The organism is Pusillimonas sp. ANT_WB101 (assembly GCF_008369125.1).
In the GTDB taxonomy this organism is placed as follows: Bacteria; Pseudomonadota; Gammaproteobacteria; order Burkholderiales; family Burkholderiaceae_B; genus Allopusillimonas.
Genome location: NZ_VOAY01000001.1, coordinates 1,837,419 through 1,952,761 on the forward strand (window position 1 = coordinate 1,837,419; position 115,343 = coordinate 1,952,761).

The 115,343-nt window shown below is 54.4% G+C and carries 106 protein-coding genes, 1 tRNA gene, 1 other RNA gene and 1 pseudogene (2 of these 109 cut by a window edge); 37 read left to right on the plus strand and 72 right to left on the minus strand.

From position 1 onward, the window contains the following. Positions 1–755, minus strand: partial view of a DNA topoisomerase IV subunit A gene (gene parC, locus FQ179_RS08275; protein ID WP_149396704.1) — the beginning only. Its footprint begins 1,555 nt before the window's first position; only the first 755 of its 2,310 coding nucleotides appear in the window; its start codon is at positions 753–755; its stop codon lies beyond the left edge, outside the window. A 17-nt stretch (positions 756–772) separates the two neighbouring features. Then, on the minus strand, positions 773–2,734 hold the full coding sequence (locus FQ179_RS08280; protein WP_304654089.1) for a DNA topoisomerase IV subunit B: 1,962 nt from the start codon (positions 2,732–2,734) through the stop codon (positions 773–775). Between the two features lie 343 nt (positions 2,735–3,077). Between FQ179_RS08280 and trxA the strand changes: the two genes are divergently transcribed. The 3 genes from trxA (at position 3,078) to gdhA (ending at position 6,108) form a co-directional block, all read left to right on the plus strand. Beyond that, entirely contained in the window at positions 3,078–3,404 is a 327-nt protein-coding gene (gene trxA / locus FQ179_RS08285) for a thioredoxin TrxA (protein ID WP_149396706.1), read from the plus strand. A 70-nt stretch (positions 3,405–3,474) separates the two neighbouring features. After that, positions 3,475–4,731 (plus strand): transcription termination factor Rho, encoded by a 1,257-nt coding sequence (gene rho / locus FQ179_RS08290; RefSeq protein ID WP_149396707.1) that lies wholly within the window; start codon positions 3,475–3,477, stop codon positions 4,729–4,731. Between the two features lie 36 nt (positions 4,732–4,767). Further along, positions 4,768–6,108 carry an NADP-specific glutamate dehydrogenase gene (gene gdhA, locus FQ179_RS08295; protein ID WP_149396708.1) on the plus strand — a complete coding sequence of 447 codons (1,341 nt, stop codon included), beginning with the start codon at positions 4,768–4,770 and terminating at the stop codon, positions 6,106–6,108. A 352-nt stretch (positions 6,109–6,460) separates the two neighbouring features. Here gdhA and FQ179_RS08300 read toward each other — a convergent pair whose 3' ends face one another. Further along, the gene (locus tag FQ179_RS08300) at positions 6,461–10,330 is read right to left on the minus strand and encodes a YhdP family protein (RefSeq protein ID WP_188074534.1); all 3,870 of its coding nucleotides are present in this window, start codon (positions 10,328–10,330) and stop codon (positions 6,461–6,463) included. 106 nt (positions 10,331–10,436) lie between these two features. Between FQ179_RS08300 and glnE the strand changes: the two genes are divergently transcribed. Both glnE and FQ179_RS08310 read left to right on the plus strand, forming a co-directional pair. Further along, positions 10,437–13,214, plus strand: a complete 2,778-nt coding sequence (gene glnE / locus FQ179_RS08305; RefSeq protein WP_149396710.1) for a bifunctional [glutamate--ammonia ligase]-adenylyl-L-tyrosine phosphorylase/[glutamate--ammonia-ligase] adenylyltransferase — start codon at positions 10,437–10,439, stop codon at positions 13,212–13,214. Positions 13,215–13,265: 51 nt separating this feature from the next. Continuing rightward, on the plus strand, positions 13,266–13,931 hold the full coding sequence (locus FQ179_RS08310; protein WP_149396711.1) for an epoxyqueuosine reductase QueH: 666 nt from the start codon (positions 13,266–13,268) through the stop codon (positions 13,929–13,931). A 109-nt stretch (positions 13,932–14,040) separates the two neighbouring features. On the opposite strand, the gene clpB is transcribed toward FQ179_RS08310, so the two are convergent. Beyond that, positions 14,041–16,635, minus strand: a complete 2,595-nt coding sequence (clpB, locus tag FQ179_RS08315) for an ATP-dependent chaperone ClpB (protein WP_149396712.1) — start codon at positions 16,633–16,635, stop codon at positions 14,041–14,043. Positions 16,636–16,898: 263 nt separating this feature from the next. Here clpB and FQ179_RS08320 point away from each other — a divergent pair, with 263 nt between their 5' ends. Beyond that, positions 16,899–17,627 (plus strand): helix-turn-helix domain-containing protein, encoded by a 729-nt coding sequence (locus FQ179_RS08320; protein ID WP_149396713.1) that lies wholly within the window; start codon positions 16,899–16,901, stop codon positions 17,625–17,627. Positions 17,628–17,802: 175 nt separating this feature from the next. Here the strand turns inward: FQ179_RS08320 and FQ179_RS08325 are convergent, their stop codons facing one another. From FQ179_RS08325 to aceA, 10 genes and pseudogenes are all read right to left on the minus strand, one after another. Then, the gene (locus FQ179_RS08325) at positions 17,803–18,057 is read right to left on the minus strand and encodes a hypothetical protein (protein WP_188074535.1); all 255 of its coding nucleotides are present in this window, start codon (positions 18,055–18,057) and stop codon (positions 17,803–17,805) included. Between the two features lie 46 nt (positions 18,058–18,103). Continuing rightward, positions 18,104–18,355: pseudogene (locus FQ179_RS08330) on the minus strand (FixH family protein); the annotation flags it as partial. A 93-nt stretch (positions 18,356–18,448) separates the two neighbouring features. Beyond that, a complete protein-coding gene (gene ccoG, locus FQ179_RS08335) occupies positions 18,449–19,954 on the minus strand; it encodes a cytochrome c oxidase accessory protein CcoG (protein WP_149396715.1) in 1,506 nt (501 codons plus the stop codon). Positions 19,955–19,971: 17 nt separating this feature from the next. After that, positions 19,972–20,889 carry a cytochrome-c oxidase, cbb3-type subunit III gene (gene ccoP, locus FQ179_RS08340; protein ID WP_149396716.1) on the minus strand — a complete coding sequence of 306 codons (918 nt, stop codon included), beginning with the start codon at positions 20,887–20,889 and terminating at the stop codon, positions 19,972–19,974. Further along, complete coding sequence (locus tag FQ179_RS08345; protein WP_149396717.1) at positions 20,882–21,055, minus strand: CcoQ/FixQ family Cbb3-type cytochrome c oxidase assembly chaperone; 174 nt, start codon at positions 21,053–21,055, stop codon at positions 20,882–20,884. The genes ccoP and FQ179_RS08345 overlap by 8 nt, the downstream gene beginning before the upstream one ends. Then, the gene (gene ccoO / locus FQ179_RS08350; protein ID WP_149396718.1) at positions 21,056–21,712 is read right to left on the minus strand and encodes a cytochrome-c oxidase, cbb3-type subunit II; all 657 of its coding nucleotides are present in this window, start codon (positions 21,710–21,712) and stop codon (positions 21,056–21,058) included. A gap of 14 nt (positions 21,713–21,726) precedes the next feature. After that, the gene (gene ccoN / locus FQ179_RS08355) at positions 21,727–23,211 is read right to left on the minus strand and encodes a cytochrome-c oxidase, cbb3-type subunit I (RefSeq protein ID WP_149396719.1); all 1,485 of its coding nucleotides are present in this window, start codon (positions 23,209–23,211) and stop codon (positions 21,727–21,729) included. Between the two features lie 75 nt (positions 23,212–23,286). After that, the gene (ccoS, locus tag FQ179_RS08360) at positions 23,287–23,472 is read right to left on the minus strand and encodes a cbb3-type cytochrome oxidase assembly protein CcoS (RefSeq protein ID WP_149396720.1); all 186 of its coding nucleotides are present in this window, start codon (positions 23,470–23,472) and stop codon (positions 23,287–23,289) included. Between the two features lie 3 nt (positions 23,473–23,475). Continuing rightward, on the minus strand, positions 23,476–24,441 hold the full coding sequence (locus FQ179_RS08365) for a hypothetical protein (protein WP_149396721.1): 966 nt from the start codon (positions 24,439–24,441) through the stop codon (positions 23,476–23,478). Positions 24,442–24,729: 288 nt separating this feature from the next. Then, positions 24,730–26,037 (minus strand): isocitrate lyase, encoded by a 1,308-nt coding sequence (gene aceA, locus FQ179_RS08370; RefSeq protein ID WP_149396722.1) that lies wholly within the window; start codon positions 26,035–26,037, stop codon positions 24,730–24,732. A 329-nt stretch (positions 26,038–26,366) separates the two neighbouring features. Here aceA and queF point away from each other — a divergent pair, with 329 nt between their 5' ends. Beyond that, on the plus strand, positions 26,367–27,179 hold the full coding sequence (gene queF / locus FQ179_RS08375) for an NADPH-dependent 7-cyano-7-deazaguanine reductase QueF (protein ID WP_149396723.1): 813 nt from the start codon (positions 26,367–26,369) through the stop codon (positions 27,177–27,179). 4 nt (positions 27,180–27,183) lie between these two features. Here the strand turns inward: queF and FQ179_RS08380 are convergent, their stop codons facing one another. From FQ179_RS08380 to orn, 8 genes are all read right to left on the minus strand, one after another. Beyond that, on the minus strand, positions 27,184–28,476 hold the full coding sequence (locus tag FQ179_RS08380; protein WP_149396724.1) for an MFS transporter: 1,293 nt from the start codon (positions 28,474–28,476) through the stop codon (positions 27,184–27,186). Positions 28,477–28,497: 21 nt separating this feature from the next. Next, a complete protein-coding gene (gene pgsA, locus FQ179_RS08385; protein ID WP_149396725.1) occupies positions 28,498–29,082 on the minus strand; it encodes a CDP-diacylglycerol--glycerol-3-phosphate 3-phosphatidyltransferase in 585 nt (194 codons plus the stop codon). A 15-nt stretch (positions 29,083–29,097) separates the two neighbouring features. Beyond that, positions 29,098–30,939 carry an excinuclease ABC subunit UvrC gene (uvrC, locus tag FQ179_RS08390; protein ID WP_188074536.1) on the minus strand — a complete coding sequence of 614 codons (1,842 nt, stop codon included), beginning with the start codon at positions 30,937–30,939 and terminating at the stop codon, positions 29,098–29,100. Continuing rightward, positions 30,887–31,945, minus strand: coding sequence for a beta-N-acetylhexosaminidase (gene nagZ, locus FQ179_RS08395; RefSeq protein ID WP_149396726.1), 1,059 nt, complete (start codon positions 31,943–31,945; stop codon positions 30,887–30,889). The genes uvrC and nagZ overlap by 53 nt, the downstream gene beginning before the upstream one ends. 11 nt (positions 31,946–31,956) lie before the next feature. Next, positions 31,957–32,388, minus strand: a complete 432-nt coding sequence (acpS, locus tag FQ179_RS08400; RefSeq protein ID WP_149396727.1) for a holo-ACP synthase — start codon at positions 32,386–32,388, stop codon at positions 31,957–31,959. A gap of 212 nt (positions 32,389–32,600) precedes the next feature. Further along, positions 32,601–33,023 (minus strand): organic hydroperoxide resistance protein, encoded by a 423-nt coding sequence (locus FQ179_RS08405; RefSeq protein WP_149396728.1) that lies wholly within the window; start codon positions 33,021–33,023, stop codon positions 32,601–32,603. Positions 33,024–33,676: 653 nt separating this feature from the next. Then, entirely contained in the window at positions 33,677–34,132 is a 456-nt protein-coding gene (locus FQ179_RS08410) for a MarR family winged helix-turn-helix transcriptional regulator (RefSeq protein WP_188074537.1), read from the minus strand. Positions 34,133–34,224: 92 nt separating this feature from the next. Next, positions 34,225–34,770: an oligoribonuclease gene (gene orn, locus FQ179_RS08415; RefSeq protein WP_149396730.1), complete on the minus strand. Its 546-nt coding sequence runs from the start codon at positions 34,768–34,770 to the stop codon at positions 34,225–34,227. 46 nt (positions 34,771–34,816) lie between these two features. On the opposite strand from orn, the gene FQ179_RS08420 reads away from it, so the two are divergent. Continuing rightward, positions 34,817–36,061: a M48 family metallopeptidase gene (locus FQ179_RS08420; protein WP_149396731.1), complete on the plus strand. Its 1,245-nt coding sequence runs from the start codon at positions 34,817–34,819 to the stop codon at positions 36,059–36,061. Further along, complete coding sequence (gene rsgA / locus FQ179_RS08425) at positions 36,054–36,959, plus strand: ribosome small subunit-dependent GTPase A (RefSeq protein ID WP_149396732.1); 906 nt, start codon at positions 36,054–36,056, stop codon at positions 36,957–36,959. Before FQ179_RS08420 ends, rsgA begins: the two co-directional genes overlap by 8 nt. A 44-nt stretch (positions 36,960–37,003) precedes the next feature. Here the strand turns inward: rsgA and FQ179_RS08430 are convergent, their stop codons facing one another. From FQ179_RS08430 to FQ179_RS08460, 8 genes are all read right to left on the minus strand, one after another. Continuing rightward, a complete protein-coding gene (locus FQ179_RS08430) occupies positions 37,004–37,741 on the minus strand; it encodes a CoA pyrophosphatase (RefSeq protein WP_149396979.1) in 738 nt (245 codons plus the stop codon). Between the two features lie 64 nt (positions 37,742–37,805). After that, complete coding sequence (gene rplS / locus FQ179_RS08435) at positions 37,806–38,195, minus strand: 50S ribosomal protein L19 (protein WP_149396733.1); 390 nt, start codon at positions 38,193–38,195, stop codon at positions 37,806–37,808. A 144-nt stretch (positions 38,196–38,339) separates the two neighbouring features. Continuing rightward, the gene (locus FQ179_RS22265) at positions 38,340–38,516 is read right to left on the minus strand and encodes a hypothetical protein (RefSeq protein WP_188074559.1); all 177 of its coding nucleotides are present in this window, start codon (positions 38,514–38,516) and stop codon (positions 38,340–38,342) included. A 548-nt stretch (positions 38,517–39,064) separates the two neighbouring features. Beyond that, positions 39,065–39,703: a peroxiredoxin gene (locus FQ179_RS08440; RefSeq protein WP_149396734.1), complete on the minus strand. Its 639-nt coding sequence runs from the start codon at positions 39,701–39,703 to the stop codon at positions 39,065–39,067. Positions 39,704–39,823: 120 nt separating this feature from the next. Continuing rightward, on the minus strand, positions 39,824–41,647 hold the full coding sequence (locus FQ179_RS08445) for an acyl-CoA dehydrogenase (protein ID WP_149396735.1): 1,824 nt from the start codon (positions 41,645–41,647) through the stop codon (positions 39,824–39,826). Between the two features lie 419 nt (positions 41,648–42,066). Next, positions 42,067–42,996: an electron transfer flavoprotein subunit alpha/FixB family protein gene (locus FQ179_RS08450; RefSeq protein WP_149396736.1), complete on the minus strand. Its 930-nt coding sequence runs from the start codon at positions 42,994–42,996 to the stop codon at positions 42,067–42,069. After that, a complete protein-coding gene (locus FQ179_RS08455) occupies positions 42,997–43,746 on the minus strand; it encodes an electron transfer flavoprotein subunit beta/FixA family protein (RefSeq protein WP_149396737.1) in 750 nt (249 codons plus the stop codon). It lies immediately after the preceding gene. Positions 43,747–43,803: 57 nt separating this feature from the next. Next, the gene (locus tag FQ179_RS08460; RefSeq protein WP_149396738.1) at positions 43,804–44,727 is read right to left on the minus strand and encodes a histone deacetylase family protein; all 924 of its coding nucleotides are present in this window, start codon (positions 44,725–44,727) and stop codon (positions 43,804–43,806) included. Between the two features lie 11 nt (positions 44,728–44,738). Between FQ179_RS08460 and mltB the strand changes: the two genes are divergently transcribed. Next, positions 44,739–45,965, plus strand: coding sequence for a lytic murein transglycosylase B (mltB, locus tag FQ179_RS08465; protein ID WP_149396739.1), 1,227 nt, complete (start codon positions 44,739–44,741; stop codon positions 45,963–45,965). 188 nt (positions 45,966–46,153) lie between these two features. Here the strand turns inward: mltB and cysM are convergent, their stop codons facing one another. Then, a complete protein-coding gene (gene cysM / locus FQ179_RS08470; protein WP_149396740.1) occupies positions 46,154–47,062 on the minus strand; it encodes a cysteine synthase CysM in 909 nt (302 codons plus the stop codon). Positions 47,063–47,338: 276 nt separating this feature from the next. After that, positions 47,339–47,632, minus strand: coding sequence for a helix-hairpin-helix domain-containing protein (locus tag FQ179_RS08475; RefSeq protein ID WP_255474883.1), 294 nt, complete (start codon positions 47,630–47,632; stop codon positions 47,339–47,341). On the opposite strand from FQ179_RS08475, the gene FQ179_RS22270 reads away from it, so the two are divergent. After that, positions 47,631–48,047, plus strand: coding sequence for a hypothetical protein (locus tag FQ179_RS22270; protein ID WP_188074538.1), 417 nt, complete (start codon positions 47,631–47,633; stop codon positions 48,045–48,047). The genes FQ179_RS08475 and FQ179_RS22270 overlap by 2 nt on opposite strands. Positions 48,048–48,301: 254 nt before the next feature. Here FQ179_RS22270 and rfaD read toward each other — a convergent pair whose 3' ends face one another. From rfaD to gyrA, 13 genes are all read right to left on the minus strand, one after another. Then, on the minus strand, positions 48,302–49,297 hold the full coding sequence (gene rfaD / locus FQ179_RS08480; RefSeq protein ID WP_149396741.1) for an ADP-glyceromanno-heptose 6-epimerase: 996 nt from the start codon (positions 49,295–49,297) through the stop codon (positions 48,302–48,304). Further along, positions 49,294–50,235 (minus strand): D-glycero-beta-D-manno-heptose-7-phosphate kinase, encoded by a 942-nt coding sequence (rfaE1, locus tag FQ179_RS08485; protein WP_149396742.1) that lies wholly within the window; start codon positions 50,233–50,235, stop codon positions 49,294–49,296. The genes rfaD and rfaE1 overlap by 4 nt, the downstream gene beginning before the upstream one ends. Continuing rightward, positions 50,232–51,587, minus strand: coding sequence for a lipopolysaccharide assembly protein LapB (gene lapB / locus FQ179_RS08490; RefSeq protein ID WP_149396743.1), 1,356 nt, complete (start codon positions 51,585–51,587; stop codon positions 50,232–50,234). The genes rfaE1 and lapB overlap by 4 nt, the downstream gene beginning before the upstream one ends. A 21-nt stretch (positions 51,588–51,608) precedes the next feature. Further along, complete coding sequence (locus FQ179_RS08495; protein ID WP_149396744.1) at positions 51,609–51,932, minus strand: lipopolysaccharide assembly LapA domain-containing protein; 324 nt, start codon at positions 51,930–51,932, stop codon at positions 51,609–51,611. Positions 51,933–52,078: 146 nt separating this feature from the next. Continuing rightward, entirely contained in the window at positions 52,079–52,435 is a 357-nt protein-coding gene (locus FQ179_RS08500; protein WP_149396745.1) for an integration host factor subunit beta, read from the minus strand. Between the two features lie 5 nt (positions 52,436–52,440). Continuing rightward, the gene (rpsA, locus tag FQ179_RS08505; RefSeq protein ID WP_149396746.1) at positions 52,441–54,156 is read right to left on the minus strand and encodes a 30S ribosomal protein S1; all 1,716 of its coding nucleotides are present in this window, start codon (positions 54,154–54,156) and stop codon (positions 52,441–52,443) included. A 97-nt stretch (positions 54,157–54,253) separates the two neighbouring features. Continuing rightward, positions 54,254–54,937 (minus strand): (d)CMP kinase, encoded by a 684-nt coding sequence (gene cmk, locus FQ179_RS08510; RefSeq protein ID WP_149396747.1) that lies wholly within the window; start codon positions 54,935–54,937, stop codon positions 54,254–54,256. Beyond that, positions 54,934–56,256: a 3-phosphoshikimate 1-carboxyvinyltransferase gene (aroA, locus tag FQ179_RS08515; protein WP_149396748.1), complete on the minus strand. Its 1,323-nt coding sequence runs from the start codon at positions 56,254–56,256 to the stop codon at positions 54,934–54,936. Before aroA ends, cmk begins: the two co-directional genes overlap by 4 nt. Further along, a complete protein-coding gene (locus tag FQ179_RS08520; protein WP_149396749.1) occupies positions 56,253–57,149 on the minus strand; it encodes a prephenate dehydrogenase/arogenate dehydrogenase family protein in 897 nt (298 codons plus the stop codon). Before FQ179_RS08520 ends, aroA begins: the two co-directional genes overlap by 4 nt. Next, entirely contained in the window at positions 57,146–58,273 is a 1,128-nt protein-coding gene (gene hisC, locus FQ179_RS08525; protein WP_149396750.1) for a histidinol-phosphate transaminase, read from the minus strand. The genes FQ179_RS08520 and hisC overlap by 4 nt, the downstream gene beginning before the upstream one ends. 9 nt (positions 58,274–58,282) lie before the next feature. Further along, complete coding sequence (pheA, locus tag FQ179_RS08530; RefSeq protein WP_149396751.1) at positions 58,283–59,368, minus strand: prephenate dehydratase; 1,086 nt, start codon at positions 59,366–59,368, stop codon at positions 58,283–58,285. Continuing rightward, positions 59,361–60,488 carry a 3-phosphoserine/phosphohydroxythreonine transaminase gene (serC, locus tag FQ179_RS08535; protein ID WP_149396752.1) on the minus strand — a complete coding sequence of 376 codons (1,128 nt, stop codon included), beginning with the start codon at positions 60,486–60,488 and terminating at the stop codon, positions 59,361–59,363. The genes pheA and serC overlap by 8 nt, the downstream gene beginning before the upstream one ends. Beyond that, the gene (gene gyrA / locus FQ179_RS08540) at positions 60,488–63,247 is read right to left on the minus strand and encodes a DNA gyrase subunit A (protein ID WP_255474884.1); all 2,760 of its coding nucleotides are present in this window, start codon (positions 63,245–63,247) and stop codon (positions 60,488–60,490) included. Before gyrA ends, serC begins: the two co-directional genes overlap by 1 nt. Before the next feature lie 600 nt (positions 63,248–63,847). Between gyrA and ompA the strand changes: the two genes are divergently transcribed. From ompA to gph, 3 genes are all read left to right on the plus strand, one after another. Next, the gene (gene ompA, locus FQ179_RS08545) at positions 63,848–64,432 is read left to right on the plus strand and encodes an outer membrane protein OmpA (protein ID WP_149396753.1); all 585 of its coding nucleotides are present in this window, start codon (positions 63,848–63,850) and stop codon (positions 64,430–64,432) included. Positions 64,433–64,512: 80 nt separating this feature from the next. After that, on the plus strand, positions 64,513–65,247 hold the full coding sequence (gene ubiG / locus FQ179_RS08550) for a bifunctional 2-polyprenyl-6-hydroxyphenol methylase/3-demethylubiquinol 3-O-methyltransferase UbiG (protein ID WP_149396754.1): 735 nt from the start codon (positions 64,513–64,515) through the stop codon (positions 65,245–65,247). A 12-nt stretch (positions 65,248–65,259) separates the two neighbouring features. Beyond that, a complete protein-coding gene (gph, locus tag FQ179_RS08555) occupies positions 65,260–65,925 on the plus strand; it encodes a phosphoglycolate phosphatase (RefSeq protein ID WP_149396755.1) in 666 nt (221 codons plus the stop codon). Between the two features lie 147 nt (positions 65,926–66,072). Here gph and FQ179_RS08560 read toward each other — a convergent pair whose 3' ends face one another. Then, positions 66,073–67,389, minus strand: a complete 1,317-nt coding sequence (locus tag FQ179_RS08560; protein ID WP_255474885.1) for an AI-2E family transporter — start codon at positions 67,387–67,389, stop codon at positions 66,073–66,075. 291 nt (positions 67,390–67,680) lie between these two features. Between FQ179_RS08560 and FQ179_RS08565 the strand changes: the two genes are divergently transcribed. Beyond that, a complete protein-coding gene (locus FQ179_RS08565; RefSeq protein ID WP_149396756.1) occupies positions 67,681–68,556 on the plus strand; it encodes a TIGR00730 family Rossman fold protein in 876 nt (291 codons plus the stop codon). A 95-nt stretch (positions 68,557–68,651) separates the two neighbouring features. Beyond that, positions 68,652–71,132 carry a phosphoketolase gene (locus FQ179_RS08570; protein WP_223146205.1) on the plus strand — a complete coding sequence of 827 codons (2,481 nt, stop codon included), beginning with the start codon at positions 68,652–68,654 and terminating at the stop codon, positions 71,130–71,132. Here FQ179_RS08570 and FQ179_RS08575 read toward each other — a convergent pair. Next, the gene (locus FQ179_RS08575; RefSeq protein ID WP_223146206.1) at positions 71,079–71,429 is read right to left on the minus strand and encodes a carboxymuconolactone decarboxylase family protein; all 351 of its coding nucleotides are present in this window, start codon (positions 71,427–71,429) and stop codon (positions 71,079–71,081) included. The two genes, FQ179_RS08570 and FQ179_RS08575, sit on opposite strands and share 54 nt — an antisense overlap. 292 nt (positions 71,430–71,721) lie before the next feature. On the opposite strand from FQ179_RS08575, the gene FQ179_RS08580 reads away from it, so the two are divergent. From FQ179_RS08580 to FQ179_RS08600, 5 genes are all read left to right on the plus strand, one after another. Further along, the gene (locus FQ179_RS08580; RefSeq protein WP_149396758.1) at positions 71,722–72,894 is read left to right on the plus strand and encodes a metallophosphoesterase; all 1,173 of its coding nucleotides are present in this window, start codon (positions 71,722–71,724) and stop codon (positions 72,892–72,894) included. Between the two features lie 137 nt (positions 72,895–73,031). After that, positions 73,032–73,988: a TAXI family TRAP transporter solute-binding subunit gene (locus FQ179_RS08585; RefSeq protein WP_149396759.1), complete on the plus strand. Its 957-nt coding sequence runs from the start codon at positions 73,032–73,034 to the stop codon at positions 73,986–73,988. Positions 73,989–74,012: 24 nt separating this feature from the next. Beyond that, complete coding sequence (locus tag FQ179_RS08590; protein WP_149396760.1) at positions 74,013–76,037, plus strand: TRAP transporter permease; 2,025 nt, start codon at positions 74,013–74,015, stop codon at positions 76,035–76,037. Then, positions 76,034–76,459, plus strand: coding sequence for a DUF1850 domain-containing protein (locus FQ179_RS08595; RefSeq protein WP_255474886.1), 426 nt, complete (start codon positions 76,034–76,036; stop codon positions 76,457–76,459). Before FQ179_RS08590 ends, FQ179_RS08595 begins: the two co-directional genes overlap by 4 nt. A 219-nt stretch (positions 76,460–76,678) precedes the next feature. Further along, positions 76,679–78,043, plus strand: coding sequence for a sodium:alanine symporter family protein (locus tag FQ179_RS08600; protein WP_149396761.1), 1,365 nt, complete (start codon positions 76,679–76,681; stop codon positions 78,041–78,043). Between the two features lie 148 nt (positions 78,044–78,191). On the opposite strand, the gene FQ179_RS08605 is transcribed toward FQ179_RS08600, so the two are convergent. The 6 genes from FQ179_RS08605 to FQ179_RS08630 all read right to left on the minus strand — a co-directional run bounded on the left by FQ179_RS08605 (position 78,192) and on the right by FQ179_RS08630 (position 82,809). Continuing rightward, positions 78,192–78,776 carry a DUF937 domain-containing protein gene (locus tag FQ179_RS08605; protein ID WP_149396762.1) on the minus strand — a complete coding sequence of 195 codons (585 nt, stop codon included), beginning with the start codon at positions 78,774–78,776 and terminating at the stop codon, positions 78,192–78,194. Positions 78,777–78,817: 41 nt separating this feature from the next. Further along, the gene (locus FQ179_RS08610) at positions 78,818–79,237 is read right to left on the minus strand and encodes a DUF3597 domain-containing protein (protein ID WP_149396763.1); all 420 of its coding nucleotides are present in this window, start codon (positions 79,235–79,237) and stop codon (positions 78,818–78,820) included. A 161-nt stretch (positions 79,238–79,398) separates the two neighbouring features. Beyond that, positions 79,399–80,523 carry a glycosyltransferase gene (locus FQ179_RS08615; protein ID WP_149396764.1) on the minus strand — a complete coding sequence of 375 codons (1,125 nt, stop codon included), beginning with the start codon at positions 80,521–80,523 and terminating at the stop codon, positions 79,399–79,401. Positions 80,524–80,917: 394 nt separating this feature from the next. Beyond that, positions 80,918–81,284: a transfer-messenger RNA gene (gene ssrA / locus FQ179_RS08620) on the minus strand. A 46-nt stretch (positions 81,285–81,330) separates the two neighbouring features. Then, positions 81,331–81,864 (minus strand): hypothetical protein, encoded by a 534-nt coding sequence (locus FQ179_RS08625; protein ID WP_149396765.1) that lies wholly within the window; start codon positions 81,862–81,864, stop codon positions 81,331–81,333. A 45-nt stretch (positions 81,865–81,909) separates the two neighbouring features. Next, positions 81,910–82,809, minus strand: a complete 900-nt coding sequence (locus tag FQ179_RS08630) for a LysR family transcriptional regulator (protein WP_149396766.1) — start codon at positions 82,807–82,809, stop codon at positions 81,910–81,912. Positions 82,810–83,035: 226 nt separating this feature from the next. On the opposite strand from FQ179_RS08630, the gene FQ179_RS08635 reads away from it, so the two are divergent. Continuing rightward, the gene (locus FQ179_RS08635) at positions 83,036–83,686 is read left to right on the plus strand and encodes an FMN-dependent NADH-azoreductase (RefSeq protein WP_149396767.1); all 651 of its coding nucleotides are present in this window, start codon (positions 83,036–83,038) and stop codon (positions 83,684–83,686) included. Positions 83,687–83,963: 277 nt separating this feature from the next. On the opposite strand, the gene ribA is transcribed toward FQ179_RS08635, so the two are convergent. The 5 genes from ribA to FQ179_RS08660 all read right to left on the minus strand — a co-directional run bounded on the left by ribA (position 83,964) and on the right by FQ179_RS08660 (position 89,627). Continuing rightward, positions 83,964–84,638, minus strand: coding sequence for a GTP cyclohydrolase II (gene ribA / locus FQ179_RS08640; protein WP_370459846.1), 675 nt, complete (start codon positions 84,636–84,638; stop codon positions 83,964–83,966). A 175-nt stretch (positions 84,639–84,813) separates the two neighbouring features. Next, complete coding sequence (locus FQ179_RS08645; protein ID WP_149396768.1) at positions 84,814–85,518, minus strand: ABC transporter ATP-binding protein; 705 nt, start codon at positions 85,516–85,518, stop codon at positions 84,814–84,816. Then, positions 85,505–87,340 carry an ATP-binding cassette domain-containing protein gene (locus FQ179_RS08650; protein WP_149396769.1) on the minus strand — a complete coding sequence of 612 codons (1,836 nt, stop codon included), beginning with the start codon at positions 87,338–87,340 and terminating at the stop codon, positions 85,505–85,507. The genes FQ179_RS08645 and FQ179_RS08650 overlap by 14 nt, the downstream gene beginning before the upstream one ends. Continuing rightward, on the minus strand, positions 87,337–88,203 hold the full coding sequence (locus FQ179_RS08655) for a branched-chain amino acid ABC transporter permease (RefSeq protein ID WP_255474887.1): 867 nt from the start codon (positions 88,201–88,203) through the stop codon (positions 87,337–87,339). Before FQ179_RS08655 ends, FQ179_RS08650 begins: the two co-directional genes overlap by 4 nt. 65 nt (positions 88,204–88,268) lie before the next feature. Further along, on the minus strand, positions 88,269–89,627 hold the full coding sequence (locus FQ179_RS08660) for a substrate-binding protein (RefSeq protein ID WP_149396771.1): 1,359 nt from the start codon (positions 89,625–89,627) through the stop codon (positions 88,269–88,271). A gap of 217 nt (positions 89,628–89,844) precedes the next feature. Between FQ179_RS08660 and FQ179_RS08665 the strand changes: the two genes are divergently transcribed. The 4 genes from FQ179_RS08665 to FQ179_RS08680 all read left to right on the plus strand — a co-directional run bounded on the left by FQ179_RS08665 (position 89,845) and on the right by FQ179_RS08680 (position 91,793). Further along, on the plus strand, positions 89,845–90,039 hold the full coding sequence (locus FQ179_RS08665; protein ID WP_149396772.1) for a hypothetical protein: 195 nt from the start codon (positions 89,845–89,847) through the stop codon (positions 90,037–90,039). A gap of 193 nt (positions 90,040–90,232) precedes the next feature. After that, complete coding sequence (locus FQ179_RS08670) at positions 90,233–90,730, plus strand: hypothetical protein (RefSeq protein ID WP_149396773.1); 498 nt, start codon at positions 90,233–90,235, stop codon at positions 90,728–90,730. A 75-nt stretch (positions 90,731–90,805) separates the two neighbouring features. After that, the gene (locus FQ179_RS08675) at positions 90,806–91,099 is read left to right on the plus strand and encodes a hypothetical protein (protein WP_255474888.1); all 294 of its coding nucleotides are present in this window, start codon (positions 90,806–90,808) and stop codon (positions 91,097–91,099) included. Position 91,100: 1 nt separating this feature from the next. After that, positions 91,101–91,793 carry a cytochrome b/b6 domain-containing protein gene (locus FQ179_RS08680; RefSeq protein ID WP_149396775.1) on the plus strand — a complete coding sequence of 231 codons (693 nt, stop codon included), beginning with the start codon at positions 91,101–91,103 and terminating at the stop codon, positions 91,791–91,793. 231 nt (positions 91,794–92,024) lie between these two features. On the opposite strand, the gene FQ179_RS08685 is transcribed toward FQ179_RS08680, so the two are convergent. From FQ179_RS08685 to FQ179_RS08700, 4 genes are all read right to left on the minus strand, one after another. After that, positions 92,025–92,213, minus strand: a complete 189-nt coding sequence (locus tag FQ179_RS08685) for a hypothetical protein (protein WP_149396776.1) — start codon at positions 92,211–92,213, stop codon at positions 92,025–92,027. Between the two features lie 86 nt (positions 92,214–92,299). Beyond that, positions 92,300–93,211: a DNA/RNA non-specific endonuclease gene (locus FQ179_RS08690; protein WP_149396777.1), complete on the minus strand. Its 912-nt coding sequence runs from the start codon at positions 93,209–93,211 to the stop codon at positions 92,300–92,302. Between the two features lie 186 nt (positions 93,212–93,397). Then, the gene (locus FQ179_RS08695) at positions 93,398–94,153 is read right to left on the minus strand and encodes a glucosamine-6-phosphate deaminase (protein ID WP_149396778.1); all 756 of its coding nucleotides are present in this window, start codon (positions 94,151–94,153) and stop codon (positions 93,398–93,400) included. A gap of 362 nt (positions 94,154–94,515) precedes the next feature. Continuing rightward, positions 94,516–94,707, minus strand: a complete 192-nt coding sequence (locus tag FQ179_RS08700; RefSeq protein ID WP_149396779.1) for a hypothetical protein — start codon at positions 94,705–94,707, stop codon at positions 94,516–94,518. A 455-nt stretch (positions 94,708–95,162) separates the two neighbouring features. Between FQ179_RS08700 and FQ179_RS08705 the strand changes: the two genes are divergently transcribed. After that, positions 95,163–95,819 carry a 3'-5' exonuclease gene (locus FQ179_RS08705; protein ID WP_149396780.1) on the plus strand — a complete coding sequence of 219 codons (657 nt, stop codon included), beginning with the start codon at positions 95,163–95,165 and terminating at the stop codon, positions 95,817–95,819. 102 nt (positions 95,820–95,921) lie between these two features. On the opposite strand, the gene FQ179_RS08710 is transcribed toward FQ179_RS08705, so the two are convergent. Further along, entirely contained in the window at positions 95,922–96,863 is a 942-nt protein-coding gene (locus tag FQ179_RS08710; RefSeq protein ID WP_149396781.1) for a DUF2950 domain-containing protein, read from the minus strand. Between the two features lie 46 nt (positions 96,864–96,909). After that, complete coding sequence (locus FQ179_RS08715) at positions 96,910–98,364, minus strand: DUF3300 domain-containing protein (RefSeq protein ID WP_188074539.1); 1,455 nt, start codon at positions 98,362–98,364, stop codon at positions 96,910–96,912. 532 nt (positions 98,365–98,896) lie between these two features. Here FQ179_RS08715 and FQ179_RS08720 point away from each other — a divergent pair. The 4 genes from FQ179_RS08720 (at position 98,897) to FQ179_RS08735 (ending at position 101,717) form a co-directional block, all read left to right on the plus strand. After that, positions 98,897–100,108, plus strand: coding sequence for an MFS transporter (locus FQ179_RS08720; protein WP_149396783.1), 1,212 nt, complete (start codon positions 98,897–98,899; stop codon positions 100,106–100,108). Positions 100,109–100,303: 195 nt separating this feature from the next. Continuing rightward, positions 100,304–100,570 (plus strand): hypothetical protein, encoded by a 267-nt coding sequence (locus tag FQ179_RS08725; RefSeq protein WP_149396784.1) that lies wholly within the window; start codon positions 100,304–100,306, stop codon positions 100,568–100,570. 3 nt (positions 100,571–100,573) lie between these two features. Next, positions 100,574–101,047 carry a YaiI/YqxD family protein gene (locus FQ179_RS08730; RefSeq protein ID WP_149396785.1) on the plus strand — a complete coding sequence of 158 codons (474 nt, stop codon included), beginning with the start codon at positions 100,574–100,576 and terminating at the stop codon, positions 101,045–101,047. Positions 101,048–101,222: 175 nt separating this feature from the next. Then, positions 101,223–101,717 carry a hypothetical protein gene (locus FQ179_RS08735; RefSeq protein WP_149396985.1) on the plus strand — a complete coding sequence of 165 codons (495 nt, stop codon included), beginning with the start codon at positions 101,223–101,225 and terminating at the stop codon, positions 101,715–101,717. A 232-nt stretch (positions 101,718–101,949) separates the two neighbouring features. Here the strand turns inward: FQ179_RS08735 and FQ179_RS08745 are convergent, their stop codons facing one another. Further along, the gene (locus FQ179_RS08745) at positions 101,950–102,741 is read right to left on the minus strand and encodes an SDR family NAD(P)-dependent oxidoreductase (RefSeq protein WP_149396786.1); all 792 of its coding nucleotides are present in this window, start codon (positions 102,739–102,741) and stop codon (positions 101,950–101,952) included. Between the two features lie 713 nt (positions 102,742–103,454). Here FQ179_RS08745 and FQ179_RS08750 point away from each other — a divergent pair. From FQ179_RS08750 to FQ179_RS08760, 3 genes are all read left to right on the plus strand, one after another. Next, positions 103,455–103,766 carry a helix-turn-helix domain-containing protein gene (locus FQ179_RS08750; protein WP_149396787.1) on the plus strand — a complete coding sequence of 104 codons (312 nt, stop codon included), beginning with the start codon at positions 103,455–103,457 and terminating at the stop codon, positions 103,764–103,766. Positions 103,767–103,838: 72 nt separating this feature from the next. Then, positions 103,839–104,372: a DUF4198 domain-containing protein gene (locus FQ179_RS08755; RefSeq protein ID WP_149396788.1), complete on the plus strand. Its 534-nt coding sequence runs from the start codon at positions 103,839–103,841 to the stop codon at positions 104,370–104,372. A 393-nt stretch (positions 104,373–104,765) separates the two neighbouring features. Then, positions 104,766–105,731, plus strand: coding sequence for a hypothetical protein (locus FQ179_RS08760; RefSeq protein WP_149396789.1), 966 nt, complete (start codon positions 104,766–104,768; stop codon positions 105,729–105,731). A 102-nt stretch (positions 105,732–105,833) separates the two neighbouring features. Here FQ179_RS08760 and FQ179_RS08765 read toward each other — a convergent pair whose 3' ends face one another. The 4 genes from FQ179_RS08765 to purB form a co-directional block, all read right to left on the minus strand. Beyond that, entirely contained in the window at positions 105,834–106,151 is a 318-nt protein-coding gene (locus FQ179_RS08765; protein ID WP_149396790.1) for a multidrug efflux SMR transporter, read from the minus strand. Between the two features lie 356 nt (positions 106,152–106,507). Continuing rightward, positions 106,508–106,583: transfer RNA gene (locus FQ179_RS08770), tRNA-Lys, on the minus strand. Between the two features lie 71 nt (positions 106,584–106,654). Further along, positions 106,655–107,107 (minus strand): cytochrome c, encoded by a 453-nt coding sequence (locus tag FQ179_RS08775; RefSeq protein WP_149396791.1) that lies wholly within the window; start codon positions 107,105–107,107, stop codon positions 106,655–106,657. A 78-nt stretch (positions 107,108–107,185) separates the two neighbouring features. Further along, positions 107,186–108,562 carry an adenylosuccinate lyase gene (purB, locus tag FQ179_RS08780; RefSeq protein WP_149396792.1) on the minus strand — a complete coding sequence of 459 codons (1,377 nt, stop codon included), beginning with the start codon at positions 108,560–108,562 and terminating at the stop codon, positions 107,186–107,188. A 183-nt stretch (positions 108,563–108,745) separates the two neighbouring features. Here purB and FQ179_RS08785 point away from each other — a divergent pair, with 183 nt between their 5' ends. Next, positions 108,746–109,384, plus strand: coding sequence for a glutathione S-transferase N-terminal domain-containing protein (locus FQ179_RS08785; RefSeq protein ID WP_149396793.1), 639 nt, complete (start codon positions 108,746–108,748; stop codon positions 109,382–109,384). Between the two features lie 115 nt (positions 109,385–109,499). Here the strand turns inward: FQ179_RS08785 and mnmA are convergent, their stop codons facing one another. The 3 genes from mnmA to aroG form a co-directional block, all read right to left on the minus strand. Continuing rightward, on the minus strand, positions 109,500–110,612 hold the full coding sequence (mnmA, locus tag FQ179_RS08790; protein WP_149396794.1) for a tRNA 2-thiouridine(34) synthase MnmA: 1,113 nt from the start codon (positions 110,610–110,612) through the stop codon (positions 109,500–109,502). A gap of 226 nt (positions 110,613–110,838) precedes the next feature. Beyond that, on the minus strand, positions 110,839–112,251 hold the full coding sequence (locus FQ179_RS08795; RefSeq protein ID WP_149396795.1) for an FAD-binding oxidoreductase: 1,413 nt from the start codon (positions 112,249–112,251) through the stop codon (positions 110,839–110,841). A gap of 79 nt (positions 112,252–112,330) precedes the next feature. Beyond that, positions 112,331–113,425 (minus strand): 3-deoxy-7-phosphoheptulonate synthase AroG, encoded by a 1,095-nt coding sequence (gene aroG / locus FQ179_RS08800; protein WP_149396796.1) that lies wholly within the window; start codon positions 113,423–113,425, stop codon positions 112,331–112,333. 378 nt (positions 113,426–113,803) lie between these two features. On the opposite strand from aroG, the gene ehuB reads away from it, so the two are divergent. Both ehuB and ehuC read left to right on the plus strand, forming a co-directional pair. Beyond that, entirely contained in the window at positions 113,804–114,658 is an 855-nt protein-coding gene (gene ehuB, locus FQ179_RS08805) for an ectoine/hydroxyectoine ABC transporter substrate-binding protein EhuB (RefSeq protein ID WP_149396797.1), read from the plus strand. Positions 114,659–114,768: 110 nt separating this feature from the next. Beyond that, positions 114,769–115,343, plus strand: the 5' portion of a protein-coding gene (gene ehuC / locus FQ179_RS08810) for an ectoine/hydroxyectoine ABC transporter permease subunit EhuC (protein WP_149396798.1). The gene runs 97 nt beyond the window's last position; the window shows 575 of its 672 coding nt (coding positions 1–575); its start codon is at positions 114,769–114,771; its stop codon lies off the right edge, out of view.

Here is a 115,343-nt window from a genome sequence, read left to right on the forward strand (position 1 = left end):
GCCTTGATGGAGCCCCTGCCTGTGCCGTAAACATGTTGAATGTCTTCGGCTGAGGAGATAATTTGCCCCCCGCCTGCAAAATCAGGGCCCGGTATAAGAGTGAACAGCTCTTCATCGGGCAGATTCGGGTCACGAATCATCGCTACACATGCCGCAGCAATTTCGCGCAGGTTATGCGAGGGAATCTCTGTGGCCATGCCTACGGCAATGCCTGAAGCACCGTTGAGCAACATAACGGGCAGGCGCGCAGGCAGCAGTACGGGCTCTTTCTGGCTGCCATCGTAGTTGGCGGCAAAGTCGACCGTGCCCTCGTCAAGCTCATCAAGCAGCAGACGCGCAAAAGGCGTCAGGCGTGCTTCGGTGTATCGCATTGCCGCAGCGTTGTCGCCATCGCGCGAACCGAAATTGCCGTGGCCATCGACCAGCGGATAACGCAGACTAAAGTTTTGCGCCATGCGCACCATGGCGTCATAGGCCGCCTGGTCACCATGGGGGTGATATTTGCCGAGCACGTCGCCCACAACACGGGCGGACTTGACGGGTTTGGCATTGCCGCCCAGGCCCATGGCCTGCATGGCATACAGTATGCGGCGCTGCACGGGCTTTTGCCCGTCAGTCACATCGGGAAGCGCGCGTCCGCGCACAACGGAGACAGCGTAATCGAGATAAGCCTGCTCAGCATAGTTTGCCAGCGTTAGGCTATCGCCACCGTCACCATCACCCTGACCAAACAGGTCTACTTGTGTACTATCCATTTTGATTCTCGGTGGGTTTAAACATCAATCTCGGCCAGGTTGCCTTTTTCTTCGAGCCAGATGCGACGCTGGGCCGACTCGCCCTTGCCCATCAACATGTCGAACATTTTTTCAGTGGCTTCGACACCTGCCTCACCGCAACTGACTGGCAACAGACGACGTGTATCGGGGTCCATTGTGGTGTCCCATAGCTGTGTGGCGCTCATTTCGCCCAGCCCCTTGAACCGGCTTATGCTCCACGACCCTTCACGCACACCTTCGCTGCGCATTTTTTCTTGTGCAGCATCCAGCTCAGCCTGATCAAGACAATACACTTTGCGGGCGGGGCGTTTGCCCGCCGCAGGCACGTCGACACGGAACAGAGGCGGACGCGCAACGTACACATGGCCCATTTCGACCAGTTTTGAAAAATGCCTGAAAAACAACGTAAGCAGCAGCACCTGTATATGAGAGCCATCGACGTCGGCGTCGGACAGAATGCAAATTCGCCCATAACGCAGCCCGGATAGATCAGCATTGCTTCCCGGGGCGTGCGGGTCAACGCCTATGGCCACAGCGATATCGTGAATTTCGTTATTGGCAAACAGGCGGTCGCGATCGACCTCCCACGAATTGAGCACCTTGCCGCGCAAAGGCAAAATTGCCTGAAACTCTTTGTCGCGCCCCATTTTGGCTGAGCCACCGGCAGAATCCCCCTCAACCAGAAACAACTCGGTACGCGAGATATCGCTGGATTCGCAGTCAGTAAGCTTGCCCGGCAACACGGCAACCCCCGAGCTTTTGCGTTTTTCTACTTTTTTCGCCGAGCGCGCACGGGCCTGAGCCTGACGAATGGCTATATCAGCCAGTTTGCGGCCATGCTCGACGTTGGCATTAAGCCAGAGATCAAGGGCATTTTTTACATAACCGCTGACAAGGCGTACAGCATCACGGCTGTTGAGCTTTTCTTTGATCTGGCCCTGAAACTGCGGGTCAAGCACTTTGGCAGAGAGCACAAAGCTAGTGCGGGCGAATACATCATCGGCAACCAGCTTGACGCCTTTGGGTATAAGCGAGTGCAATTCGGCAAACGCCCTTACGGCACTGAACAAGCCATCTCGCAACCCGGCCTCGTGTGTACCGCCCGCCGTTGTGGAAATCAGATTAACGTAAGATTCTCGCACCACCGGGCCTTCTGCCGTCCAGCCCACCACCCATTGGGCACCCTCGCCCAGTGCAAACGACTCATCATCATCGCCGGCATACTGGCTGCCTTCAAACAGTGGAATGATTTTTTCGGCGCCGTTGAGCGCCTCGTCGAGATAACCCCGAAGCCCATGCTCATAGAGCCATTCGCGCAGCTCACCGGTTTTTTCAATAAACAGCGACACCTTGATACCGCTAAGCAACACAGCTTTGCTGCGTAATGCGTGCTCCAGCTCGCCCAGCGGAATGGTGGCGGTGTCAAAATACTTGGCATCTGGCCACACGCGGACACGTGTTCCGGTTTTGCGTCGACCGACGGTGTCTGCCTGATGCAGTGGGGTTTGCACCTCACCGCCCGCAAACACCATTTCGTGCGCGCCGCCATCTCGCCAGATAGTGACCTCGAGCCGCTTGGATAATGCGTTGGTTACCGAAACCCCTACGCCGTGCAACCCTCCCGAGAAGGCGTAAGCCCCTCCGCCCTTTTTGTCGAATTTGCCGCCGGCATGCAGTCGCGTAAAAACCAGCTCAGCCACCGGCGTGAGCTCTTCGGGGTGCAGGCCTACGGGAATTCCGCGCCCATCATCTTCGATAGATACGCTGCCGTCCGTGTGCAGGCTGACCTTGATCAGCTTGCCATGGCCGGCGAGGGCCTCGTCGGCGGCATTGTCTATGACTTCTTGAAGAATATGCAGGGGGTTGTCGGTACGGGTATACATGCCAGGCCGCTGCCTGACGGGCTCTAATCCTTTCAGTACCCGGATAGAAGCTTCGTCGTAACGTGGTGTAGCCAATTTAGTCCCAGTTGATATGTGTCGAATGCAGTATTTTACGTATAGATGCCGATGTTGCCACGGTTGCGCAATAGACCAACAGAGCTTGAGTCTGTTGTGTAGCCGGAACACGGTGACAGCCACGAGATCGAAAAAACGCGACATGTACGCAACAAACGTGCACCCAGCCTGTACTTTAGCGCGTGTTCTTGCTGTGCGTAGCGCACCTTACAATGGTATGCTTAACGGCATAGGCTTGTTCAAACCGCCATAAAAATACCAGAATCTCTTGCCTGGCCGCCACCAATCTTGTGTCACAGGCGCGTAATCCCTTTATAGACCATCTTCTTTTTTCATTTCTATCATGAGCGAATTCATCAAACACGTCAGCGACGCCTCATTCGAGGCCGACGTACTCAACTCAGACGTTCCTGTACTGGTTGACTATTGGGCCGCATGGTGTGGCCCCTGCAAAATGATTGCCCCCCTGCTGGACGAGGTTGCGGCCCAGTACGATGGCCGTGTTATCATTGCAAAGGTCGATGTCGACGCAAACCCGGAAACCGCCGCTAAGTTCGGTATCCGGGGCATACCCACCCTAATGTTGTTCAAGGATGGCAAAGCCGTCGCCACAAAAGTGGGCGCATTGTCCAAATCGCAACTCGCTTCGTTCCTTGACGAATCCATTTAAATACTGAATTGATTGCGCGCGGGCCTCTTCTGGGCTCGCCACCCAGTACAAATTCCCCCTCTCTTCTCACATGCACCTCAACGACTTAAAAACACAGCACGTGTCCAAGCTGCTGGAACTGGCCGCCGAGTTAGAAATCGACAATGCCAGCCGTCTCCGCAAGCAAGAACTCATGTTCGCCATTATGAAAAAGCGCGCCAAACAAGGCGAGCAAATTTTCGGTGATGGCGTGCTCGAAGTGCTGCCCGATGGTTTCGGCTTTTTGCGCTCACCCGAGACCTCGTATCTGGCAAGTACTGACGATATCTACATCTCGCCATCCCAGATCCGCCGCTTCAACCTGCATACGGGCGATTCCATTGAGGGCGAGGTGCGCACACCAAAAGACGGTGAACGTTACTTCGCGCTGGTCAAGGTCGACAAAGTTAACGGCATGCAGCCCGAGGCTATCAAGCACCGGATCATGTTCGAGAACCTTACGCCGCTGCACCCTGATGAGGTTATGACACTTGAGCGCCCCATCAAAAGCGAAGAAAATATCACGGGTCGTATTCTTGATATTTTCGCGCCGTTGGGCAAAGGGCAGCGCGCCCTGATCGTCGCCAGCCCCAAGTCAGGCAAAACGGTGATGATGCAGCATATTGCACACGCCATCACGACCAACTACCCCGATGCCACCATGATCGTGCTACTGGTCGATGAGCGTCCCGAAGAAGTCACCGAAATGCAGCGCACGGTGCGCGGCGAAGTCGTTGCCTCCACCTTTGACGAGCCCGCCACGCGGCACGTGCAGGTGGCCGAAATGGTCATTGAAAAAGCCAAGCGACTGGTCGAGCTCAAAAAAGACGTGGTCATTCTGCTCGACTCCATCACCCGTCTTGCGCGTGCATACAACACGGTAGTGCCAGCTTCAGGCAAGGTGCTTACCGGCGGTGTTGACGCCAACGCCCTGCAAAGGCCCAAGCGTTTCTTCGGCGCAGCGCGCAACATTGAAGAAGGTGGCTCACTGACCATCATCGGCACTGCGCTGGTCGAAACCGGCAGCCGCATGGACGAAGTCATTTATGAAGAATTCAAAGGCACAGGCAACTCCGAGGTACATCTCGAGCGTCGCCTGGCCGAAAAACGTGTATACCCAGCAATCAACCTGAACCGATCCGGCACCCGCCGCGAAGAGTTACTCATTAAGCCAGATCTTCTACAAAAGATTTGGGTGCTGCGTAAGTTCATCCACGACATGGATGAACTTGAGGCTATGGAATTCATCCTGGACAAAATCCGAGCAACGAAAACCAATGCTGAGTTCTTCGACATGATGAAAAAATAACCGCCTCTTTTAGTACTTTCCACAGAGCAAGACTTGATGAAACTACCCTCAGTCGAACAGTTCCTATCCCAGATCCAGGCACGAGATCCTCACCAGCCTGAATTCATGCAGGCTGTCAGCGAAGTAATGCACAGCCTGTGGCCATTCATCGAGCAAAACCCTCAATACGCCGAGTACGGCATACTCGAGCGTCTGATCGAACCCGAACGCGTCATTCAGTTTCGTATTTGCTGGACGGACGACAGTGGTCGCATACAGGTCAATCGTGGTTTTCGAATACAGCACAGTTCGGCGATCGGCCCATTCAAGGGCGGCATGCGCTTTCACCCCTCGGTGAATCTGTCTATTCTGAAGTTTCTCGCCTTTGAGCAAACTTTCAAAAACGCGCTCACCACGTTGCCCATGGGCGGCGGCAAGGGTGGCTCTGATTTCGACCCGAAGGGCAAATCCGACGCCGAAGTAATGCGTTTTTGTCAGGCCCTCATCATCGAACTGTTCCGCCACCTGGGCCCCGATACCGATGTGCCTGCGGGTGATATTGGTGTGGGTGGTCGCGAAGTGGGTTTCATGGCCGGTATGATGAAAAAGCTGTCCAACTCGGCAGCATGCGTGTTTACGGGCAAAGGGCTAAGCTTTGGTGGCAGCCTCATCCGCCCCGAAGCGACCGGTTATGGCACCGTGTACTTTGCCGAAGAAATGCTCAAACATGCCGGGCGATCTATCGAAGGGCTTACGGTATCCGTTTCAGGATCAGGCAATGTGGCACAGTATGCAATTGAAAAATGCATGCAACTGGGGGCCAAGGTAATTACGGTTTCCGACTCGCACGGCGCGGTCATCGATAAAGCAGGCTTCACGCCTGCCAAGCTGGCTGAGCTAATCCGCATCAAAAACGAAGAGCGCGGCCGCGTGCAAACCTATGCCGAGCGCCTGGGCCTGGTTTACGAAGCGGGTAAACGCCCATGGCACGTGCCGGTCGATGTTGCGCTACCCTGCGCCACACAGAACGAACTTGATCTCAACGACGCACAGACACTCATTGGCAATGGCGTACGTTGTGTTGCAGAAGGCGCCAACATGCCTACCAGCCTAGATGCGGTCGATGCCTTTGTTGAGTCAGGTGTTCTCTATGCGCCAGGCAAAGCCAGCAACGCAGGTGGTGTTGCCGTATCTGGCCTCGAAATGAGCCAGAACTCACAGCGACTGCACTGGACGCGCGATCAGGTCGATGGCAAGCTCCATGCCATCATGCGCGACATCCATGACAACTGCGTGCTCCACGGCACACAAGGCGACAAGGTCAACTACGTAAACGGGGCCAATATCGCTGGCTTCGTCCGTGTGGCCGACGCCATGTTGCAGCAAGGCGTTTACTAAGCCTTAACGCAGTTTTAACTGTGCGGCCCGGCTTTTGGTAGCCCGGCCGCACAGTTGTTTTCAGACAATGGTGTTATTAACAGACCTGCGTAATTGAGCTTGGTAATTGAGCTTGGCAATTGAACCGGGTGATTATTGGCCTTGGTAACGGAGATCTTTAGCTGAGTCCTTTAGCTGAGTCCTTTACCTTAGTGCTTTGACTGAACCCTGTGGATGGACTCTATTTTCGTCCTCTGCGATCCAACTAAATAATTTAAGCTGATCTCAGTGTTCCAGCTCCGCGCGTGCAAACTTAACTCGTTCGGGGGGTCGTAGTGGCCTCTATAGCCTAACTTAATAACCAGACTGGGTCTCAATGCTCAGGCTCGGGGCGCGCAGGCTTAGCGCGTTCGGGCGTACTGGTGGCCATTTCGCTAATGGTCGGCTCGGTAAGGTCGCCGGTTATCTGGTAACGGGCAGCCATTGCTTTCTCGAGAGGCGTCTGCAGCAGCAACTGGGTCAAAAACGCCCCCACACCGACAATCGGGTTCAACGCTATCCCTGCGGCAATTGCAGCGCCGCTAACATCCAGATTAGGCACAACAGCGGCCTGCATATCCAACGTGTTGCTGACCAGATTGGCAGTGCCTTCCAGCACCACCGTACCAGCCGGCCCAACTACGCGGTAGTCGTGTGTATGCACAACACCATGTTTAATATTTAACGTGCCTTTCAGGGTGTTAAAAGGGAAGCCGTCGCCTGCTACGCTCGCCGGGTTAACATCAAGCCGGGCCAGTCGCCTGAAAGACTGCAGCGACAATAACTCCAGCAACCTGGCCGAGGGGGAATTTACCCCGCTGAAACGCCCTTTTTTCAAGTCAAAGCTAATGGCACCACTCAGGTCAGCGCGGTTAAATGCCCACGGCATATTCTGCCAAACCAGCGAGGCTGTTAGTTGCCCGCTTCCGCCTGACATCAGGTCGTTGAATTGGGCATGCTCAAGGTAGGCCCCCAGATCCTTCACGGTTGCCTTGGCGTCCAGAGTAAGGCCACGCTGCGGCCCGGACAACCGCCACATGCCCTTACCTTCGAGACTCGCTGCGGGCGTTGAAAGCCTGACTTGCTCAAGGCGCCACAAACGACCTTTTTCCTGACTGAACCCGGTCAGCGCCAACTCGCCTGCAGGGCGACCATAAAGGCTGAGATTACGCACATACAAATTAATGGCCGGCACATCGAGAGCATCATCAATACCACTGTTCTCGTCCTTTGCCGCGTGGTGATCAACAGCCGAGGTGGCACTGTCACCTGTTTTCTCTCCTTCTGCTTCAGGCTGACCAATCGCCAGGCGATCAAAACGAACCTCTACCGGCCCGTCTATTTTGTCGTTAGCATACCGCCAGGATAACGAACCCGCTGTCTGTGTTGAACTGACATCAGCGCGCCACAGAGATGGTTTTGCTTGCTGAATGGTGAAAGTCAGTTTATCAAGATCCAGCCTACGCATTTGCGCTTTGTCGGTCTGCAAGCGGAGCCGCTCAAGCGGGGGAAAAAAAGGTGTCTTGCCAGCTGCGCTATCAGTACGCTGAATCAGCGCGTACCAAGCGTCCAGATCGACGGCCGGATAGCTGACATCGACCCGCATGCCAGCAGAGGGCACGACGGGTTCTTGATTTACGCCAACAGCACCTGCATGGAACAATGGCCGGGATGATGACTCTGCGTGCTCTTCACCGCCACCTGCCGGGTGCGCCGCCGCGTCTTGTTGCAACAAAACGGCACTGATTTGCTCACCCAGCTTGATATCAAGCCGCGCACTCAGGTTTTTGGCATTATGCCGCCACTGCGCCCGCAACATACGTTTTGCAGTGGCTTGCTTGCCCAGTGGGGCCGGAGCATCAATTGCCAACCCGACCAGCGAAGACTGAAGCATGACGGTATAACCCTTCTCTGACGGCGTGTTAATCATTACATCATAGGGAACCTGCCCTTTCAGACGCTCGCTAAGCGCTGGTGCCCCTGCAAACTTTATCAACTCGGCCGCCTTGACGATACCTGTCATCCGCAAGCCTTTATGCTCTTGGCCAATACCGCCGTCAAGTTTCATTAGGCCACCAAGAAACTCGCCTTGAAGCCCTCGGGCGTGCGCACCAGATTCGGTAAAAGCCAGCGCCCCTTCCACGCGTTCGAATTCTGGCATATCGGGCATGACCTGCAGTGTCCCTCCGTCAAACTGCACTTCACCACGCACGGTGGTATCTGCGCCATGAGTCAGCGGAATGTTTAACGACAGCGGCACCTTCCAGCTGCCTTCTGCGCGGGTATCGTCAAACGTATGGTGCAGCAGGTTACTCAAGGGTGAATGTGTCATCAATGCCAGATAAGCCGCGCCGTCTCCGCGCGTTTCACCTGTAACCGTCAACACCGAGTCGTGCCCGAGATCAGGTATAAGCGCATTGACCTGAGCAAGATCAACCCACTTACCCTTGACGGGCTGGACACGGGCGGTGTCTGCTGTGACGTGCAGGCGTGTACGCCGCATGCTTGCCCTACCCTGCATATCGACCAGAGCAGGCCAGCCCGGCGCACCATTTTCTGGGGGAAGATAATCGATGACGGCCCCGCGATACGGGCCTTCAACCTGAAAATCGCCAAAGGCGACTTGATCGTTTCCAAAGGGGAAATGGATGAGATCCCCCTTTAGCAACAGGCTGGCGTTGTAAATTTCACCCGCTTGCAAACCGTGCACCATCCACTCGTGCACCTCTTTATCGAGCACCAGCGGCAGGTAATTACGAATCGCTGCTATGCGCGCGCGCTGGATATGGCCACTTAGGTCAATAACCCCGGCTGCACTCGACCCCCCTGGACGCCAGCTTCCATGCAAGGTGGTGTCGATATCGCGGCTACTGACACGTGCGAAGTCTGCAGCAACATGCAAGGCTTCGCCAGCCGGCATTGACAGGGCACCCTTGAGCACCAAATTATCAATAGCGATAGGCGTGGGCATAATATTTTGCGCCTCGATTTTTACCCCTGTAGAAATCATCCGGTAGTCTACCGCCGACGGTGCGGTCATAACGGTCTGCAATGCATCAGCAGGCAGATCAACCGTGAACGCAGGCGGCTGCGTCTTTGTGCTGTCGGCTACCAACATGCGCCGATAGGCGTCCAGCGAACCGTGCAGGTATAACTGCAGCGTATCAGCCTTGATCTGCAGCAGCCCCCTCTCCGATGGCTTGCCATGATCGTGCGTAGGCACCGGTACAGAATAATCCCACACCCCCTGCTCTATCTGCACCTCCGATGTGAAGGTTTCAGGATGCCCCCCCAAAAAATCTATCCGACTTCGGGATGACACCCGGCCCGAAACCAGCCCTGTAGGCAAGTCCATCCAGGGCGTCCAGCCAAGGGTTTGCATCTCATCAATGTGAATGTACAGCGCCCCCTCTCCCGCAGCAGTAGCCGATGTGCCATCAGACGTCGGCGCAAGCCTGATCGTCAACCATGAGGCCAGACCACGATACGCACGCATAAAATAGCTTTCTGCGGTGACATCAGGCGCGACCAGCCCTTCTTCGGGTGCTTGGAAAACGCCTCGCATATCTAGCATGCGCCCAAGTTTTGCAGGCGGCGTGGCACTAAGGGCAAAACGGTACTCACTACCCCGGCCGGTAAACCTTAGTGAAACGCCGTCAAGCGTAAGCACTTCGCCGGTACGTGTGTAATCTGACCATTTAAGCGTGGCATCATGCAGCACAATGCGCTTCTGCTGTGCAAGCCAGCGCAACAGACGCCCCGAGCCGTCATCATCGTTGCCCTGCCCCAGATCGAGCGTGCGGCCCAAAAGCCTCAACTGGCCTTGAGCATCACGTCGCGCTGAAACCTCGAGGCCGCTGGCTTCAAGATACTCGAACGTCGGGCGCAAACTTATAAAACTGCGCCAGCCAAGCTCGGCATTGATACGCGGCAAGACAAGTAGTGTGAGCCCGCCTGGGCTGGAAATTGAAACATCACGAAGCGCGATGCGAGGGTTAATGCCTTTCCAGTCTGCTGTCACGGCGCCCAAGTCAATGCGCAGATCAAGCTGAGCAGAAAGGTAGTGAGCGATCTGCGGGCGCCACTGCTCAATATTCGGCAGCACCCAATAGCGCGCAGCAAGAATTCCCACGCCAACCAGGAAAACAGCCAGGATGATCAGGGTGGAGAGAAAACGGAATAGAGCACGGAAAAATTGAAACACAGGGTAATTAGCCAGAGCGGTTATATTTACAGTATCTTTTTGGGTCTTGTCGCTACTTCGCACAGGACGTGTATTTTTTCTGTTAGCCCATCCCTCTGTGTGCCTCATGCCTGAACCCATTATATTAGAGTCGGCGCTACGCTGGTCTGGCGCCCTGCGGCGCAAAGTTGGTAACAACGCTACATTTTGTCATTGGCTGGCTGAACACGCCAGCAATGCGGTCACTCGTAAGACCATACAAGACTGGTTTATTGAGCTCAGACAAAGCAGCGACGACGCCGCCATGTCTCCCGAACAAGTGCGCCACGTTTTGAGAAAACTACGGGAACGCGTGTTTTTTACGTTGCTTGTACGCGATATTGAGGGGCAGGCGCCACTGCAAGAGGTGATCACCGCCATGACGGTGCTTGCAGACCTTGCAGTAGCCGAGGCGTATAAAAGCGTCATGACTGCGCTGGCCGAAATACATGGCGTACCAACCGACCCCGAAACCGGGCTGCCGCAAGAAATGATTATTATCGGCATGGGCAAGTTGGGGGGCCGCGAGTTAAATGTGTCTTCCGACATCGATCTTGTCATGCTTTACGCCGAAGAAGGTGAAACCACCGGCCGGCGCAAGATCAGTCACCATGAATTTTATGGCAAAGTGACCCAGCGCATGATGCCTGTGCTGTCTGATATCGACGCCGATGGTCAAGTATTCCGCAGTGACCTGCGGCTGCGTCCTGACGGCGATGCGGGCCCACTGGCCTGGAGCCTGGATGCGCTCGAACATTACCTCGTTGTGCAAGGCCGTGAATGGGAGCGGTACGCCTGGCTTAAAGGCCGTGTCATTCCGTGCAAAGCTTTTGCCAACAGCGATCCTGCTCCGCAACGCGAGCAGTTTGAAACGCTGCGTCGTCCGTTTGTATATCGTAAATACTTTGACTTCGATGCACTGGCCTCGTTAAGAGGTTTGCGCGAACGTATACGACAAGACTGGCAGCGCCGTGCATTGGCGCGCAGTGGCGTTGACACCCTACACAACATTAAGCTGGGCGAAGGCGGCATCCGCGAGATCGAGTTTGTCGTACAGCTTAACCAGCTGATTCGCGGTGGTCGCCAGCCTTCGCTGCAGCAGCGCACACTCATATCCGCGCTGCACAAACAAGACAAAGCGGGAGTAATCGCTTCAGACGTAGCCGAGAACCTGGCCAAAGCCTATATGTTTTTACGACGCGTCGAGCATATGCTGCAGTATCGCGAAGATGAACAGACACATTTATTGCCGCGTGACCCCGCCTTGTGCGAGGGGCTGGCCAGTGCCATGGGCATGACCAGACCCGCCTTTGAGGACACCCTTGCAGCCCACCGCCAGTTTGTATCGCAGACCTTTCGCGATGCGTTCCGAATTGCCGGCATGGGAGGGGACGACGACAGCAACAGTGAAGGCCCAGATGCAGGCTCTGACGACGCCTGCACAAGCCTGGACGAATTGGCACGCCAATGTCTGGGTGACGATGCTGACGTTGTCTGCCAGCGCATGAATGCCTTGCTTGAAAGCCATCGGGTGCGCAGTCTGCCTGCCACCAGCCGCGAGCGCGTCGAGGCACTACTACCTGCCATCGCACGCGTGGCAGCCAAAACTGAGCGTCCGGCCGTCGCCGCAGCCGCTCTGCTCGATCTGGTCGAACACATTTCGCAGCGCAGCGCGTACCTTGCGCTGCTGGCAGAGTATCCAGAGACTCTGGCGCGCGTAGCCCGACTTGTCAGCGCCAGCCCTTGGGCGTCGCACTACCTGCAACGCCATCCAATTTTGCTCGACAGCCTCATCGAATGGCACTCACTCATGCAGCCGCCAAACTTTCAGGAAATCGCTACACAGCTACGTAGCGAACTTGATGCCTGCGTGTTGCCTGACGGCAAACCCGATGTTGAACAACAGATGAACCTGATGCGCGACACACAGCATCAGATTAGTTTTCAGCTTTTGGCACAGGATCTCGAAGGTGTGCTGACGGTTGAGCAGCTTGCTGACCGGCTTTCCGCACTGGCCGACCTTATGCTCACGGAAACCATCTACCGTGTGTGGCCGCAGGTTTTGCCGCGCGACAGGCGCGAGAACCCGGGCACACCACATTTTGCCATCATTGCCTATGGCAAACTTGGCGGCATAGAGCTGGGCTATGCGTCCGACCTCGATCTGGTATTTCTGTACGACGATCCCAATGACGACGCCAGCGAGTTATATGCCAAGCTTGGGCGACGCATGGCGTCATGGCTTTCAACCATGACGTCATCGGGCCGTCTGTATGAAATCGACTTACGGCTACGCCCAGATGGCGACGCAGGCCTTCTGGCCGTATCCATAGACGGCTTCGAGCAGTACCAAACCCGGCATGCCTGGGCCTGGGAGCATCAGGCCATAACGCGCGCACGATTTGTGGCCGGCGACCCTGCAATTGGCGAACGTTTTGAAGCCGTGCGTCGACGAGTGCTGTTACTACCGCGCGATCTTGACGAGCTCAAAAACGAAGTGCGCTCCATGAGAAAAAAAATCAGCGCCGGACACCCCAACCGCAGTAATGACTTTGACATCAAACATGACAGAGGTGGCATGGTCGACGTTGAATTTATCACTCAGTATCTGGTCTTGTGCCACGCCCGTAAATATCCGGTTTTGCTCGACAATCTGGGCAATATCGCACTGCTGGGGCTGGCTGCACGCGCAGGCCTGATATCCGTTGAGTTGGCCAGCACCGTGGCTGACGCCTACCGTGAGTTTAGAAAACGTCAGCACGCCCTGCGTTTGCAGGGGGCAGAAAAGGCCCGAGTACCCGCTACTCAGCTCGTGCCAGAGCGAGACGCCGTATGCAAACTTTGGAATGCTGTGATTGGGGACTAAAATCAGCCCATTAGCCACATTTACCAGGCGTCTCTGGCGCCTGCTAACGTTATGACCGAACTACAACGCCCTCAACTCGTCCTGCCCGAAAACCGTAAAAAACTACTGTTGCACTCTTGCTGCGCGCCTTGTTCAGGCGAAGTCATGGAGGCCATAACCGCTTCGGGTATCGACTACGCCATTTACTTTTACAACCCCAACATCCATCCAGACCGCGAATACGAAATCCGCAAAAACGAAAACATCCGCTTCGCCGAGAAGCACAATATTGCGTTTATCGATGCCGACTACGATCGCGACAACTGGTTCGAGCGTGTAAAAGGCCTTGAAAACGAGCCTGAGCGCGGAGAGCGCTGCACGGTCTGTTTCGATATGCGTTTTGAGCGCACGGCGCTGCATGCCCACGAAAATGGCTTTGACACCATTTCCAGCTCATTGGGCATTTCGCGCTGGAAGGACATGAACCAGATCAACGGTTGCGGCGAGCGCGCTGCGGCACGCTACTCTGGCTTAATTTACTGGACCTACAACTGGCGCAAGGGCGGTGGTTCGGCGCGCATGATTGAAATCAGCAAGCGCGAAGCGTTTTACCAACAAGAATACTGCGGCTGCGTCTACTCGCTGCGCGATACCAACCGCTACCGCAGATCACAGGGTCGCGAACGCATCAAGATCGGCGTCAAATACTACGGCCAGGAAGACAGCGGCGAGGTTTGATCGCTTAGCGCCTAACCCAATGGGCTGCATTACAAAACAAAGGCCTGGCAAGCATGAATATACTTGCCAGGCCTTGTTGCCTTGCTTTAGTTACTCGTGGCCCAGCGTTTTACTGCAAGGTACGCTCAAACACGAATTCATCGTTGACCCAGTCAACCGGCACCACATCGTTGGGCCCAAACTTGCCTTCGAGCATTAACCTGGCCACCGGGTTTTCGATGTACTGCTGTATTGCACGCTTGAGCGGGCGGGCGCCAAACACAGGGTCAAAACCTGCCAGTGCAAGCTGAGCAATGGCCGCGTCAGTTACCTCAAGACGCATGTCTTTGTCAGCAAGACGCTGCCCCAGTCGCGCCACCTGTATGCGGGCAATAGACTCAATATGCTTGGCTTCAAGGCCATGGAATACCACCACCTCATCAATGCGATTCAGGAACTCGGGCCTGAACGACTGCTTAAGCTCGCCCCAGATTACTTCCTTAACCACATCATAAGGTTGACCCGCCATACTCTGGATATGATGCGAACCCAGATTGGAAGTCATGATGATGACCGTATTACGAAAGTCGACAGTACGGCCCTGACCATCGGTGAGACGCCCATCGTCGAGCACCTGCAGCAGCACGTTAAACACATCAGGGTGCGCTTTTTCAACCTCGTCAAGCAGGATGACACTGTAAGGCTTACGACGTACGGCCTCAGTCAGATAGCCGCCCTCTTCATAGCCTACATACCCCGGAGGTGCGCCGATCAGTCGGGCAACCGAGTGTTTTTCCATAAACTCGCTCATATCGATACGAATGAGGTGGTCTTCTGAGTCAAACAGAAAGCTTGCCAGTGCCTTGGTAAGTTCGGTTTTACCCACCCCGGTAGGGCCCAGAAACAAAAATGAGCCATAGGGGCGTGAAGGATCAGACAAGCCCGCACGAGAGCGGCGAATGGCATCGGACACCAGCATGACGGCTTCGTCCTGACCAACCACACGCTTATGCAGGTAGCTTTCCATTTGCAGCAGTTTTTCACGCTCACCCTGCATCATTTTGGAAACAGGGATACCGGTTGCACGGGAAACCACCTCGGCGATCTCTTCGGCTCCAACCTCTGTGCGCAACAAACGAGGCCTGTCATCTTGATCAGGCGCCTGCTTGCCCACCTCTGCCGTTTTGAGGCGTGCCTCAAGCTCGGGCAATGTGCCGTACTGCAGCTCAGCCAGTTTGTCGTACTGCCCTTTGCGCTGCAGCTCGCCCATTTCGGCACGTACACGTTCGATTTCTTCTTTGATGGCCTGAGAACCCTGAACTGCGGCTTTCTCAGCCTTCCAGACCTCTTCGTAATCGTTGTACTCACGCTGCAAGTCGACCAGCTCGTCTTCGATAACTTTCAGGCGTCGCCGTGATGCGTCATCGCTGTCTTTATTGACGGCCTCGCGCTCGATTTTTAACTGAATAATACGGCGATCAAGCCGGTCCATGACTTCGGGCTTGGAGTCGATCTCCATGCGAATGCGTGCCGCTGCCTCATCGATGAGGTCAATGGCCTTATCGGGCAGAAACCGGTCAGTAATGTAGCGATGCGACAGCTCGGCAGCCGCAACAATGGCCGGATCAGTAATGGCAACGCCGTGATGCAGCTCATAGCGCTCTTGCAGACCACGCAAAATGGCGATGGTGGATTCGACGTCAGGCTCGTTTACCAGCACTTTCTGGAAGCGGCGCTCAAGCGCAGCATCTTTTTCTATGTACTTACGGTACTCGTCAAGCGTAGTGGCGCCGATGCAGTGGAGCTCGCCGCGCGAGAGCGCTGGCTTGAGCATGTTGCCAGCATCCATGGCACCTTCGGCTTTTCCGGCACCCACCATGGTGTGCATTTCATCAATGAAGACAATGGTACGCCCTTCGTCTTGCGACAGTTCTTTAAGCACAGATTTGAGACGCTCTTCAAACTCGCCCCTGTACTTGGCACCAGCCAGCAGCGAAGCAAGATCTAGCGACAGCACGCGTTTGCCTTTAAGGGTTTCAGGCACCTCGTTGTTGACGATGCGCTGAGCCAACCCCTCAACAATGGCTGTTTTCCCCACACCAGGCTCACCAATGAGCACTGGGTTGTTTTTGGTACGGCGTTGCAGTATCTGGATGGTACGGCGGATTTCGTCGTCTCGCCCGATAACGGGATCAAGCTTGCCCAGCCGCGCACGCTCTGTCACGTCAGTAGTGTATTTGGCAAGTGCCTCTCGGTTGGACTCGTCTTCAGCATCTGACACCGCAGCACCACCACGGACGGCTTCAATTGCCGCCTCAAGCGCCTTGCGTTGCAGGCCGGTTTCGCGCAAGATGCGGCCGGTTTCGCCCTTGTCATCGGCCATGGCTAACAGAAACAGCTCGCTGGCTATATAGGTATCGCCACGACTCGCGGCTTCTTTTTCAGTGCGCGCCAAGGCAGCCTGAAGGTCACGACCAACCTGAATATTGCCTTCTGCGCCCTGCACTTGCGGAAACCCTTCGATCTGGGTGTTGAGCGCCGAAGTGAGGCGGGTTGCTGACACGCCTGCGCGAGCGAGCAAACTACCCGTGCCGCTGTCAGTATCGGAAAGCAGCGCCGAGAGTACATGCGCCGGCTCAATGTAGGGGTTGTCACGCCTTACGGCCAGGCTTTGTGCGTCGGCGATGGCCTGCTGAAACTTAGTGGTGAGTTTATCGAATCGCATAGGTTTTTCACGTCGAATTAAAAAGGGGCCGCTGGCCCGGATAGCCTATAGGTGTGGTCGAAATGCAGGATTTCAACCCCTTTTGCGCCAAAAACCCTTGATTTCGCCACATCGCGTCGCGCGTCTCGTATACTTGATCTATCTCAAGTATTGAGCAGAAACAAACACATGTTTGAAAACGCCTACAATACCCACCGTACTGTCGCAACAGCGCAGCACCGACAAGCTAATGTCATTATTAGCTGTCCACCAAGACGAGATTTATGCCCAAAAGAATTACCCTTACACCGGAAGCGAGTCGTTGCTCAACCTGCATGCTCAGCGAGATATGCCTTCCACTGGGCATGCCACGCAACGAGGTAGCTCAACTTGATGAACTCGTCCAGGAACGCATACGCATCCCGAAAGGCAAGGCATTGTTTCAGCTGGGCGACAAAGCTGACGCCGTATACGGATTGCGTTTCGGCTCGTTGAAGACTCAGCTTGAAGACGCATCAGGCCACATGCAAATTACGGGCTTTTTACTGCCCGGCGAGATCGTGGGGCTTGACGGCCTGCTTGAAAACACGCACGTATGCCAGGCAATTGCGCTTGAAGACAGCGAAGTATGTGTCATACCCCTGAATGAACTGGATATATTGGGGCAGAAATTACCCTCCCTGCAGCCGCAGTTTCGACGCCTCATGAGCAAAGAAATCAACCGATCACACCGCTTGGCCATGGCCTTGGGTGCTTTGCGGTCTGAGCAAAGGCTGGCCGCATTTCTGGTCAACCTGTCGCAACGGTTGGCGATATTGGGGTACTCACCGGTCGAGTTTATTTTGCGTATGAGCCGCGAAGAAATCGGCAATTACCTGGGTCTCACACTCGAAACCATTAGCCGATTATTTTCGAGATTTGCGCGCGAAGGCCTGATCCGCGTTCAGCAGCGTGAAGTGCATATACTCGATATGCGCACTCTGCAGGAGTTGTCCGGAAACGATTGCGGGTAGGCTCTGCCCTGCCTGTGGTGATCTAGAACACGGCAGGGCTCTTGCCTGAGGCCCTTGACCACAGCTGGGCCGTTGCTCAGGGCACCCTCGGATACTGCTAGGCTCTTGCATAATGTGCCCTCGAACACGGCCAGACCCTGCCTGCGTCCTCGAACACGGCAAGGCCCCAAGACCTTCAGTCGTTGACCGGGTCGCCAAACTCGTCAAGAATAATGCCGCGTGGCGCCATATGCAGCGTCAGCGCACTCGATAGCGCCGACATCAGCCAAAACAGAAAAAAGCCGCCCGCATAAACCTGCTGGCGGCTCGCACTGATGTGGCCTAAAAACTCGATATCAAGCGGATCGATAAACGCGAACACTGTGGCGCTGGTTGCCGCGCCCACCAAAAACGATGGCCATAAAATCCACATCCATGAACGTCGCCGCATAATACTTGATCTCCCGTTGTGGTTATTGCTTTGGCCGATTGTAGCGTCAACGGGCAGCAGCGTCAGGCCCTTGTTGCTGTGAGGTCACCTTCTGCCCCGATTCGGCTCCCACAGCCTTGGCGGTGTCCGTCCGCTCAACCACCAAACCGCGCTTGACGCCACCATCAGTAATGGCCACATCGGAGAAATTTTGCACGGCCAGCACAATGGTAATGGCACACGCAACAATAGCCAATGCCGGGCCTGCCATGATGATCCAAGGCCAGGGCTCCTTGTACCAGGGTCTGGGAGCAGGCGTACGATCTACACCCGTGAACGCGTGTTTGCTGTGCGCCTGCTGTGTTAGGCCTGAATGTTGCTGAGCCGCTCGAGACATGGCAATACCCCTTCGTTAATTTGGTACAAAATAGCTGGATTTTTCAGCAACAACTGTTGTCTTGCCATCATCGTACTGGCCAGTCGACTTAATTTCGATATTATGCAACCCCGGCGTGGCGTTATTGGCCGGCAGTCGCACCACAATGGGAACCAGGCGATTCGAGGCGGCTGGCACCTCGACAACATCCGTGTTTTCATCTGCCGTCGCTACCGACAAGCCCGGCAAGCCGTCAACACTGAGCGTCAGAGTTAGCGGTGATTCAGATGTATTGATCAACTGCAGACGGAATACGTTCTCGATCACGCCTCCAGCCACTTCACGACCGAGAGCACCACGGTCTCGAATGACATCCATCCGTAGCGTCGTACGTGTAACCAGAGAAACCACGAAACCTATGGCAACCAGGGTCAGAATCGCAGAGTAAATAAGCACACGCGGCCTGAACAGACGCTTGCGAGCCTGAGGTTGCGACAGCCCGTCGGTAATTGCCCTACCCGAGGTATAGCGAATCAAACCCGGAGCGTAATCCATTTTTTCCATGACTTGATCACAGGCATCGACACAGGCGCCGCAGCCTATGCACATGTACTGCAGGCCATCGCGGATATCGATACCCGTGGGGCACACCTGCACACAGAGACTGCAGTCAACGCAGTCGCCCATACCTGCTTCTTTGTGGTCAATACGGCGTGAGCGCCCGCCACGCGGCTCGCCACGGACGTGGTCGTAAGTAACTACGAACGTATCGTCGTCGACCATGACGCTCTGGAAGCGAGCATACGGGCACATATACTGACAAACGGCTTCGCGCATAAAGCCCGCGTTGCCCCAGGTGGCAAATGAATAAAACACCATCCAGAACCACTGCCAGGGCCCCAGGGTAAAGTGCAGCAACCCCATGCCAAGCTCACGAATTGGCGCAAAATACCCAATAAACGTAGACCCCGTCCACCAGGCAATGGCTATCCAGACAAGATGCTTGGTGGCCTTGAGACGAAGCTTGCGCCAGCCCCAGGGTGCCTCATCCAGACGAATACGGGCCAGTCTGTCGCCTTCGATGCGGCGCTCGACCCACATGAAAATTTCGGTATAAACCGTCTGTGGACAGGCATAACCACAGAAGAGACGCCCGGCTATGGCGGTAAACAGAAACAGCGCAAAGGCGGACAGAACCAGCAATACAGCCAGATAAATAACGTCTTGAGGCCACAAGACCATACCAAAGATATAAAACTTGCGCGCCCCAAGATCGAACAGCACGGCCTGGCGACCATTGTATTGCAGCCACGGCAGGCCATAGAACACCAACTGCGTGAGAAACACCATGACGATGCGCCAGCGCGCAAATATCCCCGTGACCGAACGCGGGTAGATCTTGTTGCGTACATCGGCAAGCGCTTTCTCAACTTGCGGAGAGGAACCCCCGTTGACCTTTTCAACACGTGGCGGACGCCATGCCGGCGTGGCCTGGGCATCCGCTTTGGGTTCAGCGGGCCTTACGGTGGGTTTACTACTCATGGTATGCCTCTATGCGTTTACTTCGCCGCGGATGCCGGATTCGACAGACCCCACACCCAACCTGCAAGCATGCGGATCTGGTCTTCACTCAGAATGCCTTCTTGGGCAGGCATTATGTTTTCACGTCCATTCAATATGGTCTTAACAATAGACGCCTCTGAGCTGCCGTACAGCCACACATTGTCTGTCAGATTTGGGGCCCCCACGAGGGGGTTGCCTTTACCTTCGACGCCGTGGCAGGCCACGCAAAACGTGTCAAAACCACGTTTTCCTGGCACCACTTTCAGCTGGTCTGCCGCCAGCCCTGAGAGCGACCGTACATATTGCGCAATGTTGGACGCTTCGGATGCACTGATCTGTGCCGACCATGGAGGCATGATGCCATGCCGGCCTTTGGTAATCGTCTGCACAATGGTTTCAGGCTCGCCACCGTATAGCCAGTCGCCGTCAGTCAGGTTGGGAAAACTGCCGGCACCGCGCGCGTCTGAGCCGTGGCATTGTGCGCAGTTGTTCAAGAACAGCCTTTGCCCAATTTGGCGGGCCTCAGCATCATGCGCAATTTCGGTAATTGGCATTTCGCGGTAGGCCGCGTACAGGGGCTCGATACGCTCTCTGAGCGCCTCCTGGTGCTGCTTGACCTCTTTGGCTGCAGAAAAGCCCAGCAGGCCATCGTAGCTACCCAACCCAGGGTACAAGAACAGCACACCTAAGGCCGCCACACACAAAAGAATGTAAAACACCGTCCACCAGCGTGGTACAGGCGTATTGAGCTCAGTCAGGTCACCGTCCCAAACATGGCCTGTATCTTCGACTGCTGGCACCTGGCGGCCCAGCCATGCCCGTTGCGTATACAACAGCCACAAACAGAAGGCAATACCGCCAAGCGTAATGGCTGCAATGAACCAGCTCCAGAAGCTGCTCACAAATTCATTCATGATTGATCCCTTCTTTCTTATTCATCACGGGCTCGTCAGGCAACGCGAAGGGCAGCATGGCCGCCTCACGATTCGCGTCCGCACGCCCTCTCGAGAATGCCCACCACACAATCCCCAGAAAAGTGATCATGGCAAGCAGCGTCGCGATTGCATTCAGGACAGCCATTTAGCGCACCCCTTCCGAAACAACCTTGGCTGCGGCCTCACGCCCCGCCACACCCAGCCCCTGCAGATAAGCCACGACGGCATCTTCTTCGGTCTTGTCTTTGAGCGCTTCGGGCGCTGCCTGGATTTCTTCGTCGGTATATGGCACACCAAGCATGCGCAATCTGCTCATGCGTGTTTGCACGTTAGTGCCTTCTACTGTGTTGTGCTGCAGCCAGGGGTAGGCAGGCATATTCGACTCCTTTACAACCATGCGCGGATCACGCAGGTGCAGGCGGTGCCAGTCGTCTGAATAGCGCTGACCCACACGCGCCAGATCGGGACCGGTGCGCTTGGAGCCCCACAAAAATGGGAACTCGTAGCTGGATTCGCCAGCCAGTGAGTAAGGGCCATAACGCTGCACTTCGTGGCTAAGCATGCGAATTTGCTGCGAGTGACAGCCAACGCAACCTTCACGTATATAGATATCACGCCCCACCAGCCTCAAGGCTTCGTAAGGTTTGACACCCTCTGTGGGCGTGGTCATCGAATGCTGGAAAAACAGCGGCACGATCTGGACCAGCCCTGCGAAAGAAATCACCAGAATGCTCAAAATAATGAGCAGACCGACGTTGGTTTCAATCAGCTTGTGCGAAAAACCGCTAGCTTTCTTAGACATAATTCAGGCTCTCCTCAAGCTGTAGCCATGATCGGGCGGCGCAACGCGGGATCAATCGCGTCAGGGCTGAACAAAGGCACTTCAGGATTCACCCTGGTCTGGCCACGCACGGTAATCCAGGTATTCCACGCCATCACGCACATACCTGACAGGAACATCAACCCGCCAGCAAGCCGAATTACGTAGAACGGATAGGTTGCCTTGACGGCTTCAACAAAGCTGTAGGTGAGGGTTCCGTCTGCCTCGGTGGCGCGCCACATCAAACCTTGCATGACACCGGCAATCCACATCGAAGCGATATAGAGCACCACGCCCAGCGTGGCAATCCAGAAATGCAGATCGACCAGACGCATATTGGCCATTTGTGTACGACCATACAGCCGCGGAATCAGGTAATAGAGCGAACCAAAAGTAATCATGGCCACCCAGCCCAGCGCACCCGAGTGCACGTGACCCACGGTCCAATCGGTGTAGTGCGACAAGGCATTAACCGTGCGGATCGACATCATCGACCCTTCGAATGTGGACATGCCGTAGAACGAAAGCGACACCACCATGAACTTCAGAATGGGGTCAGTGCGCAACTTGTGCCAGGCGCCAGACATCGTCATAACCCCGTTGATCATGCCTCCCCACGAAGGGGCAAGAAGAATAAGCGACAGCGCCATGCCCAGCGACTGGGTCCAGTCAGGCAATGAGGTATACAAAAGATGGTGCGGGCCAGCCCACATGTAGGTAAACGCCAGCGCCCAGAAGTGAACAATGGACAAACGATACGAGTAAATAGGACGCTCGGCCTGCTTGGGCACAAAGTAATACATCATGCCCAGAAAGCTGGTGGTCAAGAAGAAGCCCACCGCGTTATGACCGTACCACCACTGCACCATGGCATCTTGCACGCCACTGTATATGGAGTATGACTTGAACCAGCCGACAGGGATTTCCAGGTTGTTGAAAATATGCAGCACGGCAATCGTCAAAATATACGAACCAAAAAACCAGTTGGCCACATAAATATGCTTGACGCGCCGCTTGGCGATCGTGCCGAAGAAAACGATGGCATACACAATCCAGACCAGCGCAATCAGAATATCAATTGGCCACTCGAGTTCTGCATATTCTTTGGTGCTTGTAAAGCCCATGGGCAGCGTGATGACTGCTGCCACCAACGCCAGTTGCCAGCCCCAGAAGGTAAATGCCGACAATTTGTCGCTGAACAAACGCACTTGACAGGTACGTTGCACCACGTAGTAAGACGTTGCAAACAACGCATTACCACCAAACGCAAAAATAACAGCATTGGTGTGCAATGGCCGCAAGCGCCCGTAGCTCAGCCAAGGTGTTTCAAAATTAAGCTCAGGCCAAATAAGCTGTGCAGCGATTAATACGCCCACCGCCATGCCGATAACGCCCCAAAATATGGTGGCGATCGAGAACTGTCTGACCACCCCATAATTGAAGACTTCGACCTGCTTCCCCGCAGTATCGAAAGTGCCCATGAGTTTCCCCTAAACAATAAAAAGTTAACGCTATAAATAAATCAATTCGGATCTTTCTGTTCGCGGCTGTCGGCTTTAAGGCCTGGCCGAGTCCGTCGGCTCAGGCGCCGTCGGTGCCGTTCGGTCATCGTCTTCCAGTATCAAATCTCCGACCGATCCGGCATCATCAAACTGGCCAGCAAAAATAGCCCACCAGAATGCAGCGCCAATTGCGATGACCAGCAAAAGAGAGATAGGAAGCAGTAAAAACAGAGAAGACATAGATCAGCCCTGTGCCGGCGCCCCCTGCCAACCACCCGCTGCAGAATGCGTGTGACGGCGATACAACCTCCAGGAGTTGCCTGCAACGGCCAGCGACGATAGAAGCATGCTTATGGCAGCAAGCCAGGGCTGCACAAGTCCTATGGCTGCCAGCGGCGTCATAAGCAAGTGCCAGGCAATGGAACCATAAAGATTCTGGCGGGCAATCCGGTCTGTGGACTGTATGAGGCATTGCACATCAGCGTCGGCGCGCAACGGCTGGGAAGACAGACTGGCATGCGCCGCTGCCGTAGCGGTAGGCACAGACATGGCCATGGCGCACGGGCAACTCATGACCAGTAACGCCACCATGATGCCGATGGCACGTTCAGGCGCATGCATGTACCACGTTGCTCCAGCAATAAATGCCAGCGCAAGCTGAATAACAACAAACCAGAACGCAAGCGTGTTGGCACGCCCCGAGATGGACTTTCTGAACTGTTCGACCAACTGATGGTTGGCGCCAGCATCAACAGACTGGCGTGCGCACAATTCAAGATAACGAGCGGTAAGCAGAAACGCCACGAACATGGTGGCCGAATCAAAATAGACCTCACCGCGCCCCGTCCACGTCGTATACACACTGGGCACAAATGCCGCAACAATGCTGAGGGCTACGGGCACGTCCATGCCTACCCGACCGCGGCGCAGTTGTGTCAGCGCACCCTGCCACACAGGGATAGCGCAATACAAAATAATGGGAGCAGTAATGAGCAGGCTGATCCAATTCATCATGACAATGGCATCATCCAGGAGCGCGAGGTTGTCGGGCGCCATGCTTTCAGACCGCAAATACCCCGGAAACGCGAACATCATCACCTGCATCATGGCCAACCAGCCAAGACCCATACGTGCCAGCATGCGACGGCGCGCAAGACGATCGTCGTCGGACAGCCCTTGAGGCGTAGAGAAAATTGAATAGGCGCGCATGGCCCAAAATATAGAATATGGGGAAACCCCGGGTGTTGATTTAGATCAAGGCCCGGGTGTGCCCTAGGGGAACCCGACTTGTCGCGATTGTGGCGGCTGCACATAAGTGTGGCGCCAGCCCAACTCTTTGGAGTCGGGCGGCGCCACTATACCAAATCAAACCGATCTTGGCAGAAAGACTAAACCTAATTTGCTGCCAAATGCTGCAAACAAACAGGATTTTACCGGCTTTGAGCTTTTATAATGCCTCAGTACCAGAGAGTCGGGCTGTCAATCAGCCCGACAAACTCAGACCGTAGCTGATTCAAACTGCTCTTCTTCCGTCGAGCCTGTTAGTGCCGTAGTGGACGACTGGCCGCCTTCGATAGTCTGGGTAACAGCGTCAAAATAACCGGTGCCCACTTCGCGCTGATGCTTCACAGCGGTAAATCCAAGGTCAGCCGCCGCGAACTCTTTCTGTTGCAGTTCAACAAAAGCGCTCATCTGGTTACGGGCATAGCCATGCGCCAGCTCAAACATGCCGTAGTTCAGTGCATGGAAGCCTGCCAGTGTGATGAACTGATATTTGTAACCCATGGCACCGAGCTCGCGCTGGAATTTCGCAATCGTGGCGTCGTCAACGTTTTTCTTCCAGTTAAAGGAAGGCGAGCAGTTGTAGGCCAGCATTTTGCCTGGGAACTGGCGATGGATTGCATCGGCAAACTTCTTGGCGTACTCAAGATTAGGCGTGGATGTTTCACACCAGATCAGATCGGCATATGGTGCGTACGCCAGGCCACGCGAGATCGCCTGATCAATGCCGGGACGTGTACGGAAAAAGCCTTCAGCAGTGCGTTCACCGGTTACAAACGGCTGATCATTAGGGTCCATGTCGCTGGTAATGAGATCAGCCGCATCTGCGTCCGTGCGGGCCAGCAGCAATGTAGAAACGCCTTGTACGTCAGCAGCCAGACGGGCAGCCACCAGCTTAGCCACGGCATCACGAGTAGGCACGAGTACTTTGCCACCCATATGACCGCACTTCTTGACAGAGGCCAGCTGGTCCTCAAAGTGAACGCCAGCGGCACCCGCATCAATCATGGATTTCATCAGCTCGAAAGCATTTAGAACACCACCGAACCCTGCTTCAGCGTCTGCAACAATAGGCGCGAAGTAATCGATATAGCCCTCATCCCCAGGGTTTTTGCCTTCCATCCATTGAATCTGGTCGCATCGGGTAAGCGAATTGTTGATGCGACGCACCACCAGAGGCACCGAGTTGGCGGGGTACAACGACTGATCGGGGTACATCTCACCGGCAATATTGGCGTCGCCAGCTACCTGCCAGCCCGAAAGATAAATAGCCTTCAAACCCGCCTTGACTTGCTGCATGGCCTGGTTGCCCGTGAGCGCACCCAACGAGTTGACGAAAGGCTCGGTGTGCAGCAGATCCCAGAGCTTTTCTGCACCACGGCGGGCAAGCGTGTGTTCAACCGTGATTGAACCGCGAAGGCGCACGACTTCTTCTGCACCGTAGCCACGCTTGATACCTTGCCAGCGTGGGTCTTCTGCCCATGTACGTTGCAAAGCGCGTATTTCGTTTTCTCGAGTGCTCATGGTGACATCCTTAAATAGACAAAGAAATAAAGGGGTAATTCATGAACAAAGTGTACGCCGTTGCTGCGCTGCACCTAACACTTATGTCTTATATAAGACAGAAAATTTTACCAATACAAATCAATTGTTTACGGTTCTTGTTTTGTATTGTGAAACGCTTTCTTCTTTTATGAAATGAAAATTCGTGCAATGCAGCGAGAGCATTTCGCATTATGAAGTGAGTATTTCATAGCGTGAAAAAAGAGGGCTTCAAGGTACAATCAAACTAGGCTTCGTACAATGGCATCTCGCCGCCACCTTACACATCCGTTTTTATCATGCAAGAAAACATGCTCGAACATGCCCCACTCGGGCATGACGTCGTATTTCCGCAGGCATACGACCCTTTATTACTCTTTCCGATTCCACGATCCACTAATCGCAACACCCTACCTACACCTGAAAACTGGTACGGTACCGACATCTGGAATGCCTACGAGCTCTCCTGGCTAACGCCTAGAGGCAAGCCCATCGTAGCCGTGGGTCAGTTTATCTTTCCGCACTCCAGCCCCAACTTGGTGGAATCCAAGTCTTTCAAGCTTTACCTGAACTCATTCAGCGAAGAGCGCTACGTCGATGCTGCCGCTGTCAGTGCAATCATGCACCGCGATCTTGAAAAGGCTATTGGCGAACAGGTAGATATACGTCTCGAGCCACTAACTGGCAATGATCGGCAACAGTGTCAGCCACTTGAGGGTATAAATATCGACGCAGCTGATATTGATATTCAACACTACTCACCCACGCCTGAGCTACTCGCCTGCCTTGCTAACGCAAGCGTTGTTACTGAAACACTCGTGTCTGATTTGCTTAAATCAAACTGCCCGGTAACAGGGCAGCCAGACTGGGGCAGCGTACAAGTTAGGTATACGGGGCGGCAAATCAATCGCGAAGCGTTACTGGAGTACATTGTTTCGCTACGCCGCCATACAGAGTTTCATGAACATTGCGTAGAAAAAATGTTTTGTGATATTTGGGCAGCCTGTGCACCCCAAGCCTTGTTTGTGCGCGCCTGTTATACCCGACGCGGCGGGCTTGATATCAACCCTTGGCGCAGCAGCGAACCGGCTCAACCCCAGCCAGCACGCACGATACGACAATAAGTGGTCAGGCGCGCGCGCGCTGCATCATCGATACAGATTTGCCTGCTGCCTTGGCAACGCCCACCGCAAGAAAGGCCGCTGCAACAAAAGCAATGGCCGCGCCATACCAGGGCCCGCGGCCAAAGCCGGCATCGAGCAGCAGCCCAAAGCTAACTGGCGCCAGTGATGAGCCCACGTCCATGCCAGAGTAAACCAGCCCGTACACCGTGCCAGTTGCCCCTTTAGGTGTAACACGCCGGATCAGCATGTCACGCGACGGAGCAGACACTCCCGAGCAAAACCCTGCCAAAGCCACCAAAGCCATGGCAAACACGGGCGGCACCATGCCCAGCGCCAGAACTACCAGCAGCGCACCCGCGAGCAGCAAAGAAACAAATACCGTGCGTTCTGTATTGGGCGTGGTCCCTACCAGAAAGCCCCCCGCCACCATGCCTACCGCTGCGGCAACCATATAGGCTGAAAGCGTTGTACCCGCCATGACTTTGGCTATGCCATAGACATCACCCAGCATGGGAATGGTGTAGTTCTGCACTGCAGACAAGGCGATGGATGTGCAGGCAAAAAACAGGAAGGCGCCCCACAGCGCAGGCTGGACCAGCAAGGTTGCCAGGGTCTGGCCTACCGACTGGCGCGCAAGGTCTGGCGCGGCACTGCTCTGCGCGTTGTCTTCGGCCGGTGGCGTAAACGCCTCGTTACGCCCCCCAAGAAGATCTCGGCCCAACCAGGTAAGAAACAGAACAAAACCAACCAGAGCCGCAGCCCCAAAGGCAGCCACCCGCCAATTGGCGGCATAGATAAGCGCCGCCATAAATACCGGCGTAAGCGCCCAGCCCAGGTTACCCGTTAGACCGTGCGCACTGTAGGCATGCCCCAGGCGCTCGCCACTGACGCGATGATTGATAATGGAATAATCAACGGGATGAAAGATGGAGTTGCCGATGCCACCTATAACGGCGGCAAGCATTAACATGGCATAGCCCGTGGACAGCCCGATCAAAATACCGGCCACCACAAAACAGCTAAGCCCAAAACGCAGCACCGGAGCGGGCCCTATGCGGTCAACCACAAACCCCGAAGACGCCTGCCCCAGGCAAGATACCAAAAAAAACACAGATGCCAGTAGCCCGAGCTTGACGAAGTCGTAGCCATACTCATGCGCCAGAGACAGATAAAGCGTGGGCAACACCAGCTGAAAAAAGTGAGATGAAGCATGCACCGCTCCGATAAGACTGATTATCTTCCAGTCTTGGCGCTTGATTGCAGCAGCTTGAGCCTGTTCAACTGCGATGGTGGTCATGTCTTTATCACCGAAAAAAGATCAAGCCTGTTGCTGATCTGATTTGTTTCGGATCTCAGGCCAGGCACGACGCAGGTAATAACACATAGACCAAACCGTCAGAATGGCCGCTATTACGATCAGGATCTGCCCCAGCAACTGTAACGATAGGCCATACAGCGGTTGCCAGTACAGCAGGCAAGGTATGGCCACCATTTGCGTTGCTGTCTTGAACTTGCCCAAGCGGTGAACAGCCACACTACCACTGGCACCTATTTTGGCCATCCATTCGCGCAAAGCAGAAATGGTGATCTCGCGGCCAATGATAATGAGCGCAATAAATGAATCAACGCGGCCCAGATTTAGCAGAATAAGCAAGGCCGCGCACACCATGAGCTTGTCGGCGACCGGGTCAAGAAACGCACCAAATGAAGAAGTTTGATTCCAGCGCCGTGCCAGCCAGCCGTCAAACCAGTCAGTAAGTGCGGCAACGATAAAGGCGGCAGCCGCCACGGCATCTCGCATCGGCATCGAGAGCCAGTGTTCGGGCAAATAAAACAGCGCCACGATCAACGGGATCATGGCAATGCGTAACCAAGTCAGGGCAATGGGCAAATTTATAGGCATAAGTGAAATACTACTCTATCGGAGCGCATGATAGATGCGTTCTGCCAGTTCATCGGAAATTCCGTCTATCGAACGCAAGTCGTCAATGCTGGCATCGACTACGCCCGAAAACCCGCCAAATCGGGCAAGCAACTTCTGCCGACGGCGGGCACCCACACCTTCGATCTCTTCCAGGCGCGATACATTACGCGCCTTCGCCCGTCGGGCTCGCATACCTGTAATGGCAAAACGATGGGCCTCGTCACGAATCTGCGCAACTAGCATCAAGGCTGCCGACTCTATGCCCAGCGCCACCGCCGGCCTTTCATCGGCAAACACGAGTGTTTCCAGACCCACCCGTCGCCCCTCTCCTTTGGCGACGCCAACCAGTACGTGCGTATCCAGACCTAGCTCTACAAATACCTGACGAGCAACCTCAACCTGCCCTTTACCGCCATCGATAAGCACAATCGACGGCATCTCGGCATCACCATCGGCCACACGGCCAAACCGCCGCGTCAGCACCTGTCGCATCGCGGCATAGTCATCGCCCGGTGTAATACCCGCGATGTTGTAACGCCGATAAAGTGACGGCTGCATATCATTGTGGCGATAGACCACACAAGAGGCCTGGGTGGCTTCACCAGCAGTGTGGCTGATGTCGAAGCACTCAACATGCATGGCATCCAGCGCCGCCTCATCCGTATCCATATCAAGAGAAGTCGCCAGCGCCTGGGTACGCGCAACCCGCGCCGTCGATTCACCCAGCATACGTGTCAAAGCCATCTCGGCATTGCGCTGTGCCTGCTCCAGCCATGTCTTGCGCACACCCTGAGGCTTGATCAACAGACGTGCTTTGACGCCCGTCTGCTCTGCGAGCAGGCTCAGTAAGTCAGGATCAGTCAGCCGGTGCGAACAAACCAGTACCGGCGGCATGGCGCTGTCTACGTAATGCTGCGCTATAAACGCCGCCAGCACGTCTTCCAGACTGGAATCGGCATGCGTGTTGGATGGGAAAAAAGGTTTATCACCCAAATGCCGCCCCCCACGCACCATGGCCAGATTCACACACACCCGGCCCCCCATTGCCAACACGGCAATAATATCGACATCGTCATTACCGATTTTTTCCATGGATTGCTGTTGCAACACCTTGGACAACGCCCGCATCTGGTCACGCAATACTGCTGCCAGCTCAAAATCAAGGGTTTCGGAAGCCTGCTGCATGCGCTGCCCGATATCCTGCAGCACATCATCGGCCTGCCCCTCGAGAAACTTAATCGCTCTTTGAACATCAGCCTGATAATCTTCCTGCGAAATCAGGTTGACGCATGGCGCCGAACATCGCCCAATCTGGTACAGCAAACAGGGCCGCGAGCGGTTGGCAAAAACACTGTCTTCACACGTGCGCAGACGAAAAACGCGCTGCAGTATCTGTATGGTCTCGCGCACGGCCCAGGCATTTGGATACGGCCCGAAAAATCGCCCTTTGCCACTGGTATTGCCCCGGTAATAGGCGATGCGCGGAAACGCGTGATCCGAAAACATCAGGTAGGGATACGACTTGTCATCCCTGAACAAAATGTTGTAGCGCGGTTTGAGGCGCTTGATTAAATTATTTTCAAGCAACAACGCTTCGGCTTCGGACCGCGTAACCGTAACCTCCAGCCTTACTACCCGCGACACCATATGGCTGATGCGCGGGCTCGAAAGGTTTTTCTGGAAGTAAGAGCTGACGCGTTTTTTCAGGTCGCGCGCCTTGCCGACGTACAGCACCTCCCCTTTTTCATCAATATGCCGGTAAACACCCGGCAGATGAGGCAGGTCAAGCAGAAACGATTTGAGATTGAAGTCGTCGGGCATATTGATAGCGTTCATCTGCTTGCAGGGCATCCCAGTCTGGCGCGGGCACGGAGGGCATCAGACGACGTATACGTTGCACAGCGTCTTGGTCGTGCATGTGTCTGAGCCTGGACAGCAGTTCATCGGCCAGATCTGGCCGGTTACACACCAACACCATGTCGCAGCCTGCTGTTAATGCGGCCTCGGCCCGGGCAAGAATATCGCCGGCGACCGTAGCCCCTTCCATGGTGAGGTCGTCTGAAAAAACCACCCCATCGTAGCCCAGATCTTGGCGCAGTACTTTTTGTATCCAGAAAGGAGAGAAGCCGGCCGGATTGGGATCGACTTCACGATAAATAACGTGGGCAGGCATGACGGAAGGTAATACCATATCGCCCAGCCAACCGTAGGGTGCAGCATCTTCCTGCATGATTTCGTCGAAGCTGCGTCCGTCGACCGGAATCTCATGGTGAGAATCTGCCTCAACGGCGCCATGGCCAGGAAAGTGCTTACCGCATGCTGACATGCCGGCCAGCATCAGGCCCTGAATCAGGGCGCGTGCAAGCAGCGCCACAACACGCGGATCGCGATGAAACGCACGATTACCAATAACCTGGCTTACGCCGTAATCGAGGTCAAGCACGGGCGTAAAGCTAAGGTCTACGCCACAGGCGCGCAACTCAGCACCCAGCACGTACCCCGTCTCAGAAGCCAGACGCATGGCCGCCAGCGAGTCTTCGGCCCACAAATTACCAAAAACACTCATGGCCGGAATTGCGGTGAACCCATCACTGCGAAAACGCTGCACGCGACCACCTTCGTGATCCACAGCAATAAGCAAAGGCTCAGTGCGCGCCTCGTGAATAGCTTGGCAGAGTGCTGATAACTGGGCTCGGTTTTCAAAATTTCGGGCAAACAGAATGACCCCGCCGACCAATGGATTGCGCAGTCGTGCGCGCTCGTGTTCGGTAAGCGTCGCACCTTCGACATCAACCATGACAGGCCCGGGCGGCAAAGTGCTTTGTGACGTGTTTTCGCTCATAAAATAGGTTCTCAAACAGTTAGGGCCGGGAGCGCCTCGACCACGACAAAGGCCGCTACGGTATCAGACTCATCAGTAACAGACACATGGGCTGCGCCAAACCGCTCACCATACCAGTCAGCAAGCGGCCCCGACAAATGCACACGCGGCTTGCCACTGGCCTCATTAAGGGTTTGCATGCGTGACCAGGTCATGGGTGTGCGCATGCCCAGGCCGATCGCCTTGGAGAATGCCTCTTTGGCAGCAAACCGTGTAGCCAGGAAACGCAGCCCGCGCGCGGGGTCGCTGGCATAGCGTCGGTGGAATTTCTCAATTTCTTGCGGGCCCAGAATGCGTTGCACGAATTGCTCGCCCCATCGGGCGTAAACACGCTCGATGCGCTCAAAGCGCAGTATGTCTACCCCTATACCTGCTATTGCTGCAGGCAACCCATGCATAGCCATTTGTACATCCAAGAACACGCCCGAATATCAAATAATACCGTGCCTGCGCCGTTTAAGTGCCGCGCAGGCAAACGGGGCACCATTAGGGTGCCCCGTTTGCCTGCCAGTAACAGAACAATCAGACGACAGTCAACGTCACATCAACATTGCCCCGCGTCGCGTTCGAATAAGGGCCTATCAGGGTGCCCCGTCGCCGGACTGTAACAGAACAATCAGACAACAGTCAGCGTCACGTCAACATTGCCCCGCGTCGCGTTTGAATAAGGGCAAACAATGTGCGCCTTGTCGACCAGCGCCTGCGCCTGCTCACGCTCCATACCCGGCACGGAAATTTTCAGTTCAACTTCAATGCCAAAACCGTTGGGGATAGGGCCAATACCCACCAAGCCGTCAATGCTGGTGTTCGCTGGCAATTCGACCTTCTCACGCGAGGCCACCAGTTTAAGGGCACCCAGAAAGCATGCCGAGTAACCGGCGGCAAACAACTGCTCGGGGTTAGCGCCACCACCTGCTCCACCCATTTCGGTTGGGACGGCCAGTTTGATATCCAGCACGCCATCCGACGAAACCGCACGACCGTCACGGCCGCCAGTTGCAGTGGCCTGGGCGCGGTAAACAACTTTTTCTAAAGACATGGCAATCTCCTGTTGGTTAAATTCAAGTGATACACAGTATCAGGTGGCGGGTTGGGCACGGCCCCGCTCGTGGCCGGTGTGGCGGCGTGTACCGCCACATAACTAAAAAACAAAACTGTTTATACGGGCACTTTGACGCCAGCATAATCATGCAATTTCCGCGAGAAGCAAACTTGCGGCATTAACTGCTTTGAAAAACATCTCGTACTATTAAATAGCAAACTACTTAATTTTGCAAATCAAAGTGCCGTAGGCCAGGGAAACTCTGCGGTCAAAAAGGGCTAGCCCAATAAAATCCATCGCCTAAGGCAGCGGGCTCAGCAGAAAATCAACTTACTCAGACCACCCTTGGCTACTTACCTCATTTCAAACCGCGCTTGGTTCTTTGCAGCCAACTGGCAGACAAGCTTTTACAGACGGAATTCAAGGAGGCTGGCACACCCACTTAGGCCACGCTCATTCCTGAACGCCTATTCCACTTGGGTACCAAGCGCTGCGCCGCCGTCATCCTCTTACATTGCCTTTTGGCATGTCAGGGCAGCATCTGCCCTTGCGCATTAACGTCAGGTATAGCAAGGCCGTTTGTGCTGCTTCTGTGCGCTCATTGGCCAAGCTGGCCGCACACTGGGCCAGCATTTCATCCCCCTAACTCATCAAGCCCGAAGCAAGCGCTCTCGCAGGCTTTCAAGGGCTTTGCGGGTGTCAGCAAGCTCGTCGGCCGAGCACTGGGTAGCACCTACGACCCCTTGCTGCACAGCATTTGCTCTGCTCTTGAGCGATTCGCCGTCTGGAGCGAGAGAAACAATAACCTGACGCTCGTCGGCCTGGGCTCTTTGACGATGCACAAGTCCCGCCGCTTCTAGCCGTTTGAGCAGAGGCGTAAGCGTCGCCGAGTCGAGAAAGAGTCGCTCACCGATTTCAGACACGGTCAAGCCATCGCGCTCCCAGAGCACCAACATGACAAGATATTGTGGATAGGTCAGCCCGAGATCGCGCAGCAAGCCGCGATAGATTTTGTTCATGGCCAGCCCTGTGGAGTACAGGGCAAAACACAACTGGTCATCAAGCAACAAGCTGGTAGCCTGTTCGTGCGAGGTTTTCTGCTTCATCCTTGCCATATTAAATCGCGCACTACTTAAACACAAGCATGGCCGCGTGGTATCTGCAACGGCCAATGCAAGCCAGTTACTACGCAAACCAATCAGAGCTTGATGAAATGCTCGCGGTAGTGCTTGAGCTCGTCAATGGATTCGTAGATATCAGCCAAGGCTTCGTGCTTGCTCTGCTTGACGAAACTGCGGTAAACCTCGGGTTTCCAGCGCAGCGACAGCTCTTTGAGCGTGCTTACATCGAGATTGCGATAATGAAAAAACGCCTCAAGGCGGGGCATGTACTTGACCATAAAACGGCGATCCTGCCCGACCGTGTTGCCACAGAGTGGAGATTTGCCCGCAGGCACATGCTGAAATAAGAACTGAAGCAACTGGTCTTCGGCCTCTTCCTCGGTTAAGGTAGATGCCTTGACTTTATCAACAAGCCCACTCTTACCATGTGTCGCGGTGTTCCATCGATCCATGGCATCAAGCAACTCATTGCTTTGATGTATAACAAGCACAGGCCCTTCAGCGACAAAAGCAAGATCCGCTTCCGTGATAACAATTGCCACTTCAATAATGCGTTCTTTTTCAGGATCTAGCCCGGTCATCTCCATATCGAGCCAAACCAGACGCTGGTCATTTACCGCCATATAATCTTTCCTTGAAAAAACAGATTTTCGCACACACCCACTATTTATGTTTACGCTGCTGTTTGTTGCTTTCCTGCTCGCCGACGTATTGACCCGTCTTTGGCTCGCTTCGCGCCAAATTAAACACGTGCGTACCCATCGCGCGCAGGTGCCCCCCGAGTTCGCCGACCGCATTGGCCTCTACAGCCACCAGCGCGCTGCCGACTATACAGTCGCCAGAATGCAGTTATCAATGATCGAGCATGTTGTCGAAGCTGCCGTGCTGGTTTGCCTTACCCTGCTGGGTGGACTGCAGTTTCTCGATGTATGGTTGGGTGCGCTGATCGACAGCGAAATCCTGCGACAACTGGCGCTCATTGCTGCCGTACTTGCCATCTTGGGCACGGTAGGTCTTCCCTTCGCCATCTGGAGGCGCTTCAAGCTAGAAGCGAAGTTCGGCTTTAACCGGGTCACGCCGAAGCTTTTTGTTGCTGACACCGCCAAAACACTGGGTTTGACACTGGTGCTGGGCACTCCCCTTGCAGCCTGTGTGCTATGGGTTATGGGCAATGCCGGCCCTGCATGGGTCTGGTGGGCCTGGGGTCTGTGGGTTGTTTTCAATTTTCTCATTCTGTGGCTATTCCCCAGTTTTATTGCCCCCTTGTTCAACAAATTTACGCCACTCGACAATCCCGACGTCGCCAAACGCATTCATGCGCTGGCACAACGCTGCGGGTTTTCGTTAAAAGGCCTGTTTGTCATGGACGGCTCACGGCGCTCAGCGCACGGCAATGCGTATTTCACCGGTCTGGGCAAGTCACGCCGAATCGTGTTTTTTGACACGCTGCTTGCGCGCCTTAGCACTGACGAAATCGAAGCGGTGCTGGCGCATGAGCTTGGGCATTTCAAACACAAACATATCACCCGGCGCATGATCGTCAGCTTTGGTGCCGCGCTGGTGTTCTTTTTGCTACTAGGATGGCTTTCGCAACAAGTGTGGTTTTATACACAGCTTGGCGTCATCCCGCAGTTGGGCCGCTCCAACGACGCGCTGGCACTCATCCTGATGTTTTTGGCCGTTCCTGTTTTTACCTTCTGGATCACACCTCTGGCCAGCTGGATGTCCAGACGTGACGAGTTTCAGGCCGACCGCTATGCTACCGCACAGTGCCCTTCAGACTGGCTGGTTTCGGCTCTGGTGAAACTATATGACGACAATGCCGCCACATTAACACCCGATCCGGTACACTCAGCGTTTTACGATAGCCACCCACCCGCCGTGATACGCATACAACACATCAAACATGGATAAAACCCCTGTCCCGCAGGGGCGCGTCATTGCCGCGCATGGGCGTCACTATACGGTTGAACTGGCCGATGGAAGCCTGCGCAAATGCTTTCCTCGTGGCAAAAAATCGCAGGCCACGGTTGGCGACCTGGTAGCCTTTACGCCACAAGGCAATGATGAAGGCTCCATAGACCGCATTCTTCCGCGCCGCAATTTACTCTACCGCTCTGACGACACGCGTACAAAGCAATTTGCCGCCAATGTTGATCAACTGCTTATTGTGGTCGCACCCGAACCGTTATTTTCTGACGACTTATTGGGTCGTGCGTTGGTCGCGGCACGCAGTGTCGATATTGAGCCCATTATTATTCTGAACAAGTCAGATCTGCATGGCAGCATGCCGCTGGCCAGGCAGCGACTACGGCATATTGTCGCCGCCGGATTCAAAGTTATTGAGCTAAGTGCGCTTACAACGGTTGAAGTCAACGCAGAATTAAGTGGTGTACTGCAAGACAAATGCAGCCTGCTGCTGGGGCAAAGCGGCATGGGTAAATCAACACTATTGAATGCCTTGGTACCCGACGCCGCCGCCGCAACGCGCGAGCACTCCCAGGCTCTGGGCGCCGGCAAACACACCACCACTAGCACACGTCTTTACCATCTGCCCGGCAGCACGGGCGATATTATTGATTCTCCCGGCTTTCAGGCTTTCGGGCTATCGCATCTTACACCCGACGAAATCGTGCAGGGGTTTCCGGAATTTGATGACGTAATTGGCCTGTGTCGTTTTTACAACTGCACACATCGCCACGAGCCTGACTGTGGCGTGCTCAATGCGCTTAAAGACGGCAAGATTGCACCCGAGCGTCATGACTTGTACAAGCGCATACTGGCCGAAAACGAAGCAAGAAGCCGATACTAACAGCCCGTAAGGCGGCCCCGCTGCCGCAAGCAAGGCGCTAGCATTTAGCCCTTAATTTTTAGCTCGGCCGCTGACAAATAGTGGTAAATATTTCGGATGAGCGCGGCCGTTGCACCCCAGATAAAGTAAGACTGCCAGGTAATCGAAAAATAAAAACGATGGCCGCCGTCTGGCAGATTGGCCTGATGCAGCCGATGAAGGCGCGGATCCAGCAGCACTGACAATGGCACCTCGAATACCTCAGCCACCTCTGTTATATCGGGTGTAATGGTAAAGCCTGGCCGTATCACACCTATAACCGGCGTCATGGTAAAGCGGGTAGACGTCAAGAAACTGGGATGAGTACCAATAAGCTGGATGAACTCTGGCGCAACCCCAATTTCTTCGTAGGTTTCACGTAAGGCAGCCGCAACGGCATCGCGATCAGTGCGCTCGATACGCCCACCTGGAAAACAGATTTGCCCAGCGTGGTCATACAAATGTGAAGCACGCTTGGTAAACAGCACATGCAGGCCAGATGGTCGTTGAACGAGCGGCACGAAGACGGCCGCCTGAACCACACCCGCAGGATGCAGGAGGTCAGCACTAAAGGACTCGGTAAATATGGGCTCGACTTTCCAGTCTATGTTGCGACCAAACGACGAGCATATGAAGTCGAGCTGGATGCTGTCTTGTGAAAGCGGCGCCAGCACATCTGCGGGGACAACAGGCTGACTTTGGGGATCAAACCCCGGAGTCACTACAACGCGTTTGCGCCCAAGAGGTGACTTGCTTTCCGACATAGAATCCATAAAACACAAAGGGCACCCGCCGGGTGCCCTTGCTGGTAATCGAAGATGTGACTGCTTATTTAACAGCGGCCACCTTGGCCGATTTGCGAACCAGCTTCTCTTTGATACGAGCGGCTTTACCCGAACGGCTACGGAGGTAGTACAGTTTAGCACGACGCACATCGCCACGACGTTTTACTTCGATGCTGGCAATTTGCGGTGAGTAAAGCTGGAACGTACGCTCAACGGCTTCACCCGATGAGATCTTGCGCACGATAAACGAAGAGTTAAGGCCGCGATTGCGTCGGGCGATTACAACACCTTCGTATGCCTGTACACGCTTGCGGGTGCCTTCAACGACATTAACGTTAACAATAACGGTGTCGCCAGGGGCAAATGCTGGCTTGGCTTCGCCGCCTGTAAGGCGGGCAATTTCTTCCTGCTCGATGGTTTCGATTAGGTTCACGGTAAAGCTCCTGGTTTCATCTTGATGCGGGCTGTTTTTTTGGTCTTTATTACAAGACCGCTGGTCAACCTGGTTGTTAACCGGATAAGGCCCGTCAGAGGATGAGTTAGCAAAGTCCGCAATTATACAATGCGCCGCAGCAATTTAAAAGCCGCTAGCCACCCCCAGCCACATTAGGCCAGGTATGGTGGCACCCCAGGCGAGAACGAGCACGACGTCAACCACCATGGCACCGCGCGTTAGCGTGGCAGATTTGCCCTGCCCCTTGCGGGCAGAAGGTGACCAATTGGTAGAAACGTGGCGGGAAGCGATGGATTTCATGATTAAACCCCATAAGACAAAGGAATGACTTGGCAATAAGAGGGCAACCTGACCCCCCGCCCTAACCCCGCTATACGGGGCACCTGATCAATGCTACAACAATTACTGGCTGCATAAACAGTACTGTATAAAACATCAGTTAATTTTGCAAGTAATTTTTTGCGGTGGCTGCTGCAGGCGACATGGCGTGCGGTACGTCGCGTACCTCAAGACGTTAGCGACGAAAGCTTGCCTAGCGCCTGCCTGTAACCAATCAAGCACTATTCCATTCACGCCTTTTTGGCACCCTGACGCCACAGCACCCGCCTGGCTTTCACCTGTTGTAAATCCACAATAAAAAACACCCCAAACACAAAGCAAGAGCTCTGTACTTGGGGTGTGCATACTTAGTGAGAAGCGTGGCAGCTGGGCGACTGTCTCAGGCGCATAAGCCAGATTAGCAAAACGCCCTGCGGTAGTACCGCTTACGTATACTGGCGGTTTACGGTTGTGCTCCAGACCAACTCTGGCCGCGCTGACCGCGACCTGATTACTCTACACGCTAAGATTTACTTGTTAGGCTGAGGCGTTAAACGCAAATAAGGGCGCAAGGCTTTAAAGCCTTTAGGAAATTTCTCCTTGGCCACCTCGTCAGATATTGAAGGAACAATAATGACATCTTCACCCTGCTTCCAGTTGACGGGCGTGGCAACACTGTAGTTGTCGGTCAGCTGCAGTGAATCGAGCACGCGAAGAATCTCGTCAAAGTTGCGCCCTGTGCTGGCAGGGTACGTTAATGTCAGCCGAATCTTTTTGGCTGGGTCAATAATGAATACCGAGCGCACTGTCGCCGTGGTGCTGGCATTAGGGTGAATCATGTCATAAAGTGTTGCCACTTTATGATCAGGGTCGGCAAGAATCGGAAACGTCAGAGTGGTGTTCTGAGTGTCATTGATGTCTTCGATCCACTTTTTATGAGACTCAGCGCCATCCACCGAAACCGCAATCACCTTGGCATTGCGCTTGGCAAACTCACCCTCGACGATAGACGTATAGCCCAGTTCAGTTGTGCAGACAGGCGTGAAGTCAGCAGGATGCGAAAACAAAACGCCCCAGCTGTCACCCAGCCACTCATGAAACCGGATTGTTCCGGCGGAAGAGTTCTGCTCAAAATCAGGGGCAATATCGCCCAGACGCAAAGTAGTCATAGAAGCTCTCTTTATAAGGCAATTGAACAACAAAGTTAGGCCATATAGTGTGACAGCATAAGCCGGCAAACGGAAATAGACTTTACGTATTAACTTATTCCGCCTGCCAGATTCAGTTTTTTACTTTGCCAAGGCCACTGCCGCATACCGCCCAGCCAGCTCACCTTCCTGGATGGCGGTCGACATGGCTTGAGCTCGCGGCAAAATATACGCCGCATAAAAAATACTGGTTGCGAGTTTCTGCGTATGAAATGCCGTGGCAGCCCCGTCGACCATACGCTTGTGACAAGCCAGCGCAGCGCGTGCCATTTGCCAACCTGCGTATACGATGCCCGCCAACATGAGGTAGCTCACGCTACCCGTAAAAACCGCACGCGGTGACTCTTTGGCATTGGCCAGTACAAAGTGAGTGGCCTGCTCATTAGCATCTATCGCGGCGGCCAGCCTGCGCGCCATCAGGGCAAACCCTCCGGCATCATCGCCACCTTGGTTGGCTGCTTCTTCGAGCTCAGCCACGGTTGCGTACATTTGAGTGGCAAGGGCCTTGGCGGTAGCGCCGCCATCGCGCAATACCTTACGCCCGACAAAATCATTGGCCTGAATCGCCGTTGTGCCTTCATAAATGGTCAAAATGCGGGCGTCGCGATAGTACTGCGCGGCACCTGTTTCTTCGATGTAACCCATGCCGCCATGCACCTGCACACCCAGTGAGGCCACTTCGATAGATGACTCAGTGGAAAGGCCTTTTACCAACGGCACCAGATACTCATACAGGGCCTTATTGCGCACTTGTTCTTGAGCGTCTGGATGGTGGCGCGACTTATCAAAGGCTGCCGCCGCCACATAGGCCATAGCACGCGTGCCTTCGGTAAGCGCTTTCATGGTCATGAGCATTCGCTGCACATCGGGGTGGTTAACAATCGCAACAGGCCCCTGAGACCCTTCAAGCGCCTGCCCCTGCAGGCGGTCACGCGCATAGGCGTCGGCGTGTTGCAGGGCGCGTTCTGACAGTGCAATGCCCTGTACGCCAACCGCATAGCGGGCGGCGTTCATCATGATAAACATGTATTCAAGGCCGCGGTTTTCTTCGCCTACCAGGTAGCCGACAGCCCCCTCGCCCACATCGCCCTTACCCGCACCGTACATCAAAACGGTGGTCGGGCTGCCATGAATACCCAGCTTGTGTTCAATAGAGGCACACCACACGTCGTTGTGCGCACCAAGCGAACCATCATCATTGACAAGGTACTTGGGAACAATAAACAGTGAAATGCCTTTTACGCCTTTGGGCGCATCAGGTGTGCGGGCCAGCACCAGATGGACGATATTCTCGGCCATGTCGTGCTCGCCATACGTGATGAAAATTTTCTGGCCTGACAGGCGATAGCTACCATCATTCTGCTTTACTGCCTTGCTCGAAACCAGTGCCAGGTCTGACCCGGCCTGAGGCTCGGTAAGGTTCATGGTGCCCGTCCAGCGGCCTTCAAGCATGGGCGGAATATATAAATTTTGCTGTTCGGGGGTGCCTACCGCCGTCAGGGCCTCAATGACACCATCGGTCAGCAAAGGACACAGGGCAAAAGACAGATTGGCGGCGTTAAGGTTTTCACCCGTGGGCGCGCCCACGAGCTTGGGCAAGCCTTGGCCGCCCCATTTGATCTCGTGCTGCAGCCCTTGCCACCCACCCTGAGCGAACTCCTGAAAAGCCTCTTTGAAGCCAGGCGACGTTTCAACCTTGCCATTGTTCCATTTGGCTGGATCTGTATCGCCACTGTGATTCAACGGAGCAAGCGCCTGCTCAACAAAGCGTGCGTTTTCTTCGAGCACCGCATCAACCAAATCTTCAGACACCTCTTCAAAGCCTGGCATTGCCAGCACGTCGTCCAGGCCCGCAAGCTCTTTAATAACAAAACGAATATCATCTAAGGGGGCTCGGTAAGTCACAGAATCTCCAATATCTATTGATTTAATTGTCAAAGCGCAATCGAACACGCGTACAACGGGCAGCATTTAACCCAGGCTTTGCCTGCGCACTTTTTCTCATATATTAACCGCCTCCACAGTGCTGTGCTCACCGCTTCCACAGAGTTGTGCTTGCGCCTCCACGGTGCTGTGCTTACCGGCTCCACCGTGCTGTGCTTACCGGCTCCACCGTGCTGTTGCTTACGGCCTCCACGGCATTGATCGTGCTGCGCGCGAGGCATCGCTGCACCCTGCTTTTATTTCAACCGGATTCAGCCACAAGAACGAAACCACGCCAGCTGCTTCCAACAAAAAACCCCGAGACAGGCGAGTGCCTGCTTCGGGGTTTTTTTGGACGGGGCCATCAGCCTTTAAAACTGGCCGATCGCCCGTCGCCAGTATTACAGCAACTCAACCAGCTCTGGAACAGCCTGGAAAAGATCTGCAACCAGCCCATAGTCGGCCACGCCAAAAATGGGGGCTTCAGCGTCCTTGTTAATAGCCACAATGACCTTGGAGTCTTTCATGCCGGCCAGATGCTGAATGGCACCAGAAATACCGATGGCCACGTAAAGCTGCGGCGCAACGATTTTGCCCGTTTGACCGACTTGCCAGTCGTTGGGTGCATAACCCGCGTCTACGGCTGCGCGCGAGGCCCCAAGCGCTGCACCAAGCTTGTCAGCCAATGGTTCGAGCATTTTGAAGTTTTCGGCGCTACCCAGGCCACGACCGCCGGACACCACCACTGCCGCGCCAGCCAGCTCAGGACGATCGCTCTTGGCGACCTCACGGCCTACAAACGAAGACAGCCCGGCATCAGCCGCCGCAGTCAGCGTTTCAACAGCAGCGCTGCCGCCTTCAGCGGACAAGGCATCAAATGCCGTGGTGCGCACAGTGAGAACTTTAACTGCATCAGCCGACTGCACCGTCGCAATTGCGTTACCAGCATAGATGGGGCGCTGGAACGTGTCAGCAGACTCTACAGCGATAATGTCGGAAATTTGTGCAACATCAAGCAGAGCGGCAACGCGGGGAGCAATGTTTTTGCCCGATGCCGTCGATGCAAACAGAATGTGGCTGTAGTCTTTGGCCACGGCCAGCACCTGGTCAGCAACGTTTTCAGCCAGCCCTTCAGCCAGATAAGGCGCGTCGGCCAGCAATACTTTGCTTACACCAGCAGCCTTGGCCGCCTGGTCTGCAACAGCTTGCGCACCACTGCCAGCAACGAGTACATGTACATCGCCACCGATTTTCTGGGCGGCCGCAACGGTATTAAGCGTAGCACCCTTGAGCTGGGCATTATCATGTTCGGCAATTACCAGAATTGTCATTTAGATCACCTTCGCTTCGTTCTTGAGTTTCTCTACCAACGTTGCCACATCGGGCACAACAATGCCTGCCGAACGTGCAGGTGGCTCTGCAACCTTAAGTGTTTTAAGGCGAGGTGTAACATCAACGCCGAGGTCTTCAGGCGTGAACACGTCGAGCTGCTTTTTCTTTGCCTTCATGATGTTGGGCAAAGTGACATAGCGAGGCTCGTTCAGTCGCAAGTCGGTTGTAATGATCGCGGGCAATTTGAGCGACAGGGTTTCGAGGCCACCGTCAATTTCACGCGTTACGGTTGCGGTATCGCCGGACACTTCGACTTTGCTGGCAAATGTAGCCTGCGACCACCCCAGCAATGCAGCTAGCATTTGCCCGGTTTGGTTGGCGTCATCATCGATAGCCTGTTTGCCGAGAATGACCAGCTGAGGCTGCTCTTTATCAACAATCGCTTTCAAAAGCTTTGCCACAGCCAGCGGCTGCAGCTCGACATCAGTTTGAATCAGCGCAGCACGGTCTGCCCCAATGGCCATGGCCGTACGCAGGGTTTCCTGGCTTTGAGCCACGCCGCACGACACGGCAATCACTTCGGTAGCAACACCTTTTTCTTTCAAACGTGTTGCTTCTTCAACGGCAATTTCGTCGAATGGGTTCATCGACATTTTGACATTGGCGATGTCTACGCCAGTCTGATCAGACTTAACGCGCACTTTGACGTTGTAATCAACAACGCGCTTGACAGGTACCAAGACCTTCATTGAGTTTCCTCCAGGGGGGATATATAAAACAAGCTAAAAAAACAAAACCTTTCGATTTTACACTGCGGCCAGAGCCCTTATATGGGCCACCGCGCTGCGACCAAGCGCTGACAAGTTGTAGCCGCCTTCCAGGAAGCTGACCAGGCGCCCTGAGGCCGTTTTTTGTGCCAAGGCGACGATCTGGTCGGTGATCCATGCAAAATCCGCTTCGACGAGACCTAATTGCCCCATACCGTCTTCACGGTGGCCATCAAACCCAGCGGAGATAAAAACGAACTCAGGCTGGAAATCGTAAAGACGTGGCATCCAGATGTCGCTGACAACCATGCGCAAATCAGGGCCACGCGTGTAAGCATCGACCGGTATGTTTACCATGTTTTCGGCTGACGGGTCTTGATACGACCAGGGAAAAAGTGTTTGCTGGAAGAAACTGCACATGAGTACGCGCGGGTCACCGGCGAAAATATCTTCAGTGCCATTGCCGTGATGAACATCGAAGTCAATAATGGCCACACGCTGCAGATTGTACTTTTCAAGCGCATAAGCGGCTGCAATGGCTACGTTGTTGAAAAAGCAAAAACCCATTGCCTGCGCGGGCCCCGCATGGTGGCCTGGTGGGCGCACGGCGCAGAACGCATTGGTATGCACCCCGGCCATGATGGCGTCAACGGCGGTAAGCCCCGCTCCTGCGGCGCCCAAGGCCGCTTCTAGGGTATGCGGCCCCATAAGCGTATCGGCGTCAATGGCAAAGTGGTTTTCTGACGGTGCATGGCTGCGCAGATAATCAATGTGCGCAGCCGTATGCACGCGAAGAAGATCAGCATCTGTCGCGGCACGGGCCTGTGCTTCATCAAGAAAGCTCATAATGCCACTTGCAACAAGTTGATCGTTAATTGCGTCCAGGCGACCAGGGCATTCGGGGTGCCAGTCGCCCATGTCATGCAATCGGCATGAGGGATGGGTAATATAGAGAGTCTCCATAAGGGAAGATTATGTTCACACATGTGCAGTTAGTGCAAGCAGTGTTTCTCTCCATGCTGCTCGGTGGCTGTGCCGCCAACCAGTCGCAGGTGGTGCAAAACAGCCAGCCAGCGCAGGCAACGGCGAACAAAACAAGCACCGTTGCCGCAAGCGCCGCCACCGCGCGGGCCAGCGCTCTTGCTCCACAAGCAGTACTCGAAACCGTTGCAGAGCCCGCCTCTATTGCTGCCGGCATTTCGATCGCTGACGCCAGCCCCTTGCACAACCTCGACGGATCACTGTCGCCCAACCTGCAAGCCTATGCGCTTGAAGTGTCCCGTGTGCGCAATGTGCCGCTTGAACATGTTGAAGCACTGTTGAAAGAGGCACAGTACAACGCTACGGCAGCACGCCTGATGAAACCCACAGGCAAGCGCATCCGCCGCAGCTGGACCACTTATAAAAATCGGTTTGTAGAACCGGTGCGAATTAACGCAGGGCAGACATTCTGGACCGAAAACCAGGCATTTCTGGACGCAACCGCCAAACAGTATGGCGTACCGGCCTCAATAATCGTGGCCATTATCGGCGTCGAAACCATTTACGGCCGAATCACGGGTGACTTCCGGGTTCTCGATGCGCTCGCAACGCTGGGCTTTCGGTACCCCGACAGTACCCGCCCCGAGCGTAGCGAACTGTTTCGTAACCAGTTGGCCGATTTAATCCAGCTCGACCAAGAACAAATACTTGACGCACGGGCTGCAACTGGCTCATTCGCGGGTGCCATGGGCCTGCCTCAGTTCATGCCCGGCAGCCTCATGCGCTATGCTGCAGACGGTGACAATAACGGCCACATTGACCTGCTTAACAGCAAGAAAGATGCGATCGCCTCAGTGGCACGCTTTTTACGCCTGCATGGCTGGCAACCCGGCCTGCCAGTTTTTGCGCCGGCCACGCTGCCAGCCAATGCTGGTCAACTGGTTACGGGAGGCCTAAACCCCACACTCAGCTGGGCACAATTGGTGCAAGAAGGTGCGCAAATTCTGCCGGCAAACGCCAGCGCAGCCCAAAACAGCTGGACTCAGCATAAATTAGGGGTTGTTGACTTGGCAGATGAATCACAAAACCGGGTTGAATACCGGCTGGGCACGCCCAATTTTTTCGCCATCACGCACTATAACCGTAGCTACTTTTACGCAACGGCCGTTGCCGACCTAGCCAAATCGCTGGCAGATCGCATGGGATACGGGTGGCCTTAACCCCCTTATAGACGACGCAATAAAGCCCGGTCATTTTGGCTTATGAATGGCTGGGCTGTGCGCCCCGACAGATATAGACTAGGCGGGCTTGTTCTTGCAGGCCCTGCCCGACTCACCGAACCAGACAACACCCAGTGCAATAGCCCCAAGCGCCTACCTGCGCATCGGGACGTAGACTAAAGCGTTAGCTACGCGTTAAACACACCCGTAGACAAATAGCGATCGCCCCGGTCGCAAACAATAAAAACAATAGTGGCGTTTTCAACTCGCTGTGCAACACGTAGTGCAGCGATCAATGCACCCGCTGACGAAATGCCGGCAAATATGCCCTCTTCTGAAGCCAGCCGACGCGCCATTTCTTCGGCCTGTGCCTGTGAGACCAGTTCGAACTCGTCTACCCGCTCAGCGTGATAAATAGAGGGCTGATAAGCCTCGGGCCATTTGCGTATGCCAGCGATTTGCGAACCTTCTTCTGGCTGTGCACCCACAACACGAATATTACTATTTTTGCCATGCAGAAAGCTGCTTACACCCATAATCGTGCCTGTGGTGCCCATTGCACTTACAAAGTGGGTGATCTGCCCATCTGTTTGCTGCCAGATTTCTGGCCCCGTGGTTTCAATGTGCGCACGTGGGTTGTCTTCGTTGGCAAACTGATCGAGTACCTTACCCTTGCCTTCCGCCTGCATGGAAAGGGCCAGATCGCGGGCGTACTCCATGCCACCTTTGCTGGCGGGTGTGAGGATGAGGTCAGCCCCATAAGCCGTCATGGCCGCACGCCGTTCAACCGTTAGGTTGTCAGGCATGATTAACACCATTTTGTAACCACGCACTGCTGCGACCATGGCCAGGGCAATGCCTGTATTGCCGCTAGTGGCCTCAATGAGTGTGTCGCCGGGCTTGATATCGCCTCTGGCTTCTGCCTGGCGAATCATGGAGTACGCAGCCCGGTCTTTGACGGAGCCTGCCGGATTATTGCCCTCGAGCTTGGCAAGAATGACATTGCCTCGGGCGGCGCCAGCCTCGCCCGGTATGCGTTGCAACCTTACAAGCGGGGTAGAGCCAATAGTGTCTTCAACTGTGAGGTATTTTTTCATGCTCAAAATGATACACCCAAGCACAGCAAGTGAACATCCTCCCTTCCCTCAGCCGTTGCCTGCGTGGAGCGATCTAAGTGGACCACCCCGTGTAAATTGTTCCCTGGAGTTCTGTCATATTTTTGGGCCCCTCGGGCCTCGTCGCTAACCAGGCCGCCACAGTTGCAGCGTCAGATTCTGTCGCATGATTGATGACTTCGTTTTTTTCTGCTGTGCCTGAAACTCACCAGCCCGTCCCCAGCTACCAGGGCGTTTGACAGGCTGGTGCGATATCAACTACTTGCGTTTCTTTGCGTGGTCCGCGACATCGGCAGGCTCGGGCACTACAAAATAACGTCGGCCCACAGTAAGCCCTGCGTCTTGCAACCTGCTGGCTTTGCTGGGGCCTATGCCTTTGACGCGGTCTGACAAATCTTCGAATGACTCAAATGGGCCAGCACGGCGCCGTTCGTCAATAATTATTTGTGCAGTACGGGGGCCGATACCTCGCACCGAAACAAGTTGGCTCTGGGTGGCCACATTAACGTCAACGGCAACCGCCGACGCATGGCCAGAAGCACCTGCAAGCATGCCCAGCGCCATACGTGCGACAAGACGGTGCGGTAGGCTTCGACGGGAGCGTCGGCGGGCGCCTGAGGCGTTTGAAACCCCTGGAGTACGTGAAGTTCTTGATATCCTCGAAGCCCTTGACGCCACTGACGCCACTGACGCCACTGACGCAGTTGATGCAGTTGATGCAGTTGATGCAGTTGATGCAGTAGGTGCAGCAGATGCAGCAGAGGCAGTAGGTGCAGCAGATGCAGCAGAGGCAGTAGATGCAGTAGATGCAGTAGGTGCAGCAGATACAGTAGATGCAGCAGAGGCAGTAGATGCTGCTGACGCTGTTGGTGCGTGTGATGCCAGTGAGGCTCTTGAAGCGCCTGAGGAGGCGGGAGTTGTCAGAGGATCGACGGCGCCGACGAGTGGGCGCGCGACCGTAGACTGAGTAAACGGGTTCATAAAGGTCTCCGCAGCAGTTGACTCAAAACACGGGCTTGCCCGTGGCCAACAACTGCGGCACCTGTGCCGGCATTATTGCCCGGGCTCACCCAGAGCCATCATCGCTCGGCTGTACCCGAAACAATACCCGGGGCGCATAGTTTCATCCATGCGCAAATGAACCACTTTGGATGCCTCCATGTACCAAGAGCTTCTGAATGGCTTTAAATGCGCCCAAGCTTCAGCGGCCATTGACCGAGTTTAAATACGTCCGAGCGTCAACAGCTTCTGCACATATTCTGTGACGCCAGACTGCACGTCGCGAAAAGGTTTGTCGTACCCCGCATCACGCAACTGGGTCAGGTCAGCCTGCGTATGACTTTGATAACGGCCTTTCAGGTCATCTGGAAAGGGTATGTAGCGAATTAGTTGCTGGTTAACTAGTTCTTTTAACGACAGACTGGGCAAGTGGTGCTGACTGCGCAGCGCATTGACCACGGAACTGGCCACATCGTTAAATGGCTGCGCACGACCGGTGCCGCAGTTGAAAACGCCTGACTTTTCAGAGTGATCCAGAAAATGCAGATTAACGTTGACCACATCGTCCACATAAATGAAGTCACGCATCTGGCCACCATTGTCGTAACCATCCCAACCGCCAAACAACCTTACGTGGCCTTCGGCCTGAAACTGGTTCATGTTATGGAAGGCAACCGAGGCCATGCGGCCCTTGTGCTGCTCTTGCGGCCCATATACATTGAAATACCGCAGACCCACAACCGGTGCGCGCAGCTGATCAAGATGGCGACGCATGACCTGATCAAATAAAAACTTGGAATACCCATATACGTTTAACGGCGACTCGTAGAGCGGGTCTTCGACATACACGGGGCCGGCACCATAAACCGCCGCAGACGAAGCGTAGATAAATGGGGCTTTAATTTCCTGGCAATACCTGAACAACTCGAGCGTTACCCGATAGTTGTTGTCCATCATGTAGTGCCCATTGCGCTCAGTGGTGTCGGAACATGCACCCTGGTGAAACACCGCCTCGATCCGGCCCAGCTGGCTTTTGGCCACGCGCTGGCGGAATTCGTCTTTATGCATGTAGTCGGCAATTGTGCCGTCTACCAGGTTAATGAATTTGTCGCCCTCGGTGAGGTCGTCAACAACAAGAATATCAGAGAAGCCGCGCTGATTAAGGCCCCTGACCAGGTTGCTGCCAATAAAACCCGCTCCGCCCGTTACGATAATCATGTGGTTTCTCCTGCCAATTCTGCAGCCGTTACCGTAGAGGTGCCCAGCTTGCCGACAACAATGCCGCCAGCGCGGTTGGCCCAACCCATCGCGTCAAACCACTCAAGGCCTGCAGCACGCATGACAGCCAATGTCGCCAAAACGGTATCGCCGGCCCCGGACACATCAAACACTTCGTGCGCGTGAGCATCGACATGCTCGCGACCTACGCCAGAAAACAGCGTCATGCCCTGCTCTGAACGCGTTACCAGCAAGGCCTCGAGATCCAGATCTGCCCGCAAAGCCTGCGCACGCTGTTCAAGGTCGTGTTCATCGCGCCAACGGCCCACTGCCTCCTGCATTTCGATTCGATTGGGCGTGATCAGGGTTGCTCCCCGATAACGCCGGTACGAGGCGCCTTTAGGGTCTACCAGCACCGGGACTCCCGCTTCACGCGCGGCCGCTATCAATGACTCGACATTTGCTAGCGCGCCTTTGGCGTAGTCGGACAATACCAGCATATCGTGATCGGCCATAAGCTGCCTGGCCTGAACGTCGAGCTTGGTAAGGCAAGACTCGCTGGGCCCCTCTTCGAAGTCTAGTCGCAGCAACTGTTGTTGACGCCCCAGAACACGCATCTTGAGCGTAGTGGGGGTATCTTCGTCAGCCACCAAACACGAGTTTATGCCAGATTCGCGCGCCAGGTCGCGGACCCGGGCACCCGCCTCATCGGCACCGATCACACCCAGCAGACTGGCCTGTGCGCCCAACGCCACGATATTGCGAGCTACGTTGGCTGCACCGCCAAGGCGATCCTCGCGACGCATTACTTTAACAATAGGCACGGGCGCTTCGGGCGATATACGCTCGACCTCACCAAACCAATAACGGTCGAGCATAATGTCACCCGCCACCAGTATTTTGACGCGGCTTACTGCCTCCGCCGGATATGGCATCATTTAATTTCCTCCAGCCTGCGGGGTTCGTAGGTTTCCCAGGAATTGCAGCCTGGGCATTGCCAGTAAAAATGTCGTGCCTCGAACCCGCAAACACGGCACGCATAGCGGTCAAGCCGCTGGGTATGTTTATGAATCAGCGATCGGAGCAGGCTAAGGTCGGCCCCCAAGGCCAGTTCAGCAGGCGGCAAGATGGCAAGAGCCTGAGTCTGGCCTTCTACGAGGGCGTGTAAGCCCTCTGGATGCTGCCCCCCCTGGAGAGCCTCAGGCTGGGCTTCATAGTGGCCGTCTGCTTGAGACTCAGATGCCTTGACTGGTGTTTTCTCATCGTTTTTGCGTGAGGCCAGTTCTGTTTCAAGCACACGATCAAGACCAAGCAAAGTAGGATGGGCCCGCAAGGACTCGCGGGCAAATACCCAGGCCTGTTGCAAGCCCTGCTGCGCACGCAATTCACGAAACACAACATTGAAGGTGTCAAGCGCCGGATAGCGGGCATAGTGCGCCCTGAGCACATTCAGCCCCTCAACCTCTTGCCCCAGGCTCCGGAAGCTTTCGAGCAGGTCTGACACCACCAGGCTGGCGTAATCAGGAGCAATCGTGAGCACTGACGCCAGATGCGCCCGCTCACCTTCCGGGTTGTTGCTCAGCCGGGCCAGGTTTGCCCGCAAAATGGCGATACGCGCCTCAGACGCCTGCCCTTCCGGCTGGCCGCGCAGCGCAACGGCAGCTTGATCGGCTGCGTCGAGTGCCTGGTCGGCAGCAGTGAGGTCGGGCGGATTCGCGCTTAGTGCTGCTTCGGCTTGCTCGCATTGATAATGCGCCAATTGCGGAACGGGCTCATCAACCATGGAGCGCAAGCGGTTTACCGCTTCAATGGCACGTGGCCAATCATGTTCAGACTCATAAATACGTATGAGCGCGCGCACCGCTGGTATGGCAAAACGGGTACCAAGCACTTGCTCAAACGTCTGTTCGGCGCGATCGAGCATGCCTGCCTTGAGAAAATCTTGTGCCAGCTCGTGCAACGCGCTTTCACGATCGGCCTGCGGCAGATCGGCACGTGAGACCAGACTTTGATGCACCCGTATTGCACGTTCCATTTCGCCTCGACGACGAAACAGGCTGCCCAGTGCAAAGTGCAACTCGGTGGTCTCGGGATCGAGCTTTGCCACCTCGACAAATGCGTCAATGGCCCTGTCTGGCTCTTCATTGAGAAGAAAGTTGAGACCTTTGAAGTAAGAGTTGGGCAATGTGCGTGTTTCGGATAGCATCTGGCGCACATCTACACGCGCTGCAATCCAGCCTGCTGCAAATACGACAGGCACAAAAATAAGCCACCACGGTTCAAAATCCACGACGAATAACCTTTATGGACATTAAAGCGGGGCCATGGGTGTGACGGTTTCTGGCACAACGGCGGCTGTAGAAGGGACTGGGCGGCCAAGCTGCGCTTCAAGACGGGCCACATCGCGGCGAAGCCGCGCTAGTTCGCGCCGTTTACGCATAACTGAAGGAAGGGCAATCAGAAGGCCAAGCACAATGCCAAGCACAAACACAACCAACATCACGACGATAAGAGGCACGTCGGTTATCGTGTAACCCGCAAAAAAGTTTACATCGACGGGCCCGGTGTTTTTGAGCGCAAACATCAATACAAGCACAAACACCACAAGCCGAAGCAGCCAAACCAGGTAACGCATAACAAGCACTCCAATTATTCGGGATTGAGGTAATTGTAAGGGGAATCGGTATCCTTGCCTGTTGAGTACAAAAGAAAACAGGCCTGCGGGTAACCGAGGCCTGTTCTTTTGACTGAGTTGCTGGAGACAACGTCGCGAATAAGCGATCAGCCGTGCATAACGTGCGAATCAAGCTGCCCCGGAAACGAGGATGTTTCCTGGGCAGTCCTGGTTTCTTCGTCGTAGGCCGAATCGACGCGCTCGCGCAACTCTTTGCCGGGTTTAAAGTGAGGCACCTGTTTACCAGGCACCATCACTTGTTCACCCGACTTCGGATTACGCCCGATACGCGGCTGGCGCTCTGACAGTGAAAAACTGCCAAACCCCCTGATCTCGATGCGCTGACCACTGGCGAGAGCCTCGCTCATGGCATCGAGCATCGTTTTGACCGCGTAGTCTGTGTCGCGCGCGGCAAGCTGCGGATAGCGGCTGGCCAGGAGCGCGATAAGCTCCGATTTGGTCACGCCGATTAACCGTCGTCGCGTTGCTGGTCAAGCTTGGCTTTAAGCAGGGCCCCAAGATTAGTGGTGCCCGACGAAGCGCTTGCATCAGACATACGCTGGATGGAGTCAGCTGTTTCAGCGTTATCGCGTGCCTTGATCGACAACTGTATCGAACGCGTTTTGCGGTCGACGTTGATGATCATGGCTTCGACGTTATCACCGACATTGATGGCGGTGGTGGCATCTTCTACACGGCCGGCCGAGATTTCGGAAGCACGGAGATAGCCTTCGACATCAAGCGATAATGTAACGACGGCACCCTTGGCTTCAACCGACTTGACCACGCCAGGAACAACAGCGCCCTTCTCGTAGGTTGCAACGAAGTTGTTGAAAGGATCGCCTTCAAGCTGTTTAATACCCAGCGAGATGCGCTCTTTGTCAGTGTCGATACCCAGAACGACGGCGTCGATTTCGTCGCCCTTCTTGAAGTTGCGAACAGCCTCTTCACCGGTGTCAGCCCAGGACAGATCGGACAGATGAACCAGACCATCAATGCCACCAGGCAGACCCACGAACACACCAAAGTCAGTGATTGACTTGATGGCACCGTGCACCTTGTCGCCACGTTTGAAGTTCATGGAGAACTCTTCCCATGGGTTTTGACGGCACTGCTTCATGCCCAGCGAGATGCGACGACGATCTTCGTCGATTTCGAGAACCATGACTTCGACTTCTTCACCCAAGGTAACTACCTTGCGTGGGTCGACGTTTTTGTTGGTCCAGTCCATTTCGGAGACGTGAACCAGACCTTCGATGCCGGCCTCGACCTCAACAAACGCACCGTAGTCAGTAAGGTTGGTAACCTTGCCGAACAGGCGGGTGCCTTGTGGGTAACGGCGAGCAAGGCCGATCCATGGATCTTCGCCAAGCTGCTTGACGCCAAGCGACACGCGGCATTTTTCTTGGTCGAACTTGAGAACCTTGGCTTCGACTTCTTGGCCCACCTGCAGGACCTCGGAAGGATGACGCACGCGACGCCATGCCATGTCGGTGATATGCAGCAAGCCATCGATACCGCCCAGGTCGACAAACGCGCCGTAGTCGGTGATGTTTTTGACGATACCCTTGACCACAGCACCTTCGTGCAGGGTTTCGAGCAGCTTTTCACGCTCTTCGCCCATGCTGGCTTCGAGCACAGCACGACGCGACAGCACAACGTTGTTGCGCTTGCGGTCAAGCTTGATAACCTTGAATTCTACGGTTTTACCTTCGTACGGCGTCGTGTCTTTGACTGGACGCAGATCGACCAGCGAGCCGGGCAAGAATGCGCGGATGCCGTTGGTCATGACCGTGAGGCCGCCCTTTACTTTGCCGGTGATGGTGCCGGTGACCAGTTCGCCAGACTCGAGCGCCTGCTCGAGCGACAGCCATGCGGAAAGACGCTTGGCGCGGTCACGTGACAGAATGGTGTCGCCGTAGCCGTTTTCGAGCGAGTCAATTGCTACCGATACAAAGTCGCCGTCTTGAACTTCGAGTTCGCCCTGATCGTTCAGGAACTCTTCAATAGGGATCAGTGCCTCAGACTTCAGGCCAGCGTTGACAACAACAAAGTTGTGATCAATGCGTACGACTTCAGCAGAAATGACCTCGCCAGACTTCATGTCTTGGCTTTTGATGCTTTCGGCAAACAGGTCGGCAAAGCTTTCGCCGCCAGTGGCGACAGGGGTTGCAGTAGTGGACATTAATTAATCCATTGGCCAGGATGGCCATTAAATAACGCACCAGGGTCGATGAACCGCCCCAGTGGAGTGAGAAAAATTTTCCCGAACATAGCGCAAGCTATGCTTTAGGGAAACCCAAGCCCGACCATAGGTCGAGTACTTGCTGTACGGTTTCGTCTATGGTTAACGTAGACGAATCAACCGTTATGGCATCAGCCGCCGCAACCAGCGGAGCATTAGCCCGAGTGCGGTCTCGCTCATCGCGAGAACGCATGTCTTTTAGCAAGTCTGCTAGATTAGCAGAAAAGCCCTTTACCTTCAACTGCTTACAGCGCCTTTCGGCACGTGCGGCTACGTCTGCCACCAAAAAAACCTTTAGCGGAGCATCAGGAAAAACAACAGTGCCCATATCACGCCCATCGGCAACCAGGCCGGGAGCGGTTCGAAATGCGCGCTGGCGCTCAAGCAGAGCCTGTCTTACAGCAGGATAAGCTGCAATGCGGGAGGCAAGATTGCCCACATCTTCAAGGCGAATTTCAGCAGCAACATCGTTGCCGTTCAGCCACACTTGATCGCCATCAAACCTGACATCCAGCGCCTGAGCGATGTCTGCCACGGCATTTTCATCGGCCGCATCGGCATCCTGCTGCAGCAACGCCAGCGCGGTTAGCCGATAGAGCGCACCACTGTCGAGTACTGACCACCCCAGCGCCTGCGCCACGCGATGCGCAATCGTACCTTTGCCCGACGCAGTGGGACCATCTATAGCGATAACCGGAATGGTCAATGTAGAGAAGCTCATGCGCGAACCAGCTGATTAAAAATTGAAAAATAGGCCGGAAACGTTTTACTGACGCAGTCGGGATCTTCGATGGTAACGGCGACCGGACTAAAAGCGGCCAGCGAAAAACACATAGCCATCCGGTGGTCATCGTAGGTACTAATCGATGCCGGTCGCCAGTCTGCTGACCGCACAGGATGCACCGTAAGCCAGTCAGGGCCCGATTCTACGCGCGCACCAAGCTTTTCAAGTTCGGTATGCATGGCGTGAATACGGTCGGTCTCTTTGACGCGCCAGCTGCCTATATTTCGCAATGTGCAGGGCCCATCCGCAAACATGGCCATGGCCGCCGCAGTCATGGCAGCATCAGGGATAAGATTAAAGTCGCGGTCAAAAGCCTTGAGCCGCTGGCCCTGCGCGACGCGAGGGCCGCTGACTTCTATGCTTGTCGGTGTGCGCACGACGACTGCACCCATGTCTTGCACCACGTCGGCAAAGGCGATATCGCCCTGCATGCTGTCTGTGCCAACGCCATCGATAAACACGGGCCCACCACCCAAAGCCCCCAACGCCATAAAGTAAGACGCCGTCGAGGCATCACCCTCTATGGCAACACGACCGGGCGAACAATAGCGGGCCCCGGCCGGTATGAAAAAGCTCTGCCAACCATCACGTTCAACGCACACCCCAAAGTGCTCCATCAACTCGAGTGTAATGAGGATATACGGCTTTGATATGAGCTCACCGTCTACCTCAATGCGCACCCCTGAAGAGGAAGACGCCGCACATAGTGGCGCGGCCATGAGCAGCGCCGTAAGAAACTGGCTGGACACCGACGCTTTTATTTTGACCGTACGGTTCGCCTGAATGACTCCGCGACCTATGCGAAGTGGCGGGTAGCCCTGTTCGCCCAAATAGTGAATTTCGGCACCAAGCGTTTTAAGCGCATCGACCAGGTCACCTATTGGCCGCTCATGCATGCGCGGTACGCCTGAAAGCTGATATTGCCCGCCCATGACGGCAAGCGCTGCGGTCAGAGGCCGAAAGGCCGTGCCGGCGTTGCCCAGGAACAAACTGGCTTCCGTTACAGGGAAGGGATAGCCTCCGTGCACACGCAAATGGCCTGGCTGCGTTTCGTCGATATCGACCCCTAGCTGGCGCAGTGCCGCAATCATGACATGTGTGTCATCAGAGTCGAGCATGCCTTCCAGATCTGTCTGCCCATCGGCCAAGGCCGCGAGCAGCAAGGCCCTATTTGAAATGCTCTTGGAACCCGGCAGGCGCAAACGCCCCGCCGCCGACGTAACACGCGACAAATCCAGCGTTGATCCTGACCTCATGACAACCCGCTCCTGCTAGCCCATAAGCGACGCGCAAGCGCCGCACGTTCGAGAAAATCTTGCAATACCTGGCCGTCTCCGGCAATCAAGGCCTGCTCGGCCTGCGCTACGGCCTGCTTCACCTGCTGCAGTTCCTGCAGCACAGCATCACGATTACTGAGAAATATATCGCGCCACACCTCGGGCGAGCCTGCAGCAATGCGCGTAAAGTCGCGAAAGCCGCTGCCTGCCAAGGCCATACGCACAGTGGAATCATGTGCTGAGGCGACCTGCCACATATAGGCGGCAGAAAGAAAATGCGGCAGATGGCTGACCGAGGCCATAACGGTATCGTGGGCAGCAGGCTCCATCGTCAGCACCCGGGCACCGCAGGCTTCCCAGAGCCGCCTGATACACATTACGTCTGCCACTGCGTTTTCAGACAGTGGCGTCAGAATAATATTGCGGCCACGATAAAGATCAGCTGAAGCCGCCTCGGGCCCGGTCTGCTCGGCTCCTGCGATAGGATGGCCGGGTACAAACTGCCCAATACGCTCGCCCAGAGCCTGTCGCGCCGTGGCCACGACATCTGCCTTGGTGCTGCACGCGTCGGTTACCAGGGTTTGGGCGCGCAACAACGGCCTGAGCGCAGACAACACCCTACCCACTACCCCGATAGGCGTGGCAATAAGAATAATATCGGCCTGCTCTGCGGCCTCCTCAAGCGTGACGACCTCGTCAATAAGCCCCAACTGGCACGCCAGCTTCAGCGAGGCTGCATTTCGCCCCACGCCAAGCACGCGGCCTGTGGCGCTCGCTTGCCTCAGCGCTGCAGCAAACGAACCTCCAATCAAGCCGACGCCGACGATCGCGAGCACAGGCTGTGTCGAGCGATCGACATTTACCGGCATCATGTCTGCCCGCGCACTGCCTCGAGCGCCTCAATAAATCGGGAGTTTTCATGCGGCAGGCCTATGGTGACACGCAGCCATTCGGGCAAGCCGTCTCCAGCCACTGGGCGCACGATTACTCCGCGCTTCAGAAGCTCAAGATTGACGCGCGCGGCGTCGCCCACGTGCACCAGTAAAAAATTGCCATAGCTGGGCACAAACTTGAGCCCCATGCGATCAAACGCCTCGACAAGCTGCTGCTTGCCGGACTTATTGACAGCATAAGACTGCTGTAGAAAGTCGTCGTCTTGCAGTGCTGCAATGGCGGCAGCCTGAGCCAGGGTATTCACGTTAAATGGCTGGCGTACACGGTTTAGCAAATCGGTCAGGCCAGGCTGAGCCAGCGCATAGCCTACACGCAGGCCAGCCAGGCCATAGGCCTTGGAGAACGTACGCGACACGATCAGGTTAGGAAACCGCTCGACCCAGCGCGCGCTGTCAAAACGCAGCTCAGGCTCAAGGTACTCGTTGTAAGCCTCATCAAGCATGACGGTGACGCCAAGGCCGTGCTGTGCATATACCCGTTCTAAAAACGCCTCGACCTGAGCGGCAGGCAAAAACGTGCCCGTGGGGTTGTTTGGGTTGGCGATAAAAAGCAGTCGGGTGTCATCGCTAATGGCGTCAAACATGGCATCGAGATCGTGCCCGTACTCATGCGCCGGTACGACAATATGACGCGCACCGCGCGCCTGAGTTGCCAGCCGATAAACCGTAAATGCATACTGAGAATATACGGCCGAAACACCCGGTGACAGCAAGGCCAGCGATGCGATTTCAAGCAAATCGTTGGAGCCGTTACCAAGCGTGACCCAATCGGCAGGCACACCATAGCGACGCGACAGCACCGCTTTGAGCTCAAAGCCATTGGGATCCGGGTAACGCCCCAACGATGCGGCGGCTGCCAGCATGGCCTGACGTGCCGACTCTGGCATGCCAAGCGGGTTTTCGTTAGAAGCCAACTTGACGATGCTCGCGGGGTCAATATTGAACTCGCGAGCCAGCTCATCGATGGGTTTGCCAGCCTGGTAAGGCGCGATATGCGTTACGTAGTCTGGCGCTGTCGTGATGGCGCTATGGGTGTTGCTCATGGAAAATTCCTATTGTCGGGGGTAAGACCCCAGCACCTTGAAGAAAGCAACCTGCTGCTTCAGTTCGGCCAGGGCCTGAGCCACGGCGGGCTCGTCGCGATGACCGAGCAAGTCAACATAGAAATAATATTCCCATTGCCCTGTACGTGCCGGTCTGGACTCAAGCCGCGTCATAGAAACGCCGTTAGTCGCCAGAGGCGACAGCATTTCATAGACGGCACCTGAGCGATTAGGCACAGCAAGAATAATGCTGGTTTTATCATTGCCGGTAGGAAGGGTTTCTATCGCCCCGACAGACAGAAATCGCGTGCGGTTCTGCGGATCATCCTGAATGCCTGCATGTACGATTTGCAGATCCCAGGCATGTGCGGCGGTTTCACCGGCGATAGCCGCTACGGTTGGATCGAGCGACGCGATGCGAGCCGCTTCGCCGTTGCTGGAAGCGGCGTCACGCGCCAGGTCAGGCCGATGCTGGGTCAGCCATGCCTGACATTGCGCCAGCGCCTGAGGGTGGGCCATGACGCGGGTAATGCCATCAAGCGTACCCGACTTGGTCATCAGGTTGTGATGTATTTTGATGGAGCGCTCGCCTAGCACCTTAAGAGGCGAGTTCAGCAACAAGTCGAGCGTGCGGTTGATGGCGCCTTCTGTGGAATTTTCCACAGGCACCATGCCTACGTCGGCCTGGCCTGCTTCAACGGCACGAAACACTTCGTCAAAGGAGTCACAGCGCAAACGTGTAACGGCGTGCCCAAAATGCTCGAGCGCGGCCTGCTCTGAAAACGACCCCTGCGGACCCAGAAAAGCCACAGTGAGTGCACTTTCAAGGCCCCTACAGGTAGAAATAATTTGCGTCCATACCGCGTCGACGGCCTCTTGCGTGACTGGCCCCTGGTTAAGCGTCTGGAGGCGCCGGATGACCATGGCCTCACGTTCGGGCTTCAAAATAGGGCCATCAACATCAAACTCTTCTTTGACTTTACCAACCTCGAGCGCCGTCTGTGCGCGCTGGTTAAAGAGTTGAAGTATCTGTTGGTCTAGTGAGTCAATGCGATCACGCAATGGCTTTAGCTTGTCTTGTAAAGAATTACCCATGTCGACGTTGGAAACCCTGCATGAATGAAATAAGTGCCTGCACCGCATCGAGCGGCACGGCGTTATAAATGGAGGCGCGCATGCCGCCGACGCTTTTATGGCCCTTGAGCTGCAAAAGACCCGCAGCGTCCGCCTGCGTCAGAAACTCGCCATTAAGCGACTCGTCTTGCAGGAAAAACGGCACATTCATACGGGAGCGGGAACCAGGATGAACGCGCGTAAGAAAAAAGCCCGAATCGTCAAGATAGGAATAGAGGGCCTGAGCCTTGGCCATATTGGCTTGCTCGATGGCAGCCAGGCCGCCCTGACGCTTGAGCCACTTGAACACCAGGCCCGCAATATAAATGGCATACGTGGGCGGGGTGTTGAACATGGATCCTGCCTCGGCCACGTTGGCGTAGTCAAACGCTGACGGGCAGATCGACAATGCATGGCCGATAAGGTCTTTGCGGATGATAACGACGGTGACGCCAGCCGGCCCTGCGTTTTTCTGGGCGCCGGCATACACCATGCCAACATGTGAAAAATCTATGGGCCGAGAAAGAAAATGCGACGAGGCGTCTACAACCAAGGGGACGCCTGGCGCGCCGAGGTTAGCAAGATCAGGCCAACTGGCACACTCGAGGCCGCCTATGGTCTCATTGCTGCAAATATGCAAATAGGCGGCATCGGCACGCACCTTCCAGGTTTCGGCAGGCGGATACCATGTCCAGGGCCCCTGCTTCGAGCCGTTGATAACGGTTTCTTCGCCGCTGCTGCCCGCAACGGCTATGTCGCCGTAGCGTTGCGCTTCTTTGTACGACTTATTTGACCAAATGCCTGTAAGCACGTAGTCAGCCTTGCCTGCACCGCCCCGGCCAATGAGGTTGAGTGGAACGATGGCGTTTTCTGCCGTCGCGCCCCCCTGCATGAAAAGAATTTCAAAGTTGTCAGGAATAGCCAACAACTCGCGCAGATCAGCAACAGCCTCGTCACGTATCTGTGTGAACTGTTTACCGCGATGGCTCATTTCCATGACCGACATGCCGCAGCCATGCCAGTCGATAAGCTCTGCTGCGGCTTGTTCCAGCACCTCAAAGGGAAGCGCCGACGGCCCCGCTGAAAAATTCCAGGGCCGCATTATGCGCCTTCCTTGTCGTCAGGGTTGTTGGTCGGTGCATCTTTGCTGTCGTCGGCTTCAGGATCGACTTGCGGTGCTTCAGAATCGACGTGTGGTGCTTCAGGTTTGCCTGGCACAGCATCAATAGCCTCGCCTTCAAGCCCCAGGCCGCCATCACCCTCTTCCAGCATTTCAGTGTCTTCGTCATCAGCATCGCTTTCAACCACGCGCCGGACACCTGACAGCAAACTGTTCTCGTCAACATTAATGAGCGTAACGCCTTGCGTTGCACGGCCCATTTCACGTATTTCGGAGACCCTCGTGCGTACCAGTACACCTGCGGTAGTGATCAACATAATTTCGTCAGAAGGCTGAACCAGCACAGCCCCAACGACTCTGCCATTGCGGGCAGAAGTTTGAATGGCGATCATACCTTTGGTGCCACGGCCATGACGGGTGTACTCGATGATGGGAGTACGCTTGCCAAAGCCGTTTTCGGTGGCCGTCAGCACGGTTTGTGATTCATCGCCCGCAACCAGCATGGCGATTACGGTTTGCCCTTCTTCGAGGGACATACCACGCACACCCCGAGCCGTGCGGCCCATGGGTCGTACGTCGTTTTCGTCGAAACGTACGGCCTTGCCAGCATCGGAGAACAGCATAACGTCATGCTTGCCGTCGCTCAGGTCTGCACCAATGAGGAAGTCGCCTTCGTCCAGGGCCACGGCAATAATGCCAGCCTTGCGTGGGTTGGAGAAGTCAGACAGCGGCGTCTTTTTGACCGTACCGCGCGAAGTGGCCATGAAAACGAAATGATCATCGCTGAACTCTTTAACGGCCAGCACAACGGTGATCTTCTCGCCGTCTTGCAGCGGGAACATATTGACGATGGGCCGCCCACGCGAGTTGCGTGAGCCCTGCGGAACTTCCCATACTTTGAGCCAGTAAACACGGCCGCGATCCGAGAAGCACAACAGAAAATCGTGGGTGTTTGCGATGAACAGCTGATCGACGAAGTCATTTTCTTTCATCGCCGTCGCCTGTTTGCCGCGACCACCGCGCTTCTGGGACCGGTATTCAGACAGAGGCTGGCTTTTTATGTAACCAGTCTGCGACAGCGTTACCACCATATCCATGGGGGTAATGAGATCTTCGGTATCAAGCTCGGTGGCATTTCGCTCGATCTCGGAACGGCGCACGTCTTTGGTATTGATGCCGAAATCGGTTTTGATGGCCGTGAGCTCTTCAGCAATAATTGTGGTGATGCGCTCGGGCCGTGCCAGAATATCAAGCAGATCGGCAATGGTCTCCATAATGTCTTTGTATTCGCCAAAGATCTTGTCCTGCTCAAGCCCCGTCAGGCGCTGCAGGCGCATATTAAGGATTTCCTGAGCCTGCGTATCGCTAAGGCGATACATGCCGTCACCCTGCAAGCCAAAGCTTTCTGGCAGTGCGTCGGGTCGGTAAGCGGCTCGCCCACCGGGCGTATCGCCTTCATCGGCGCGCTGCAGCATTTCACGCACCAGGGAAGAGTCCCAGGAGCGCGACATAAGCTCTTGACGCGCTACCGGCGGCGTGGGCGCCGCCTTGATAATGGCGATAAAGTCATCAATATTCGCCAGCGCTACTGCCAGGCCTTCGAGCACATGGCCACGCTCACGCGCCTTGCGCAGTTGGAACACCGTGCGGCGCGTCACGACCTCTCGACGATGAAACAGAAAATACTCAACCATTTGCTTCAGGTTAAGCAGGCGAGGCTGGCCATCGACCAGCGACACCATGTTCATGCCAAAGGTATCTTGCAGTTGCGTGTTTTTGTACAGATTATTGAGAATAACCTCGGGCACCTCACCGCGTTTGAGCTCAATGACCAGACGCATGCCGTCTTTGTCTGACTCGTCGCGAATATCGGAAATGCCTTCAATGCGCTTCTCATTGACGAGCTCGGCGATTTTCTCTTGCAACGTCTTTTTATTAACCTGATAAGGCAAGGCGTCGACAACAATGGACTGGCGGTGGCCTTTTTCCATGTCTTCAAAGTGGGTTTTGGCACGCATGATGACGCGCCCGCGCCCGGTGCGGTAGCCCTCGCGCACGCCCGACAGCCCATAAATAATGCCGCCAGTGGGAAAATCTGGCGCAGGAATGAACTCGATGAGTTCGTCAATGGTGCACTCTGGATTGCGCAGGCAATACAAACAACCATCAACCACCTCACCCAGATTGTGGGGAGGGATATTGGTAGCCATGCCCACCGCAATGCCTGAGCTGCCGTTAACCAGCAAATTAGGTAACCGAGATGGCAACAAGAGAGGCTCTTGCTCGCTGCCATCATAGTTGGGGCCGAAATCGACGGTTTCTTGATCAAGGTCGGCAATCAGTTCGTGCGCGATCCTGGAAAGACGAATTTCGGTATAGCGCATGGCAGCGGCATTGTCGCCGTCAATGGAACCGAAGTTACCCTGCCCGTCTACCAACATGTACCGCAACGAGAAGTCTTGCGCCATCCGCACGATGGTGTCGTACACCGCAGAGTCACCATGAGGGTGATACTTACCGATGACGTCACCGACGATACGAGCCGACTTCTTATAGGCACGGTTCCAGTCGTTATTAAGTTCGTGCATGGCGAACAACACCCGCCTGTGCACGGGTTTGAGGCCATCCCGTACATCGGGAAGAGCCCGCCCGACGATCACGCTCATGGCGTAATCGAGGTAACTGCGGCGCATTTCCTCTTCCAGCGAGATGGGAAGAGTCTCCTTTGCGAAGGCATCCATAGCGAATCTTGACAGTAAAAAGCGTTATATCTGACCGGGATCGGGCGAATAGGAAATTCTAGCACTTCCCCCCGCCAACACTCGTTCAGGCGATCTGAGCACCCCTCTGGCCCGCCCACAGACATTTCAAACCGCAGCGACGCAGACCAGCCTACGGCCCCAATGCGGGAGGCCAACCTCCCCTGCCCCAATTACTGCAGACCAGTTCCCGCCTCTGTATTACATTTGTATCGGGAGCGGCCTTGTGCGTTATTAGGCGAGCATCCGAACTGTCCGTCCTGCATCGTTATTGCCGCCCACTTTGATAAAGCACTTTAAGATTGGGCAGGGCTGCTACACATGCTAAACACGGTTTTGTTGCCAAAAACCAACGTTATTTGCGACCAGAAGCCCAAAAACGGGCTATCTGGCCCATATGTAACGCTGGTTCTTAACTTCCCACCCCGAAATGCCTTAAGATTCCTCCTAACACGCATGAAACCCAGCGCAATTCTTTGATTCACTCATAGTCATAGCGTTGCTATACTGGCTCCATTTTCTTGATATGCGGCGGGGGTTCGCTGCGGTCACTTACCAGCATTAAGCTCAACGAGGAGAAACATGAATAAACCCTCTAAAATCGCATTAGCACTCGCCATTGCTGCCACTACGGCCGCTGGCGCAGTTTCTGCGCAAACCGTCGACAACTGGCGCAACCCGTTTGGCGACGTTTGGATGAACGGCACCAACGAATTGTGCTGGCGCGACAACTTCTGGACTCCTGCTACCGGTATCCCCGGGTGTGACGGCGTACCCGTCGCTCAGGCAGAAGCTCCTGTAGTGGCCCCCACTGCAACCAAAGTTGTCCTGAACGCTGACACGTTCTTCGACTTCGACAAGTCGACGATCAAGCCTGAGGGCCGTCAAATCCTCGACCAGGTTGCTTCGCAAGCTAACACTATCAACCTCGAAACCCTGATTGCTACCGGCCACACCGACTCCATCGGTACCGAAGCCTACAACCAGGGCCTGTCCGAGCGTCGTGCTAACTCTGTCAAAGCGTATCTGCTGAGCAAGGGTATTCCTTCCGACCGTATCTATGTTGAAGGCAAGGGCGAGTTGCAGCCACGCGCCAGCAACGCTACCCGCGAAGGCCGTGCACAAAACCGTCGCGTGGAAATCGAGATTGTTGGTACCCGCAAATAATACCTTCTGGTATTAGTTGCTGCGTTAAACGCTACAATAAGGGCTCCCTTCGGGGGGCCTTTATTTATTACGGGACAGCCATGAATGCCACCGCCTCTTCCCCAGCCACTGACAATGCCAACGTAGACCATGCCGAACTTGAAAAGTTCAGTGCACTGGCTTCTCGCTGGTGGGACCCTGAAAGCGAGTTCAAACCGCTGCATGCCATTAACCCTCTGCGCCTGGGGTGGGTACTAGATCTGGCTGGCCCCCTGCACGATAAAACGGTGCTCGACGTTGGCTGCGGCGGTGGGATACTGTCTGAAAGCATGGCCAAACAAGGGGCCAAAGTTACGGGCATTGATCTGGCTCAGAAATCATTGCAGGTAGCTCGATTGCACGGGCTCGAGTCAGGTGTGCAGGTCGATTACCAAACCATCAGCGCTGAAGAACTCGCCAGCAAACAACCCGCATCGTTTGATGTGGTGACCTGCATGGAAATGCTTGAACACGTGCCCGACCCCGGCTCCATCGTACAGGCGTGCACCACACTGGTAAAACCGGGGGGCTGGGTGTTTTTCTCTACGCTCAACCGCAACCCCAAATCGTTTCTGTTTGCCATCGTAGGCGCCGAGTATGTACTGCGTATGCTGCCGCGCGGCACGCACAACTACGAAAGCTTTATCAAACCCAGCGAGCTGGCAGCGGCAGCGCGGCAGGCAGGCCTTACGGCCGTCAAGCTTACCGGCCTCGAATACAACCCACTCACACAGCATTACAAGCTTTCGTCTGATACGTCAGTCAATTATCTCTTCGCCACGCGCCGCGACATCTAAGAGCCCAAAACAATGAAAAAGCTGGTTTTATTTGATTTCGACGGCACATTGGCCGACACAGCCCCAGATCTGGCCGCTGCAGCCAACAAACAACGAGAACGCAGAGGCCTTGAACCGCTGCCCTATGAGGCATTGCGACCCTATGCCTCGCATGGTGCACGGGGGTTGCTGAAAGCGGGGTTGGACATGAGCACCGACCACCCAGAATATGAAGCCTGCCGCAAGCAGTTTCTCGTCGACTATGAAAACGACATGACACACCACGCGCGGCTGTTTCCTGGCATCGCAACTCTGCTGGCAACGCTGCAAGACCATACCTTTGCCTGGGGCATTGTGACCAACAAGGCCGAATACCTGGCCGTACCCCTGGTAGCGTACCTGGGCCTTGCCCAGCACTGCGCCATTACCGTAGGCGGAGACACAGCTGCCCGAGCCAAGCCTCATCCTGATCCGCTGCTACTCGCGGCCGAAAAGACAGGCTTTGAACCTGAACAGTGCATTTATATCGGTGACGACGAACGCGACATCATCGCAGGAAGAGCCGCCGGCATGGCCACCGTGGTGGCGGCCTATGGGTACTGTGACCGCGAAATCGCCCGGCAAACCTGGAACGCCGATGCCGTCGCCGATGAGCCTGACGACTTATGGCCCGTAATTCGCGGCTGGGCCAATCAATAGGCTTTAAAACCGCCCCGCCCTAGTCCATTGGCTACCGCTTATATGGAAAGGGCGAGGAACCAAGCCTTTCTTCACCCTAGGCAACAGAGCCTGCCGCGCACCAAGCGACTCGTCTAACAGGCCGTCACGCCATTTAATGGCCCGTTATCATTCACTTAGCAATTCAGCCACAGTGCTCATTTCGTCTATACGATCCGCCACCACTCTAACGACGACCACCATTGGCACGCACAGCAGCAAGCCCCACACGCCCCAAAGCCAACCGCCAAACAGCAAGGCCACGAACACTGCAGTAGGGTTCATCTTGGCGATTCTGCCTGTCATCCATGTGGTAATTAGCATGCCGATCACGGTTGAAAGCGCAAAGACCGACGCAACAGCGAGCAGCATCATCGAAAAAGATTCAAACTGAATAAAGGCGGCCAGGCCGATGGTAACAGCCGTAAGAATGACGCCAAAGTAAGGAATAACGTGTAAAAACGCTGTCACCACGGCCCAAGCACCGGGGTTGTCCAGCCCAATTGCCAGCAACACCACCCACGTCAGCAGCCCCAGCGTCGCATTGGTAACAAACAGCATAAACATGTACTTTTGTATGGAGGTGTTGATGTCATCCAGAATATGCACAGCCACCTTTTTGTTCGACAACGAAGGGGTCAGCTTGACCAATTTTCGCTTGAACAAGTCACCCGACAACAGTGCAAAAAACACCATGAACAACACCATGATCAGCTGACCAAAAAAACTGGCTGCGCCCATGGATCCAGCCAAAAGCCAGTCGTTGGAGCTCTTTTCGGGCTGTTGAATAATGACGGTAGGTGGCGGCTTTTCGGCTATGGCGCCTTTTTGCCCAGCCCCACCAACGAGCGCAGAGGGGCTAGGCTTAGAGGCGGCGGGTTTATCAGGCAAAGCCGCCTCTTTAAGCTCTTCAGCCATGTTGCGCAGCTTCTCAATAGTTCCAGTTTCTCCGCCATGAAAACTGCGCAGCGCTCGTTTAATCTTGTAAGTGACCAACGGCAACTCGTTGGAAATTGAGTCCATCTCGTTATACAGTGAGGCGGCGACCCCTCCGGTGCCCGCCAGCAACGCGGTCATGACAATGACAACCCCCAGCGTCCTAGGCAGCCTAATGCGTTCGAGCCACAACACAATAGGGTTCAGCGTGTAGGCCACAAAAATAGAAAACACAATAGGAATAAAAAAAGCTTTGGCCCATTGCAGCGCAAAAATAATGGCAATTGTCGCCAGAATAATCAATGCAATACCGCGTGATTCTGGTTTGCCGGCCGACTCTGCAATAGTTTGGGACTCAACAACAGGGATCAGGCCGCGAGCACGCCCCCAGCGGCGCGCTCTACTGTTCTTTTTGCCAGCCCGCTGTGATGCTGTGTTTCGGCGGGGGTGTGGAACCTGATTATCGATACGCGAGTCTAAACCACGCCCATTATTTTTATCGTCTTCCACTATTTTTTCTTCTCCATTTTGCCGTAAGGTCTATAGACGCAGGCAATAGTGTTCGGTCATGGTTAGTGCCGAGCACACCCCTAATCATAAACCTGACAGCAAACACCGTACCCAAAACACGGCTGAATAGCCAAACCAGCCACTTTAACGTGCTAAATCTTGGCCACGCAGCTTTAAAAACGTATGCCACAGTTTCATGCCGCCAGCCAAAGCACTACACTTGGCAGTTCCTGCAACCACGGTGAACACACTTTTAAGCCAATGCTGCCTTTTGATCCAAAACAACCCCGCATGAGTACGCCCCAAGAACTCGAAGCTCAGCAAGAGGAGATAATCCGTAGCTCGGCCTATCGCATTGCCCAGGAAGACACCGAGTTTATGGCCCTGCCAGAGCTGCGGTCTGTGCGCCTGCAGCTCGAGTACCTGAAACCCTCAGTTTATCTTCGCAAGTATGGCATTGAATCGACTGTCGTCGTGTTTGGCAGCGCCCGCATTAACCCACCCGAAATTGCCCAAGCTCATTACCATGACGCGAAAGCGGCCGCCGAGGCGCGCCCCGAAGATGTCAGCGCAGCCCAAGACCTGATCAACGCCAAACGTCGGCTTGGCTACTCGCACTACTATGAACAAGCCCGATGCTTTGCACGCATGCTCTCAGAACAATTTCAGCTGACTGAAAGACGTGACTTCGCTATTACGACAGGCGGCGGCCCTGGCATCATGGAGGCAGCCAACCGCGGTGCTTATGAAGCAGGCGCGTTATCAATCGGCCACAACATCACCCTGCCCCATGAGCAAAGGCCCAACCCTTACATTACGCCCGAGCTGGCATTTCATTTTCATTATTTTGCGCTAAGAAAAATGCACATGCTGCTGCACGCACGTGCGCTGGTCTCGTTTCCGGGAGGGTACGGCACGCTGGACGAGCTCTTTGAAGTGCTGACGCTCATACAAACAGGCAAGGTCGAGCGCATACCTATTATTTTGTTCGGCCGCGACTTCTGGAGCAAAGCCATCAACTTTGACTTTCTTGTAGAAGAAGGCATGATTGGTCCAAATGACGCGGGTCTGATTACCGTTGTTGAAAAAGCCGAAGAAGCCATGGAAATTTTGCGTGACTTCTACCAATTAACCCCTGGCCATTGCGGTCCGGGGGGTACTGACTGATGCTTCTGCGTTGATGAAGCAGTGCACCAGCCGCGTCATGACAACGCCGCGAGCAGAACATACTGCCGCTGGCGTTTCGCCCCAAGGAGATGCCCATGACATCCGAAAGCCAACAAACGCCCACTGTCACGGGCTCTTCAGATATAAGCAACCCAGATACGGCACCGCTCGATGCAGAGTCACTGCAATTGATCGACGCGTATTGGCGTGCCAGCAACTATCTGTGCGTGGGTATGATTTACCTGCGTGACAACGCCCTGCTGCGCCAGCCTCTGCAAGCGGTACATACTAAAAACCGGTTGCTGGGCCATTGGGGGTCAGATCCAGGCCAAACGTTCACCTGGGTGCACATGAACCGGGTGATCAAGAAGTACGATCTGAACATGATCTATCTGTCAGGCCCGGGGCATGGTGCGCCCGCCGTGATTTCTCAGTGCTATCTTGAAGAAACCTATTCTGAAATTTATCCTGAAAAAAGTCTGGATGAAACCGGCATGCTGCGCCTATTTCAGGCTTTTTCGTTTCCGGGTCAACTGGGCAGCCACTGTACACCGGAGGTACCCGGCTCAATACACGAAGGTGGTGAGCTGGGTTATAGCGTATCGCACGCGTTTGGTGCCGCATTTGATAACCCCGACCTCATCGTCACGGTAGTGGTTGGCGACGGAGAAGCCGAGACTGGGCCACTGGCAACCTCATGGCATTCTAATAAGTTTCTAAACCCAATTCATGACGGTGCTGTGCTGCCAATATTGCATCTTAATGGATACAAAATTGCCAACCCCACCCTTCTCGCGCGCATCAGCACCGAAGAGCTCACTCAACTCTTCTGCGGTTATGGGTGGTCACCCATATTGGTCGAAGGCGATAACCCAGCCCACATGCACCAAAAAATGGCAGCTGCCGTTGAGGCGTGCGTGCTGCGTATTCGTGCCATTCAGCAACACGCCCGAGAAACGAACAACCCCGAAAGACCGCGCTGGCCCATGATTATCTTGCGCACGCCCAAAGGCTGGACCTGCCCGGCTGAGCTGGACGGCCATAAAATTGAAGGCTCATGGCGCGCCCACCAGGTGCCGATAACTGATGTAAAGCAAAATCCGGAGCACCTGCGCATTGTTGAAACCTGGCTGCGCAGCTATCGCCCCGAAGAGCTGTTTGACGAGAGCGGCCGGTTGTTGCCTGCCCTGCGAAAACTGGCACCGCATGGCGACCGACGCATGAGCGCCAACCCCCACGCCAATGGCGGAAAACTGCTCAAGCCACTAAACCTGCCCGACTTTCGCGCTTACGCCGTCGCTATCGAACAACCTGGCACTCGGCAGGCATCACCCACGCAAACTTTGGGCGCTTATCTGTGCGAAGTCATGCGCACTAATATGCAGAGTTTCAGGGTATTCAGCCCTGACGAAAATGCATCAAACAAGCTGCAAGGCATCTATAAGGCCAGCAGAAAAACCTGGTTGGCAGAGCGGCTTCCCGAGGATGACGACGGTGGCGAACTCTCGCCCGACGGACGTGTCATGGAGATGCTGAGTGAACATACGCTGGAGGGCTGGCTTGAAGGTTATGTGCTAACAGGTCGCCACGGCCTGTTCAATACCTACGAGGCGTTTGTACATATTATCGACTCCATGTTCAACCAGCACGCAAAGTGGCTCGAAAAAGCGAAGCATGAAGTGCGCTGGCGTGCGCCCGTGCCCTCGCTCAACCTGTTGATATCATCCGTCGTTTGGCGCCAGGATCACAATGGCTTCACCCACCAGGATCCAGGCTTTCTTGACGTAGTCAGCAATAAAAGCGCTGCGGTAACCCGTATTTATTTGCCGCCTGATGCAAACTGCCTGCTCAGTGTTGCCGACCACTGCCTGAGAACGACCAACTATGTAAATGTCATCGTTGCCGACAAACAGCAGCATTTGGTGTTTCTGAATATGGACGACGCCGCCATCCATTGCGCCAAAGGCATAGGCATCTGGGAATGGGCCAGTACCGATGCAGGCATGGAGCCCGACGTCGTCATGGCCTGCGCGGGCGATATTCTGACACAAGAGGCCTTGGCGGCCGTTGCCATTTTGCGTAGCCATCTGCCATCGTTGAAGATCCGCTTTGTTAATGTGGTTGACTTGTACAGGCTCCAGCCCGATACCGAACACCCACACGGGTTGTCGCATGCCGACTTCGACTCGCTGTTTACACGCGACAAGCCCGTAATATTCAACTTTCATGGTTACCCGTGGCTGATTCACAAATTTACCTACAGCCGTAACAACCACAATAACTTTCACGTGCGCGGTTATAAAGAAAAGGGCAATATCAACACCCCTCTTGAACTGGCCATCGAAAACCAGGTCGACCGTTTCAACTTGGCCATGGACGTCATAGACCGCGTGCCAAACCTTAAAGACCGCGCGGCCCACCTCAAAGAATGGCTAAAAGGTCAAATCATTGAAACTGTGGAATATGCCCACCGGGAAGGTCAAGACAGGCCAGAAATCCGCGACTGGACCTGGCCTGACGACTCAGGTGGTGCTTCGGTGCCCAACATGGTTAATGGTGTCGAGCGCAAGATTTGAGTGAGCAAAGGCGCCGCCTGCACGCATTTCGGCTGCCACCCAAATGGCTTCCATAATCTGCTTGTCGGTCGCGCCAGCGTTAAGAGCAGCTTTGGTATGCCCCTGGATGCAATAAGGACATTGCGTGACGTGGGCAACCGCAACCGCAATCAATTGCTTGGTTTTTTTGTCGATTTCACCGTCGGCAAAGACGGCGGCGCTAAAGGCCTTGAACGCGTCGGACGTTTCGGGCGCGAGCTCGTGACGCTGACGTGAAAGATCGCGGCTTGCTGCAGGATACATAGGGTTGTCCATCATTCAGCTCCTTAAACATATAAAGAAAAAACGGCTAGCCTGATAAAAGGCAGTGTTCAGTTTCAGACAGCCTACCCATACTCAGTGTACGGCTACTCTGACCGCAGGCCCACAATACAAGGGTCTGGGAAAGGGGCAAGTACCCGGCCAGCAAGGTTGTGCATGCAAGGGCAAGCTGTCGTTTTCATCGTCCGCCTGGACCGCGGCTTATCAACCCAACCACGGGTTTTTGGGCATGAACATCGCGCGACCCCAGTCGGCCTACAATACCGTCATCGTCTATAACCTCTGAGCCATGCTGCGTTACTTCTCTTTTTTACTGCGTGTACCCGTTCTGCTTGGCCTGGGCCATCTTTATGCAGGATGGCGTCTGGCAGCCGCGGCGTCTAACCTCAGCGAGCGCGCCGTCATTCTTGCCGCAATTCTGGTCATGTACCTGCTGGTCGTGGCTGGTTTTCGTATGCGTCGTGCTGTGGGCCAAACGGGCGGAGATCTGGTGGCATGGGCCGGATTCGTTGCGCTCGGACTTTTCGCATGGGTGTTTGTGCTGTGCCTGGTTCGCGACATCGTACTGCTGTTGCTTGTTCCCACAGCCTTTTTCGCGCCCGCCGCCTCCGTTCTATACTTTGAACCAATTTATCGTGCCAGTGCAGTTGCCGTGCCGGTGCTTGCGATAGCCGCCGTACTGATCGGCCTTTACAACGCCCGCAAGGTTGCGCGCGTGGTGGACGTTAACGTACCCATCACAAACCTGCCCAAGAGCCTGCAAGGGTTCACCATCGTGCAACTTAGCGATGTGCATGTAGGCGCAACCATCAAGCGCGGCTACATTGAACGTATTGTGAAAGCGGTTAATGCGCTGCAGCCAAATGCCATCGCACTGACAGGTGATCTGGTCGATGGCAGTGTCGCCAGCCTGCGCAACGACGTCGAACCATTGTCAAAACTGGTCGCGCAACATGGCGTGTATGTAGTAACGGGTAACCATGAATACTATTCGGGTGCCCAAGAGTGGGTTAATGAGTTCAGACGCATCGGCCTTACCGTGTTGATGAATGAGCATTGCGTCATTACACACAATACCTCACTGCTTATTATGGCTGGCGTCACCGACTACGGTGCAGGCGCTTTCGATCGAACGCAAGCCAGCGACCCCACAGCCGCCCTGCGGGGCGCGCCTGACCAGGCCGCAGTGCGAATTGTGCTGGCTCACCAACCTCGCAGCGCGAGCGCTGCCGCTGCAGCAGGGTTTGACCTGCAACTGTCGGGGCACACGCACGGGGGGCAGTTTTGGCCCTGGAAATACTTCATCCCTTTACAGCAACCCTTTACAGCGGGCCTGCACCGCCTGGGGGCCATGCACGTTTATGTTAGCCGGGGCACAGGGTACTGGGGGCCACCATTACGACTGGGCGCACCCTCTGAAATTACCCGCATACGGCTAACTTGCGCTCAAGCATGTGGATAATCCCTACTTACAGAGCCTTGCGATATTCGTTACATTGCACACAGCATTTCAACAAGGAAACTGCTTTTTTCACTGCCCTTATAGCGGGCAGTGCTTTCTTTTTCAAATTATTAGTACGAATACATCTAGGAGACACCATGAGGGCATTCAAATGGCTGGCAACGGCTGCGCTTACCGCAGCGACGTTGGCGGCGGGGCCGGCAATGGCCAAGCAGCAGTTCATTAATATTCTTACCGGGGGCCAGAGCGGCGTCTACTACCCGCTGGGCGTAGCACTGTCGCAGGTCTATGCAAAAAACATCCCTGACGTCAAAGCAACTGCTCAAGTTACCAAAGCCTCTGCCGAAAACATGAACCTGCTACAGGCAGGCCGTGGCGAACTCGCACTTGCGCTGGCTGATACCGTTTCAGATGCATGGAAAGGCAGTACCGACGCAGGCTTTACCCAGAAACTGGACAAACTACGCGGGCTATCAGCTACTTACAATAACTACGTACAGATCGTAGCGAACAAAGAGTCTGGCATCCGTACACTGGCCGACCTGAAAGGCAAACGTATTTCGGTTGGCGCAGCGCGATCGGGCACAGAACTTAATGCTCGCGCCGTATTTAAGGCTGCCGGCATCAGTTACGACGATCTGGCCAAGGTTGAGTACCTGCCTTTTGGCGAGTCTGTCGAGCTTATGAAAAACCGACAGCTTGACGCCACCCTGCAGTCGGCAGGCCTGGGCGTATCGTCCATACGCGACCTGGCTACTTCGGTAGACATCGTCATTATCCCGGTGCCTGCTGATGTTGTTAAAAAAATTGGCGACGAGGCGTACCAGGCTACTGTTATTCCGGCTAACACCTACGCGGGTCAGACGGAAGACATGCCAACCGCTGCCATCCCCAACTTTCTGGTGACGCAGTCAGACGTGCCCGATGAACTGGCGTATCAGATGACCAAACAGCTGTACGAGCATCTTGACGTGCTGTATGCCGCCCATAACGCGGCCAAAGCCATCAAGCTTGAAAATGCCATCAAAGGTATGCCTGTTCCCTTGCATCCTGGCGCAGAAAAATACTACCGTGAAGTCGGCCTCATCAAGTAATTAAGGTTCCAAAGGTAACACCCAATGAGCACAGGCCACGACCACGCCACCCCCTTGCCTCGCGCCGTATTCTGGATCGCCATTCTGTTCTCGGCGTTCCAGGTATACACCGCGGCATTCAGCCCCCTGTCCAGCCAAGTCGTACGTGCCATACACGTAGGCTTTGTCATACTGCTGGTTTTTACCCTCAGCCCTGGGTTTCTGGGTATTAAAAACCGGCATTTGAACTGGGCAGTCGGGCTTATAGGGTTCGTGTTCAGTGCGTATCATTGGGTGTTCGAGTCTGATCTTACCGCACGGGCGGGCCAGATGACCGATGCCGACATGGTGGTCGGCATCGTCATTCTGGTGCTGGTGTTTGAAGCCGCCCGTCGCATCATGGGTTGGGCTCTGCCCATGATCTGCGGCGTATTTCTTCTGTACGGCCTTTTTGGCGAGTATCTGCCTGGCCCTCTGGCGCATCGCGGATATGGTTTCGACCAGATCATCAGCACCATGAGTTTTGGCACTGAGGGCATTTACGGTATTCCAGCCTATGTGTCGTCCACCTATATTTTCTTATTCATCCTGTTCGGCGCATTTCTCGAACAAGCTGGAATGATCTCCCTGTTCAACGACTTTGCCATGGGAACCGTGGGCCACACCCGTGGCGGCCCGGCAAAAGTCTCAGTGATTAGCTCGGGGCTAATGGGCACCATCAATGGTTCTGGCGTTGCCAACGTTGTCACTACCGGGCAATTTACCATCCCGTTGATGAAGAAGTTTGGTTACTCCCCCGCCTTTGCTGGCGGCGTCGAGGCCACCTCAAGCATGGGGGGGCAAATTATGCCTCCGGTGATGGGGGCCGTCGCCTTTATCATGGCCGAAACCCTCAACATCCCTTATATCGAGGTCTGTAAGGCGGCCATTGTTCCGGCAATTCTGTATTTTTGTACCGCCTTCTGGACGGTGCACCTGGAGGCCGGCAGCAAAGGCCTGCTGGGCTTGGCCAAAAAAGACTGTCCTAACCCCTGGACTGCAGTACGCGAACGCTGGCATTTGCTGCTTCCGTTGATCGGGCTGGTTATCCTGCTGTTCTCGGGCTATACCCCACTTTTTTCCGGCACAGTAGGCCTGGGGCTTACCGTTATTCTTATTTTTGGCGCCGCATTAATCTCCGGGGTCAATCAACGTGCACTACGTTATTTATTCTGGATTCTGCTCGGTTTCGCCTGTGCGGGTTTCCTGGAATTTGGCGTCATTACCTTCTTTGTCATCTCTGCAGTACTCGTTGTTTTTCTGAAGCTGCTGCATAAAGGCAAAGACGCATTGCAATTATCATTGGTAGCGCTTTCTGAAGGTGCGCGCCATGCACTGCCCGTAGCCATTGCATGTGCACTGGTAGGCGTTATTATCGGCATCATCAACCTTACAGGTGTAGCGGCCGAGTTTGGTGGGCAAATAATCGCTATCGGCGAGCACAGCCTGTTTTTGGCCCTGCTCCTGACCATGGTTACGTGCCTGGTACTGGGCATGGGCATACCCACCATCCCCAACTACATCATTACCAGCTCGTTGGCAGCTCCCATTTTGTTAAAACTTGGGGTGCCACTCATCGTGTCGCATATGTTTGTGTTTTACTTCGGCATCATGGCTGACCTTACACCGCCTGTGGCACTGGCCGCGTTTGCAGCTGCTCCCATCGCACGCGAAAGTGGGTTAAAGATTAGCGTGCAGGCATTGCGGATAGCCGCTGCGGGCTTTGTGCTGCCTTTCATGGCCGTGTACTCGCCAGCACTGCTGCTGCAAAGCGACAGCTTTTTCGATATTGCCTACATTATCTTCAAGGCGGTGTTGGCTATCGGCCTGTGGGGAGCTGGCGTCACTGGGTATTTGTTTGGCCCCCTCAACTGGCTGGCCCGTGTAATTGCCATAGGTACGGCAGCGCTACTGGTTACGGCGCTACCATTAACGGATGAGCTAGGTATCACCGCCTGCGGCCTCTTGGTGGCATGGCATCTGTGGAGGCTCCGGACCTCATCCCCTAAACCCGGGCGACAACCCGCATGATGGCGCTCGCCCCCGCGCTGGGCGTTTGCCTGGCGCTGGCGGCGGCACCCGATGCCGCACCCTATTTCATACCTGTACACGAGTTCACCCTGGCATGGACGCATTCCATAGAAAAAATTCGCTGGGAAGAAGACTACCGTGTTCTGCCGCCTGCACAGCCCGATGAGCCGCCCCGCCTTGTTGCAGGCAAAGCCAGAATTCACGGCTCTGGCGCCGGTATGGAACCTCCACCAGATGCCGTTCTGCATGATGGCTGGTTTGAATACCAGCCCCACGACGCATTGCCCCCTACGTTGAGGCTGACGCGATCGGTATATACAGCAGATTACGATTGGTGCATGCATGGCACCTGTCAGCCGCTGTCTCTTATTTTTCCTAGTGATGGGGACATTACGCTGCTGTTTCCGTGCGTCGCTCCCTGACCAAAAAAATGAAACAAACAGTTTCATAGCCTTGCGCCAAGGTAGTGGTGCAGTGGTAGCATGAGCGCGCGTTTTCTAACACCAATAAAACAGCAGTCAGTGATCGGGGAGCAACTCCTGGTTTCGCACGCACGTTGCATAACGCTATGCACTCGGGCGTTCAGCCATGCTCGACGCACGTTCCGTCTGGCGATTTAAAGACTAAACAAAGGCTTTTAAATGCAATTTCTGGAAAACATCGTCAACCAGGTCAATGGCCTTGTGTGGGGGCCGCTCATGCTGGTGCTTATTTTGGGCACCGGCTTTTTCCTGATGGTCATGCTCAAGTTCATGCCTTTGCTGCGCATCGGCAGTGGCTTTGCCCTCATGTGGCGTGGCCGTGAAAAAGGCGCTGAAGACACTGGAGAAATAAGCCCGTTTCAAGCCCTGATGACATGTCTTGCCGCAACCGTGGGTACGGGGAACATCGCAGGCGTGGCCACGGCTATTTTTCTCGGCGGCCCCGGCGCACTATTCTGGATGTGGTGTACTGCGCTGGTCGGCATGGCTACCAAGTACTGCGAAGTCGTGCTGGCCGTTCATTTTAGAGAAAAAGACACACGCAGCGAACATGTTGGCGGCCCCATGTACGCCATAAAGAACGGCCTGGGCCGTCGATGGGTATGGCTGGGAACCGCCTTCGCCATTTTCGGCGGCTTTGCGGGCTTTGGCATCGGCAACATGGTGCAGGTCAACAGCATGGCGCTGGCATTGAAGGCAACGTTCTCCATTCCTATGTGGGTCACCGGTACGGTGGCAATGGTGCTCGTGGGGATGGTGATTCTGGGGGGTATCAAGCGTATTGGTTCGGTGGCGGCTGCACTGGTTCCTTTTATGTGCGTGGCCTATGTGCTCGCAGGCCTGGCCGTGCTCATTGTCAACGCCGATGCCATTCCGGGTGCGTTTGATCTGATATTTACCCATGCCTTCACCCCTATCGCCGCCACAGGCGGGTTTACGGGTGCCGCTGTCATGGCCGCAATTCGCTATGGCGTGGCCCGTGGCATTTTCTCAAACGAAGCTGGTCTGGGAACCGCAGGTATCGCTCAGGCTGCGGGTACCACGACAAGTGCCGTCCGTTCCGGCATGATCGGTACCTTTATCGACACGATTATTGTATGCAGCATGACGGGCCTGGCCATCGTGTGCTCGGGTGTTTGGAGTAGCGGTGAAAGTGGCGCCGAGCTCTCTGCTCTGGCGTTTGAATCGGCCCTGCCAGGCTATGGCGGTGCCATTCTCACCATTGCCCTGGTTATTTTTGCGTTTACAACAATTTTGGGCTGGAGTTATTACGGGGAAAAATGCTGGGAATTTCTCTTGGGCGCTCGTGCTATCAAGCCGTATCGCCTGATTTGGGTAGTTGCCGTGCCATTTGGTGCAATCGCTCAGCTCGATTTTGCCTGGCTGCTAGCTGACACCCTCAATGGCCTGATGGCTATTCCCAATTTAATCTCTCTGCTGCTGCTCAGCCCTGTGGTGCTCAAGCTGACACGTGATTATTTTGCGAGCCCGGCAAATCTACAGCCTGTCACCCAGAGCAGATAAAGCAGGTAAAGAAGATAAATAGAGTTAGCACTCATTTAAAATAAATAAGTTCGTCAAAAATAGACTCAATAAAAATCAGTGCAAAACGGGGCGTCCTGTAAGGGGCACCCCGTTTTGTTTGTACGCCTTCTGGCGTTATAAAAGCCAATTAGCGCGGCGTCTTGCCAGCCATCCGCATAATGTCATCCAGCACATTGCCATCGCCATTTGCGTCAAGCAGAGAAGCTAACCCGCCCAAACCACCAGCGGTCGCCCCCTTAGCACCCAAAAGCCCGCCAAGCATACCGCCCAACCCGCCACCGCCCGCGTGTACACCGTCGACCGCTGCTTCGCCATTCTTTTGTCGTGCCAAGAAGCCTGTTACCAACATGGCCAGAATAGGCAACATTTTTTTCAGCAAATCGGAGCTCAGCCCGCTTTTTGAGGATGCATCTTGTGCAACCGTGCGGCTGACATCAGGAGAGCCAAAAACCTGCCCTAATACGTTATTGCCACGGTCAACATCGGTAGACTGGTCACCCAATACATTGTCAAGCAGTGCGGATCCGCCGAACTGCTCCAGCAAACCACCCAGACCGGCAATACCTTGCGTCTGACTCTGTTTGCGGAAACCACCCATAAGCGCAGGAAGCAAAGCACCCGCACCGCGGGAGGCCTCGTCTTCGGTGACACCCAGATCTCGCGCCATGGCAGAAACTGCACCAGATTGCGTTAGAAACTCTGAAATTTCCATTTTGTACCCCTTAACCTAGCCGTCCTGTTAACCCTGTAAAGTTAGTCAAGCAAGTCAGCCGGGACGTTGCCGCCATTTTCAGCGATGCGCGCCAGCACCTTCTTGTGCAGCCACATATTCATTTGCGCCGAGTCGGCCATAAGCTCTGCCGGGCACCCGAGTTCGGTGGCCAGTTCTTTACGAGCTGTCAGGCTGCTATCCATATCAAGTAGCTTGAGCAGATCAACAATAGATGTCTTCCAGTTGAGCTTCTGGGAACTAGCAGCTGCCTTTTGCTCCAGTTGGGTAACCACATCAACAACGGGAATGCCCTGGGATGCTGCCCCTGCAGTGGGGGTTGATGCTGGTACCGATGTTGCGTCAGCAGGTGCTGCTGTTGGCGCTGCAGCCACGTCTCGAGCAGGTGCCGCTTTTGCGCTGCCAATGCCGAGTTTTTCAAGAATAGTACCGAAGAGTCCCATTTTTATTCCTTTATCATCGTAGAAGAACCTTAAATATTGCCTGTATATGCAGACATTGCAAGTACTATGCGTCAAAGTTTACGATGGTTTACAGAAGACCCTGTGTCCAGGGCAAGGTACCGAGCTTGGCGGCCGCAATCGCGTTCACACCAGCATTTGCGCTAACGCAGGCCTCTTTTATTCAAAGCGTTTTGGTAAGCCTGTTCAGTTGCCGCAACGAGCACCTGCGTAGATAGCATGCTCATCGCCTTTTCGCGGGCGGCAAGACCCATTTGAGGAAATCGCGGCTCATCGCTCATCAGTTGCGCCAGACATGTGACCATGGCATTCACATCGCGCGCCGGCACCACCCAGCCATCTTGCCCCGTCGTTACCAGCTCAGGCAACCCACCTGCATCCGACACCAGCGTGGGCAGGCCACAGGCAAGCGACTCACAAGTGGCATAAGAGCCTGCTTCATGAAACGAGACAACAAAACCCACATCACAGGCGCCGAGCACGTTACGCACATCTTTGACCAAGCCCGGGAATACCACCTGATCCTGCATTCCCAGTGAAGCAACCTGAGCACGCCGCGCCTCAGGCGGCGGATCGCCCGCCACCACCACGCGAAAACGGGCACGAAGCGGCCCGTCAAGCCGCGAAATGGCTTCAACCAGTACTAGCCAACCTTTATCGAAGTCTGTGCCCCCTGTGCTGCCCAGAACAAGCGTATCGGCAGGTAAATCACCGAATAACTCAGTGCGTCGTTGTGCCTTCTCTGCTGCCCCGGCAGGAACAAAATGATGGACATCTACCCCCAATCTGACCACCTGAACGGGCTTGGCTCCGTAGGGCGAATCACGCAATATGCGAGCGACAAAATCACAGACGGCGATACAGGCATCAGTGCCTAATCGGGCTCTGATCACATTGCCGACGCTGTCGGCAGCAAAGGTATTGTGTTTGGTCCACACGATGGCAGGCTTTGTTTGCAAAGTCATGCGAGCAAGCACCACATTGCGATGGTCAGCCACGCCATTCACATGCACCACGTCAAACGATTCATTTTTCAGCAATTTTCGCAGACGTTTAACATCCTGCAGCATGCCGGTAATACGGCGTGCGTATGTCATACCTATGCGACGCACCCCCGGCAGCGCACCCGCCGCAGCATAAAGCCGACTGGTATCAGGCGTAGCAATTACAACCTCATGCCTCGTGGCCAAAGCCCGCGCCAGGTTGACAATATATGACACGTGTCCGCCACCATTACGCTTGTGAAAGTTCGTGTAGAGTATTTTCATAGTACGGCCAAGCCATTATTGATCGTGCGCGCCTCGCGAATATACGGAAGGCGTCTATAAGCCAAGCATAGAAAATTGCTTGTCGAAACAGCAGAACATCAGAAAAACCGTAACGTAGTGCTATGCGGATGATACCGTGTCTATGTGAATGTGACGCTGGAGCCGATCTGTGGCTGGTGTGGCTGTTGGTGACGACGGCGAAATCAATGGAAGATTGATGAGCGCTTGCGAGCCTGGCAAAGCTGTCACAAGGTGTAGCCTGTGGAAGTTGTGAGGCCTACACCGCTATTGAGGTAGGTCTTGCTTCAGACGGAACGCCCAAAATGAGCCATTATTAAAAAAGGGCCAGATATTCATCTGGCCCTTTTAACCCCGGGTGTAATGGGGAGTTTTCTGGTGGAGTCGGCGGGAATTGAACCCGCGTCCGCAAGCCCTCTACAGGCAGTTCTACATGTTTAGTCGGATAATTTTAAGTTTTAACCTTGGATCATGCCTACCGACCGGCCCTTCCTTGGCGATTCACATTAAGTTAAGGTTTGAACGAGTGACCCAGACAAACCCGATTCTTTGTAAATGACGCTACTGTAAGTGTTACCTTACCTGACCCAAAGACAAATCAGTGTAGCGGCTTACCGCACTTAAGCGGCTAAAGCGAAACGCTCGTCGTTGGCGTTTGTAGTTTTCCAGTGGATTTACGAGCTTACTGGTGCTCGACATGCCCTGCTCTGCTTCGCGACCCACGTCGAAGCCGGATCGACCCCAGAACCTGAATTATACCCCACCTTCCCACATAATGGAATAGCGCCGTCACACCGTTCGCACGACTTCGACCCCTAACGTTTGTAATACTTGGGCCACGCTATCGCATTGTGCGGGTGTGAATGGGTGCACGATGACTGACCATTTCCCCTCATTCGTGGCCGTTTTAACACGCTGAATCAAGATTTGATGGTCTGGCCGGGCAGTGATCAGCCCGCCTAGAAACAAACCGCCCACAGCACCCAGAATAGCAAATGCGCTCAGTGAGAAAAAAGGCGACGAAACCAATGCAGCAATGCCCGCAAAATAGGCAATAACCCATGCCCCCAGCCCAATCACTGCGCCGAAAAGTCCGAGTATCAAGTGAGCACGCATAGCTGTACGCACAATACCCTGCGTTTCAGGTTCAAGCTTTTTATCGAACCCTTTTTCATGCGGATTAACCAGCCGAACCTGGGAGGCCTGCAGCCCTGCTGGCTCTGCCATAAGATCTGCCACGACTGACGATGCAGCGTAGTGAGAGTCAACGATTACCGCGAACTTGGTTGTGGCGCGCTCGCCGAAAAGTGCTTGCCATGCCATCTCACACCTCCAAATTTATTGGTGAATTTCAATGACGGGCAAGTGTCATACCTGCTCGATAAAGTGTTCCTCCAGAAAATCCAGAAAACCGCGTACCGCCGGTATCATGCCCCGTCGGGAACTGAACACCGCGTGAACAATGCCAGGCTTAGGCGCCCAACCTGGCAGCACCACCACCAGGCGGCCACTGGCGATCTCTTCATGGCACTGGTAATCAGGCAGCAACCCCACTCCCGTGCCGCTCAACACTGCAAACTTGAGGGTCTGCAGGTCATCAGCGACATAACGTGGACGATGAGTGACTCGATACTGAGCGCCATTTGGCCCAGCCAGATCCCACACCGCGCGGCCTTCATTGGCTGACATGGCGACAGAATCAAGCAAACTCAAGTCGCTGGGTTGCTCAGGCTTGCCTTGTCGCGCGAGCTGCTTCGGGCTGGCGAGCAACACGGTTTGCGACAGCCCCAGGCGCTTTACAATTAGGCTACCGCTTTGAGCCAGAGACGGGCGCACTCGCAATGCAATGTCAATGCCTTCGTCCACGACATCGACCACGCGGTTGGTTACCTGTAAATGTACATGCACGTGAGGATAAGCAGCCAGAAAGCCGGGCATACGCTCACCCACTATGGTTTGAGCAAGAGTTACCGGGCAGCTTACGCGGATAACACCACGCGGCTCGGATTGCATAGAAGCCACCGCAGCGGCAGCAGCTTCAGCCTCTTCCCGCATGGCCGTGCAATGCCGCAGATAGAGCTCACCGGCCGTTGTCAGCGATAGCTTGCGCGTGGAGCGCTGCAGAAGCCGGACGCCAAGCTGGCCTTCCAGCCGGGCTATTCGACGGGAAAGCCTTGACGTGGGAATACCAAGTGTTCGCCCCGCCGCCGCAAAACTGCCCTGTTCCACGATCTCAGTGAAATACATCATGTCGTTCAGGTCTTGCATACTCATCACCCTTCAATCGCGTACAGCCAACCACTCAGCCTTCATTACCATCAAGAATAGAACAATCTATCGCATTTACTGGTACTTATCATTAAAACAACATGAATGCATACTAGCTCCATGTTCTTCTCAATGAGAACTCAAAACACGTCACGCACCGTGGTCTCACCCTTATGACACAGCGGCGCCACTGGCCTTTACATACATCAACCGATACGGAGTACCTATGAAGCTATTACACGTCGATTCCAGTATTAACGGAATTACTTCCAACTCACGAAAACTGAGCCAGACCATTGTGACTGAGTGGCTGAACACTCACCCTGATACACAAGTTGACTACCTGGACCTTGCCGACGAAACGCCCAATCATCTTTCCCGCCACGCGCTGGGCTTTCGGTTGCCGCCCTCCAACGCAACCCTCAGCCAAGAACAGAAACAAGAAAACCAGGTTTCTGAAACACTGGTCAGTCAGTTTCTGGAAGCCGACGTTATCGTAGTGGGTGTGCCACTTTATAACTTTTCCATCCCCAGCCAGTTAAAAGCGTGGATAGACCGGCTGGCGCAGGCAGGTCGCACCTTCCGTTACACAGAAAGTGGACCGGTGGGGCTGGCAGGTGACAAGACAATTATCGTTGCACTCACACGCGGAGGGGTATATTCAAACAGCGAAGCTGGCCAGGCCATGGAGCATCAAGAATCATATCTGAAAACGATATTCGGCTTTTTTGGGGTGACTGACATACGCATCGTTCGTGCAGAAGGCACAGACCTGGGGCCCGAGAGCCGGGCAAAAGCCATTGAGCAGGCCATTATGGCCATAGGCGAGGTCGTAGCACTGCCCTTGGCTGTTGAAAAAGATATCGCCACAGCCTGACGCTCTGACGGCCCTGCACGTGAGGCGCGCCAATGCGCACTCTCTCAGGCAGGGCTGGCTATTCATCTGCCCGTGCCTCCTGCGACGTGTGCAGTGCCTGCGTGTCAGGCTTTATTGACGCCCGCGCTCTTCACCCTACAGCCGGCAGCGCGATCGAAGCTGCTCGTCGATGGCGCTTGTCTTTGAGCCAACGACCTATCTTGGCGGCTTTGGTAATGCGCCGCTACCGTTTGTCTTTGAACCAACGCCCAATCCTGGCAGCCTTGGTAATACGCCACTACAGTTTGTCTTTAAGCCAATGCCCAAGCTTTGAGGCTTTGGTATCAAGATAGCTTTCGTTATAAGGGTTGCGGTTGACGCGCAGCGGGATGCGTTCTGCGACCTTAATGCCGATTTTTTCCATCGCAGCCACCTTGCGCGGGTTGTTGGTCATTAAACGCAGCGATGTAATACCGCAATGGTCGAGCATGGGGCGCGCCAGGTCGTAACGTCGCATATCGGCCGGAAAGCCCAGACGCTCATTAGCCTCAACCGTGTCAGCGCCTTGGTCCTGCAATTGATATGCGCGTATCTTGTTCACCAGACCAATGCCGCGGCCCTCTTGACGCAAATACAGCAACGCCCCCCGCCCTTCTTGCGCAATGGCCTGCATGGCAGTCTGCAACTGCGCGCCGCAGTCGCAACGCTGGCTAAACAGCGCATCGCCTGTCAAACATTCAGAATGCACGCGCGTCAGCACCGACTCACCGTTGCTGACATCACCCAGCGTAAGCAGCAAATGCTCTTTAGCCGTGGCGGGGTCAACAAAAATATGGATCTGGAAAACGGCCCATGGTGTTGGAAGCTTGCTGCTGGCAATGTAGTCGAGACTATAAGCTGCAGCCATATCGCTGGCAGCAGCAGGCAGTTGGTGGTTGGAAAGATGAGAATCTTTGCCAGAAGTCGGCGGCATAAACAACCTCAAATGGAAAGCACGCAAGCTTAACACTGTGCGTGCCTGTATGCGTCGCCCAATGGCGATGCCCCATAATACTTCCTGCTTGCCCAGCCGACCCGTAAAACCCTGAAAACAACGCGTTCGAGTTAGTTACACCGATGGCCTCTGCATGAAAGAAGAGGCCATCAGCTTAAACTTTTACGCCCAGGTATTTCTGAATCGTGTCCGTATCACCTTGCAGCTGCGCCGGTGTACCTTCATACACCATATTGCCATTATTAATAATGTAACAGCGGTCCGCGAGCGACAACGCCGCCCTGACATTCTGTTCTACCAAAATAATCGTATGACCACTTTTTGCCAGTTTGCGACACACCTCGATCAAATCTTGCACAATCAGGGGTGCCAACCCTTCAAAAGGCTCATCCAGCATAATAATGTTGGCATTGCGAATCATGGCCCGTGCAATGGCCACCATTTGCTGCTCCCCACCTGAAAGCTGTTTGCCCTTGTTGCGCCGCCGCTCGGCCAGCCTTGGAAACGTCTCATAAATCTCTTCAAGCGTACGAGCAGGCTTGGCCGTCATCGCAGCCAGTTGCAGGTTCTCCTGAACAGTAATTTGCCCGAACACGCGCCGTTCCTCTGGCACGAGCTGGATGCCGCGACGAGCAAGTTGAAACGGCGGCAGCTTCTGCACTTGCGTACCCTGATGCCGGATCACGCCGCTCTTGGGTTGAATCATGCCCATCAGGGTTTTCAGTGTCGTGCTCTTGCCTGCGCCGTTGCGACCCAGCAATGCCACCACCTCGTTTTCTTCTACACGCATGGAGACATCAAACAGAATATGTGAGTCACCGTAGAAGCTATTGATTTTTTCGACTTCAAGCAGACTCATGGTCGTCCATCCCTCCGAGATAGGCAGACTGCACTGCCGGGTTGGTCCGGATCTCGTCCGGTGTGCCTTCGGCAAGCTTGCGTCCTTCGTACAGCACAGTGATGCGTTCAGCCAGCTCAAACATGGCATCCATGTCATGCTCGACAATTACCATACTGCGTCCTTTACGTATCGATTTAAGCAAGGCCACAACGTGCACCCGCTCTTCAGGTCCCAGCCCAGCCAGCGGCTCATCAAACAGCAGCACATTGGCCCCCGTTGACAGCGCAAGCCCAATCTCCAGTCGCCGTTTTTCTCCGTATGAAAGCTCGGAAACTACTGAGTCTGCCTGCCTGCTCAGATCAACGAGTTCTATGGCGGCATTGACCTGCTCATCCATTCCTTGTGCGTCATGCAGCCCGCGCAACATGTCAAGGCGAAATTTTCCACGCTGGCGCGCAAGCACGGCGATCATCACGTTCTGCCTGACTGACAGCGCCTCGAACAACTGGTTGATCTGATAGCTTTTGCTCATGCCGAGCTGACACACAGCCGTCACACCGATACCGGTAATTTCCTGCCCACGAAAAAACACCTGGCCAGACGTCGTAGCGAGATCGCCGGCAAGCATGGCGAAAAACGTAGACTTGCCTGCGCCGTTAGGCCCGATCACACCACGCATTTCACCTTCGGAAAGCGAAAACGTCACATCACTCACTGCAGTCAAACCGCCATACTGTTTGGTAATGCCCCGCGCTTCCAGCACCGGCATGCCGCGACGGCTACCATCGATGGGCGGCACGATATCAAGTTGAGCAATCGCCTGTGTATCTGCCTCGTAGTCTACGATTTGTTTCCGCGAGTTGCGGCGTCGCATCCAATCAAGAATACCCCCGGCAACACCATGTCGAAATACCGTCACAAGCACAACAAACACAATGCCCAGTATCAGCTTCCAGTACGCACCAATATTGGCCACTTGCTGCAGACCTTCGTACAGATAAAGCCAGATCGTGGCACCCAGCAGAGCCCCCAACAGCGTGCCAGCGCCGCCCATGACCGTCTGAATCACTAATTGTGCTGAGGTATCGAGCGAAAAGGCATCAGGCGGCATGTAAGACTGAAATACCCCCAGCAATCCACCTGCCAGCCCGCTATAGGCCGCTGCGATGACAAATACGGTCAGCTTGTAACTGCTTATCTTGTGCCCCAGCGCCAACGCACGGCGAGGGTTACCGCGTATAGCCTTCAACACGGCGCCAAAGGGAGAGCGCACTATGCGACGTGCAATGAGATAACCAATGAAAAAGAAAATCGCCACAAACCAGTACATGGGCCATCCACTACTGATATGGATGGTGGTAAAGCCCAGCTCAATTTCAGGAGGAGGAACCCCCGCAATTCCGTTCTCGCCGCCCGTGTACTGCTTGAATGCCGAGTTTTCGAGAAAATAAAACATCTCGCCAAATGCCAAAGTGCTCATGGCAAAGTAAATGCCTGTCCGCCTGAGCGTGAGATAGCCTATGACCACACCTGCCACTGCTGCCGCCAACACGCCGATGAGCAGGGCCAGCAGCATGTGCGGCACAATACCTGACGTGAGCAAATAAGCCGCGACAAAGCCGCCTGTGCCATAAAACGCCGACTGCCCGAACGACAGCAGGCCGGTATAGCCGAACAGCAAGTCAAAACCCAGGCCAAACAGCCCCCAGATCAGAATGCGTGTCAGCAGGTCGGCGCTCATGCCCAAGTGAGGCAAAACGAATGGGGCCGCCAGCAGACACAGCGCCACGATCAGTTCAGGCAGGAGCCTGCGACCGACAGAAGAGTGATGCGTGTTCATTCGCGTCCCTCCTGTCCCATCAGACCTTGTGGGCGGAACACCAGAACCAGGGCCATCGCCACAAACAGCATGACATGAGAGTAAGCGGGGTTAAATATGGATGTCAGACTCAAAATCTCACCCGCAATAATGCCGCCCACAATCGCTCCCGGAAATGACCCGACGCCGCCGATAACCACAACAACAAACGAATCGACCAAAACTCTGCTGCCCATATCAGGCGACAGCGTCACAATGGGTGAGTCGATGACACCGGCGTACCCAGCAGCCATCGCACCCAGACCAAACACCAGCAGAAACGTGCGCTTCACATTAATGCCAAGCACACTCACCATTTGCGCATCTTCAATGCCTGCACGCACGATGAGGCCAAGGCTGGTGCGGTAAAGCACGTAATAAAGCACACCCAGCGTGCCCGCTGCAATCGCCAGCGCCTGCAGACGGTAAAGTGGGTATATCAGTGACCCAATATGGGCAATGCCCTGCCCCCAGTCAGGCGTCGGCATAGACAGGCTGATACCGCCGTAAATAGACCGCACGATTTCGACCAGAATGATGCCAATTCCAAACGTCACCAGAATCTGGTCTTCAGGCGGCCGGCTGTAATACATACGCATAAGTCCACGCTCGATGATCAGTCCTATGACCAGCGAAACCAGCGACCCTATGACAACGGCGGCAACAAACGACTCCGTCAATCCGTAGGCCGAGTAGCCAGCATAAGCACCGACCACCAGCATGGCACCGTGCGCAAAATTGACCACGCCAAGCGTGCCGTAGATGATGGTCAGGCCCGTACTGATGAGCGCCAACAGCAACCCCATGGCCAGGCCATTGAACAGTTGCGATAAAAACAACGACATGCTCGGCATGCAGGTCTCCTCCTTTTTTTGTCTCAGTGATGTGTCAGGCAATCAAGGCAGCGATACTAGGTGTAATCACCCAGCTTGCAGCCCAGCACGCCAAGCGCTGGCAGTGCCTTACGTCCATCCACCACCTCGACGATCTCGAAGTAATCGTCGTCGTTCTTCATGTCCGCCTTCTTTTTCCCTTTCACGATGGGAAAATTAATGACGCCCTGGTGGTCTTCGGCACGGAAGGTCACATCTCCGACTGGCCCTTGCCTGACAACTCCGGCCTCATAGGCCTTGATGACATCTGGGGGATAAAACGAACCAGCACGCTCCACCGCATCGGCCCACAGAACAGTGGTCAGGTAAGCGATGTAGGCCGAGTCACGTGGCTTGGCTTTGTACTTTGCTTCAAAGGCTGTCACAAAATCCTTGGCGACAGGGTATTGGTCTTGCAAGGTCCACCAGAAGCCTGTTGCGCCATAAACCCCTTGCATCACGTCAGCACCCACCTCTTTTTCCAGAAATGCCGACATATACGGAACCACAATATTCATCTTTTCAAGCAGGCCAAATTGCTTGGCTTGTTTGATGGAATTGGCTGCATCGGCACCGTACGCGATCACTACCAGAGTGTCAGCGTCACTATTGGCGATATTGATCAGGAAGGAGCTGTAATCCTTGGCACCCAAAGGATGGACCTGCTCACCCACCGTTTTCCAGCCTTCCTTCTCGGTAAACTCGACCATCGAGTCATAGGTGGTATGGCCATAGGTGTAATCGGGAACAAGATAAATAGCCTTGCGGTCTTTGCCCAGATTCTTTGCAAGTACAGGCGCAATCGCCTTGCATGCCGGGTAAGCGTAATAACACAGCCTGAAACCATAGCGCTGGCAATCAACCCCGGTTGTTTCGTTTGATCCGCTGATGGCAGGAAGATAAATTGTGCGTTCGCGATTGCACACTTTTTGCAGAGCAATTGCGACAGCACTGCTGGTGCTACCCGAAATCATCATGGCTTTATTGTCATGAATGAAACGCGTGGCGGCCTGCACGGCGGTATTGGGTTTGGTTTCGGCATCTGCCACACCAAACTCAATTTTTTTGCCCAGTACCCCTTTTTTGGTTAATGGCGATATTTTCTTTACCTGTTCAGCACCGGCATTTAACTGTTCAACCGCCAGCTCATACCCCTTCTGCTGATCGGCACCTTGCGCCGAATATGGCCCGGTAATATCCAGTGTCAAGCCTATGTAGACCGTATCACCCTCTACGCCCCCCGGGAAATTGCCAATTGGTTTTTTCTCCTGGTCAGCGGCCAATGCCATACCCGGTACGCCCGGAAGTAAACTGCCTGCAGCACCTGCAGCACCCAGCTTCAACATGGCGCGGCGGTCTACACCGCTCTGAGTCTTTCCTGTCTTGGTCTTATCCATCTGAACGTCTCCTGGTTAATATATGCCTTTCGGCTTGGTTCTCATAAGCTGGTCTATGCCAACCCTGTCATCCCGATTTCGGCTTTTGCCTTTGAGTCTGTGTCGCGCCCCCATTTCACTATTCGCGCACTTTCGGGCTTTGCATAAGAAATAACGCCTGAAACTTACGTACAACTTACGTACGCTTCGTTACTTTGTGAAAAACGTGAACTAAATAATGAAAACCTGGATTTTTCTACTCAGCCTGCTGGCTGTCGCTCTTTCATGGCGGCTGGGCACACGCGCACGACGCGCGGGTCAATTGACGCTCGCGCAAAAAATGAAAATCCTGGGAAGAAGCCTGATGGCTGGCGTGGTGTCGTATTTTGTGCTGATCGGCTTGGCACTGCTGTATTTAATGCTGACCAACTAACGCTGCCGACTGAGTGGCAGGCAAAGGCCGCCCTCAAAAGGGGCCTCCAGGCAAGCAAAAAGAGTGGCAGGCAAATATTTATAATTTTGCCACTGGTCGAAAAAACATAAAATGTAATACAATTTACAAAAGCAGCGCTTTCCGCAAGTTCTGTAACGTGTTAATGCTCGCTTGCCGCGAAAAAGGTTTCGATATGCACGTTCTTTTGCGTCAACTCCTGTCCATTGTTGCATTGCTTTGCGCAAGCAACGCAACGGCCAGCGCGCCTGCTACCTGGCCTGCCAGCCCGTCTCTACTTGAGCTGGACACAACCTATGGCATCGTAAGCATAGATACCAGCGAATACGTGTACGAGTCGCGTCTGCTCATCAACGGCTACGAGGTTGACCCAACCATCCGCGGCAGGCTAAATATCAGTTATGCATTTAACCTACCCACTTCCGGTGCAGCACTTGTTTCCATCGATACCGGTAATGACGTGTGCCCCATCTCATACCGATGGGTAATACTTGATCAGGCAGGCTATACGCTGTCACCCTCATTTGGTTCTTGCTCCGGGCAAATTCTGGTTTCAGCCACACGCACCCAGTTCACCCTGAAAACCCCCAGCCCTCAAAAGCCGGATAAAATCGATGTTTACACGTATGATGGTAAAACCATTAAACATACCGTCGCTTCCCTTAAACCGTGAGCACACGCATTGACTACATCCGAAACAAAAACTTGGGGTTTTCTCCATCCTGAATGCCATGGTCGCAACGCACTCATGTTTTTCAGCTGGGATCTGGCACGCACAATCGAAGAGCAGTTTACGCTTCATGCCAGCGCACCCATAGACATCCGGGTCTACGAAGCCCAAAAGGCAGTAAACCGTCTGCTAAACCAGTATGTGCAAATCCAGGCTAACCCTGAAGCCTTCGCAGGCCAAAGCATTACGCTGCATATAGAGCACTACGAAAACGAACCCGAAAAATCCATACTGGCACTGCACACTTCACCCCATCTTGAACAGCTTATTCTTGAGGTACAAGAAGAACAGGCCAATCAACGCATCAACTGACATGAACTCCCCCTACAATTCTGTACGGGTTTGGGATCTTCCCACCCGCATTTTTCATTGGGCGCTGGTCGTGTGTGTGGTCGGTGCCTACGTCACCATCAAGCTTGGCGGCCTGTGGATGGACTGGCACACGCGCTTTGGCCTGACGGCTTTGGGGCTAATTATTTTTCGGCTGACCTGGGGTATTGTTGGCTCTCACTATGCAAGGTTTACCCAGTTTGTACGGGGGCCACAGAAGCTCATCGACTATCTGCGAGGGCGTTACAATAGCGTGGCCGGCCACAACCCCTTGGGTGCGCTGTCAGTCATTGCACTTTTGTTATTTATCGGGTTTCAGGCAGTCAGCGGGTTATTTGCCAACGATGACATTTTTACCGCTGGCCCGCTGGCCTATATTGACAGCCAATGGTCAAGCAGGCTTACCTATTTGCACAAGCTGAACGAATGGGTCTTGCTCGGCATCGTGGGGCTTCATATCGTTGCCATAGTCTGGTATCAATTCATCAAGCGCAAAAACATTATCTCTCCCATGATTCACGGGGACGTCATCGTAGCACCCACCCATCAGGTGGTCAGTGCGCAAGATAACTGGAAGGTTCGTCTTAAGGCGCTGCTGTTAGCTGTCGCCATTGCAGCCCTGGTATGGTGGATATCGAATCTGGCACCCACCGATAATGTTTCATCGTTTATGTAAGCGACTAAACAAGTGCGCGCGCACTTATCTCCACAAACTGTGAACGGTACGTACCACCAAAAACTTACCGCCACAAACTGTGAACGGTATACAGCCCAAAAAACTTATCCCCACAAACTGTGAACAAGTCTTGGGATAACGTTGTGACAGTTCATGCAAACGCACTAAGCACGGGGTTTCGCACACTGTGAGCACTTGCGCGTCACATTGTGTCAGTGCAAGATAAGCCAGCTATCCGCCAAACCCGCCTCGACCAAAGCAGTCAAAAGAGATACGGCATAAAAACCGCTGAAATGCAGCGTGCAATTTTGCCGGCGAAGTGGTGGCCAGAAGGATGAGCCCGAGTAAAAAAAAGGCACCGCCAGCCAAAATAGCCAGGGACGTAAACACTACCGATACGAGTATCAATAAGTCGCTCATGCCAGTCTCCCACATGGTTACTCTGATTCTATGTCATATTTGAGATGACGACGAGAGGCTCAGCGAGTCAAGGCTGCACTTACTGCTTACGGGGCCAGCAAGTTAAGCCCTGTGCGCCGTACAAACTCATCGTAGCTAATTGGCGGCCCCGCCTTGACACCCAGGCTATTGGCCTGCCAGTGCACCCATGTGCGACCGCTGGTGGCGTCGTATACCACCTTATAGAGGTAAACAGGCACGGCCACCTCACCGTCTCCGATCGTCTGACGCTTTGCGCTGTAAACAGGGCCGGTAAAAATATAAACATCACCCGCTGCGCGCATAACATACTTACGCGTGGCCTGTTCAATGCTATTCCAAGCTCCTGCATTATGCTGCTGGTTCTGAGGAACCATATTGGCAAGCGAAAAGCTCTGCGCCATCGCCTCTGGGTTGTGCATATCCCCGGCTGGTGCCATATGCCCACGTGAATAGCCCGAACCGCGATAATCTGCCAACGCGGCGCGCTCAGCAGCAGGCAAACGCGCTTCTGCATAAAACCGGTCGGTTCTCTGCACCAACTTGCTGCTGGCCAGCATCTGACGGTTCAAGCGCTGAGCAACAAACACCGGAGTCTTGGTCTTGCCACTATGTAAAATCGCAAAAGATGAAAAACAGAGCTCTCGCAACGCCTGACCCATCGGAACAACCGGCGCATGCCCGCTAGGGAAAAACTGCCGACACTGTGAAAAATGCGTCTGGACTTGTGCCCCCACGGGTAGCACGCGCGGCGCGACCTGCTCTCGACCTGGAACCGAGAGCTTTGCGAGGACATACTCTACATTTACGTAATCACGCCACTGAGGATGCAGCGTACAGGTTGCGGCACTAAACGAAGTGATCGCGGAAACACAGACTATCCGAAAAAATCGCCAAGTTTGCCCTGTGTGTGCTTTGCGAAATGATGGCGTGGCCGTTGAACGTTTCTTGCGTGGGGTTGTTTTTTTCTTGCTCGCCATACTGCTTATATAAGGGGACTGCGAAATGACCCCATAATGCGGCCGCTGATCGCCCTATTGTAAGCAATGGCTTAAAGCCCGCTGCGTGAAGCATCCCAGAAACTTAAATACTTGCCAAAATACAGAAGAAACCAAAGCGAGGCAGCGTCTCTGACGCGATGCTATGTCCCGCTCTGTTGCCAGATATTAAGCCGCAGCAGCGCGCTGAAATACGCTGGCAGGCAGCAGACTTGCGGCGGCCTCATCCAGAATTATTCTTGCCCGAGGATGCCGTTTTAATACGGTGAAAGGAATGGTCTCAGTGACATCACTCTCAAAATATTTGGCCAAAATTGGCGCCTTGTTTTCTCCCGTCGCGACCAATAAAATTTCACGCGCATCGGTAATGTCTTTCATACCCATGGTAATGGCAGACCCAGGCACCATTTCGTCTTCAGAAAAAAACCGGCTGTTGTCGATGCGTGTGCGCTCAGAGAGCTCAACCACATGACAGCGGCTGTCGAAAGGCGTACCAGGCTCATTGAAACCAATATGCCCGTTGCTGCCTACCCCCAGCAATTGCAGGTCTATACCCCCGTGCTGCTGCATCCTGGCGGAATAATCACGACAATGTTCTTCCAGGCTTTCAGCCAACCCATCTGGCAAGTGCAACCTTGCTTTATTGAAACCCAAGTGCCCGAACAAATGCTCGCGCATATACGCAGCATAGCTTTGTGAATGTTCAACCCCCAACCCTACGTACTCATCCAGATTAAACGTAGTGAGTCGTGATACATCCAACTGCAGTTGACGGATTTTTTCTATGAAACGCGCATAAATCGGCTCCATGGTTCCGCCTGTTGCAGCCCCCAGGACCGCGTCGGGCTTGCTTTTAACCGTATTAATCAGCGTGGAGCTGACGTAATCGGCAACAGTAGAGGTGTCAGGAAAAACAAGAAACATAAATTATGGCCATGCCGTTGCCTAACCGCAGCATCCAACATAAAAGGTAGTTGTAAAAATGCCCTGAATCGTAGCATGGCTTATTGTTTCTGCGCGTAAAACTTTGTGGTTAATTAACAGGGAACATGTATTGATTATCGACGTTATCCCGGCTATCTTCCATTCAACATCATTTAAATAAACATGGTTAGGCCCACGAAAACGTACGCTATACGGCAGCGTTGCGGTGCGTACAACGTGCGCATGTATATGGCAGTAGAACAAATAGAAAAGCCCCATAGATTCATGCTCTTGGGGCTTGGTGTAGTCAGTCTGCAACACGGGATGGCTCTGTAGAGTAACCGGGAGCACAGCGGGAAGGATTATGCGACCTTACAGGCTTCTTCACAACGATCGGCGCAGTCAAACGACAATCGGCACTTGGTTCGATGCATCCATCCTATTATCTTTGGTAGTTCAAAATCGGCAATAGCGAGCAATGCAACGAGAAACATAGCTCCACCGGCAAGAACCGCGAACGTGGTAAGCAAGACCGATAGTAATAAATCGTTCATATCAGCCTCCTAGTGTTAACCCTTAGTATACAAAATAACTTACGTATCGTAAAGAGTTACACAATCACGCTATTTACGCCGCTTAAACGTATTATCAGACGTTTTTTGTCAAGATATCGATAGACACTTGCCCCCCGCTTCAGCGCTCAGCTTGTCAACGCGAACGTGACTATGCCCTAAGCGCCTTTTTTTGCATATAGGCCAGTCACGACATCGCGGAGGCCATACTCCAAACACAACAACAACAACAACAACAACAACAACAACAACAACAACAACAACAACAACAACAACAACACACCATACTGACAGACTACGCCGACACCGCGCTATGCTTTGTCAACTGCTAAGCTAGCAGACATGAACAACGACATTCCTTCTGACCAGGGATGCGAGCCTAGGCTGCTGATTAACTCCAGCGCCTCGTGCCCAAGCATAAACTTAAGAGACTTTATATGACCGCCGTTATTTTTGACACTGAAACCACCGGCACGGCCGAGCCACAAATTATCGAAGCAGCGTGGCTGCGATTGGATTCACCTGCCACGCTGAACGTTACCGAACAGTTCGAGCAGCGCTACCGCCCTTCCCAACGTATTACCTTGGGCGCCCTTGCTGTCCACCATATTTATGATGAAGAGCTGGTCGACTGCCCATTACATACAGACTTCAAGCTACCGTCCGACGTGCAATACATCATTGGGCACAACATAGATTATGACTGGAAAGTCGCCGGGCAACCCGACGTGAAACGCATCTGCACGCTGGCACTTGCCCGCCGTTACTACCCTGACGCTGACAGCCATAGCCAGTCAGCCATGATTTATTTGATCGACAGGCCAAACGCCAGAAACTTGCTTCGAGCAGCACACTCCGCCTTGGCAGACACCCAGAACTGCCGGTCGCTACTGGCCAATCTAATTAACCTTGCAGGTCCGGTGGCAGATTGGGAGGCGTTATGGCAGCTTTCAGAACAGGCCCGCATCCCGAAAGTCATGACGTTTGGCAAACACAAGGGAATGCCCATCGCTGACGTACCCGCAGATTACAAGGCATGGCTATTGCGCCAGTCTGACGTTGACCCGTACTTGCAGGCGGCGCTGCGACGCTAGGCATGCTCGACGCCAAGTTCCCCCAAACTTATCCCCAGAACCTGGGAATAACCCTAGGGATAATTCAATGACAGATCACGAGAACCCAATAAACCCGCCAGCCTAGGGTAGCGTGGGCGAATCTTTGGCAATCTCCTCCCTGGCCAGACTCCAGCTGGAATCTGGGTTGTAGCTGGTGATGGCTTTGGCTACCTCGACAGACTTCTCGCCCAAATCCTTCTGATAGACCACACCATAGCGGTTTACAATAAAAGTCATAACGCCCGTCTTGCCATATTGAACAGGAACTGCGAGCGTTGCAAACCCACCGATCAAGTTGCCATTAATCATGTAGTCATAGGCTCCACCCGGGGCTGCAGCACCCTGACTCGTCAGCATGCGATAGTTGTAGCCGTAGTAGCTGGTGGCAGCCTTGGTGTCTACGTCCTTCAGCATCGGGCCCAGTGGGCTTTGTGGTTCGCTATGGGCCGCATCCCAGTACAAACCATCGCGTTTCCCGCTGGTGCTCAGGAATTTCTGTGCATAAGCACGAACGTTCGACCCATCACGCGGGACTTCTTCATACTCGCGTTGCAGAAGCGGCAGCTCTTCAAGCACGGTCATGGTCATCAACTCATTGAGACCAATTCGGCGATTGGTCAGCTCTTCGGCACCAGCGACGCTGTCGAACGACCAGCGCTCGCCTTTGCGAACCAATGGCACCGGATACACAAAGGCATTCGGGCCAATGATCAACCAGGCACTATCGGGCGAGCTCTCCTGAATCAGCAAAACCTTGTTGGCAGCGTCGACAAACCGCTCTCGAGTGGCTGCGATGCCCGGATCGTTACCCTTTTGTTCGATCTCCGCACTGTCCTTGCCGAGGATCGCGGCAATCGCGTCATTGTCATTTGCGCCGGCCGCCTCAATTAAGGCATGGGCCGCTTCATCAGGCGTACCAAAATCCTGCTGTGCGCTTGCGGCGAAAACTGCCGTGAGCGGTACGAACAAGACAAGCATTGCAGTGAGGCTGGCAAGGCGAAGGGAGCGTTGTGGCTTTTTCATGTGATTGGATTCCTAAGTAGAGTCTGGGAGCTAAATCGCACGGATATCAGCGCCTATGCCCACCTTCACCTCGATGTCCGCCACCGCCACGACTCATGTTGCCACGCTGGCTGGCTGCACGTGACTGCTGACCGGACATGCCACCATAGGAACTGGCCTGCGGCGATGCGGAGCGCGAAGACGAGTTTCCTGCTGAACGAGAAGCCCCCGATGTGGACGGCCGCGAACCTGTAGTGTTCGAGCGACGTGTCGTATCTGATGAGGAAGAATGCGACCCGGCACTGCTCGATGGACGTGTCGCTGGCCGTGTAGTCGGCGTGAAGTTGCTACTTCCAGTACTCGCAACGGGCCGATTGCCTTTGCCTGCATCTGAGCGATTTACTGCTTCGGCCCGGTTGCCCTTGCCTGCATCTGAGCGATTTCCTGCTTCGGCCCGATTGCCCTTGCCTGCATCTGAGCGATTTCCTGCTTCGGCCCGGTTGCCCTTGCCTGCATCTAAGCGATTTCCTGCTTCAGCCCGATTGCCTTTGCCTGCATCTGAGCGACCCGCAGCACCCACCTGATTGGCGCCCTTAACCGCGCTGTTGCGATCAATATTAGGTTTGAAGCCAGCATCGCCAGGTCGCGCTGAGTTACCGTAGCCAGTATGCTTGGGGTTCCATGTGCCCGATTCACCACCATACCGATTGATATTGGTGTTTCGGTTGATGTTGGTATTTCGATCAATATTGATATTGGTATTAGAGTGCCAGTTATTGCCCCAGCCGATGCCACCAGTGTGCCAATTAAAGGCCCAGGCGGTGGCTGCTCCCCAGAAAAACCCGCTGGCAAAGGTATGGCTCGGAGGATATGAGTAGTAGTAGACCGGATACGGAGTCGGCCAATAGCTCCAGGTCGGAGACGTGGAAGCGTAAATCACGGTGGTCGGCTCGTAGCGCGGCACGTAGATGACATCGGGCTTGGCAGGTTCAATGATGATGGTCTGGTTATTGACCTCGACCTTCTGCCTGCTATCGCTTTTCAAATTGCCTGCAGAATAGGCCATCATGCGAAAGCGTTGCACCGCATCCATTACCGCTTCCTGGTCGTCATACACGGCTTCGCCGAGCCTCTGGGTCCAGTCCAGATCAGCGTTCATCTGATCAATAATCTCGGGATAATTAAGCAGATTCCGCACCGGCTCACTCAAAGAGTCTGGTGGCTGGGGATTCTTCTGCCCCTTGGCTTGTTTGAGGAACCGTTGGGCCTGAACGATTTCTAATGGAACCGTCGATGCTGGCAAGATTAATGCCAGCAAGTCGTCAGGATAAAGCGCAATGCGCCCAACCAGATCGCCGAGTTGTGCATCGGTCAGAGCGGACATGGCATTGGCCGAACCCGAAGCGATGTTGGACGAGGACTTTTCCGCCTGGCCCTGGGCGACGGATGGAGGTGCCGTAACCAGGGCAACTACCCCGGTGAACACCACAGACAGCGTTGCAGCGATTACAGATCGCGCCATGGCGGATCCTCCTTCGAGGGATAGCATAAAGAACGGTCGACCTATTACTGATAGTCGCGAGAGTCCACTTTTTTGCGGGTTACAGTGCGGCTATTTCACGATTATTGAAAAACAGCATCACCAGCCATGTGCCATGATAACGGCGAAGCAATTAAATATCAGCCTATTTTGAGTCCGTAGAAGCCAACCTCTCGTTTACCCGTAACAACCGAAATATTTTGACTGTTCCAATGGCGTCGAGAAATAGCGTCTCCACCTGCACAGACACAACCGCCCCATTGCTCACGGCGATGTTCGCCTCATTGAAGAGTGAGCTATACAGACGCTTGCACATCGACGTATTATTCTTGAATTGGCATACCCCGCACTCACAACCCGCCCACGAACGAACCATCGGTATGTCAGGGCCCGCTACGTTTGATTTAAGCCGCAGTTATTGCCATGTGTTGGCGATCTGCCGCAACAATCCATTAATTTAAAGGCGCGGCTGGTTTTCAACCCATTCTTACGAGCAAGTAGGAGTAACAGGGTTATGACGCAAACCACACCCGCCGCTGCGCAAACGACGCAGCAGCTCTGGAATAAAGACTTCTTGCTGGCGAGTTTCGCGTTTCTCGTGGTAATGATCGGCACCACATTACCGACATCTCTCTATCCGCTCTATCGGCACCAATTCGCCCTCTCAGAGATGATGATTACCGTCATCTACGGGGTATACGCTGGCGGTACAATCGCAGCCCTCATCGTCGCCGGGAGTTGGTCTGACCAGCTCGGACGGCGCGTCATCATGTTCGCGGCGCTAGCGTTTTCCGCAGCCAGTGGGTTTATATTTTTGCTCGACTTGAACCTGGCTTCGCTGCTGCTGGGGCGCGTGCTTTCGGGTATTTCAGCCGGTCTCGCGACGGGCACGGCCACCGTCATGGTGATTGAGCTTGCGCCAGACAACCGCAGAGGCATCGCAACACTGATTGCAACGGCCGTCAATATGGGTGGACTCGGCCTCGGCCCGTTGCTCAGCGGCATTCTCGCCCAATATGCGCCATGGCCAATGCATCTGGTTTTCATCGTCCATCTTGTGTTGATCGTGATTGCTGTCGGAGGATTACTGAAGACCCACGAGACAGTTATCACTGCGAAACAACCACGACTTCATATACAAAGGCTAAGTGTTCCGCGAGAAGTCCGTAAAGTTTTCATTCCGGCCAGCATCGCAGGTTTCGCGGGGTTCGCCGTGCTTGGCCTCTTCAGCGCCGTGACGCCAGCTTTCCTAGGCGGCATACTCGGCTTGACCAATCTCGCCCTGATCGGGTTCGTGGTATTCATTGTGTTCGCGGCCTCCACACTGGGCCAACTGGCTTTGGAGGTCGTACCATTGAAGCTGGCCCTGCCCGTCGGCTGCCTGGTGCTCGCGGCGGGTGCGTTGCTAGTGGGTACAGCAATTAACGTCGAGTCGCTGAAACTCCTCATTTTGGGTGCGGTTTTGTCCGGTTTGGGACAGGGGCTTGCATTTCGCGCGGGTCTGGCCAGCGTGGCTGCGGCCTGTCCTACTGATCGACGCGCAGAGGTCACATCGACCTTCTTTATCGTGCTCTACATTGCGATCTCTATCCCTGTCATTGGCGTCGGCATCGCAGCTAACGCGCTGGGCTTGCGCCCGGCCGGCACCGGCTTCGCTATCGCTGCTGCGGTGCTCTCGGTAATTGCGTTGCTTGTATTGCAGTTCCGCAAGCAACCTCGGTTATGAGGGCATCTTTGAGATTACAAACGAGTTTCTCTGTTTCACGATCGCACTCAACGTTCATTTATTGCAGGTTGCCGGCGCCGCTTAATTAAGCCAATACTCACTAAATATAAACACCGCATACCATTTCATCTTCGATATCATCTACTATGCTGCCTGGCGAATTTTCCGCCGACAGACCACAACACTGAGCACCTCATGAAAAAAACCGATCTCGAGAAGCAGAAAGCCTTGAAACTCAAGGGCAAGCTCAATGCTGGCAACCCATTAAACCGTCTTGCCGACACCGTACCCGCTGTGGATCGTCGCGAGCAACGCCGCCTCGACCAAGCTGCCGGCCTGGTTTCCTTCCCCGTCAAACTGCACCAGCCATTGATTGCGGCCTTAAACGCCAAGGCGCAAGCGGATAGCATCAGCGTCAACGAGCTGGTAAACACGCTGCTGGCCGAGGCGCTGAAGGACTAGTCCGTGCATATATGGGTCGATGCCGACGCCTGTCCCGTCGTCATCAAAGACATCCTGTATCGGGCGGCACTACGATCGCAGCAACCACTCACCTTAGTAGCCAATCAAATGCTGCGTACGCCGCCATCGCCTTTGATACGGGCCGTCCAGGTGCCGCGAGGGTTCGATGTGGCGGACGACTATATTGTTGAGCGAGCTTTTGCCGGCGATCTGGTCATTACCGCAGACATTCCGCTGGCAAGCGAGGCTCTGCAAAAAGGGGCACTGGTACTCAGCCCGCGTGGCGAGCGCTACACCACCGAGAACATAAGCGAACGGCTGTCGATACGAGACATGATGGAAGAGTTGCGTAGCGCAGGCGTCGATACAGGCGGGCCCGCGGCTTTCAACCAAGCCGACAGGCGTGCCTTTGCCAACGCCCTAGATCAACTATTGCAGAAGGCACTTCGGGCAGACGCTGCCAAACAACAATCATAAATAAGCTCAGTACAAGACTAACGGATTCTTACTGCTTCCATACTTCAGCACCAGATGGGCTACCATTAGTTAAGCGCATGCATGCGCAGTATCTGCCGCGCGCATCGTGCCGTGCCGGTCATCCTTATACGCCAACCCAGTAGAGCCCATCGCAGTGAATGAACTTTCCCCGACCATACCCGACGACTCCGACGAGGATCTCGAGCCGACCACCCGAATCCATGAGGCTAGACTGTGGCGCGACGACGGCTGGACCGCTCGCGTCATCAAGAATGAAGACGATGACGGGTGGGCCGTTGAAATGTTCATGGACGGAGAAGATGAACCGGCTTTAGTCGGCCCCTGGACCATGGGACGCGACAAGAAGAACCCTAAACCGCTCGACTCTGCGGCTTTCATCACGCTGGTGAAGACGGCATCTGAAGTGCTGCGTCGACACGAGCAGCAATTGCACGCCCTGTTGCACAAAAACCTGACCATTGACTCGCACTCAGGCCGATGGCGCATCGCACTAGACATCGTCCCCGATGAATACGAACCGTATGCGGAACTGAGCGCCCATGATGACTTAGGCGAAGAGCAGGCACGGGTTCGCGTATCGCCAGGTTTCAAGCTAACGCGCCAAAGTGCAACAGACTGGATCACCAACGGCTTCGCGCGACCTGGCTAACGACGCACAGTCAATAGACCTTGTGCACAATGGATCGGCCGATGGCCGGTTCGGTCATTACTTGAATAGTGTGGGTCGATAACATTAAAGAGATCCAAGCCTTTCCTCAACCAGACCGGTCTACGCAAAACGCCTGCATTGAGAACTTCAATGGAAAATTCCGTAAAGAAGGCTTAAACACAATTGGCTTACGTGTTTGCGTAAAGTGCGCGTACTCATTGAGCCGTGGCGTCTAAAAGGCACTCTTTATCACCCCCCCATCGGCCCGCAATGCAGCCCCTGTTGTTGCCGACGAAAGCGGGCTGGCGATATAGGCCACCAGAGACGCAACTTCCTGCGGCGAACCAAATCGCTTGATGAGCGATGTAGGACGGATCTTCTCGAAGAACTCCTTTTCGAATGCTTCAAACGATTTGCCCTCAGCCTTTGCGAGGTTCTCCACAAATTCGCCGACGCCGCGCGATTTCGTCGGGCCCGGCAGCACGCTATTGACGGTGATCCCGGTGCCGGCAACAGCCTCGGCGAGCCCGCGCGAGACTGCAAGCTGGGCTGTTTTCGTCATCCCGTAATGGATCATTTCAACTGGGATCTGCACCGCGCTTTCGCTCGAAATGAAAATAATGCGTCCCCAATTGGCACGTCGCATCGCGGGTAAAAACAGGCGCGCGAGGCGTACTCCACTCAAGACATTGACGTCGAAGAAGCGCTGCCAGTCGGCATCAGAAATATCTTCAAACAGCTTGGGCTCGAAGATGCCCAGGTTATTGACCAGAATCTCCACGTTCGGATGGCGTCGCGCAAGTTCGTCGGCCGCAGCGGCCGTACTCAGATCGCCCGCAAACCCGTGTACATCGCTGCCCGTGTCCGCTTTAAGTTGCGCAACCACCTTATCCACAGATGACTGAGCGCGGCCATTGATGATCACACGGGCACCCTCCTGCGCCAACGTGCTCGCGATAGCCAGACCGATGCCAGCCGTGCTGCCGCTCACCAGCGCGAGTTTGCCTTTAAGATTCAGGTCCATGAGTGGTTTCCTTTAGGTTGATGAAATAGAAGCAGCGACACAGGGCCTTGAACGTCAGATGCCATCAGGGGGGCACGTGCGTGTGATTGAGACGCCATCATCAACCAGCCAAGCAGTACCGGTAATGATGGCGACTTTTCCCGGCAAGCGTTGTATGTTCAATTTCCTGATCCAATTCACCAACCAGAGCCCTTTGTCTTCGTCCATGGACGATCAATATAGGCTTCAATTCTGATTACAGAAAGGCCTGAAACATGATTTCATTATTCAGTCCCTGCGAAAAATTGGGAGCATGCATGGGACGCCGGCGTGCCAACGAGCTCATTCACGTATTGCCTGAGTATCGACGGCCTGTTGCTCTGCACTTCTTAACTTTATAACAATGAACAAGCGAGACTCTTGTGCCATTTGAAGCACTCATAAAACACCGCTTAGGCAGAATAAGGCTAGATTGCCTGAACGTATGCATCAATCAACTGTGACGTATAAACGCTGGACAGCTCCAGACTCTTCGAGTCCAAGAAAACGGGCAACATTGGTTAGGCCGCCAAACATTTGAACGATGGATTTTGCGTTCTGCATGGCAAATATAAACAAATTGTTTAATATTTAATCAACAAATCGTGTAACGAAAAATTGGACGAATTGTATATTCTTCTGCAATGAACACGACTGTAATAAACCGAGCACTTCGATGGGCTAAAGAACAAGGTATGAATCAGTCCGCCTTCGCTGCGCGATTGGGGGTGCTTCCTCAGCACGTCACCAACTGGAAGAGTCGGGGGCTGCCCGCCGAGCAATACCAACCCATAGCTGAGGCGCTGGGCCGCTCCATTGATGAGTTGCTAGGCAGAACGCCTGAAACGAAAACGCCCAGAGTGAAGTCCAATGCAGACTGGCCTCTTCTATCCATTGACGAGTCGAAAGTAAGAGCCTTAAGCGACTTTCATCGCGTGCAGCTTGAGGCAGCTATCCTGATCGCAGCAGGACAGGTCGGCCTGGACGTGAAGAAAAAAAATAGCTAGAACTTGTAGTGAGCACTCACTTCTTGGGGGTGCCAAGTAACAAAAATTTAGATATGTATAAGGATGAAAAAAATGAAACACCTTGCCGCCATTCTGCTAAGCCTCTCGATTTCAGGATGTACAGTCCAGACCAAAAACTCGATTGTCAATGTTATGGGAGAGTTTGATGAGCGCCTCGCCAAAAACCAGATACAAGAAGGAACCGGCACCCTCAACGGCTCAGCCTTTCTGCTGCAAAGAGGCGGTGGGGTCGTTACCTGCGCGGGCCGCGATGTTGAACTAATCCCTGTTACGGATTATGCGGCAGATCGTCTTAGATGGATCTACGGGCGCGCCCCAGCGGCAGGCGAGGTGGTGCGAACCGACTTCATGGGCATGGACCGTGTTAACGCTCAGTTCACGCCAGACATTCCCGGCTATCACACACATAAACGGGTCACCAAGTGCGACGCTCAGGGCGAGTTCTCATTCCAAGGCCTCAAGGATGGGCAGTACTTTGTTATAGCAAGCGTTATCTGGTTTGTGCCGTCGCCCCAAGGCGGCCTTCTTGCCACTAAAGTAAAAGTCTCCAACGGTAAAGCAGCGAAGGTGATCATGAGCAGCTAACGGCGCAACGGCGGTGTGAACTGATAGCGTGGCTAAATACATCTTTCGTAACCCCAAAGTATGCGAGGTGTAGCCTGATGTGGTTCGGTAATGGCTCATCCGCTGTTTGAGTTGGGCTAAGGCAAAGGTAGGAACAACAAGGAAACAAAAGCATGAAAACCATTCGTTTACTCGTTTCAGCCATGTTGTTTAGCCTACTAGTCTACCCATTCCAGGCTTACTCGCACGGAGGCAACTGTCGTAAAGACTAACCACCGGGCAAATGCTGCCTCATGGATAAAAAGAAGGGAACAGTTCACTGTCATTAGTTGGATGCCGTACCGCGATTAACGTGAGCACAAAGTAACAAACATTTAGTTTGATGAGAGAATATTACCGTCCATCAGACTCTGTATGAATAAACAGGAAAACGATAGAATGTCAGACATGAGCGCATCGATTCAATTTTCAATTAAATACGATGGGCCAGCCCTTGAGACGCATGAAATGGATGTGCGTGAGCTGGCCCCAGCGCTGCTCGCCCTTTCATCGTTGTTAGAGGAGTCCAATCGGGCACTAAACGGCGATAAGCCAGAAATAAGGGTAAACGTAAAAGGGAATTTTCAGTCTGGATCGTTCAAGATCGATTTATCCGCTGCACTTACTTTCAAAGAACAATTAGTATCGTTATTGTCAGGCGCTGATGCTACGGCTTTATCGAACCTTTTCGGCATACTCGGAGGCCTTGGCTTGGTCGGGGGTGGTGGACTGATTGGGTTGGTTCTGTGGCTGAATGGAAGACAGCCTTCCAGGATAGAGTACAAAGATGAAAAGGCGATTTTCATCATTGAGGAAACAAGCGAAACTGAAACGCTTGAGGTTGATATAGCGGTTGGACGGCTATATTCCACCAGAGTTGTGCGCCAATCCTTATCCAAGGTCATAAAGCCGCTCACCCAGACAGGAATCGACTACTTTGCGTCCGGGCGAGATGGCAAGGCCGAGGTGGTCATTACGCAAGCGGATGCAGTGGCCTTTACGGATCTGGACGGAAGCCCTGAGGAGGTATCAAATACTCTTACAGAAGGGGCGCTGCTTCAAATTGAGTCAGCCGTTTTTAAGGACGGCAACAAGTGGAGACTTAATGACGGAACAACATCCTTTTTCGCGGAAATAACAGACGAAGACTTTCTCGGACAAATAGAAACGGGCGAAGCACGATTTGGAAAGGGAGATGTTCTTATAGTTAATCTTAGGCGCGTCCAGTCCATTGCCGATACGGGGCTAAAAAGCGAGTACAAAATAGAAAAGGTTCGTGAACATAAAGGGCCGCTTCAAAACACATTGCTTCAGCCTGTTCGACCACCACCACGGCTGTAGTCCGCTGCCCCCCCTGTCTATAAAGACAACAGCCCCTCACGAAGATTTTTTGTGGGCGCTCATCCTGAATAGGCGAGAATACCTATTGGAGCTGGGCAGAGTCTAGGGCGACGAAAATTTCATTAAAACGATGCCAGCCACAATCAGAGACGCTGCGATTAGACGAACAGTTCCTGCAGGCTCATGAAGCACTACAATGCCCACGACAAACGCGCCCACTGCACCAATGCCCGTCCACACGGTGTAAGCGGTGCCTAACGGAAGAGTTTTCATGGCTACTGACAGCAAGGCGAAGCTTGCAATCATCGTAACGAGCGTCACGACAGTAGGCACAAGACGAGTGAAGCCGGCTGACTGCTTCATGTAATACGCCCAAACGATTTCCAGCCCACCCGCCATCACCACAAATACCCAGGCCATCACGACCTCCATTATCAAATAGGGTCGTCCCGAATCTGGTCAAGTGTGAAGGTCGTCCTTCTGGGTAAGAATTATAGATGATCTGAGCATATTCAGCCTGACTTATTGCCCAAAAAGATAGCTGAACTAAACCGTTGGCATCAGCCCGCTGCGGCGGGTTTTCTTTTGTCTGCGTCTGATGGGTCATGAGCTAATCCCGAAGTGCAAGATTCATCCGGCTCAGCCATCCCTCGCCTCCAGCTTTGGCCACCTCGCCGCGCACGTAAACAATGTCACGTTTAGGTCAAAGCTGCAGCCAGAAAAAGAAATAGCCGCGTGAGAGGCGGCTATAACATACTGATTTTACTGGATAATTCTGGTGGGCTGTGGGCGGCTCGAACGCCCGACCTACGGATTAAGAGTCCGCTGCTCTACCAACTGAGCTAACAGCCCCGCGCTGCAAAGACGAACAGTTTAGCGCGAAAACCTAGCCCACTTATTGAGAAACCCGTTTTTTTTTGAGATTAATCTTTCTCGCGATAGCTGTCATGACAGGCTTTGCAGCTTTTGCCCACGGCGCCGAACGCCACCCTGAACGCATCAAAGTCGCCCTTCTCGGCTGCAGCGTCCAGTTTTGTTACCGCCACTTTGAAATCATCTTGCTTTTGTTTGAACCCCTTGGCATCACTCCAGACGCTGGGCTTTGCTGCGCCCCCTTCCGTCCCTGGGCCATAGGCAACCCATGGCAAGGCGGCAATGGTACTGAAAATAGCAACGTTGGCGCGGATTGCCTCTGCGTCAAATGGCGCCTCTTTCTTGGCCACTGGGCCCATGCGTCCGAAATGCGAACCCATCAACGTCATGGCTGCCTCTCGGTAATCGATAGCCGCGTCAGCATCTTTGAACTGAGCACTGGCAGTTGAACAGCCGAGACCAACAACCGTCGCAATCGCGAACAAAGCAATGGATTTCTTCATAACTAACCTCAAGATGCAATCAACAAATCAAAATCGCCAGGCGCACATCGCCTGCCTGGCGACACATTTTGCAAGGCGTTAAACCTTGCGGGCAAGCTGCGCAGCCAGACCAACATAGCTGCGAGGCGTCATCGCCAGCAGCCTGGCCTTGGGTTCTGGTGGCAGGTCGAGCCCACCGATAAAACCAGTTAGGGCCTCCTGAGTAATGCCTTTGCCTCGGGTAAGCGCCTTGAGCTGCTCATAAGGCTGTGGCAAACCATAACGGCGCATAACTGTTTGCACGGGCTCAGCCAGCACTTCCCAGCATGCGTCAATATCTTCATCTATGGCCGCTGCATTAAGCTCGAGCTTACCCAGCCCACGCATGCAGGCGTCATAGGCGACAGCGCAATAACCCAGCGCGACGCCCAGATTACGCAAAACCGTTGAGTCGGTAAGATCACGCTGCCAGCGTGAAAGCGGCAGCTTGTCAGACAGATGGCGTAACACCGCATTGGCCAGCCCGATATTGCCCTCGGAGTTTTCGAAGTCTATTGGGTTAACTTTATGTGGCATGGTGGAAGAGCCGACCTCGCCTTCTTTAAGCCTTTGCTTGAAATAACCCAATGAAATATAGCCCCAGATATCGCGATCAAGATCGAGAATAATCGTATTGGCTCGTGTCACCGCATCAAACAGCGCGGCGATCCAGTCATGCGGCTCAATCTGCGTTGTGTGCTGATTTTGCGTAAGGCCCAGCTCTCCCAGAACGCGGGCGCTGAATACCGGCCAGTCGATTTCGGGGTAGGCTGACATATGGGCGTTGTAGTTGCCCGTGGCACCATTCATTTTCGCCAATGGTTGCACAGCCTCAACAGCGGCGATGGCACCATCAAGGCGCGCGGCTACGTTGGCAAACTCTTTGCCCAACGTGGTTGGGCTGGCTGGCTGCCCGTGCGTGCGCGACAGCATAGGCTGGTCAGCAAACTGGCGAGCCAGCTCTTTCAAGCGATTGCACAGTTCGACCAACTTGGGCACGATAAACTGTGACCGAGCACGCGTGAGCATGAGAGCATGTGATGTGTTGTTGATATCTTCAGACGTGCAGGCAAAATGGATGAACTCGGCAGCACCGGCCAGCTCTTCGTTATCTGCCACACACTCTTTAAGCCAATATTCAACGGCTTTGACGTCGTGGTTAGTGGTTTTTTCGATTTCTTTGATGCGCCCTGCATCATCTTCAGAAAAGTTGTCGACCAGCGCTTTCAGTCTGGCTCTGGCAGCCGCCGAAAACGGCGCAAGCTCGGGCAGGCCAGCATCAGACAAACCGATAAGCCAGGCTACTTCAACCTCGACTCTGTGAGCCATGAAACCGGCTTCAGAAAGAAGCGGACGCAACACGTCGCACCTGGCGGCATAACGGCCGTCTAGCGGCGACAAAGCATTGAGATGACTGAGATTTGAGGCGATTTGCATGATTTTACAGTTAGAGAAAAACAGCTGAGATTCTACCATTGCAGGCGTTTTCGCCTAGTCAGACGTATATAAACGACAGTTTCAGATGCTCTGCACAGGTGTTAGCTGTTTGTCCTGCTCCAGCGCAGGCATCATCACGGTATCCTGCTATACTTTTCTGGCCTGCAACTTCCTGCCATCCTCATGAAACTCATTGGTTCGCTCACAAGTCCTTACACTCGTAAAGTGCGTGTCGTGATGGCCGAGAAAAAGCTCGACTACGAGTTCGTCCTCGAAAACGTGTGGGCCGCCGACACTCATATTCAGGATCACAACCCGCTGGGTAAAGTGCCCTGTCTCCTTATGGATGACAATGGCAGCTTGTTTGATTCCCGCGTCATTGTCGAATACCTAGACACGCTTTCTCCGGTTGGTAGGCTCATTCCGCAACAAGGCCGCGATCGCGCCGCCACAAAATGCTGGGAAGCCATCGCTGACGGGGTACTCGACGCTGCCGTCGGCATCGTCATCGAGCTTGAGCGCAAGCCTGTCATCGAAGGCCTTCCCGCCTCTGACGAGCCCATCGCCCCAAACTGGGTAAAACGCCAGCGTGGCAAAATTACTGCTGCGCTCAGCTCTATGGATCACAGCTTGGGCGACCAGCCATTCTGCATGGGCGTTAACTTCAGCCTGGCTGATATCGCTGTCGGTTGCGCCCTCAGCTATCTTGATCTGCGCATGCCAGACCTTAACTGGCGATCGCTGCACCCCAATCTGCACCGGCTTCACGAAAAGCTGCAAGAACGCCCGTCTTTCACGACCACCAAGCCGCCCGCCGCCTAAACATCCGCCACAGGCTGGTAAGTATCGCAAAGTCGCCGTCACACAAAAATTACCGCCATATGAACTCATTTCATATGGCGGTAATTTTTTGCATGCAGCTCGTGAGAACAAAGCCTTAGACGATAATACCGCCCCCAAGACAGACATCCCCCAAGTACAGCACCGCTGATTGCCCTGGCGTCACGGCCCACTGGCTTTCACTAAAGCTAAGGCTGAAACCATCCGCAGTCAGATCACCCAGTACGCAGTTGGCATCGGGCTGTCGATAGCGAGTTTTAGCCGCATACGCGCCAGCTTCAGGGGGCTCGCCAGCGACCCAACTAACGTCCTGGGCTTGCAGTGTCGTACTCAACAACCAGGGGTGGTCATGCCCCTGCACCACATACAATGTGTTGCTTGCAAGATCTTTGCGCGCACTAAACCAAGCGTCAGACGTGCCATCGTCCTTTTGGCGACCCTTAACCCCGCCAATACCCAACCCCTTGCGTTGCCCCAAGGTATAAAACGCCAGCCCCTGATGCTTGCCGACCATGACACCTTCGGGTGTTTTAATCGGCCCGGGCTTTGTGGGCAGATAGCGGTTTAAAAACTCTCGAAATGGCCGCTCACCAATAAAACAAATACCGGTAGAGTCTTTTTTTGCTGCGTTAGGCAACTGCAACGATTCAGCAATACGGCGCACTTCGGTCTTTGCAATTTCACCAAGAGGGAACAGCGTGCGTTCCAACTGTTTTTGATTTAGCCGATGCAAAAAATAGCTTTGGTCTTTTGTATGATCAACAGCCTTTAGCAACTGAAAGCTGTCACCTCCATTAGCCGAAACTCGCCGCACCCGAGCATAGTGGCCTGTAGCAATGTACTCGGCCCCCAGCGTCATGGCATGATCAAGAAAGGCCTTAAATTTTATTTCGGCGTTGCAGAGCACGTCTGGGTTGGGGGTACGACCAGCCGAATACTCGCGCAGAAAATCAGCAAACACCCGGTCTTTATATTCGGCCGCAAAATTAACGGCTTCAATGTCTACGCCAATAACGTCTGCGACGCTGGCTGCGTCCAGCCAATCTTGCCGGGAAGAGCAGTATTCAGAGTCATCGTCGTCCTCCCAGTTTTTCATGAACAGGCCGAGCACATCGTAGCCCTGCTGCTTGAGCAACCAGGCCGTTACGGAGGAATCAACCCCGCCCGACATGCCGACTACGACACGCCCTTTTGATCCAGTTTTAGTCATAAAGATATTTTAAACGGGTATGGGCCCCCGCGCAGTCCGAGTCTTGTGTGTGCAATTGAATAAGCTGCTACTCACTGCACGCACGCGCTACGAAAACTACGTGACGGCAAAGCGATAGCCTGAGCAGCACAGGTGTTATGAAGAAGAGAAGTAGATACCAAACTATATGGGCGGCGAGGGAGAGCCTGGGACAAGCCCCTCACCGCCGTCCAACATGACCCACAGACTAGCGCTGTGGAATCATTTTCCCGGGATTAAGAATATTATTGGGGTCAAAAGCGTGCTTCAGGCTAGACATTAAATCAAGCGCATCTTGCCCATGTTCTTCCAGCATAAAGGCCATTTTATGCAGCCCTACGCCATGCTCGCCTGTGCAAGTGCCATCCATGCGAATAGCACGTTGAACCAGACGATGATTGATGCCCTCAGACTCTTCCCACTCATTCGGGTTGTCGGGATCAAGCAGCATAAGCACATGAAAATTGCCATCGCCCACGTGGCCGACAATGGTATACGGAAAGCTTGCCTGGTCGAGTTCGGCGGCCGTCTCGCTCACGCATTCGGCCAGGCGCGATATGGGTACGCAAACATCGGTTGTACTGGCCCGGCAGCCGGGCCGCAGCTGAAGGCCGGCAAAATAGGCATTATGCCGAGCAGTCCACAGGCGACTACGGTCTTCGGGCTGATCAGCCCACTCGAAATCAAGGCCACCGTTTTCACGTGTAATGTCTTGCACAATGCCGGCCTGCTCTTTTACCCCTGCGGGGCTCCCGTGGAACTCAAACAGTAGCAGCGGCGACTCTTTCAGTGTCAGCTTGCTGTAGGCGTTAGTGGCCTTGACGGCCCAGGCATCCATGAATTCAACCCTGGCTACCGGTACACCCATCTGGATAATCTCGATAACACTGCGCACGGCGGCATCGAGCGTCGGAAAATTACAGATGGCCGCTGAAATTGCTTCGGGTTGGGGGTATAGCCGTACGGTCACCTCAGTGATAATGCCGAGCGTACCTTCGCTGCCTACAAAAATACGAGTAAGGTCATAGCCGGCGGACGACTTACGCGCCCGGTTGGCGGTTTCGATAATACGCCCATCTGCCGTCACTACCTTGAGCGACATAACATTTTCACGCATCGTGCCATAACGCACTGCGTTGGTGCCCGACGCGCGCGTGGCCGCCATCCCGCCCAGCGACGCATCAGCGCCCGGGTCTATCGGAAAAAACAAGCCCGTATTGCGGATCTCATCATTTAGCTGCTTGCGCGTGACCCCAGCCTCAACGGTCGCGGTAAAGTCTTCGGCATGGATCGCCACTACACGATTCATCCCTGAAAGATCCAAACTAATGCCGCCCTGCACCGCCAGTAAATGCCCTTCAAGCGACGAGCCTACGCCATAAGGGATGAGCGGCACACTGTGCTTATGACAGTGTTGCGCCACCCACGCGACGTCTTCAGTATTCTGTGCAAAAACAACGCCATCAGGCAGCATGGCCGGATACGGAGACTCGTCGCGACCGTGATGCTCTCTTACCGCATGAGCAGTAGAAAACCGGTCACCAAAATGCGAGGCCAGTGCGTCTAGAAAGCCTGATGGGATTTCACGGCGCACTGATTGAACCGAAATTGGAGCGTTCATGCTGATTCCTTGATGCTTGCTGAGGTCTGTCGCGGCAAGCATTTCAGTTAGCACGCCGCAATGACGGATAGTAGTTGCTTTATACGTGGGTTCCGGCAACGACATTGGCCGATTTCGACGTTTTCTGGCGACGATTTTGCACGGCGAGAGCTAGCCGCTCCAGCACCTGCACAGTGCTATCCCAGTCTATGCAGCCATCGGTAATGCTTTGACCATAAGTAAGCGGCTGCCCTTCGACTAGGTCTTGACGCCCGCCCACGAGGTTGCTCTCTACCATAACACCAAAAAGACAGTGGCTACCTGCCTCCATTTGCTTGGCTACGTCTTCAAGCACCAGAGGTTGATTGCGATAATCTTTATTACTGTTGGCATGGCTGGCATCAACCATGATGCGCGGCTGCAATCCCGTTTTTACGAGCATCTGGCATGCCAGATCTACGCTTTCAGCATCATAGTTGGGGGCCTTTCCGCCTCGCAAAATAAGATGACAGTCTTCATTACCTACGGTAGAGACGATCGCCGAGTGACCACCTTTGGTGACAGACAGGAAATGGTGCGGCCGGGACGCTGCCTGAATGGCATCAAGCGCAATTTTAGTGTTGCCGTCTGTACCATTTTTAAACCCAACCGGGCACGACAGGCCTGAGGCCAGTTCTCGGTGCACCTGGCTTTCGGTAGTACGCGCGCCAATAGCCCCCCAAGACACCAGGTCAGCGATGTATTGCGGTGTAATCATGTCCAGAAATTCACAACCTGCCGGCAAACCAAGGCTGTTTATATTGATAAGCAGCTCGCGTGCTGTTCGCAAACCCTGATTAATATTGAAACTGCCGTCCAGCCCGGGGTCATTGATCAGCCCCTTCCAGCCTACCGTGGTGCGTGGCTTTTCAAAATACACACGCATGATAATTTCGAGGTCACCATTGAAACGCTGCCGCTCTGCCGCAAGACGTTTGGCGTAATCCAGCGCAGCGACCGGGTTGTGGATGGAACACGGCCCTACTATTACGACCAGACGATCATCATCGCCCTTGAGCACCTTGTGCACTGCCTTGCGTGCATCATAGACCGTCGCAGAAATCGCGGTAGTGCATGCAAACTCACGCATGATGTGGGCGGGCGGGCTTAGTTCTTTGATTTCTCGAATTCGTAAATCATCGGTGTTATGCGACACAGTGTGACTCCTGGAGGGTTATGCCTGCCTGCCTGCGGAACAAAAAAGCCGCCTAGCGAAGCTGGCGGCTTTTTTGAGGAATTTGGGAGCTAGTTCAAACGTGTACAGCGTAACCCTTCCTGCGCCAGCGGCTTAGGAAACGTAAAAAAATAAAAGTAAAAACGGTTTACGGTACACATGCGACTGATACTAACACAGAAAAATAAATTAGGCATTCGCTAAGCGTATCCTTTATTCAATAGTTAATATCAAACTAATTTGAGCCGAAATGATTTTGTGCGGTATGATTTCTTTCATTACCATTCGCTGGCTCAAGGTCAGTGCCCCATAACAAATCGATCAGAAATCCAATCGATCTGACTTCAAAAGGACACTCACATGAAAACAAAAACGCTACTTACCGCACTGGCGACCACGATGGCCGTCAGCTTCGGCATAAGCGCCAGCGCCGTTACCTTGAAAGAAATTCAGGATCGCGGCACAGTGCGTATCGCCGTGGCGAACGAGATTCCGTATGGCTACATGGATATGAGCGGCAAGGCCAAAGGTGCCGGGCCTGAAGTCGCCCAGCACATCATGGACGAGCTAGGAATCAAAAAGGTTGAATGGATCACCACTAATTTTGGCTCACTCATCCCTGGCCTGCGCGCAAATCGCTTCGACATGGTGGCCGCCGAGATGGCGATTTTGCCGCAGCGCTGTAAAGAGGTGCTCTTTTCAGAACCTGACACGTCGTATGGCGAAGGCCTGCTCGTTGCCAAGGGCAACCCTGACGACATCCACACGTTTGAGTCGTTCGCTAAAAACGACAAAAAAATCGCCATTATGGCCGGTGCTGACCAACTCGAAATGCTGCAAGAACTGGGTGTATCTGAAGACCGCATGGTTACCATTGCAAGCAACGCCGATGCCATTTCCACTGTCGCTACTGGTCGTGCCAGTGCCTATGCGGCGACCAGCCTCACCGTCAGTGAGCTGGCCAAGAAAAGCGACAAAGTAGAACCGGCCGCCGATTTTACCGACCCCGTCATTGGCGGCAAGCCTGCCCGCAGCTGGGGCGGCTTCACGTTTAATCAAGGTTCAGAAGACTTTCGTGATGCGGTCAATGGCGAACTGAAAAAGTTTAAACAAACGCCTGAATGGAAAAAAATCCTTGAAACCTACGGGTTTAGCGAGGCCGATGCGAAAGAGTCGTTCAGCATGACAACCGAGCAGCTCTGCGCAGCCAAATAACGTGTGACTATCATGCCTGCGATTGAACGCGCCCTCTTCCTGCCGGCCCGAAGACCAGCAGGCGGAGGGTTGCGTGCAGGCATTTTGCCTTCAACCAGGAAACACCCCTGATGGACTGGATTTCTTACAGCGTTCCGCTGTTGGAAGGCGCCTGGGTTACGACACAGCTTACCGTCTACTCAACAATATTTGGCGCTTTCTTCTCCTTTGCCTTCGGCATCGGAAAACTCTCACACAACTGGGCCATCAAAGGCATCTCTATCGGCTTTATTGAGGTCTTTCGAGGGACGTCTCTGCTGGTCCAGTTGTTTTGGCTTTATTTTGCACTGCCCGTCTTTGGCCAGATGGTGGGTATCGACTTGCGCTTTCCCCCCGTCGTGGCGGGCACACTGGCACTCAGTCTGAACATTGGCGCCTATGGCGCTGAGGTGGTGCGTGGTGCCATACAGGCCGTACCAGCTTCCCAGCATGAGGCAGCCAAGGCCCTCGACTTTACGCCACGACAGGTTATGTGGCGTATTGCACTGCCACAGGCTATTCCAGAAATGATGCCCAGCTTTGGCAACCTGGCCGTCCAAAACCTGAAAGACACAGCCTTGGTATCGCTGATCAGCTTGGGCGACATGGCTTTCCGGGCCGAACAGATCCGTAACTTTACCCAAGACAGTGTCACCGTCTACACCCT

Bases quoted from the DNA above. Each gene is read 5' to 3' on its own strand.
- trxA (WP_149396706.1), top strand. From the start codon at position 3,078: ATGAGCGAATTCATCAAACACGTCAGCGACGCCTCATTCGAGGCCGAC.
- rho (WP_149396707.1), top strand. From the start codon at position 3,475: ATGCACCTCAACGACTTAAAAACACAGCACGTGTCCAAGCTGCTGGAA.
- gdhA (WP_149396708.1), top strand. From the start codon at position 4,768: ATGAAACTACCCTCAGTCGAACAGTTCCTATCCCAGATCCAGGCACGA.
- glnE (WP_149396710.1), top strand. From the start codon at position 10,437: ATGCCTGAACCCATTATATTAGAGTCGGCGCTACGCTGGTCTGGCGCC.
- FQ179_RS08310 (WP_149396711.1), top strand. From the start codon at position 13,266: ATGACCGAACTACAACGCCCTCAACTCGTCCTGCCCGAAAACCGTAAA.
- clpB (WP_149396712.1), bottom strand. From the start codon at position 16,635: ATGCGATTCGATAAACTCACCACTAAGTTTCAGCAGGCCATCGCCGAC.
- FQ179_RS08320 (WP_149396713.1), top strand. From the start codon at position 16,899: ATGCCCAAAAGAATTACCCTTACACCGGAAGCGAGTCGTTGCTCAACC.
- FQ179_RS08325 (WP_188074535.1), bottom strand. From the start codon at position 18,057: ATGCGGCGACGTTCATGGATGTGGATTTTATGGCCATCGTTTTTGGTG.
- ccoG (WP_149396715.1), bottom strand. From the start codon at position 19,954: ATGAGTAGTAAACCCACCGTAAGGCCCGCTGAACCCAAAGCGGATGCC.
- ccoP (WP_149396716.1), bottom strand. From the start codon at position 20,889: ATGAATGAATTTGTGAGCAGCTTCTGGAGCTGGTTCATTGCAGCCATT.
- FQ179_RS08345 (WP_149396717.1), bottom strand. From the start codon at position 21,055: ATGGCTGTCCTGAATGCAATCGCGACGCTGCTTGCCATGATCACTTTT.
- ccoO (WP_149396718.1), bottom strand. From the start codon at position 21,712: ATGTCTAAGAAAGCTAGCGGTTTTTCGCACAAGCTGATTGAAACCAAC.
- ccoN (WP_149396719.1), bottom strand. From the start codon at position 23,211: ATGGGCACTTTCGATACTGCGGGGAAGCAGGTCGAAGTCTTCAATTAT.
- ccoS (WP_149396720.1), bottom strand. From the start codon at position 23,472: ATGTCTTCTCTGTTTTTACTGCTTCCTATCTCTCTTTTGCTGGTCATC.
- FQ179_RS08365 (WP_149396721.1), bottom strand. From the start codon at position 24,441: ATGCGCGCCTATTCAATTTTCTCTACGCCTCAAGGGCTGTCCGACGAC.
- aceA (WP_149396722.1), bottom strand. From the start codon at position 26,037: ATGAGCACTCGAGAAAACGAAATACGCGCTTTGCAACGTACATGGGCA.
- queF (WP_149396723.1), top strand. From the start codon at position 26,367: ATGCTCGAACATGCCCCACTCGGGCATGACGTCGTATTTCCGCAGGCA.
- FQ179_RS08380 (WP_149396724.1), bottom strand. From the start codon at position 28,476: ATGACCACCATCGCAGTTGAACAGGCTCAAGCTGCTGCAATCAAGCGC.
- pgsA (WP_149396725.1), bottom strand. From the start codon at position 29,082: ATGCCTATAAATTTGCCCATTGCCCTGACTTGGTTACGCATTGCCATG.
- uvrC (WP_188074536.1), bottom strand. From the start codon at position 30,939: ATGAACGCTATCAATATGCCCGACGACTTCAATCTCAAATCGTTTCTG.
- nagZ (WP_149396726.1), bottom strand. From the start codon at position 31,945: ATGAGCGAAAACACGTCACAAAGCACTTTGCCGCCCGGGCCTGTCATG.
- acpS (WP_149396727.1), bottom strand. From the start codon at position 32,388: ATGGCTATGCATGGGTTGCCTGCAGCAATAGCAGGTATAGGGGTAGAC.
- FQ179_RS08405 (WP_149396728.1), bottom strand. From the start codon at position 33,023: ATGTCTTTAGAAAAAGTTGTTTACCGCGCCCAGGCCACTGCAACTGGC.
- FQ179_RS08410 (WP_188074537.1), bottom strand. From the start codon at position 34,132: ATGAAGCAGAAAACCTCGCACGAACAGGCTACCAGCTTGTTGCTTGAT.
- orn (WP_149396730.1), bottom strand. From the start codon at position 34,770: ATGGCGGTAAATGACCAGCGTCTGGTTTGGCTCGATATGGAGATGACC.
- FQ179_RS08420 (WP_149396731.1), top strand. From the start codon at position 34,817: ATGTTTACGCTGCTGTTTGTTGCTTTCCTGCTCGCCGACGTATTGACC.
- rsgA (WP_149396732.1), top strand. From the start codon at position 36,054: ATGGATAAAACCCCTGTCCCGCAGGGGCGCGTCATTGCCGCGCATGGG.
- FQ179_RS08430 (WP_149396979.1), bottom strand. From the start codon at position 37,741: ATGTCGGAAAGCAAGTCACCTCTTGGGCGCAAACGCGTTGTAGTGACT.
- FQ179_RS22265 (WP_188074559.1), bottom strand. From the start codon at position 38,516: ATGAAATCCATCGCTTCCCGCCACGTTTCTACCAATTGGTCACCTTCT.
- FQ179_RS08440 (WP_149396734.1), bottom strand. From the start codon at position 39,703: ATGACTACTTTGCGTCTGGGCGATATTGCCCCTGATTTTGAGCAGAAC.
- FQ179_RS08450 (WP_149396736.1), bottom strand. From the start codon at position 42,996: ATGACAATTCTGGTAATTGCCGAACATGATAATGCCCAGCTCAAGGGT.
- FQ179_RS08455 (WP_149396737.1), bottom strand. From the start codon at position 43,746: ATGAAGGTCTTGGTACCTGTCAAGCGCGTTGTTGATTACAACGTCAAA.
- FQ179_RS08460 (WP_149396738.1), bottom strand. From the start codon at position 44,727: ATGGAGACTCTCTATATTACCCATCCCTCATGCCGATTGCATGACATG.
- mltB (WP_149396739.1), top strand. From the start codon at position 44,739: ATGTTCACACATGTGCAGTTAGTGCAAGCAGTGTTTCTCTCCATGCTG.
- cysM (WP_149396740.1), bottom strand. From the start codon at position 47,062: ATGAAAAAATACCTCACAGTTGAAGACACTATTGGCTCTACCCCGCTT.
- FQ179_RS22270 (WP_188074538.1), top strand. From the start codon at position 47,631: ATGCCCAGCGCCATACGTGCGACAAGACGGTGCGGTAGGCTTCGACGG.
- FQ179_RS08475 (WP_255474883.1), bottom strand. From the start codon at position 47,632: ATGCTTGCAGGTGCTTCTGGCCATGCGTCGGCGGTTGCCGTTGACGTT.
- rfaD (WP_149396741.1), bottom strand. From the start codon at position 49,297: ATGATTATCGTAACGGGCGGAGCGGGTTTTATTGGCAGCAACCTGGTC.
- rfaE1 (WP_149396742.1), bottom strand. From the start codon at position 50,235: ATGATGCCATATCCGGCGGAGGCAGTAAGCCGCGTCAAAATACTGGTG.
- FQ179_RS08495 (WP_149396744.1), bottom strand. From the start codon at position 51,932: ATGCGTTACCTGGTTTGGCTGCTTCGGCTTGTGGTGTTTGTGCTTGTA.
- rpsA (WP_149396746.1), bottom strand. From the start codon at position 54,156: ATGTCCACTACTGCAACCCCTGTCGCCACTGGCGGCGAAAGCTTTGCC.
- cmk (WP_149396747.1), bottom strand. From the start codon at position 54,937: ATGAGCTTCTCTACATTGACCATTCCGGTTATCGCTATAGATGGTCCC.
- aroA (WP_149396748.1), bottom strand. From the start codon at position 56,256: ATGAGGTCAGGATCAACGCTGGATTTGTCGCGTGTTACGTCGGCGGCG.
- FQ179_RS08520 (WP_149396749.1), bottom strand. From the start codon at position 57,149: ATGATGCCGGTAAATGTCGATCGCTCGACACAGCCTGTGCTCGCGATC.
- hisC (WP_149396750.1), bottom strand. From the start codon at position 58,273: ATGAGCAACACCCATAGCGCCATCACGACAGCGCCAGACTACGTAACG.
- pheA (WP_149396751.1), bottom strand. From the start codon at position 59,368: ATGGGTAATTCTTTACAAGACAAGCTAAAGCCATTGCGTGATCGCATT.
- serC (WP_149396752.1), bottom strand. From the start codon at position 60,488: ATGCGGCCCTGGAATTTTTCAGCGGGGCCGTCGGCGCTTCCCTTTGAG.
- gyrA (WP_255474884.1), bottom strand. From the start codon at position 63,247: ATGGATGCCTTCGCAAAGGAGACTCTTCCCATCTCGCTGGAAGAGGAA.
- ompA (WP_149396753.1), top strand. From the start codon at position 63,848: ATGAATAAACCCTCTAAAATCGCATTAGCACTCGCCATTGCTGCCACT.
- ubiG (WP_149396754.1), top strand. From the start codon at position 64,513: ATGAATGCCACCGCCTCTTCCCCAGCCACTGACAATGCCAACGTAGAC.
- gph (WP_149396755.1), top strand. From the start codon at position 65,260: ATGAAAAAGCTGGTTTTATTTGATTTCGACGGCACATTGGCCGACACA.
- FQ179_RS08565 (WP_149396756.1), top strand. From the start codon at position 67,681: ATGAGTACGCCCCAAGAACTCGAAGCTCAGCAAGAGGAGATAATCCGT.
- FQ179_RS08570 (WP_223146205.1), top strand. From the start codon at position 68,652: ATGACATCCGAAAGCCAACAAACGCCCACTGTCACGGGCTCTTCAGAT.
- FQ179_RS08575 (WP_223146206.1), bottom strand. From the start codon at position 71,429: ATGATGGACAACCCTATGTATCCTGCAGCAAGCCGCGATCTTTCACGT.
- FQ179_RS08580 (WP_149396758.1), top strand. From the start codon at position 71,722: ATGCTGCGTTACTTCTCTTTTTTACTGCGTGTACCCGTTCTGCTTGGC.
- FQ179_RS08585 (WP_149396759.1), top strand. From the start codon at position 73,032: ATGAGGGCATTCAAATGGCTGGCAACGGCTGCGCTTACCGCAGCGACG.
- FQ179_RS08590 (WP_149396760.1), top strand. From the start codon at position 74,013: ATGAGCACAGGCCACGACCACGCCACCCCCTTGCCTCGCGCCGTATTC.
- FQ179_RS08595 (WP_255474886.1), top strand. From the start codon at position 76,034: ATGATGGCGCTCGCCCCCGCGCTGGGCGTTTGCCTGGCGCTGGCGGCG.
- FQ179_RS08600 (WP_149396761.1), top strand. From the start codon at position 76,679: ATGCAATTTCTGGAAAACATCGTCAACCAGGTCAATGGCCTTGTGTGG.
- FQ179_RS08605 (WP_149396762.1), bottom strand. From the start codon at position 78,776: ATGGAAATTTCAGAGTTTCTAACGCAATCTGGTGCAGTTTCTGCCATG.
- FQ179_RS08610 (WP_149396763.1), bottom strand. From the start codon at position 79,237: ATGGGACTCTTCGGTACTATTCTTGAAAAACTCGGCATTGGCAGCGCA.
- FQ179_RS08615 (WP_149396764.1), bottom strand. From the start codon at position 80,523: ATGAAAATACTCTACACGAACTTTCACAAGCGTAATGGTGGCGGACAC.
- FQ179_RS08625 (WP_149396765.1), bottom strand. From the start codon at position 81,864: ATGGCATGGCAAGCACTTTTCGGCGAGCGCGCCACAACCAAGTTCGCG.
- FQ179_RS08630 (WP_149396766.1), bottom strand. From the start codon at position 82,809: ATGCAAGACCTGAACGACATGATGTATTTCACTGAGATCGTGGAACAG.
- FQ179_RS08635 (WP_149396767.1), top strand. From the start codon at position 83,036: ATGAAGCTATTACACGTCGATTCCAGTATTAACGGAATTACTTCCAAC.
- ribA (WP_370459846.1), bottom strand. From the start codon at position 84,638: ATGCCGCCGACTTCTGGCAAAGATTCTCATCTTTCCAACCACCAACTG.
- FQ179_RS08645 (WP_149396768.1), bottom strand. From the start codon at position 85,518: ATGAGTCTGCTTGAAGTCGAAAAAATCAATAGCTTCTACGGTGACTCA.
- FQ179_RS08650 (WP_149396769.1), bottom strand. From the start codon at position 87,340: ATGAACACGCATCACTCTTCTGTCGGTCGCAGGCTCCTGCCTGAACTG.
- FQ179_RS08655 (WP_255474887.1), bottom strand. From the start codon at position 88,203: ATGTCGTTGTTTTTATCGCAACTGTTCAATGGCCTGGCCATGGGGTTG.
- FQ179_RS08660 (WP_149396771.1), bottom strand. From the start codon at position 89,627: ATGGATAAGACCAAGACAGGAAAGACTCAGAGCGGTGTAGACCGCCGC.
- FQ179_RS08665 (WP_149396772.1), top strand. From the start codon at position 89,845: ATGAAAACCTGGATTTTTCTACTCAGCCTGCTGGCTGTCGCTCTTTCA.
- FQ179_RS08670 (WP_149396773.1), top strand. From the start codon at position 90,233: ATGCACGTTCTTTTGCGTCAACTCCTGTCCATTGTTGCATTGCTTTGC.
- FQ179_RS08675 (WP_255474888.1), top strand. From the start codon at position 90,806: ATGTTTTTCAGCTGGGATCTGGCACGCACAATCGAAGAGCAGTTTACG.
- FQ179_RS08680 (WP_149396775.1), top strand. From the start codon at position 91,101: ATGAACTCCCCCTACAATTCTGTACGGGTTTGGGATCTTCCCACCCGC.
- FQ179_RS08685 (WP_149396776.1), bottom strand. From the start codon at position 92,213: ATGAGCGACTTATTGATACTCGTATCGGTAGTGTTTACGTCCCTGGCT.
- FQ179_RS08690 (WP_149396777.1), bottom strand. From the start codon at position 93,211: ATGGCGAGCAAGAAAAAAACAACCCCACGCAAGAAACGTTCAACGGCC.
- FQ179_RS08695 (WP_149396778.1), bottom strand. From the start codon at position 94,153: ATGTTTCTTGTTTTTCCTGACACCTCTACTGTTGCCGATTACGTCAGC.
- FQ179_RS08700 (WP_149396779.1), bottom strand. From the start codon at position 94,707: ATGAACGATTTATTACTATCGGTCTTGCTTACCACGTTCGCGGTTCTT.
- FQ179_RS08705 (WP_149396780.1), top strand. From the start codon at position 95,163: ATGACCGCCGTTATTTTTGACACTGAAACCACCGGCACGGCCGAGCCA.
- FQ179_RS08710 (WP_149396781.1), bottom strand. From the start codon at position 96,863: ATGAAAAAGCCACAACGCTCCCTTCGCCTTGCCAGCCTCACTGCAATG.
- FQ179_RS08715 (WP_188074539.1), bottom strand. From the start codon at position 98,364: ATGGCGCGATCTGTAATCGCTGCAACGCTGTCTGTGGTGTTCACCGGG.
- FQ179_RS08720 (WP_149396783.1), top strand. From the start codon at position 98,897: ATGACGCAAACCACACCCGCCGCTGCGCAAACGACGCAGCAGCTCTGG.
- FQ179_RS08725 (WP_149396784.1), top strand. From the start codon at position 100,304: ATGAAAAAAACCGATCTCGAGAAGCAGAAAGCCTTGAAACTCAAGGGC.
- FQ179_RS08745 (WP_149396786.1), bottom strand. From the start codon at position 102,741: ATGGACCTGAATCTTAAAGGCAAACTCGCGCTGGTGAGCGGCAGCACG.
- FQ179_RS08750 (WP_149396787.1), top strand. From the start codon at position 103,455: ATGAATCAGTCCGCCTTCGCTGCGCGATTGGGGGTGCTTCCTCAGCAC.
- FQ179_RS08755 (WP_149396788.1), top strand. From the start codon at position 103,839: ATGAAACACCTTGCCGCCATTCTGCTAAGCCTCTCGATTTCAGGATGT.
- FQ179_RS08760 (WP_149396789.1), top strand. From the start codon at position 104,766: ATGAATAAACAGGAAAACGATAGAATGTCAGACATGAGCGCATCGATT.
- FQ179_RS08765 (WP_149396790.1), bottom strand. From the start codon at position 106,151: ATGGCCTGGGTATTTGTGGTGATGGCGGGTGGGCTGGAAATCGTTTGG.
- FQ179_RS08775 (WP_149396791.1), bottom strand. From the start codon at position 107,107: ATGAAGAAATCCATTGCTTTGTTCGCGATTGCGACGGTTGTTGGTCTC.
- purB (WP_149396792.1), bottom strand. From the start codon at position 108,562: ATGCAAATCGCCTCAAATCTCAGTCATCTCAATGCTTTGTCGCCGCTA.
- FQ179_RS08785 (WP_149396793.1), top strand. From the start codon at position 108,746: ATGAAACTCATTGGTTCGCTCACAAGTCCTTACACTCGTAAAGTGCGT.
- mnmA (WP_149396794.1), bottom strand. From the start codon at position 110,612: ATGACTAAAACTGGATCAAAAGGGCGTGTCGTAGTCGGCATGTCGGGC.
- FQ179_RS08795 (WP_149396795.1), bottom strand. From the start codon at position 112,251: ATGAACGCTCCAATTTCGGTTCAATCAGTGCGCCGTGAAATCCCATCA.
- ehuB (WP_149396797.1), top strand. From the start codon at position 113,804: ATGAAAACAAAAACGCTACTTACCGCACTGGCGACCACGATGGCCGTC.